The 115,343-nt window shown below is 68.8% G+C and carries 87 protein-coding genes and 1 riboswitch (1 of these 88 running past the window's edge); of the genes, 33 read left to right on the forward strand and 54 right to left on the reverse strand.

The genetic code is table 11. From position 1 onward, the window contains the following. The 4 genes from ACPEH8_RS14200 to hflK all read right to left on the reverse strand — a co-directional run. The coding region (locus ACPEH8_RS14200; protein ID WP_423667231.1) for an adenylosuccinate synthetase at positions 1–279 on the reverse strand (279 nt) is incomplete at its 3' end. A gap of 248 nt (positions 280–527) precedes the next feature. After that, on the reverse strand, positions 528–713 hold the full coding sequence (locus ACPEH8_RS14205) for a DUF2065 domain-containing protein (protein WP_026070572.1): 186 nt from the start codon (positions 711–713) through the stop codon (positions 528–530). 78 nt (positions 714–791) lie between these two features. Further along, positions 792–1,655, reverse strand: a complete 864-nt coding sequence (hflC, locus tag ACPEH8_RS14210) for a protease modulator HflC (protein ID WP_017354822.1) — start codon at positions 1,653–1,655, stop codon at positions 792–794. Continuing rightward, positions 1,652–2,788, reverse strand: a complete 1,137-nt coding sequence (hflK, locus tag ACPEH8_RS14215; RefSeq protein ID WP_136003098.1) for an FtsH protease activity modulator HflK — start codon at positions 2,786–2,788, stop codon at positions 1,652–1,654. The genes hflC and hflK overlap by 4 nt, the downstream gene beginning before the upstream one ends. 205 nt (positions 2,789–2,993) lie before the next feature. On the opposite strand from hflK, the gene ACPEH8_RS14220 reads away from it, so the two are divergent. Continuing rightward, positions 2,994–3,992, forward strand: a complete 999-nt coding sequence (locus tag ACPEH8_RS14220; RefSeq protein ID WP_136003097.1) for a YhdH/YhfP family quinone oxidoreductase — start codon at positions 2,994–2,996, stop codon at positions 3,990–3,992. Positions 3,993–4,081: 89 nt separating this feature from the next. Then, entirely contained in the window at positions 4,082–4,465 is a 384-nt protein-coding gene (pilH, locus tag ACPEH8_RS14225) for a twitching motility response regulator PilH (RefSeq protein ID WP_026070786.1), read from the forward strand. Positions 4,466–4,505: 40 nt separating this feature from the next. Here the strand turns inward: pilH and ACPEH8_RS14230 are convergent, their stop codons facing one another. After that, positions 4,506–5,405: a DnaJ C-terminal domain-containing protein gene (locus ACPEH8_RS14230; RefSeq protein WP_136003096.1), complete on the reverse strand. Its 900-nt coding sequence runs from the start codon at positions 5,403–5,405 to the stop codon at positions 4,506–4,508. Positions 5,406–5,629: 224 nt separating this feature from the next. Here ACPEH8_RS14230 and ACPEH8_RS14235 point away from each other — a divergent pair, with 224 nt between their 5' ends. Then, positions 5,630–6,112, forward strand: a complete 483-nt coding sequence (locus ACPEH8_RS14235) for a peroxiredoxin (RefSeq protein WP_017356157.1) — start codon at positions 5,630–5,632, stop codon at positions 6,110–6,112. A 29-nt stretch (positions 6,113–6,141) separates the two neighbouring features. Further along, positions 6,142–6,735: a ferritin-like domain-containing protein gene (locus ACPEH8_RS14240; RefSeq protein WP_153164641.1), complete on the forward strand. Its 594-nt coding sequence runs from the start codon at positions 6,142–6,144 to the stop codon at positions 6,733–6,735. 42 nt (positions 6,736–6,777) lie between these two features. On the opposite strand, the gene pbpC is transcribed toward ACPEH8_RS14240, so the two are convergent. From pbpC to prpB, 7 genes are all read right to left on the reverse strand, one after another. Further along, positions 6,778–9,150 (reverse strand): penicillin-binding protein 1C, encoded by a 2,373-nt coding sequence (gene pbpC, locus ACPEH8_RS14245; protein WP_166473331.1) that lies wholly within the window; start codon positions 9,148–9,150, stop codon positions 6,778–6,780. Positions 9,151–9,205: 55 nt separating this feature from the next. Then, positions 9,206–14,140: an alpha-2-macroglobulin family protein gene (locus tag ACPEH8_RS14250; protein ID WP_017355917.1), complete on the reverse strand. Its 4,935-nt coding sequence runs from the start codon at positions 14,138–14,140 to the stop codon at positions 9,206–9,208. A gap of 98 nt (positions 14,141–14,238) precedes the next feature. Further along, on the reverse strand, positions 14,239–15,693 hold the full coding sequence (locus ACPEH8_RS14255; protein ID WP_017355918.1) for a bifunctional 2-methylcitrate dehydratase/aconitate hydratase: 1,455 nt from the start codon (positions 15,691–15,693) through the stop codon (positions 14,239–14,241). 61 nt (positions 15,694–15,754) lie between these two features. Next, positions 15,755–16,936, reverse strand: coding sequence for a 2-methylaconitate cis-trans isomerase PrpF (prpF, locus tag ACPEH8_RS14260; RefSeq protein WP_312708232.1), 1,182 nt, complete (start codon positions 16,934–16,936; stop codon positions 15,755–15,757). Between the two features lie 54 nt (positions 16,937–16,990). Then, a complete protein-coding gene (acnD, locus tag ACPEH8_RS14265) occupies positions 16,991–19,606 on the reverse strand; it encodes a Fe/S-dependent 2-methylisocitrate dehydratase AcnD (RefSeq protein ID WP_017355920.1) in 2,616 nt (871 codons plus the stop codon). Positions 19,607–19,745: 139 nt separating this feature from the next. After that, the gene (prpC, locus tag ACPEH8_RS14270; protein ID WP_017355921.1) at positions 19,746–20,903 is read right to left on the reverse strand and encodes a bifunctional 2-methylcitrate synthase/citrate synthase; all 1,158 of its coding nucleotides are present in this window, start codon (positions 20,901–20,903) and stop codon (positions 19,746–19,748) included. 29 nt (positions 20,904–20,932) lie between these two features. Continuing rightward, positions 20,933–21,823, reverse strand: a complete 891-nt coding sequence (gene prpB, locus ACPEH8_RS14275) for a methylisocitrate lyase (protein WP_051008596.1) — start codon at positions 21,821–21,823, stop codon at positions 20,933–20,935. Between the two features lie 157 nt (positions 21,824–21,980). On the opposite strand from prpB, the gene prpR reads away from it, so the two are divergent. Then, positions 21,981–23,600 carry a propionate catabolism operon regulatory protein PrpR gene (prpR, locus tag ACPEH8_RS14280; RefSeq protein WP_136003092.1) on the forward strand — a complete coding sequence of 540 codons (1,620 nt, stop codon included), beginning with the start codon at positions 21,981–21,983 and terminating at the stop codon, positions 23,598–23,600. Between the two features lie 19 nt (positions 23,601–23,619). Here the strand turns inward: prpR and aac(6') are convergent, their stop codons facing one another. Together aac(6') and pdxH are read right to left on the reverse strand one after the other, a co-directional pair. Further along, positions 23,620–24,081, reverse strand: coding sequence for an aminoglycoside 6'-N-acetyltransferase (aac(6'), locus tag ACPEH8_RS14285; protein WP_262072006.1), 462 nt, complete (start codon positions 24,079–24,081; stop codon positions 23,620–23,622). After that, positions 24,078–24,677, reverse strand: coding sequence for a pyridoxamine 5'-phosphate oxidase (gene pdxH / locus ACPEH8_RS14290; RefSeq protein WP_136003090.1), 600 nt, complete (start codon positions 24,675–24,677; stop codon positions 24,078–24,080). Before pdxH ends, aac(6') begins: the two co-directional genes overlap by 4 nt. Positions 24,678–24,718: 41 nt before the next feature. Between pdxH and ACPEH8_RS14295 the strand changes: the two genes are divergently transcribed. Then, positions 24,719–25,579 carry a kinase gene (locus ACPEH8_RS14295; RefSeq protein WP_313217669.1) on the forward strand — a complete coding sequence of 287 codons (861 nt, stop codon included), beginning with the start codon at positions 24,719–24,721 and terminating at the stop codon, positions 25,577–25,579. Here ACPEH8_RS14295 and ACPEH8_RS14300 read toward each other — a convergent pair. Next, complete coding sequence (locus tag ACPEH8_RS14300; protein WP_262072004.1) at positions 25,548–25,751, reverse strand: dodecin family protein; 204 nt, start codon at positions 25,749–25,751, stop codon at positions 25,548–25,550. The two genes, ACPEH8_RS14295 and ACPEH8_RS14300, sit on opposite strands and share 32 nt — an antisense overlap. Positions 25,752–25,846: 95 nt before the next feature. Between ACPEH8_RS14300 and ACPEH8_RS14305 the strand changes: the two genes are divergently transcribed. The 5 genes from ACPEH8_RS14305 (at position 25,847) to mdtD (ending at position 30,512) form a co-directional block, all read left to right on the forward strand. Further along, entirely contained in the window at positions 25,847–26,389 is a 543-nt protein-coding gene (locus tag ACPEH8_RS14305) for a shikimate kinase (protein ID WP_136003087.1), read from the forward strand. Beyond that, a complete protein-coding gene (gene aroB, locus ACPEH8_RS14310) occupies positions 26,386–27,495 on the forward strand; it encodes a 3-dehydroquinate synthase (RefSeq protein WP_136003086.1) in 1,110 nt (369 codons plus the stop codon). Before ACPEH8_RS14305 ends, aroB begins: the two co-directional genes overlap by 4 nt. 71 nt (positions 27,496–27,566) lie before the next feature. Next, positions 27,567–27,818: a WGR domain-containing protein gene (locus tag ACPEH8_RS14315; RefSeq protein WP_136003085.1), complete on the forward strand. Its 252-nt coding sequence runs from the start codon at positions 27,567–27,569 to the stop codon at positions 27,816–27,818. Between the two features lie 66 nt (positions 27,819–27,884). Then, positions 27,885–28,958, forward strand: coding sequence for a uroporphyrinogen decarboxylase (gene hemE / locus ACPEH8_RS14320; protein ID WP_136003084.1), 1,074 nt, complete (start codon positions 27,885–27,887; stop codon positions 28,956–28,958). 150 nt (positions 28,959–29,108) lie between these two features. Beyond that, positions 29,109–30,512, forward strand: a complete 1,404-nt coding sequence (mdtD, locus tag ACPEH8_RS14325; RefSeq protein ID WP_017357382.1) for a multidrug transporter subunit MdtD — start codon at positions 29,109–29,111, stop codon at positions 30,510–30,512. A gap of 6 nt (positions 30,513–30,518) precedes the next feature. Here mdtD and ACPEH8_RS14330 read toward each other — a convergent pair whose 3' ends face one another. From ACPEH8_RS14330 to ACPEH8_RS14345, 4 genes are all read right to left on the reverse strand, one after another. Then, positions 30,519–34,058: a hybrid sensor histidine kinase/response regulator gene (locus ACPEH8_RS14330; protein WP_017357381.1), complete on the reverse strand. Its 3,540-nt coding sequence runs from the start codon at positions 34,056–34,058 to the stop codon at positions 30,519–30,521. A gap of 101 nt (positions 34,059–34,159) precedes the next feature. Next, entirely contained in the window at positions 34,160–37,582 is a 3,423-nt protein-coding gene (locus tag ACPEH8_RS14335) for a two-component regulator propeller domain-containing protein (RefSeq protein ID WP_423667234.1), read from the reverse strand. Then, positions 37,582–40,947 (reverse strand): ATP-binding protein, encoded by a 3,366-nt coding sequence (locus ACPEH8_RS14340; protein WP_423667237.1) that lies wholly within the window; start codon positions 40,945–40,947, stop codon positions 37,582–37,584. Before ACPEH8_RS14340 ends, ACPEH8_RS14335 begins: the two co-directional genes overlap by 1 nt. Before the next feature lie 266 nt (positions 40,948–41,213). Then, complete coding sequence (locus tag ACPEH8_RS14345; protein ID WP_423667296.1) at positions 41,214–44,759, reverse strand: ATP-binding protein; 3,546 nt, start codon at positions 44,757–44,759, stop codon at positions 41,214–41,216. Between the two features lie 185 nt (positions 44,760–44,944). Between ACPEH8_RS14345 and ACPEH8_RS14350 the strand changes: the two genes are divergently transcribed. From ACPEH8_RS14350 to ACPEH8_RS14360, 3 genes are read left to right on the forward strand one after another with little or no spacing between them, the layout of a single operon-like run. Further along, a complete protein-coding gene (locus ACPEH8_RS14350) occupies positions 44,945–45,628 on the forward strand; it encodes a YceI family protein (protein ID WP_166473337.1) in 684 nt (227 codons plus the stop codon). Further along, positions 45,625–46,197: a cytochrome b gene (locus tag ACPEH8_RS14355; RefSeq protein ID WP_136003081.1), complete on the forward strand. Its 573-nt coding sequence runs from the start codon at positions 45,625–45,627 to the stop codon at positions 46,195–46,197. The genes ACPEH8_RS14350 and ACPEH8_RS14355 overlap by 4 nt, the downstream gene beginning before the upstream one ends. Before the next feature lie 2 nt (positions 46,198–46,199). After that, positions 46,200–46,766, forward strand: coding sequence for a YceI family protein (locus tag ACPEH8_RS14360; protein ID WP_136003080.1), 567 nt, complete (start codon positions 46,200–46,202; stop codon positions 46,764–46,766). A gap of 85 nt (positions 46,767–46,851) precedes the next feature. On the opposite strand, the gene ACPEH8_RS14365 is transcribed toward ACPEH8_RS14360, so the two are convergent. After that, positions 46,852–47,070, reverse strand: coding sequence for a glutaredoxin family protein (locus tag ACPEH8_RS14365; protein WP_229296476.1), 219 nt, complete (start codon positions 47,068–47,070; stop codon positions 46,852–46,854). A gap of 97 nt (positions 47,071–47,167) precedes the next feature. Here ACPEH8_RS14365 and ACPEH8_RS14370 point away from each other — a divergent pair, with 97 nt between their 5' ends. Further along, the gene (locus ACPEH8_RS14370; protein ID WP_136003078.1) at positions 47,168–48,550 is read left to right on the forward strand and encodes an L-serine ammonia-lyase; all 1,383 of its coding nucleotides are present in this window, start codon (positions 47,168–47,170) and stop codon (positions 48,548–48,550) included. A 99-nt stretch (positions 48,551–48,649) separates the two neighbouring features. Beyond that, a complete protein-coding gene (locus tag ACPEH8_RS14375) occupies positions 48,650–49,654 on the forward strand; it encodes an alpha/beta fold hydrolase (protein ID WP_136003077.1) in 1,005 nt (334 codons plus the stop codon). Positions 49,655–49,697: 43 nt separating this feature from the next. Here ACPEH8_RS14375 and ACPEH8_RS14380 read toward each other — a convergent pair whose 3' ends face one another. From ACPEH8_RS14380 to metX, 3 genes are read right to left on the reverse strand one after another with little or no spacing between them, the layout of a single operon-like run. After that, positions 49,698–50,765, reverse strand: a complete 1,068-nt coding sequence (locus ACPEH8_RS14380) for a homoserine dehydrogenase (protein ID WP_153164650.1) — start codon at positions 50,763–50,765, stop codon at positions 49,698–49,700. After that, complete coding sequence (locus ACPEH8_RS14385) at positions 50,762–52,006, reverse strand: O-succinylhomoserine (thiol)-lyase (RefSeq protein ID WP_423667240.1); 1,245 nt, start codon at positions 52,004–52,006, stop codon at positions 50,762–50,764. Before ACPEH8_RS14385 ends, ACPEH8_RS14380 begins: the two co-directional genes overlap by 4 nt. After that, positions 52,003–53,034 (reverse strand): homoserine O-succinyltransferase MetX, encoded by a 1,032-nt coding sequence (gene metX / locus ACPEH8_RS14390; protein ID WP_423667243.1) that lies wholly within the window; start codon positions 53,032–53,034, stop codon positions 52,003–52,005. Before metX ends, ACPEH8_RS14385 begins: the two co-directional genes overlap by 4 nt. 78 nt (positions 53,035–53,112) lie before the next feature. Further along, positions 53,113–53,232, reverse strand: a riboswitch (SAM riboswitch). A 145-nt stretch (positions 53,233–53,377) separates the two neighbouring features. On the opposite strand from metX, the gene ACPEH8_RS14395 reads away from it, so the two are divergent. The 4 genes from ACPEH8_RS14395 (at position 53,378) to ACPEH8_RS14410 (ending at position 58,830) form a co-directional block, all read left to right on the forward strand. After that, on the forward strand, positions 53,378–54,253 hold the full coding sequence (locus ACPEH8_RS14395; RefSeq protein ID WP_153164651.1) for a M23 family metallopeptidase: 876 nt from the start codon (positions 53,378–53,380) through the stop codon (positions 54,251–54,253). A 75-nt stretch (positions 54,254–54,328) separates the two neighbouring features. Then, the gene (locus ACPEH8_RS14400) at positions 54,329–55,933 is read left to right on the forward strand and encodes a peptide chain release factor 3 (RefSeq protein WP_423667246.1); all 1,605 of its coding nucleotides are present in this window, start codon (positions 54,329–54,331) and stop codon (positions 55,931–55,933) included. 94 nt (positions 55,934–56,027) lie between these two features. Then, positions 56,028–56,660, forward strand: a complete 633-nt coding sequence (gene trhA, locus ACPEH8_RS14405; RefSeq protein ID WP_051008554.1) for a PAQR family membrane homeostasis protein TrhA — start codon at positions 56,028–56,030, stop codon at positions 56,658–56,660. A gap of 190 nt (positions 56,661–56,850) precedes the next feature. Continuing rightward, complete coding sequence (locus ACPEH8_RS14410) at positions 56,851–58,830, forward strand: AsmA family protein (protein WP_423667249.1); 1,980 nt, start codon at positions 56,851–56,853, stop codon at positions 58,828–58,830. A gap of 56 nt (positions 58,831–58,886) precedes the next feature. On the opposite strand, the gene ACPEH8_RS14415 is transcribed toward ACPEH8_RS14410, so the two are convergent. The 3 genes from ACPEH8_RS14415 to mtgA are packed head-to-tail and all read right to left on the reverse strand — an operon-like array spanning position 58,887 to position 61,088. Beyond that, the gene (locus ACPEH8_RS14415) at positions 58,887–59,318 is read right to left on the reverse strand and encodes a CBS domain-containing protein (protein WP_017354617.1); all 432 of its coding nucleotides are present in this window, start codon (positions 59,316–59,318) and stop codon (positions 58,887–58,889) included. Next, positions 59,278–60,297, reverse strand: coding sequence for a glycosyltransferase family 2 protein (locus tag ACPEH8_RS14420; RefSeq protein WP_017354616.1), 1,020 nt, complete (start codon positions 60,295–60,297; stop codon positions 59,278–59,280). The genes ACPEH8_RS14415 and ACPEH8_RS14420 overlap by 41 nt, the downstream gene beginning before the upstream one ends. 38 nt (positions 60,298–60,335) lie before the next feature. After that, positions 60,336–61,088: a monofunctional biosynthetic peptidoglycan transglycosylase gene (gene mtgA / locus ACPEH8_RS14425; RefSeq protein ID WP_136003071.1), complete on the reverse strand. Its 753-nt coding sequence runs from the start codon at positions 61,086–61,088 to the stop codon at positions 60,336–60,338. A 79-nt stretch (positions 61,089–61,167) separates the two neighbouring features. Between mtgA and ACPEH8_RS14430 the strand changes: the two genes are divergently transcribed. From ACPEH8_RS14430 to ACPEH8_RS14440, 3 genes are all read left to right on the forward strand, one after another. Further along, positions 61,168–62,064 (forward strand): Hsp33 family molecular chaperone HslO, encoded by an 897-nt coding sequence (locus ACPEH8_RS14430; protein ID WP_136003070.1) that lies wholly within the window; start codon positions 61,168–61,170, stop codon positions 62,062–62,064. A 152-nt stretch (positions 62,065–62,216) separates the two neighbouring features. Beyond that, entirely contained in the window at positions 62,217–63,041 is an 825-nt protein-coding gene (locus tag ACPEH8_RS14435) for a hypothetical protein (RefSeq protein ID WP_208020042.1), read from the forward strand. A 440-nt stretch (positions 63,042–63,481) separates the two neighbouring features. Beyond that, positions 63,482–66,241 (forward strand): TonB-dependent receptor, encoded by a 2,760-nt coding sequence (locus ACPEH8_RS14440; protein WP_017354612.1) that lies wholly within the window; start codon positions 63,482–63,484, stop codon positions 66,239–66,241. Between the two features lie 134 nt (positions 66,242–66,375). Here the strand turns inward: ACPEH8_RS14440 and ACPEH8_RS14445 are convergent, their stop codons facing one another. Then, positions 66,376–66,975 (reverse strand): TetR/AcrR family transcriptional regulator, encoded by a 600-nt coding sequence (locus ACPEH8_RS14445; protein ID WP_017354611.1) that lies wholly within the window; start codon positions 66,973–66,975, stop codon positions 66,376–66,378. A 139-nt stretch (positions 66,976–67,114) separates the two neighbouring features. On the opposite strand from ACPEH8_RS14445, the gene ACPEH8_RS14450 reads away from it, so the two are divergent. From ACPEH8_RS14450 to ACPEH8_RS14460, 3 genes are all read left to right on the forward strand, one after another. Further along, the gene (locus tag ACPEH8_RS14450) at positions 67,115–68,035 is read left to right on the forward strand and encodes an alpha/beta fold hydrolase (RefSeq protein WP_262071810.1); all 921 of its coding nucleotides are present in this window, start codon (positions 67,115–67,117) and stop codon (positions 68,033–68,035) included. Continuing rightward, positions 68,032–70,509 carry an acyl-CoA dehydrogenase gene (locus tag ACPEH8_RS14455; protein ID WP_423667252.1) on the forward strand — a complete coding sequence of 826 codons (2,478 nt, stop codon included), beginning with the start codon at positions 68,032–68,034 and terminating at the stop codon, positions 70,507–70,509. The genes ACPEH8_RS14450 and ACPEH8_RS14455 overlap by 4 nt, the downstream gene beginning before the upstream one ends. Before the next feature lie 87 nt (positions 70,510–70,596). Further along, a complete protein-coding gene (locus tag ACPEH8_RS14460; protein ID WP_136003068.1) occupies positions 70,597–71,106 on the forward strand; it encodes a hotdog fold domain-containing protein in 510 nt (169 codons plus the stop codon). A 215-nt stretch (positions 71,107–71,321) separates the two neighbouring features. On the opposite strand, the gene ACPEH8_RS14465 is transcribed toward ACPEH8_RS14460, so the two are convergent. Both ACPEH8_RS14465 and ACPEH8_RS14470 read right to left on the reverse strand, forming a co-directional pair. Then, on the reverse strand, positions 71,322–71,678 hold the full coding sequence (locus ACPEH8_RS14465; RefSeq protein ID WP_136003067.1) for a DUF1304 domain-containing protein: 357 nt from the start codon (positions 71,676–71,678) through the stop codon (positions 71,322–71,324). Between the two features lie 28 nt (positions 71,679–71,706). Beyond that, complete coding sequence (locus ACPEH8_RS14470) at positions 71,707–73,041, reverse strand: NTP/NDP exchange transporter (RefSeq protein WP_136003066.1); 1,335 nt, start codon at positions 73,039–73,041, stop codon at positions 71,707–71,709. A gap of 79 nt (positions 73,042–73,120) precedes the next feature. On the opposite strand from ACPEH8_RS14470, the gene ACPEH8_RS14475 reads away from it, so the two are divergent. After that, positions 73,121–74,851, forward strand: coding sequence for a GMC family oxidoreductase (locus ACPEH8_RS14475; RefSeq protein WP_423667255.1), 1,731 nt, complete (start codon positions 73,121–73,123; stop codon positions 74,849–74,851). Positions 74,852–75,004: 153 nt separating this feature from the next. Further along, on the forward strand, positions 75,005–76,399 hold the full coding sequence (locus tag ACPEH8_RS14480) for a serine hydrolase domain-containing protein (protein WP_017354604.1): 1,395 nt from the start codon (positions 75,005–75,007) through the stop codon (positions 76,397–76,399). A gap of 143 nt (positions 76,400–76,542) precedes the next feature. On the opposite strand, the gene ACPEH8_RS14485 is transcribed toward ACPEH8_RS14480, so the two are convergent. From ACPEH8_RS14485 to nudE, 9 genes are all read right to left on the reverse strand, one after another. Further along, positions 76,543–77,067, reverse strand: a complete 525-nt coding sequence (locus ACPEH8_RS14485) for a hypothetical protein (protein WP_423667258.1) — start codon at positions 77,065–77,067, stop codon at positions 76,543–76,545. A gap of 926 nt (positions 77,068–77,993) precedes the next feature. Further along, entirely contained in the window at positions 77,994–78,389 is a 396-nt protein-coding gene (gene gcvH, locus ACPEH8_RS14490) for a glycine cleavage system protein GcvH (protein WP_017354602.1), read from the reverse strand. Positions 78,390–78,485: 96 nt separating this feature from the next. Beyond that, positions 78,486–79,598: a glycine cleavage system aminomethyltransferase GcvT gene (gene gcvT / locus ACPEH8_RS14495; RefSeq protein ID WP_166473345.1), complete on the reverse strand. Its 1,113-nt coding sequence runs from the start codon at positions 79,596–79,598 to the stop codon at positions 78,486–78,488. Positions 79,599–79,692: 94 nt separating this feature from the next. Beyond that, positions 79,693–80,124, reverse strand: coding sequence for an NfeD family protein (locus ACPEH8_RS14500; protein ID WP_017354600.1), 432 nt, complete (start codon positions 80,122–80,124; stop codon positions 79,693–79,695). Between the two features lies 1 nt (position 80,125). After that, positions 80,126–81,088 (reverse strand): SPFH domain-containing protein, encoded by a 963-nt coding sequence (locus tag ACPEH8_RS14505; RefSeq protein ID WP_017354599.1) that lies wholly within the window; start codon positions 81,086–81,088, stop codon positions 80,126–80,128. Between the two features lie 60 nt (positions 81,089–81,148). Next, a complete protein-coding gene (locus ACPEH8_RS14510) occupies positions 81,149–81,472 on the reverse strand; it encodes a YnfA family protein (protein WP_017354598.1) in 324 nt (107 codons plus the stop codon). Further along, positions 81,469–82,281 (reverse strand): nucleoside triphosphate pyrophosphohydrolase, encoded by an 813-nt coding sequence (gene mazG, locus ACPEH8_RS14515; protein WP_017354597.1) that lies wholly within the window; start codon positions 82,279–82,281, stop codon positions 81,469–81,471. The genes ACPEH8_RS14510 and mazG overlap by 4 nt, the downstream gene beginning before the upstream one ends. A 19-nt stretch (positions 82,282–82,300) precedes the next feature. Then, the gene (gene cysQ, locus ACPEH8_RS14520; protein WP_423667261.1) at positions 82,301–83,104 is read right to left on the reverse strand and encodes a 3'(2'),5'-bisphosphate nucleotidase CysQ; all 804 of its coding nucleotides are present in this window, start codon (positions 83,102–83,104) and stop codon (positions 82,301–82,303) included. Then, on the reverse strand, positions 83,101–83,649 hold the full coding sequence (gene nudE, locus ACPEH8_RS14525; RefSeq protein ID WP_017354595.1) for an ADP compounds hydrolase NudE: 549 nt from the start codon (positions 83,647–83,649) through the stop codon (positions 83,101–83,103). Before nudE ends, cysQ begins: the two co-directional genes overlap by 4 nt. Positions 83,650–83,705: 56 nt before the next feature. Between nudE and bioA the strand changes: the two genes are divergently transcribed. Then, positions 83,706–85,097, forward strand: a complete 1,392-nt coding sequence (bioA, locus tag ACPEH8_RS14530; protein ID WP_423667264.1) for an adenosylmethionine--8-amino-7-oxononanoate transaminase — start codon at positions 83,706–83,708, stop codon at positions 85,095–85,097. Further along, a complete protein-coding gene (locus ACPEH8_RS14535; RefSeq protein ID WP_017354593.1) occupies positions 85,088–85,822 on the forward strand; it encodes a 16S rRNA (uracil(1498)-N(3))-methyltransferase in 735 nt (244 codons plus the stop codon). Before bioA ends, ACPEH8_RS14535 begins: the two co-directional genes overlap by 10 nt. 33 nt (positions 85,823–85,855) lie before the next feature. Here ACPEH8_RS14535 and ACPEH8_RS14540 read toward each other — a convergent pair whose 3' ends face one another. The 7 genes from ACPEH8_RS14540 to pilG form a co-directional block, all read right to left on the reverse strand. Further along, complete coding sequence (locus ACPEH8_RS14540; RefSeq protein WP_017354592.1) at positions 85,856–86,326, reverse strand: chemotaxis protein CheW; 471 nt, start codon at positions 86,324–86,326, stop codon at positions 85,856–85,858. A 34-nt stretch (positions 86,327–86,360) separates the two neighbouring features. Continuing rightward, positions 86,361–87,671, reverse strand: a complete 1,311-nt coding sequence (locus ACPEH8_RS14545) for a chemotaxis protein CheB (RefSeq protein WP_136003062.1) — start codon at positions 87,669–87,671, stop codon at positions 86,361–86,363. Then, positions 87,658–94,395, reverse strand: coding sequence for an Hpt domain-containing protein (locus tag ACPEH8_RS14550; RefSeq protein ID WP_423667266.1), 6,738 nt, complete (start codon positions 94,393–94,395; stop codon positions 87,658–87,660). Before ACPEH8_RS14550 ends, ACPEH8_RS14545 begins: the two co-directional genes overlap by 14 nt. A 94-nt stretch (positions 94,396–94,489) precedes the next feature. Then, on the reverse strand, positions 94,490–96,526 hold the full coding sequence (locus ACPEH8_RS14555) for a methyl-accepting chemotaxis protein (RefSeq protein ID WP_017356961.1): 2,037 nt from the start codon (positions 96,524–96,526) through the stop codon (positions 94,490–94,492). A gap of 43 nt (positions 96,527–96,569) precedes the next feature. Continuing rightward, positions 96,570–97,100 (reverse strand): chemotaxis protein CheW, encoded by a 531-nt coding sequence (locus ACPEH8_RS14560; protein WP_017356960.1) that lies wholly within the window; start codon positions 97,098–97,100, stop codon positions 96,570–96,572. Beyond that, positions 97,100–97,462 carry a response regulator gene (locus ACPEH8_RS14565; protein WP_017356959.1) on the reverse strand — a complete coding sequence of 121 codons (363 nt, stop codon included), beginning with the start codon at positions 97,460–97,462 and terminating at the stop codon, positions 97,100–97,102. The genes ACPEH8_RS14560 and ACPEH8_RS14565 overlap by 1 nt, the downstream gene beginning before the upstream one ends. Positions 97,463–97,480: 18 nt before the next feature. Beyond that, positions 97,481–97,882, reverse strand: coding sequence for a twitching motility response regulator PilG (gene pilG / locus ACPEH8_RS14570; RefSeq protein ID WP_017356958.1), 402 nt, complete (start codon positions 97,880–97,882; stop codon positions 97,481–97,483). 258 nt (positions 97,883–98,140) lie between these two features. On the opposite strand from pilG, the gene gshB reads away from it, so the two are divergent. Further along, positions 98,141–99,091, forward strand: coding sequence for a glutathione synthase (gene gshB / locus ACPEH8_RS14575; RefSeq protein WP_017356957.1), 951 nt, complete (start codon positions 98,141–98,143; stop codon positions 99,089–99,091). Then, complete coding sequence (locus ACPEH8_RS14580) at positions 99,088–99,975, forward strand: TonB family protein (protein ID WP_423667269.1); 888 nt, start codon at positions 99,088–99,090, stop codon at positions 99,973–99,975. Before gshB ends, ACPEH8_RS14580 begins: the two co-directional genes overlap by 4 nt. A 35-nt stretch (positions 99,976–100,010) precedes the next feature. Here ACPEH8_RS14580 and tsaB read toward each other — a convergent pair whose 3' ends face one another. From tsaB to ACPEH8_RS14620, 8 genes are all read right to left on the reverse strand, one after another. Beyond that, the gene (gene tsaB / locus ACPEH8_RS14585) at positions 100,011–100,715 is read right to left on the reverse strand and encodes a tRNA (adenosine(37)-N6)-threonylcarbamoyltransferase complex dimerization subunit type 1 TsaB (protein ID WP_262071817.1); all 705 of its coding nucleotides are present in this window, start codon (positions 100,713–100,715) and stop codon (positions 100,011–100,013) included. Positions 100,716–100,720: 5 nt separating this feature from the next. Next, positions 100,721–102,778: an ATP-dependent DNA helicase gene (locus tag ACPEH8_RS14590; protein ID WP_136003057.1), complete on the reverse strand. Its 2,058-nt coding sequence runs from the start codon at positions 102,776–102,778 to the stop codon at positions 100,721–100,723. A 147-nt stretch (positions 102,779–102,925) separates the two neighbouring features. After that, positions 102,926–103,447, reverse strand: a complete 522-nt coding sequence (locus ACPEH8_RS14595) for a hypothetical protein (protein ID WP_017356294.1) — start codon at positions 103,445–103,447, stop codon at positions 102,926–102,928. Positions 103,448–103,464: 17 nt separating this feature from the next. Beyond that, a complete protein-coding gene (mrcB, locus tag ACPEH8_RS14600; RefSeq protein WP_136003055.1) occupies positions 103,465–105,915 on the reverse strand; it encodes a penicillin-binding protein 1B in 2,451 nt (816 codons plus the stop codon). 84 nt (positions 105,916–105,999) lie between these two features. Then, a complete protein-coding gene (locus tag ACPEH8_RS14605) occupies positions 106,000–106,947 on the reverse strand; it encodes a glycosyltransferase family 2 protein (RefSeq protein WP_166473349.1) in 948 nt (315 codons plus the stop codon). Between the two features lie 5 nt (positions 106,948–106,952). Beyond that, entirely contained in the window at positions 106,953–107,942 is a 990-nt protein-coding gene (locus ACPEH8_RS14610; RefSeq protein WP_313217398.1) for a glycosyltransferase family 2 protein, read from the reverse strand. Positions 107,943–108,103: 161 nt separating this feature from the next. After that, a complete protein-coding gene (locus ACPEH8_RS14615; RefSeq protein ID WP_423667272.1) occupies positions 108,104–109,657 on the reverse strand; it encodes a hypothetical protein in 1,554 nt (517 codons plus the stop codon). Positions 109,658–109,686: 29 nt separating this feature from the next. Then, on the reverse strand, positions 109,687–111,840 hold the full coding sequence (locus ACPEH8_RS14620; RefSeq protein ID WP_423667275.1) for a RelA/SpoT family protein: 2,154 nt from the start codon (positions 111,838–111,840) through the stop codon (positions 109,687–109,689). 117 nt (positions 111,841–111,957) lie between these two features. Here ACPEH8_RS14620 and ACPEH8_RS14625 point away from each other — a divergent pair, with 117 nt between their 5' ends. After that, a complete protein-coding gene (locus ACPEH8_RS14625; RefSeq protein ID WP_017357210.1) occupies positions 111,958–112,494 on the forward strand; it encodes a hypothetical protein in 537 nt (178 codons plus the stop codon). Between the two features lie 39 nt (positions 112,495–112,533). Here the strand turns inward: ACPEH8_RS14625 and hrpA are convergent, their stop codons facing one another. Continuing rightward, positions 112,534–115,343 carry the 3' portion of an ATP-dependent RNA helicase HrpA gene (hrpA, locus tag ACPEH8_RS14630; protein ID WP_313160028.1) on the reverse strand. The gene runs 1,297 nt beyond the window's last position, so 2,810 of the gene's 4,107 nt are visible here — the last part of the coding sequence; the start codon falls outside the window, past its right edge; the stop codon is at positions 112,534–112,536.

Genomic DNA, 115,343 nt, shown 5'->3' on the forward strand with positions numbered 1-115,343 from the left:
GGCCACGCCGGAGGGTTCCAGCTCGGCGATTTCCGTCTGCAGCGCGGCCGGCGAGATCACCACGCCGTTGCCGATCAGGCACAGTGCATCGGCACGCAGGATGCCCGACGGGATCAGGTGCAGGACGGTCTTCTTGCCGTTGATGACCAGGGTGTGGCCGGCATTGTGACCGCCCTGGAAGCGCACGACGGCGCCGATTTCCTCGGTGAGCAGATCGACGATCTTGCCTTTGCCTTCATCGCCCCACTGGGCACCAAGCACTACGACAGACTGACCCATGACGGGCTCCTCAATGTGTTGCGGCCATCGGGGCCGCGGACGGGTAGACCGTGGCGGGGCTGGCCAGCGCGGTGATGGCGGCTCCAAACGGGGAGCGGCCGGCGATGGAAGGCCCAGACACAGAAAAAGCCGAACGGGGAGGCCCGTCCGGCTTTTGTGCATTATCCGGGTTTCCGGGGTCCGGTGCCACCCCGGCGGCACGCGGCTTCACCGTCCGGTCAGGCCCGCCATCCGGGGGCCGGGCCGTCTCAATGCTTCAGCCACCACAGCGTGGTGAGGCCGGCCAGCAGGATCACCCCGCCCCAGGTCCGCAGGGCGCTGCTGCGCAGCATCAGCAGCTGCTCGGCCATGCGCTTCCAGGCACGGGGCGCGACGAACAGGAACAGGCCTTCGAACACGGCCACCAGGCACAGCGCCGAGAACAGGTCTTTCATGAAGAACTCCACACCATCACAAATGAAACGGGGACCCGGTCTGCACCGGGTCCCCGTGGGCTACTGCCGTCTGCGGCCTCAGCGATCGCTCTTGAGGTACTGCAGGAACGGATCGTTCTTGTCGAGCACGATCACGCCATTGCCGTCGGTCATGGAGCCGCGGTAGGCCTCCAGGCTGCGGTAGAAGGCGTAGAACGACGGGTCGGCCGAACCGGCCTTGCCGTAGATGCGGGCGGCTTCGGCGTCACCGGCACCGCGCAGCTGCTGGGCATCGCGCTCGGCTTCGGCCACCAGCACGGTGCTGTCGCGGTCGGCCTGGGCACGGATGGTCAGCGACTGCTCCTCACCCTCGGCGCGCAGCTTGGCCGCTTCCTGCTTGCGCTGGGCGCGCATGCGCTCGTACACATCGTTGATCACCTGGCTGTCGGTGGGCAGGTCGATCTGCTTGATGCGCAGGTCGATGATTTCCATGCCCAGTTCCTTGACCGCCTTGTTGATGCCGGTCAACTGGTTGGCGATCAGTTCGCTGCGATCACCCGACACCAGCTGCTGCAGGGTGCGCGAGTTGATCTGGTTGCGCAGCGAGTCGGTGATGATCGGTGCCAGGCGCGCATTGGCCAGGGCGGCATCGCCACCGGTGGCGCGGTAGTAGTTGCGCACGTCGGAAATGCGGCCGATGGCGAAGAAGTCGACGCTGACGTCCTTCTGCTCGGCGGTGAAGTAACGCGCCGGCGCCGTGTCCAGCACCTGGAAGCGGCGGTCGAACACGCGTACCGATTCCACCAGCGGCACCTTGAAGTGCAGGCCCGGCTTGATGTCCGCACGGACCACCTTGCCCAGGTTCAACACCATCGCGGTCTGGTCCTCACGGACCACATACACCGACCCCAACAGGCCCAGCAGGGCGGCCACGGCCAACCCGATCCACAGTGAACTCTTCATCGGCTGGCTCCTTCACGACCGGTCGGTCGTCCGGTGGGTCGGGTGGTCGGGCGCTCGGCATCGCGCGCCCCATCCACCGGCGTGCTGGCCGGCAACGACGGCAGCATCACTTCCGGGGTCACCGCCGGGGCGGCGCCGGCGGCACCGGCGCGGGCATCACCCGGCATCGGCACGTAGATCAGCTGGCGGCCATCGCCACCGATGATCTTGCGGTTCTGCGAGAGCACCTGCTCCACCGTTTCCAGCCACAGCCGCTTGCGGGTGACTTCCGGGGCGTCCTTGTACTGCACCTGCAGCAGGCTGAAGCGGTCGGCATCACCCTGCGCCTTGGACACCACCGCCTGCTTGTAGCCTTCGGCGGTGGTGCGGGCACGCGAGGCCTGGCCGCGCGCTTCGGGCACGACCTTGGCCGCATAGGCCTGGGCTTCGTTGATCAGGCGTTCCTTGACCTGCTGCGCGCCGTTGACCTCGTCGAACGCCGGCTTCACTTCTTCCGGCGGGCGCGCGTCGGGCAGGGTCAGCCCGGTCACGACCAGGCCGGTCTGGTAGGCCTTCAGCGCCGACTGCAGACGCTCTTCGGCGACCACGGCCAGCGGACCGCGGTTGTTCAGCACGGTATTGAGGTCGGCACGGCCCACCTGCTCGCGCACCGCGCTCTGCGCCGACTGCTCCAGCACCTGGTCGGCCGAGACCGAACCGAACAGGTACTTCTGCGGATCGGCGATGCGGTACTGCACGTTGACCGAGACGTTGACGATGTTCTCGTCACGGGTCAGCACCGGCACCTGGCTGCTGAAGGTCTTGATCTGGGTGGCATTGACCTTGGTCACCGATTCGATCGGCCACGGCAGCTTGAAGTTCGGGCCAGGCCCCAGGATCCGCGAGAACTGGCCGAAACGCAGCACCACGCCACGTTGCTGTTCGCCGATCAGCTGGAAACTGGAGAACAGCAGCAGCAGCACCACCGCCACCGCGACCCAGCGCAGGATGTTCCCATCGAACATCTCCTTCAGCGGTCCGGGCAATCCGCCCCAACCACCGCCATTGCCGCCGCCGCGCGGCTTGAACGGCCCGCGTCGATTATCGTCGGGGCCTTGTCCGCCCTTGTTGCCGCCGGGTGTATTCCAGGCCATGCACGCTCCATCAAGGTAAGGCTGCCTGCGGGCCACTCCCGCAACGTCAACCGGTGTATCTCATCCGATTCTACTAGATGGGGCTGACCGGCAGGATTGGAAGGGGGAAGGTGGCGCGGGATGCGATTCATGCAGCCTTGCACCGGCCCCGCCCCCGCTGCCAGCGGGTAAGGTGTGTGCCTCCCTTCCCCGCCAGGTCCCGGCCATGCTCCCTTCCGCCCCCTTCGACGCATTCCGCATCCATCAGGCCGCCGACGGCGGCCATCGGGCCGGGATGGAGCAGATCGGACTGGACGACCTGGCGCCCGGCGAGGTGGTGATCCGGGCCGGCTGGTCCTCGGTCAACTACAAGGACGCCCTGGCCGGCACCGGCACGGGGCGGATCCTGCGACGCTTTCCGCTGGTGGGCGGGATCGATGTGGCCGGCACGGTGGTCGCCTCCACCGACCCGGCCTGGCGCGAAGGCGATGCGGTGCTGGCCACCGGCTGCGGGCTGAGCGAGACCCGCGATGGCGGCTACAGCCAGTATGTCCGGCTGGCCTCCAGCGCGGTGATCGCCCAGCCGGCCGGGCTGACCCCGCGCGAGGCGATGATCCTCGGCACGGCCGGTTTCACTGCCGCGCTGGCGCTGCTGCGCATGCTCGACAACCGGCTGACGCCCGAACTGGGGCCGCTGGCGGTCACCGGCGCCACCGGCGGCGTGGGCTCGCTGGCGGTGGACATCTTCAGCCAGGCCGGATTCGAGGTGCATGCCATCAGCGGCAAGGCCGGGCAGGCCGACTACCTGCGCGGCCTGGGGGCGCGTGAGGTGCTGCCGCGCGAGGCGCTGGCCACCACCCGGCCGATGGAATCGGCGCGCTTCGGTGGCGGCCTGGACAACGCCGGCGGGCCGATGCTGGCCAGCCTGCTGGCGCAGACCGCGCCGTACGGCAGCGTGGTCAGTGCCGGACTCGCCGCCAGCCCTGCGCTGGACATGACGGTGATGCCCTTCATCATCCGCGGCGTGTCGCTGCTGGGCGTGTCCTCCTCCAGCGCGCCGCGGGTGCTGCGCGAGAAGGTGTGGGACAAGCTCGGCAGCGAGTGGCGGCCGCGCCACCTGGAGCGCATCTGCACCGGCGAAGTGGGCCTGGACGGCCTGCCTGGGGTGTTCGAACGGCTCCTGGCCGGCGGAGGGCACGGGCGTACGGTGGTACGAATCGACTGAGCGCGCCAGCCGGGCGACGGACGGTGCGCCGGATGCTTCACGCCGATGCGAGGCGCGCACTACACTGCGCGCATCACATGGGGAACAACATGGCACGCATTCTGATCGTCGACGATTCACCGTCGCAGCTGTTGGGGATACAGCGCATCGTCGAGAAGCTCGGTCACGAGATCCTGACCGCCACCGATGGTGCGGCCGGTGTGGAAGCGGCCAAGGCCGAACTGCCCGACCTGGTCCTGATGGACGTGGTGATGCCCAACCTCAACGGCTTCCAGGCGACCCGCACGCTGTCGCGCGATGCGGCGACCAAGCATATCCCGGTGATCCTGGTGACCACCAAGGACCAGGACACCGACCGCATGTGGGGCATGCGGCAGGGCGCCAAGGCCTACATCACCAAGCCGTTCTCCGAGGACGAGCTGTCCGAGGTGCTGGAGCGGGTGTTCAGCAGCCAGGAACCGCCGGCCCTTTGACCCGCGTGCCGACCTGCGGTCGGCACCCACCGGGCGTCGTTCAGATCTTCTCGCCGAAGGCCTTGGCCAGCGCCTTGTAGGCCTTTTTCTGCGCTTCTTCGGTCGGGGCCGGCGCGACGATCTCCAGTTCCACGATCTGGTCCCCGTCCGGCGTGCCGGGCAGGCCGCGGCCACGCAGGCGCAGCTTGCGCCCCGCATCCGAATCGGCCGGCACCTTCAGTTCCACCGCACCGCCCAGGGTCGGGACGCTGATGCTGGTGCCCAGCGCCGCCTGCCACGGCGTCACCTGCAGGGTGTAGAGCACGTTGCGTCCGTCCACCTCGAACTGCGGGTGTTCGGCGTACTCCACTTCCAGCAGCAGATTGCCACCGCCGTTGCCCTGCCCGGTCAGACGGATCACCTGGCCGGGACGGATGCCCTTGGGGACGCGCACGTCCAGCTGGCGGCCGTTGACGTTGATGCGCAGCGAGTCGCCGGCATAAGCCGCTTCCAGCGGCACGGAGAGTTTGGCGCGGGTGTCGCGCAGCGGCTGCGGGCCAGCGCCGGCGCCGGCGAAACCGCTGGAGCGCCCGCCACCGCCACCGCCGCGCTGGCGCGCGAACAGGCTTTCGAAGAAGTCGCTGAAGCCGCCACCGCCGGCGCCACCGCCGAACACCTCCTCGAAATCAAAGCCCTGGCCACCGCCATAGTTCGGCGGTGCGTGGAACTCCTCGCCCGGGCGATAGCCCTGCGCCTTGAGCTGGTCGTAGGCGGCGCGCTTCTGCGGGTCGCGCAGGGCCTCATAGGCCTCGTTGACGGCCTTGAACTTCTCTTCCGCGCCGGCCTCCTTGCTGACGTCGGGGTGGTACTTGCGCGCCAGCCGCCGGTAGGCGGTCTTGATCTCCGCGTCGCCCGCGGTCGGTTCCACACCGAGCGTGGCGTAATAATCCTTGAATTCCATCCAGACACCTCGAATAAGTTCGGTCGCCCACGCAGGCGGGCACCGTCCGGCCAATTCTAGCGGTTGGCGACGCTTCCGCCCGTCACCCCCGGGCCCGCGGCTTGATCCTGCGCAATGCCAGCGCCATCGGCGAGGGCCAGAATGGGGCTGGGCGGCGCGTTTTCAACGTTTTGACGCCGCCCTCCCATCGCCCGCCCTACCCTGCCGATGTACAAGGAGCCCGCATGACCATCCACGTAGGCGATCGCATCCCCGAAGTGACCCTCAAGCGCATCCGCGAGGGCATGGAGACCATCGACACCCACGCCCTGTTCGACGGGCGCAAGGCGGTGCTGTTTGCCGTGCCGGGGGCCTTCACGCCCACCTGCTCGGCCCGCCACCTGCCCGGCTACATCGAGCACTTCGCCGATTTCCGCCACCTCGGCATCGATGTGTTCTGCATGGCCGTCAACGACCCGTTCGTGATGAAGGCCTGGGGCGAAAGCCAACAGGTCCCCGATGGCCTGCAGATGCTGTCGGACGGCAACGGCGAATTCACCCGCGCCCTGGGTCTGGAGATGGACGCCAGCAGTTCCTGCATGGGCCTGCGCTCGCGCCGCTTCGCGCTGTACGTCGAAGACGGCGTCGTGCGCCAGACCTTCATCGAAGAACCCGGCACATTCGAGGTGTCCTCCGCGCAGTACGTGCTGGAGCACCTTTCCCGCTGAACCCACGCAACAGAGGAACCCGGCCAGCCATGTCAAAGCCAGCCAAGAATGCCCGCCCCGCCCCTTCTTCCGCCGCCGGCACCCGACGTCCGGCAGGCATCAGCGACACCGCCACCCTGCGTGCGCGTGCCCGCAAGGACATCGAAGACGGCGCCATCACCGACACCTACAGCGCCGACCGCAAGGCGGTGATCAAGCTGCTCAACGACGCCCTGGCCACCGAATATGTGTGCGTGCTGCGCTACTACCGCCACTACTTCATGGCCAAGGGCATGCTCGCCGATGCGGTGAAGGCCGAGTTCCTTGAACATGCCCAGCAGGAGCAGGCGCATGCCGGCAAGCTGGCCGAGCGCATCGTGCAGCTGGGCGGGGAACCGGACCTCAATCCGGACACGCTGACCGCGCGCTCGCACGCCGAGTACAAGGAAGGCACCGATCTGCGCGACATGGTCCGTGAGAACCTGATCGCCGAGCGCATCGCGATCGACAGCTATCGCGAGATGATCAACTTCGTCGGCGACAAGGACACCACGACCAAGCGCATCCTGGAAGAGATCCTGGCGCAGGAAGAGGAGCACGCTGACGAGTTCGCCGACCTGCTGGAAGGCTGGATCGGCGAGTAGCACTGGCGGCCGGCCGGCGGCCGACACCCACCTGCGCTGCGCTCAGCGCAGGATGCGGAAGCGCACCTGGGTCCAGGCGCCATCCGTGGCGAGTGCGGTCAGGGTGTGGTCGCCGACGTCGTCGAAATCCCGCTGGAACAGGCGCGCGCCTTCGGTGCGCGCGATCCAGCGGTCATCCAGCAGCCAGTCGATGCTGCCATCTGTCCCGAGCGCACGCAGCTGCAGGCGCACACCGTGCTCGGCGTTGGGTGCCCGTGCCAGCGTCGCACGGTCGTTGAGCCCTTCGATGTGCAGGCTGCCGCCGCTCTGCCGGCCGTCGTCGCGGCAGTCCGGGGACAGCGCGGGCAACTGCGCGGCGCGGCGCTGCGCCAACGGCAGCCACGGCGATACCAGCGCCGGCCAGCGGGCGATCTCGCGCGCTTCGGCCACATGCGGTGCGCTGCAGTCAGGCGACAGCCGCAGGCCGGTGCGCGCGTCCACCTCGAAGCGCTGCCGCCCGGGTTGCCAGAGCCGCGCATCACGCTCGGCAAACGTCGGCGGCACCACCCCGTCCAGCACGAACGCCTGCAGACGACGCTGGCACAGGTCAGGCGGCGTACCGTCCGCCAGCTCACCGGTCGGCCAGCAGATGTCGGTGCGGGTCACGCTGGCCGGCATCGGCGCCGCGCTGGCATCGCCGCTCTGGCGCGGCAGGCTGTCGATCACTTCGAACATAAGCGGCAACGCGGTGACCGCGCCGTACTGGCCGGGCAGCGGGGTACCGTCAGGCCGCCCGACCCACACGCCCACCGTGTAGTGCCGCGTGCTGCCAATCGCCCACGCGTCGCGGTAGCCATAGCTGGTGCCGGTCTTCCAGGCCACGCGCGGCCGGCCGGTGACATCGAAGGTGCCGGTGCCGTAGCCAGGGCGCGGATTGGATTCAAGCACCTCGCGGGTGATCCACGCCGCGCCCGGCGACATCAGCCGCCGCTCGATCACCGCATCGTCGGCGGTGTAGCGCACCCGCCCGGCGATGCCATTGCGGTTGAAAGCGGCGAACGCGCCCACCAGGTCTTCCAGCCGTGCGCCGGTGCCGCCCAGGATCAGCGACAGGTTCGGGCTGCTGCCGCGCGGAAAGCGCAGGGTGATGCCGGCATGCGACAGCCGCGCGGCAAAGCGTGCCGGCCCCACCCGGTCCAGCAGGTCCACGGCGGGCACGTTCAGTGACAGCCGCAGTGCGGTAGCCGAACTGACCGGGCCGTTGAAGGCGGCATCGAAGTTGCCCGGACGGTAGCCGCCGAAGCCCTGCGGCGCATCGACCATCAGGCTTTCGGAGTGGATCAGCCCATCGTCCAGCGCCATCCCGTACAGGAACGGTTTGAGCGTGGAGCCGGGCGAACGCCAGGCCGCCACCATGTCCACGTGGCCGAGCCGTTGTTTGTCGCCGAATGCCACCGAACCGACGTAGGCGCGCGCTTCGAGGGTGCGGTTGTCGACCACCAGCAATGCCGCCGAGGTGCGCTCGGGCAGCTGCGAGAAATAGGAGGACACGCGTTCTTCGAGCGTGCGCTGCAGGCCGATGTCCAGCGTGCTCTGGATCCGCGCCGCGCGCGGCTGCGCCGACCGCAGCCGCTGCGCGAGCAAGGCGGCGTGCAGCGGCGGCTGCAGCGCGCGGGTCACCACCGGCTCGATCCGCGCATCGTCCACCTCCTCACGCGACCACACGCCGAGGTCGGCCATGCGCGTGAGGACCTTGTCGCGTGCAGCCTGCGCCGCCTCGGGATGGCGGTCCGGCCGCAGCCGGCTGGGCGACTGCGGCAGCACCGCGAGCAGCGCCGCCTCGGCATGCGACAGCGCCGAGGCCGGCTTGCCCAGGTAGGCCCAGCTCGCCGCTTCGACGCCTTCGATGGTGCCGCCGTAAGGTGCGCGCTCCAGGTACAGCGCCAGGATCTGCGCCTTGCTCAGGTGCACCTCCAGCTGCACCGCGCGCAGCAGCTGCTTGGCCTTGCCCCACGGGGTACGGGTATGCGGGTCGAGGATGCGCGCCACCTGCATGGTGAGAGTGGAACCGCCGGAGACGATCCGGCGCTCGACCACCCATTGCCTGCCGGCGCGCAGCATCGCCCACGGGTTGACGCCGGGATGGCGCCAGAACCAGCGGTCCTCGTAACCGAGCAGCGCCTGCAGGTACAGCGGCGACACACTGTCGGCGGAGGCCGGATAGCGCCACACGCCTTCGGCGTCGGCGAAGGCACGCAGCGGCGTCCCGTCACGCGCGACCACCAGTGTGCTGGTATCGCGCTGGCGTGGCAGCGGCGGCGGGAACGCCAGGTCCAGCGCCAGCAGCAGTGCCAGCGCGCCCGCCGTGCCCCAGCGCAGCCACGGCCACAGCGGCCGCAACTGGCGGCGCAGACGGGAAAGGAAGGAAAAGGTCATGGCATCAACGACACGGACCGCCGGGCCGCCGCGCGGGCGGCGACCCGGCCAGTGGCTATGGCTGCACCACGGTCAGCGTGGTCGGGTTGCTGCGGCCCACGCCGCGCAGGTCGGGACGGTACATGTCCTCCACCAGCGGCGGCGGCACGCGGTAGGTGCCCGGGGTGACCGCACGCACCAGGTAGAACACCTTGGCCGTGCTGCCGCGCGAGAGTTTGAGCGCGGCCACATAGCGGTCATCGCGGAACTCCTCATGCTTGACGTTGGCCGCATCGCCGCGGTCGTTCACGCTCAGCCCGTCGACCACCACGTCGGCCCACTGCTTGGCATCGCCCAGGTTGAAGTTCTCGATCTCCAGGCCGGCCGGCAGCAGGTCGGTGAGCAGCGCGTCGGGCATGTCCACGTTCGGGGTCACGCTGACCCGCACGATCAGCGCCTCGCCCTCCTTCAGCGCACGCGGCGTCCACGGCTTGCCGTCGGTGGTGTACCAGCTGCGCTCCACGCCAAGCGTACGGCTGTCCGGCTCGGGCGGGTTGCGCGGGATGCCGGCCACTTCCAGGCTGGCGAACATCGGCGGCTCGCCCTGCGGGGTGAAGCGCACGCCCTTGGCTAGTGCGGCGTAGTCGACGCTGCGGCCGAACATGCGGCGCGCGGAGATGGCCTCGCTCTCACCGCCGATCGCCAGCTCACCGGACACCAGCTTCTTCTGGTTGGCCGCCAGCGCCTTGCCCATGCGCGCCAGCGCCACCTGTTCCTGCGTGCTCAGCCACATATAGCCGCTGTTGCGGCGTGCATCGAGCGCGCGGCCCAGGTCGATGGCCCGCGCGTCGTACGCCGGCTTGGACAGCTTGCGCTCGTGCAGCAGCGCGATCATCAGGGCGTCGTCGCGGACGGCGCTGCCGTAGTCGCCGAAGTAGGCCGGACGGTCACCCGCGCTCTTGGCGAAGCCGGCCGCGATCGCGGCATCGCCGCGCTTGTGGTCGCCCTGCAGCGACAGCGCGATGCCGAGGTGAACCAGCGACAGCCCGGTCAGCGACTTGCTGCGCTCGTTGTCATACAGCGCGCGCAGCGTGCCCAGCGGAGCGCGGTTGACGCGGGCCAGCACATAGCCCGAGTACGCCTGGTTGGCAAACTTCAGGTTCTCGCGGCGGTCCTCGCCGTAGAACTGGTTGCCGCCGGACAGCAGGTCCTCGCTGAGGCGGTTGAGCGCCTTCTGCAGCACCGTGTCCGGTACCGCAAAGCCCGCGTCTTTGGCATCGAGCAGGAACTCGGCGATGTACGGAGTGAGCCACGGATTGACGTACCCGTCGTCGCCCCACATCGAGAAGTTGCCGTTGGCCACCTGCATCGAGGCCAGCCGGCCGAACGCCCCTTCCATGCGCTCGCGGCGGGTCTTGGCATCCAGGCCATCGGCGCCGAGCATGGCCGAGGTGGCCTCATCCAGCATCAGTGCCGCATAGCCCTTGCTGGTGGTCTGCTCGGCACAGCCGTAGGGGTAGTTGAGTGCGCCGTTGAGCGCACTGGCGAACGGAATCGGCGGCAAGGCGCTGACCAGCATGCGCGCGGTCACCGAGTCGTTCATCAGGCCATCGGCCAGGCTGGCGTCCATGCTCACCGCCGCCAGCGGATCGAGCGTGCGGGTCTGCGCGCGCAGTACCTGCGGCCATGCGGCACGCACCGGCAGGTCGTAGCGACGGTCCACCTTGAAACCGTTGCCGTCCACGCGCACCCGCACCTTGGCCACCGTATAGCCCTCGCGCGCGGTGAGCGGGAAGCTCAAGGTGCGCTTGGCATCGACGGCCAGGGTCAGCGCGCGGGTCGGCTCGCCCAGCGTCAGCGGCCCGATTCCATCGACCTGCACCTTGAACTCGCCCGGCTTGCCGGTGAAGTTCTGCACATCCAGGGTCACCGTACTGGTATCGCCGGGTGCGAGCACGCGCGGCATGCTGGCCTCGGCCAGGATCGGCGCGCGCACCACCGTTTCCATGTCGCGCTTGCCGTACTGGTCGTCCGAATACACCAGCGCGGAGATGCGCAGGGTGCCGTTGAAGTCCGGCACCTTCAGCGCAACCCGGGCAATACCCTTGGCATCGAGCTTCACCGGGCCGGAGAACAGGTCCACGGTCTGCACGCGCGCGGTGGGCCGCTTGGCCTGTGGCATCGCCGCCAGCGCCATGTCGCCGCCGAATTTCAGCTTGCCGCTGGCGCCGTCGAAGCTTTCGATCACACGGCTGTAGATGTCGTAAGCATCCACGCCCAGGCGGCGCTGCGCGAAGAAGTGCGCGGCAGCGTCGGGTACCGGGAAGCGGGTGATGTTGAGGATGCCCACATCCACCGCCGAAACGGTGACATGCGCGACCTTGCCGGCCAGCTGCGGAGCGCTCACGGTCACCGGCAGGGTCTGCTCGGGACGCATCTGCTTGGGCGCGGACAGGCCCACGGCGATCTGTCGGGCCTTGCGGTCCATCGGCACATGCACCACCCCCACCGCGCGGGCCGGGGTGATCTTGCTCGGCGCACTGCCGCCGCGGAACACCAGGGCGGTGATGTAGATGTCGTGGCGTTCCCATTCCGCCGTCACCGGGATGTCGAAGGTGCTGCCCGGCTTGGCATCGATGTCCTGCACGTAGAGCATCTTGTCGCTTTCCACCATCAGCACACCCTTGCCGGCGTGCGGCGGGGTGACGGTGACGCGCACGGTGTCACCGGCCTTGTAGGCGGTCTTGTCCAGGGCCAGTTTGACTTTGTCGGGACGTGCATCCAGACCACGGTTGTCGTCATTCCAGCTCCAGCCGGCACGGAACGGGTAGCGGCTGGTCAGGCCGGTGGCCGGATCGAACACGTCCAGCCGGTACTCGCCCCACTCCACCGGGAAATCGACCGTGGTGGCGGCCGTGCCGGCATCGAGGGTGCGGGTTTCCTTGTTCTCGAAGCGGCGGGTGAAGTCGTAGTCCCAGCGGTTGTCGTTGAAGCTCCAGTGGTAGTCGCGCAGCTCGCGCACCAGCGTGGCTTTCAGGCCCTTGGCCGGCTGTGCCTTGCCGGCCGCATCCACGCGCATCAGTTCGAAGCGCGCGTTGCTGTTGGCGTCGGCGCCGTCCTCGGGCTTGAACAACGGGCGCACGCCGACCAGTACCGGGGCCGGCCACATCACCCGCTTGAGGGTGCGGGTGACGGTGCGGCCACCGGTCTCGTACACGCTGCCGGACACCACCACGGCCACCGGGGCGGTCGCCTTGACCTCGGCCGGCAGCACCACGTCCTGGCGCAGTTTGCCGTCGGCCGGGAACTCGGTGTCGATCACATCGCGCGCTTCGCGCGGCAGTTCCATCGTCGGGTCGCCGAAGAAGTAGCCGGGCAGCGATTCCACCGGCGACTGTTCGGCGGCCACCGCCAGCCGCGCGGTGAAGCGGTTGCCGTCGGCCGGCGCGCCATACAGGTAGGCGGCGTCGGCCATCAGCTTGAGCGGTTCGCCCGGCTTGAGGGTCTTCTGCGCGCTGTCCAGGTCCAGCTTCATGCGCTCGGGCAGGAACTCCTCGATGCGCAGCGTCATGCCCTGGATGGCTTCCTTGCTGGCGGGGTTGGTGCGGAACTCCACCTGCCAGCGCCCGGTCGGCGCTTCGGCCGGAATGGTCTGTTCAAAGCTGATGTAGCCCTGCTCGCCCGGCTGCAGCCGGGTTTCGCGGAAGGTCTTGCCGTCCGGCTGCTTCAGCCGCAGGAACACCGGCTGGGCGGCCTTGCCCGGGCCGCCGACGGGCTTGCCGTCGTTGTCGCGCAGCAGCGCGGAAATGCGCACCGTCTCGCCGGGGCGGTAGAGGTCGCGGCCGGACCAGGCGAACACGTCGAACCAGGCGTTGTCGCGCCCGGCGACGGCGAACTCGCTCAGGTCCAGCGCCGGCTGGTTGAACGGCAGCATGGTGGTGTCGCCGCCGCTGCTGGCAATCAGCACGTGGCTGGCATCCAGCGTGTACTTCAGCAGCGCGTTGCCATTGCCGTCGGTCGCGCCCTTGAGCACCACCTCACCCTTGCCATCGAGCACGCGCAGTTCGATCTTCTTGAGCGACGCGCCGCTCTGCAGGGAGGCGGTATGGACGAACAGCGTGTCCTTGTAGGCACGCGTGTGCAGGCCGATGTCACTGACCGTGAAGAACGCGGTATCGAACTCGCTGTCGAACGAGCCGCTGCGCTTCATCACCGCAAAGTACAGACCCGGGGCCTGCAGTTCCTTGATGTCCTGGGTGGGCAGGTAGGTGAGCACCCGCTCGTTCTGCTTGCCGCCCAGCACGAAACGGTTCACGTACACCGGCTCGGCCAGCTTGGACATCGGGGTCTTGTCGCCGTATTCGCTGTCCAGTTCCCAGCTGCCTCGGCGGCCGCCGCGCTGGTACTGGCTGAAGAAGTTCGGCAGCTCTTTCTCGCGCACGCGCAGGAACTCGACGTCCACTTCCGGCACGTTCACCGACACCACCGGCAGGCCACGGCTGTCGCGCGCGGGCAGCACGCTGCCCTGCGAGGCGAAGCCGGCAGCCGGCGACAGTTCGCCGCTGAACACCTTCTGTCGCAGCTCCTTGCCGATCCGGCTGCCGTCGGCGGCGAGCAGGTCCGGCGAGACGATCACGGTGTACTCCTTGGCCGCCTCCACGAAGGGGTAGCGCAGGGTCTTGCCGTCATCGGACAGGGTCCAGCTGCTCTCGTCGGTGCCGACTTTCTCGGCAAAGCGGACCAGCGTGTCGAAGTCCTGGGTGCCGACCAGCGGGCGCGAGAACTCCAGCGCCAGCGACAGGCCGTCGCTCTTCTGGTCCGGGAAGGCGCGCACCAGGGTAAACCCGGCAACGGTCTCGGCCTTGGCCGCGATCGGCGCCCCGGAAGGGGCCGGCAGCTGGCCGCTGTCGTTGCGCTTGCAGCCCCCGACGCCCAGTACCAGGCCGGCGGCAAGCGCCAGACCCGCGATTCCCTTCCAGCCCCATTGCCCGACCCGACTGCGGCTAGCCATGACGTCACTCCTTGATCAAGGAGGCCATTATAGGCACCGAGCCTTGCGGTCAGGTTGCCGGCGCCGCGGTCCGCCCCCCTGCCGGGCAGCGCCGGGCACTACGCCACGTAAAGGTCCACGTACTCGTGGACGGGCATCGCCTCCAGCACCACCGGGTCGAGCGAGGCGTCCAGGATGCGGCGCTGCTGCACCGTCGGGAAGAGGCCGGCCAGGTGCCGGCGGAATTTGTCCTCCAGCAGCGGAATGCCTTCGGCGCGGCGGCGGGCGTGGCCAAGCGGATACTCGACCGTCTCCTCCAGCGTGGTGCCGTCCTTGAAGGTCACGTGCAGCGCGTTGGCGATACTGCGCTTGTCCGGGTCCAGGTAGTCGGCGGTGAAGCGCGGCTCCTCCACGCAGGCGATGCGCGCGCGCAGCGGGTCGATGCGTGGATCGGCGGCGACGTCGTCCTCGTAGTCCTCGGCAACCAGCCGGCCGAAGATCAGCGCGATGGCGACCATGTACTGCACGCAGTGGTCGCGGTCGGCCGGATTGTGCAGCGGCCCGGGCTTGTCGATGATCCGCAGGCAGGCCTGCTGGGTGCGCAGGGTGATCCGCTCAATGTCCTCACTGCGCCTGCCGGCCGCCCGCATCCGGGCGTGCACCTGCATGGCCGCTTCCACCGCGGTCTGGCCGTGGAACTCGGCCGGGTAGCTGATTTTGAACAGCACGTTCTCCATCACATAGCTGCCGTAGGGACGCTGGAAGCGGAACGGCTGCCCGCCGAAAGACACGTCGTAGAACCCCCACGTCGGCGCGGTCAGGGCACTGGGATAACCCATCTCGCCCGTGGCCGCCATCAGCGCCAGGCGCACCGCGCGGCTGGTTGCGTCGCCGGCCGCCCAGCTTTTGCGTGAACCGGTGTTCGGCGCATGCCGGTACGTGCGCAGGGCCTGTCCGTCCACCCAGGCCAGCGACACCGCGTTGAGCATGCGTTCGCGGTCCAGCCCGAGCAGGTGCGCGACCACGGCAGTGGAGGCGACCTTGACCAGCACCACGTGGTCCAGTCCGACCCGGTTGAAGGCATTTTCCAGTGCGAGGCAGCCCTGGATTTCATGCGCCTTGATCATCGACACGAGCACGTCGCGCATGGTCAACGGGGGGCGACGCAGTGCCTCGGCATTGCGGCTGAGCCAGTCGGCAGTGGCCAGGATGCCGCCGAGATTGTCCGAGGGATGGCCCCACTCGGCGGCCAGCCAGGTGTCGTTGAAATCCAGCCAGCGCACCATCGCCCCGATGTTGAAGGCGGCCTGCACCGGGTCCAGCTCGAACCGGGTACCCGGCACCCTGGCCCCGTGGACCACCCGGGTTCCCGGCGCCAGCGGCCCGAGCAGTCTGCTGCAGGCCGGAAACGACAGCGCCGCCAGCCCGCAGCCCAGGGTATCGATCAGGCAGTGCCGCGCGGTCGTGTACGCAAGGGGCGATTCCACCGGGTACTCGCGCACGTAGTCGACGATGTCGGTCATCACCGCGTCCCAGGCGACGCGCTCGTTGGACGGGGGGCTGCCGCTGGACATGGTGTCGCTCCTGCTGTGGCAGCGGGGCGGAGCCCCGCTCGACGTGGGTAGGCGATGCGGTTTACACGGGGACGCGCACCGCACCTTCCATCAGCACGCGCGCACTGCGGCTCATGATGGCCTTGGTGACTGTCCACTGGCCGTCAACGCAGGCCGCCTGGGCGCCCACGCGCAGCGTGCCGGACGGATGGCCGAAGGTGACCGCCTCGCGCGTGCCGCCGCCGGCGGCGCGGTTGACCAGTGTGCCGGGAATCGCCGCGGCAGTGCCGATGGCGACCGCGGCCGTGCCCATCATCGCGTGGTGCAGCTTGCCCATCGACAGCGCGCGCGCGTGCAGATCGATGTCGCCGGCCGCGATCCGCCTGCCGCTGGAGGACACGTAGTCCTGCGCGGGTGCGACGAAGGCGACCTTGGGCGTGTGCTGGCGCGTGGCCGCCTGCTCGACGCTGTCGATCAGGCCCATGCGTACCGCACCGTGCGCGCGGATCGCTTCGAACCGTGCCAGCGCGGCCTTGTCCTCATTGATCGCCGGCTGCAGCTCGGTGCCGGTGTAGCCCAGGTCGGCCGCGTTGAGGAAGAGGGTGGGAATGCCGGCGGTGATCATGGTCACCTCGAAGCGGCCCACGCCGGGCACATCGAGGGTATCGACCAGGTTGCCGGTCGGGAACATCGATCCGCCATCGCCTTCGCCATCGTCGGACGGATCAAGAAACTCGAGCTGGATCTCGGCCGCCGGGAACGTCACCCCGTCCAGCTCGAAATCGCCAGTCTCCTGCACTTCCCCCCCTGCCATCGGTACGTGCGCCAGGATGGTCTTGCCGATGTTGGCCTGCCAGATGCGGACCGTGCAGATGCCGTCGCGCGGCACACGCGCCGGATCGATGAAGCCGTTGCTGATCGCAAACGGGCCGACTGCGGTGCTGAGGTTGCCGCAGTTGCCGCTCCAGTCAACGAACGCGGCATCGATCGAGACCTGGCCATACAGATAGTCGACGTCGTGGTCAGGCACCGACGGCGCGGCAATGATCACGCACTTGCTGGTGCTGGAGGTGGCGCCGCCCATGCCGTCGGTGTGCTTGCCATAGGGGTCGGGCGAACCGATCACGCGCATCAGCAGCGCATCGCGGGCCGCCCCCGGCGTCTGTGCGGCGACGGGCAGATCCTGCAGGCGGAAGAACACGCCCTTGCTGGTGCCACCGCGCATGTAGGTGGCGGGAATACGGAGCTGGGGAAGAAACGCCATGAGAAGTCCTGGTAGGAAGACGGCCCGTCGCCGGGCCGTCGTGAGGCGGGTGGATCAGGCGACCTGCGAGGATTCCAGGAAGTCCTGGGCGAAGCGCTGCAGCACGCCGCCCGCTTCGTAGATGGACACTTCCTCGGCCGTGTCCAGGCGGCAGGTGACCGGCACATTGAGCTGCTCACCGCTGCGGCGGTGGATGACAAGCGTCAGCTCGGCACGCGGCACGCGTTCGCCGATCACATCGAAGGTTTCAGTGCCGTCGATGCCCAGCGTTCTGCGGTTGACGCCTTCCTTGAACTCCAACGGCAACACGCCCATCCCGATCAGGTTGGTGCGATGGATGCGCTCGAAACCCTCGGCGACGATGGCCTCCACACCGGCCAGGCGCACGCCCTTGGCGGCCCAGTCGCGCGAGCTGCCCTGGCCGTAGTCGGCACCGGCGATGATGATCAGCGGCTGCTTGCGCGCCATGTAGGTTTCGATCGCTTCCCACATGCGGGTCACCTCGCCCTCCGGCTCCACGCGCGCCAGCGAGCCCTGTTTCACCTGCCCATCGACCACAACCATCTCGTTGATCAGCTTGGGGTTGGCGAAGGTGGCGCGCTGCGCGGTGAGGTGATCGCCACGGTGGGTGGCGTAGGAGTTGAAGTCCTCTTCCGGCAGGCCCATCTTCGCCAGGTACTCGCCGGCCGCACTGCTGGCCAGGATCGCATTGGACGGGGACAGATGGTCGGTGGTGATGTTGTCGCCCAGCACCGCCAGCGGACGCATGCCACGCAGCGGACGCTCGCCGGCCAGCGCGCCTTCCCAGTACGGCGGACGGCGGATGTAGGTGCTCTGCGGACGCCAGTCATACAGCGGGCTGATCGGCGCGCCGTGCTCCACCTTGAAGGTGAACATCGGGTCGTAGACCTGGCGGAACTGTTCCGGCTTGACGCTGGCGGCCACCACCGCGTCGATCTCGGCATCGCTGGGCCACAGGTCCTTCAGCGTGATCGGGTTGCCATCGGCGTCATGGCCGAGCGCATCCTTTTCAATGTCGAAGCGCACAGTGCCGGCAATGGCGTAGGCCACCACCAGCGGCGGCGAGGCCAGGAACGCCTGCTTGGCGTACGGATGGATGCGGCCGTCGAAGTTGCGGTTGCCCGACAGCACCGCCGTGGCATACAGGTCGCGGTCGATCACTTCCTGCTGGATCTTCGGATCAAGCGCACCGCTCATGCCGTTGCAGGTGGTGCAGGCGAAGGCGACGATTCCAAAGCCCATCTGCTCCAGGTCGCCAAGCAGGCCGGCCTCCTCCAGGTACAGCTGCACGGCTTTGGAACCGGGCGCCAGCGAGCTTTTGACCCACGGTTTGCGGGCCAGACCGGCACGGTTTGCATTGCGCGCCAGCAGCGCAGCAGCAATCACGTTGCGCGGGTTGCTGGTGTTGGTGCAGCTGGTGATGGCCGCGATGATGACCGCGCCGTCGGGCATCAGGCCCTGTTCCTGCTCGACCTTGCCCGAGGCCAGCTTGGCTTCATCGGCGATGCCGCGCGCGGCCAGATCGGTGGTCGCCACGCGCTTGTGCGGATTGGACGGGCCCGCCATGTTGCGAACCACGCTGGACAGATCGAACTGCAGCACGCGCGGATACTCGACCTGGGCCAGATCGTCCGACCACAGGCCGGTGGCCTTGGCATAGGTTTCCACCAGCTGCACCTGGGCTTCTTCGCGGCCGGTCAGGCGCAGGTAGTCCAGGGTCTGCTGGTCGATGGAGAACATCGCCGCGGTGGCGCCGAACTCCGGGGTCATGTTGGAGATGGTGGCGCGGTCGCCAATGGTCAGTGCCGTTGCACCCTCGCCGTAGAACTCGATCCAGGCGCCGACCACGCGCTCCCTGCGCAGGAACTCGGTCAACGCCAGCACGATGTCGGTGCAGGTGATGCCGGGCTGCGGGCGGCCAGTCAGTTCCACGCCGATGATGTCGGGCAGGCGCATCCACGAGGCGCGGCCGAGCATCACGTTCTCCGCTTCCAGGCCGCCCACGCCGATCGCGATCACGCCCAGCGCATCGACATGCGGGGTATGGCTGTCGGTGCCGACGCAGGTATCCGGGAAGGCCACGCCCTCGCGCACCTGGATCACCGGCGACATCTTCTCCAGATTGATCTGGTGCATGATGCCGTTGCCCGGCGGAATCACGTCGACGTTCTTGAACGCCTTTTTGGTCCAGTTGATGAAGTGGAACCGGTCCTCATTGCGACGGTCTTCGACGGCGCGGTTCTTTGCGAAGGCAGCCTTGTCGAAGCCCGGGTACTCCACCGCCAGCGAATGATCGACGATCAGCTGGGTCGGTACCACCGGGTTGATCTGGGCCGGGTCACCCCCGGCATCGGCGATGGCATCGCGCAGGCCGGCCAGATCGACCAGCGCGGTCTGGCCGAGAATGTCATGGCAGACCACGCGCGCCGGATACCACGGGAAATCCAGGTCCTGGCGGCGCTCGATCAGCTGGCGCAGCGAGGCGTCCAGCGTGGCCGGGTCGCAGCGGCGCACCAGGTTCTCGGCCAGCACGCGCGAGGTGTACGGCAGCGTGGCGTAGGCGCCGGGCTGCAGCGCGTCGATGGCGGCACGGGTATCGAAATAATCCAGCGAGGTGCCGGGAAGGGTCTTGCGGTAGTTGCTGTTCATGGCTGGCGATAGCTGCTTGTTGGCGGGCCGGGGCGTCGTGACACCGGCAAAAAAGGAGGTGCGACGCCGCAACGGAGCAGACCGGCATCGCGCCGGCCTGCTCCGCAAGGCACCCGCGAACGGGTGCGGTACGTCGGTCTTACCTGCGCTGGTCGATCGGCACGAAGGCCTGGTCTTCCGGCCCGGTGTAGTTGGCGCTCGGCCGGATGATCTTGCCGTCGACGCGCTGCTCGATGATGTGCGCGCTCCAGCCGGAGGTGCGTGCGATGACGAACAGCGGGGTGAACATCGCCGTCGGCACGCCCATCATGTGGTAGCTCACCGCGCTGAACCAGTCCAGATTCGGGAACATCTTCTTGATGTCCCACATCACCGTTTCCAGCCGCTCGGCGATGTCGAACATCTTCAGGTTCTGCTGCTCGGTCGACAGCTCACGCGCCACGTCCTTGATCACATTGTTGCGCGGATCGCTGACGGTGTAGACCGGGTGGCCGAAGCCGATGACCACTTCCTTGCGCTCGACGCGCGCCTTGATGTCGGCTTCTGCATCGTCGGGCGAGTCATAGCGCTTCTGCACTTCGAAGGCGACTTCGTTGGCACCGCCATGCTTGGGGCCGCGCAGCGCGCCGATGCCGCCGGTGATGCAGCTGTACATGTCGCTGCCGGTGCCGGCGATGACGCGGCAGGCGAACGTGGACGCGTTGAACTCGTGCTCCGCGTACAGGATCAGCGAGGTGTGCATCGCCTTGACCCACGAATCCTGCGGCTTCTCGCCGTGCAGCAGGTGCAGGAAGTGGCCACCGATGGAGTCATCGTCGGTTTCCACGTCGATGGCGCGGCCGTTGTGGCTCCAGTGGTACCAGTACAGCAGCATCGAGCCCAGGCAGGCCATCAGCTTGTCGGCGATGTCGCGCGCGCCCGGGTGGTTGTGGTCGTCCTTCTCCGGCGACACGCAGCCGAGCACCGACACGCCGGTGCGCATCACGTCCATCGGGTGCGCCGACGGCGGCAGCTCTTCCAGCGCAGCCTTGACCGCGGCCGGGATGCCGCGCAGCGACTTCAGCTTGGCCTTGTAGGCGACCAGTTCGGCGCGCGTAGGCAGCTTGCCGTGCACCAGCAGGTGGGCGATCTCCTCGAACTCACTGGTGTTGGCCAGGTCCAGGATGTCGTAGCCGCGGTAGTGCAGGTCATTGCCACTGCGGCCAACGGTGCACAGTGCGGTGTTGCCGGCGGCGGTGCCCGACAGGGCGACGGACTTTTTCGGCTTGAAGCCGGGGGCGGTGGTTGCTTCGCTCATGATCCCTCCAGGAAAACAGTGCTTCGGTCTTACTTCTTGGCGGCGAACAGCGCATCGAGCTGCTGCTCGAAGGCGTGGTAGCCGATACGGTCGTACAGTTCCTCGCGCGTCTGCATCGCGTCGACCACGTTGCGCTGGTGGCCTTCCCGACGGATGGTCTCATACACGTTCTCGGCGGCCTTGTTGGCGGCGCGGAACGCGGACAGCGGGAACAGCTGGATTGCCACGCCGGCCGAGGCCAGTTCATCGCGGCTGAACAGCGGGGTCTTGCCGAACTCGGTGATGTTGGCCAGCACCGGCACCTTCACCGCATCGACGAAGCGGCGGTAGGTGTCCAGGTCATAGGCGGCCTCGGCGAAGATGCCATCGGCACCGGCCTCCACGCAGGCGATGGCGCGCTCGATCGCCGCGTCCACGCCGTCCACCTGGATGGCGTCGGTACGCGCGATCAGGAAGAAATCCGGATCGGTCTTGGCATCGGCGGCGGCCTTCACGCGGTCAACCATCTCGCCCTGCGTGACGATTTCCTTGCCGGGACGGTGACCACAGCGCTTGGCGCCGACCTGGTCTTCAATATGGCAGGCGGCCGCACCTGCCTTGATCAGCGACTTTACGGTGCGCGCGATGTTGAACGCGCTGGGGCCGAAGCCGGTGTCGATGTCCACCATCAGCGGCAGGTCGCAGACGTCGGTGATGCGGCGCACGTCGATCAGCACGTCTTCCAGGGTGTTGATGCCCAGGTCCGGCAGGCCCAGCGAGCCTGCGGCAACGCCGCCGCCGGACAGATAGATGGCCCGGTAGCCGGCACGCTGGGCCAGCAGGGCGTGGTTGGCGTTGATCGCGCCGATCACCTGCAGGGGCGATTCGGCGGCCAGCGCAGCGCGGAAGCGGCTGCCCGCGGAGGAAACAGAGGAGCTCATGTGGCATTCCATCGTGAGTGACGGGAGGACAGGCGCAAGGGCCGTGCCAAGTCGCAACCCCATGAATTCATTGAGACTGGACCACGGCAGCGACGTTTCATGTCGGTCCAATGAAACACATGTAACATGGATGGAACCGAAACATTGAAACAACGCCATGTCCGTCATCCTGCCGCGCCCTCGCCTGCCCGACCCGGACCCCGGCCACCTGCCGGTGATCTGGACGGTGAGCGTCTCCCGCCTGACCGGCCTGCTCGGCGATGTGATTCCCGAATTCGACCGCCGCGCACGGATCGTGCCGATCAACCTCGGCTTCGAGGAAGCGGTGGACGTGATCGGCCAGCGGCTGCGTCGCGAGCACTGCGATGTCGTGATCGCCGGCGGCTCCAACGCGGCCTACCTGCGCAGCCGGCTGGAGGTGCCGCTGGTGCCGATCCAGGCCAACGGCTTCGACCTGATGGAAGCGCTGGCGCGCGCGCGGCGCATCGCACCGCGCATCGGCCTGGTCACCCATGCCACCGACGTGCCCACCTTCGGCAGCTTCCAGCACAGCTTCGGGCTGGACATCGAACACCGCCGCTTTGTCACCCGTGAAGACGCCCGCGACTGCATCGCCGACATGCGCGCCAACGGCATCGAGGTGATCGTCGGCACCGGCATGGCCATCGATCATGCCGAGCAGGTGGGCCTGCCGGGCGTGCTGCTGTACTCGGCCGATTCGGTGCGGCAGGCATTCGAGCATGCGCTGGAACTGACCCAGACCCTGGCCCGGTCCGGTGCCCCGTCGCCGCGGCGCCGGCCGCCGGCCCGGCACCGCGATGCCGACCACGCCCTGCTCGGCGACAGTCCGCCGATGCAGCAGGTACGCGATCGCATCGCGCTGTACGCCCCGCACGACAGCACCGTGCTGGTCACTGGCGCCACTGGCACCGGCAAGGAACTGGTGGCGCGCCAGCTGCACGCCGCCAGTGGCCGGCGCGGCCGCTTCGTGGCGCTCAACTGCGGGGCGATCAGTGAATCGCTGCTGGAGGCCGAGCTGTTCGGCTATACCGAAGGCGCCTTCACCGGCGCGCGCCGGGGTGGGCGCGTGGGCCTGGTCGAAGCGGCCGAGGGCGGCACGCTGTTCCTGGACGAGATCGGCGAGCTGCCACTGCCGCTGCAGACCCGCCTGCTGCGGGTGCTGGAAGAGCGCGAAGTGCTGCGCGTCGGTGCGACCGAACCTACGCCGGTGGATGTGCGTGTGGTCGCCGCCACGCTGCAGAGCCTGGAATCGCTGGTGGAGGCGCAGCGCTTCCGCCGCGATCTGTACTTCCGGCTGGCGGCGCTGCGGATCGCCCTGCCCACCCTGCGCGAACGCAGCGAGGACATTCCGCTGCTGGTGGCCCACTTCTTCCGGCAGCTCGGCCAGACCGCCTCGCCCCTTTCTGTGGCAGCGCTGCAGCGGCTGGGCGAGGCGCCGTGGCCGGGCAACGTGCGGGAACTGCGCAACGTGGTCGACCGGCTGCGCATCCACTGGCAGCACCGGCCAGGCGACCTGTCGTTGGCGCAGATGCTGCAGTGGGTGCCGGAACTGGACGGATTGCCCCGCGCGCCCGCGCCTGCCCGGGTCGATACGCCGCCGTCGGGGGTGGGGGCGGCCGCCGCCGCCCGGCCGGACGCCGTCACGCTGCAGCAGGTCCTCGCCGCGTGCGGGGGCAACCGCGAGCAGGCGTGCGCGCAGCTCGGCGTTTCGCGCACCACGCTGTGGCGATGGCTGCGCGCCGCCGCGATCGTCTAGCGGCCACGCGGTACGCGCGTCAGGGCAGCGGCTGCAGCGCCATGCGGAAGTACACCACGCGCTCGGTTTCCTCGAATCCGCACGCACGATGCGCCGCATGCGCGGCCACCGCGTCCAGCGCGCTGTCCGAGGCCAGTTCGCTGCAGCCGGCCGCGCGCGTCCAGGCCGCCGCCGCATCGAGCAGCGTGCGTCCCGTGCCCTGGCCCTGCCAGCCCGGCTGCACGTACCAGCCTTCGAGAAAGCCAACCGGCGAGCTGTCGGTGCCGTTGACGTAGTCGCGGCGCAGCCGCACCTCGGCAAAACCGATCGCCTCGCCGTCGGCCGTACACGCCAGCAGCACCGCCCCGTCGGTGTCGGCCAGCGACAGCGCCAACGCATCAACCGGGTCGTCGGCGTCGGGCCACAGCCCCAGCCTCAGCCGCGCCCATGCCGCCGCGTCGGCGGGCACCGCCTGCCGGATCACGGGCGCAGGCGCACTCACGGGAACAGCAGCCGCTTGCTCCACTGGCCGGATGCGTCGATCTCATAGCACCAGCGCTCATGCAGGCGGAACTGCGCGCCGTACCAGAACTCGATGCGCTGCGGCACTACGCGCAGACCGCTCCAACCCGCCGGACGCGGCACGTCCTGGCCGTCGAAGCGCGCTTCGATCTCCGCCACGCGCGCATCGAATGCCTCGCGCGACGCCAGGGTCTGCGACTGCAGCGAGGCCCATGCACCGATCTGGCTCATGCGCGGACGCGACGCGAAGTAGGCATCGGCCTCCGCGTCGGCCACCTGCTCCACCGCACCTTCGATGCGCACCTGGATGCCGGCCTCGCGCAGGCTGCGCCACAGGAACAGCAGGGCCGCATGCGGGTTCTCCTGCAGTTCCCGGCCCTTGTGGCTGGCCAGGTGGGTGTAGAACACGAAGCCACGCGCATCGAACGCCTTGAGCAGCACGGTACGCGCCGATGGCCGCCCGCCGGCGCCGGCGGTGGCCACCGTCATGGCATTGGGTTCGACTTCGCGGCTTGCCTTGGCTTCTTCGAACAGCCCGGCAAAGGTGGACAACGCTTCGGCATACAGATCGGTCATGGCGGTTTTCTTGTCGCGCGGTTTGGGTTTATTGTCGCTGCATGCCCGCACCTGCGTACATGCCCGCCACAAAAGGATTTCCAGATACGCTGGTCGCGCAGGCGCTGGACGATGCACTGGGGTGTGGTGCGGCCCGTCCAGTATTGGCGATCAGCGGGCTGCAGGGGAGCGGCAAATCGACGCTGGCCGCCCAGGTGGTGGCCCTGGCGGAGGCGCGTGGCCTGCGCGCGGCGATGCTCTCCATCGATGATGTCTACCTGACCCGGGCGCAGCGTCAGCGCCTGGCACGGCAGGTGCACCCGCTGCTGCTGACCCGTGGTCCGCCCGGCACCCACGATCTGCCTCTGGCCCACGCCACGCTCGATGCGGTCGCCACCGGCGGGCCGGTCACCCTGCCCCGCTTCGACAAGCTGGCCGACGAGCGCGAGCCGGCGTCGGCATGGCCACGTCTGGCAGGCCCACTGGACCTGCTGGTGTTCGAAGGCTGGTTTCTCGGCACGCCACCCGAGACCGGGGCCGCACTGGCGGCACCGCTCAACGCGCTCGAGCGCGAGGCCGACCCGGACGGGCGCTGGCGGCGCTGGTGCAACGAGGCGCTGGCCAAGGACTATCCGGCCCTGTGGCAGCGCTGCAACCGGCTGTGGTTCCTGCAGCCGCCGGATTTCTCGGTGGTCCCGCGCTGGCGCTGGCAGCAGGAACAGAACCTGCAGGCCGCCCAGCCCGGTCGCAGCAGCATGAGCCGCGCCCAGCTGGAGCGGTTCGTGCAGTACTACGAACGGGTCAGCCGGCAGGCGCTGCGCACGCTGCCGGCCCTGGCCGACCGGGTGATCACGCTGGACGAGCAGCGCCGCGTCGTGCCGGCAGCGCCTCTCAGCTCACCAGGAACGTCACCCGCAGGTTGACCCGCCATTCGGTGATGGTGCCGTCGCCGTCGGTGACCACCTTGGTCTCGTTGATCCAGGCGCCCTGGATGCCCTTCACCGTCTCGGATACCTTCTTCAGGCCGCTGCGGACGGCGTCCTCGACGCTGGTCTTGGAGGAGGCATTGATCTCGATGATTTTGGCCACTGACATGGACAGGCTCCGGCTGCGCGCGGGACATTCCGCGCAGCCCACCATGCGGGCCGGCGCGTAAAGGCCGTGGCACGGAGATGTTAGGATCGCGGGTAATGAATCCCGCTCCGAACCTGATCCTGATCGGCCCGATGGGTGCCGGCAAAACCTGCATCGGGCGCCGCCTGGCGGAGCGCTTCACGCTGGACTTCGTCGACGCCGACCAGGCCATTGTCGAGGCCACCGGCGCCAGCATTCCGGCCCTGTTCGAGCACGCCGGCGAAGCCGGCTTCCGCCAGCACGAACGCCAGGTGCTGCAGGCACTGCTGACCGGCCGCAACCAGCTGGTGTCCACCGGCGGCGGCGCCGTGCTGGACCCGGACAACCGCGCGGCCATCGCCCGGCGCGGCTTTGTGGTGTACCTGCGGGTCAGCGTGCCGGCCCAGCTTGAACGCCTGGCGCGTGACCGCGGCCGCCCGCTGCTGCAGCGCCCGGACCGCGAACAGGTGCTGCACGAGATGGCCGCCCTGCGCGACCCGCTGTACCGCGGGCTGGCCGACCTCACCCTGGATACCGATCTCTACACCCCCGCCGAGGCCACCGCGCAGCTGGTGCTGCGCCTGGCCGCGCAATGGCAGCGACAGGACACCCCCGCATGACCCCCGCTCCCCGCACCGTCGCCGTCGGCGGCGACTCGCCTTACACCATCCATATCGGCCCGGGCCTGCTCGGCCAGGGTGCCCTGCTGGCCCGCCACGTCCGTGGCCGCCATGTGCTGCTGCTCAGCGATTCGTCCGTGGCGCCGTTGTACCTTGACGGGGTAAAGACCGCCCTGCTCGACGCCCGCCCGGACCTGCTGATCGGCACGCTCGTGCTGCCGGCCGGCGAAGCCTCCAAGACCCTGGACAATTTCGGCGCGGCGCTCACCGCACTCGCCGCGCTCGGCGCCACCCGCGATGCCTGCGTGATGGCGCTCGGCGGCGGCGTCGCCGGCGACCTCGCCGGCTTCGCGGCGGCCTGCTGGATGCGGGGCGTGGACTGTGTGCAGTTGCCGACCTCGCTGCTGGCGATGGTCGATTCCTCGGTCGGCGGCAAGACCGCCGTGGACATTCCCGAAGGCAAGAACCTGGTGGGCGCCTTTCACCCGCCGCGCGCGGTGATCGCCGATACCGCCGCCCTGCGTACGCTGCCCCCGCGCGAGCTGCGTGCCGGCCTCGCCGAAGTGATCAAGTACGGCGCGATCGGCGACCCGCTGTTCTTCCAGTGGCTGCAGGCCGAGCACGCCGCGCTGCTGGCCGGTGATGACACCGCGCTGGCCCAGGCGATCGCACGCAGCTGCGAGCACAAGGCCGAGATCGTCGCCCGCGATCCGCTGGAAAAAGGCGAGCGCGCGCTGCTCAACCTCGGCCACACTTTCGGCCACGCCATCGAAACCGAACAGGGCTACGGCGCACCGGGCAATGACAACCTCAACCACGGCGAAGCAGTCGCGGTGGGCATGGTACTGGCCGCACGCCTGTCGGCCCAGCTGGGCATGAGTACCGAGGCCGACACCGTGCAGCTGCGCGATCTGCTGGCGCGCTACGAACTGCCGGTGACGATTCCGCCGGGACTGGCGCCCGACGCCCTGCTGGCGCGGATGCGGCTGGACAAGAAGAACATCGCCGGCCGCCTGCGTCTGGTGCTGTGGCGTGGCATCGGCCGCGCCGAGGTCGTGGCCGACGTCGACGAAGCCGACGTGCTGCGCGTGCTTGCCGCCGGCTGAGGCTGCGACCGTCTGCCGCACCCGGGGCGGCGTCCACGGCCGCCTCCGGCGTTCGCGGCTACAATCGGCACATGCGCGTTTTCCTGCACCAACTCGCCCGCGGTGCCGACCCGGCCCGCTACCTACAGCTCACCCTGCAGCCGGACCTGTTCGGCGGCTGGGAGCTGCTGCACGAGTCCGGCTCCATCGGCGGGCGCGGGCAACTGCGCCGCGAGCTGTTCCTGCAGGAAGACCTGGCGCAGGCCGCCTTCGAGAAGGCGCGCGATGCGCACCTGCACCGCGGCTACACCCTCACCCGCGGCCCCGGCGACCCGCCGCGCTAGGCGGCCACCGCGCCGCCAGCCCCCTTTCGTTCGGCCCTGCGCCACCAGATTCCAAGGAAGCGTTCCGTGACCAGCCCCTCCCGCCATGACCGACTGCTGCGTGCCCTGCGCCGCGAACCGGTGGACTGCACCCCCATCTGGTTGATGCGCCAGGCCGGCCGCTACCTGCCGGAGTACCGCGCCACCCGCGCCAAGGCCGGCAGCTTCCTGGCGATGGCCAAGACGCCCGACATCGCCTGCGAAGTCACCCTGCAGCCGCTGCGCCGTTTCGATCTGGACGCGGCGATCCTGTTCTCGGACATCCTCACCATTCCCGATGCGATGGGCCTGGAGCTGTACTTCGTCGATGGCGAAGGCCCCAGGTTCCGTCACCCCGTACGCGATGCCGCCGCCATCGCCCGGCTGGCGGTGCCGGACATGGAGACCGAACTGCGCTACGTGATGGACGCAGTGCGCGTGATCCGCCGCGAACTCGATGGCAAGGTCCCGCTGATCGGTTTCTCCGGCAGCCCGTGGACGCTGGCCTGCTACATGGTCGAGGGCGGTGGCAGCAAGGACTTCGCCCGGATCAAGGCGATGGCGTTGAACGAGCCGGCCGCTCTGCACCAGTTGCTGTCGGTGGTCACCGATGCGGTGATCGCCTACCTGGCGGCCCAGCGCGCCGCCGGCGCCCAGGTCCTGCAGGTCTTCGACACCTGGGGCGGCGTGCTCAGCCCCTCGATGTACCGCGAGTTCTCGCTGCGCTACCTGACCCGCATCGCGCAGGCGCTCGAGCGCGGCCAGGGCGACCAGCGCACCCCGTTGATCCTGTTCGGCAAGGGCACCGGCCTGCACCTGGGCGCACTGGCCGACACCGGCGCCGATGCACTCGGTGTGGACTGGACCCTGGACCTGTCCGACGCCGTGGCCCGCACCGGTGGTCGCGTCGCACTGCAGGGCAATCTCGACCCCGCCACCCTTTACGGCAACCCGGCGGCCATCGAGCGTGCCGCCGGCCGCGTGCTCGACAGCTATGCCGAGGGCAACGGCGGCTCGCGCGAGGGCCACGTGTTCAACCTGGGGCATGGCATGTCGCCGGACATGAACCCCGACCATGTCGGCGTGCTGGTGGACGCGGTGCATCGGTTGAGCCGGCGCTGAGGGGCAGATGCCGGGCAGCACCCGGCACTGCGCGCCACAGCTGGGTCCCCGCGGCGGGAGACCGGCGCCTCCCGGTCCGACGACGCGGCTCCACCGTTTCTTGATCCAGCATCGGCGATCATGTGTGCCTCGTTGAGGAAGGCACGCACGATGACGACCGGCAGCTACGCTTCGATACGGCCCCTGTTGTGGCTGGTATCGCTGGCGATCTTCATGCAGATGCTGGATTCGACCATCGTCAATACCGCCCTGCCGGCGATGGCGCGCAGCCTCGGCGAAAGCCCCCTGCAGATGCAGTCGGTGGTGTTCAGCTACGCGCTGGCGGTGGCCACCTTCATTCCCGCCTCCGGCTGGATCGCCGACCGCTTCGGCACGCGCCGCACGTTCCTCGTCGCCATCATCCTGTTCACCCTCGGCTCGCTGGCCTGCGCCCTCGCCCAGACGCTGCACCAACTGGTGGGCGCGCGTGTCCTGCAGGGCGTTGGTGGCGCGATGCTGCTGCCGGTCGGCCGCCTTGCCGTGATGCGTTCGGTTCCGCGCGACGACTTCCTGCGCGCCATGAGCTTCATCGCCATCCCCGCGCTGATCGGCCCGCTGATCGGGCCCACCCTCGGCGGGTGGCTGGTCGAAGTCGCCTCCTGGCACTGGGTGTTCCTGATCAATCTGCCGATCGGCGTGATCGGCTTCATCGCCGCCATGAAGATCATGCCCGACCATTACGCCGAGCACCGCACCCGCTTCGACCTGCCCGGCTACCTCATGCTTGCGTTCGGCATGGTGGTGCTGTCGCTCGCGCTGGACGGCATCTCCGGCATGGGCACGCCGCATGCGCTGGTCATGCTGATGACGGTGGCCGGCCTGGCCGCGCTGGTCGGTTACTGGCTGCACGCGGCCAACTCCACCGCGCCGCTGTTCTCGCTGGCCCTGTTCCATGTGCCCAGCTATCGCATCGGCATCCTCGGCAACCTGTTCTCGCGCATCGGCAGCAGCGCCATGCCGCTGCTGATACCCCTGCTCCTGCAGGTCGGCATGGGCATGAGCCCGATGAATGCCGGCCTGTTGATGATTCCGGTGGCCGCCGCCGGCATGGTCTCCAAGCGCTATGCCGTCAAACTGGTCGAACGGTTCGGCTACCGGCGTGTGCTGATGGTCAACACTGTGCTGGTCGGCCTGGCAATGGCCAGTTTCATTGTCATGACCCCCGGGCAGCCGACGTGGCTGCGCGTGGTGCAGCTGGCGGTATTCGGCGCGGTCAACTCGCTGCAGTTCACCGTCATGAACACCGTGACCCTGCGCGATCTCGACCGCGAATTCGCCAGCCCCGGCAACAGCCTGCTGTCGATGGTGATGATGCTCGCCACCGGCTTCGGCGCTGCGGCGGCCGGCAGCCTGCTGGCCGCGTTCGGCCACCTCGACGTCGCCCACGGCGCCACCGCCGCGCTGCATGCCACCTTCGTCTGCGTGGGTGCGATCACGCTGACCTCCACGCTGATCTTCTGGCAGCTTCCCGATACGCGCCCTTCACCGCGCGATGTTGAAGAAGTGGCCGAGTAGCGCCCCTCACACGGGCGGCGGCCAGGGCCCCAGCGCGCGGGCGATTGCGGCGACCAGCAGATCGCCGGTCACCGGCTTGCGCAGGAAGTCCTTGAACCCGGCCTGGCGTACCTGCGCCTCGATCGCCGGATCGGTGCGCGCGGTCACCGCGATGATCGGCATCTCGTAGCCCTGATTGCGGAACTGCTCGGCCAGTTCGATGCCGCTCAGCCCGGGCAGATCCAGATCCAGCAGCGCCACGTCGAAGGGGGTATCCATCACCTCGCGCAGGGCGGCCAGCGCGTGCGCGGCATGGATCACCTCGTGGCCGCGCGCACCGAGCAAGCCGGTCACCACGTCGGCCACGGTGGTGTCATCCTCCACCAGCAGGATGCGCAACGGCGGCAGCGTGGCCACCGCCGCCGCGCCCGGTGAAGCATCGACGGCGGCGCCGTGCTGCAACGGCAGCGGCAGGGTTACGCTGAAACGGGTACCACTGCCGAGCTGGCTCTCCACGTCCACCTGGCCCTGCATGGCCAGTGCGAGTTCCCGGCAGATCGCCAGCCCCAACCCGCTGCCGCCGTACTGTGCGGCCGTGCGCGCGCCATCGGCCTGCTCGAATCGTTTGAACAGACGCTGCTGCTGTTCGACACTGATGCCCGGCCCGGTGTCGGCCACTTCGATGTACACACCGCGGTCGGGCGCGATCGCGCGCAGATGCAGGCTGACATGGCCGTGGCTGGTGAACTTGACCGCGTTGCCGAGCAGGTTGAGCAGGATCTGGCGCACGCGCATTTCATCGCCCACCGCCCAGGTGCCCGGCGGCAACGCATTGTCCACCATGAAACGCAGTTGCTTCTGTTCGGCCAGTGCGCTCATCAGCGTGCAGACGTCGTGCACCAGCTGGTCCAGCGGGAACGGCTGCGTCTGCAGTTCCAGCCGGCCGGACTCGATCCGCGCCAGATCCAGCGCGTCGTTGACCAGGTGCAGCAGGTGCTCGCCGGCGTGGCGGATCGATTCGGTGTAGCTGCGCTGTTTCGGGTCCAGCGGCGAGGCAAGCAGCAGCTCGCTCATGCCCAGCACACCGGTCATCGGCGTGCGCACCTCGTGCCCGAGGTTGGCCAGGAAGCGGGTCTTGGCCATCGACGCCTGTTCGGCCAGTTCCTGCTTGTGCAGCGCCAGCTGATAGGCATGCCGACGTTGCAGCCGCCGCCGGTACAACCAGGCGAACAGGCTCAACGACAGCAGCACCAGCGAGGTCAACAGCAACAGGCCGGACAGGCTCCGCCACCACGGTGGCAGCACCCGGAACTCGAGCACCTGCACCCGCGACCAGATGTGGTCGGCCGACCGGGCCTGCACTTCCAGCCGGTAACGCCCCGGCGACAGCCGCGAGAACAGACGCTCGCCGGCCGGCCCCACTTCGACCCAGTCCGGGTCGTAGCCGGCCAGGCGGTAACGGTAGGTATTGGAGGACGAATCGGCGAAGGACAGCAGCCGCGCCACGATGCGCAGGTCACGGTCGCCATCGGCGATCTCCAGGGGGTTCAGATGGGTCAGGTCGATCACGCGTTCGCCGCGGCGTACCTCCACCCGTTCGATCACCAGCGGCGCGCGCCGGGTGGAGGGCTTCACCTGCGCCGGGTCGAACACCACCACACCGGCCGGGGTGCCGCCGGCAATCCGGCCGCTGGCCGTCATGGTCAGTGTGCGGCGACGGAATTCCTGGCTGGGCAGACCGTCATGCACGCCATACAGGCGCACGTTCTCGCTGTGCGGATCGGCGCGCACCAGGCCGCGCGCGCTGGCCGCCCACACCACACCCTGCGCATCCACCACCAGGCCCGAGGCGGACACTTCCGGATAGCCGCGCTCGGCGCCGATCTGCGCGACGGGCACCAGCCGTTCGTCCTGCCAGCGGTACTGGCTCAGGCGGCCCTCTTCGGACAGCCACACCGAGCCATCGGCGGCCCAGGCCATCGCGTATACACCGCCGGTGGGGCCGCCCGGTACCGGTTCGAAACGACGGCGCATCGGGACCCACCGCATCAGCCCCTGGTTGGTGGCCTGCCACAGGTGATCGCCGGGGCCGCAGCGGATGTCCTGGGTCATCTGCCCGGGCGCCATGCCCGCATGGCCCAGCGGGATCTGGTTGAGCACGTGGCCATCCAGATCACGCTGCTGCAGGCCGTTGGAGGCCATGACCCAGAGCCGGTTGCCATCGCACAGGATCAGCGCTTCGATCGCGCCCTCCATCGAGGCGTCAACGGCGGCATCGCGCCCCCAGCGGCGCATGCGTCCGTCCTTGGGGTCGTAGCGCGTCAACGCATCCCACGAACCGATCCAGACCTGCCCGCGCGGGTCCTCGACCACCGACTGCAGCCACTGGGTCCCATCCACCCAGGTTTTGTGCTGTTCGATCTGACCGCTCACCGGATCGAATTTATCCAGCGCCCCGTGCGTGCCCACCGTCCACACCCCGCCATCGGCGGCAGCGGCCATGCCAAGCGCATAGGCATTGCGCAACGATGCCGGATCATCCTCCAGGCGCGACAACACCGAGAACTGCCACCAGCGCGGCAACAGATGCCACAAGCCGCCATTGGTGCTGGCCATCCAGATGCCGCCTTCGCGGTCTTCATAGGCGCCCGTCCAGTTCGGCCGCACCTGCCCGCGCGCCACCGCGCTGTACAGCGGCACCTGCTGGAACTGATTGTCAAAGGCGCGACCAAGGCCCGAGCGGGTGTCCAGCCAATACCCGCCCTGTTCGTCGCGCAGCATCATGCCCAGGATCTGGTCACCCGCGGAGACCTTCCAGGGCGCCGGTTCGAACCGGCCGTCCGGACGTCGCACCACGACCCCGGCGTTGGTATTGATCCACAGGCTGCCGTCGGACTCGGGGGTGAGCCCATTGATCATCGCCAGCGGCAACAGAGCGTCGGGCACGCGCTCGAAATCGTGGCCGGTCCAGCGCGCCAGCCCCGCCTTGGTGCCGACCCACAGGGTGCCGTCCGGCGTGGTGGCCAGGTTGCCCACCGACGCGGAGGGCAGGCTGCGCGGATTGTGCCGCTCGGGCATGTAGCGGGTGATCGTGCCATCGCGGTCCATGCGATGCAGGCCGCCTTCGAACGTCCCGAACCAGATCGCGCCATCCGGCGTGGACGCCACGCTCCAGATCGTGTTGCTGCCGATCTCGGGATGGTTCTGGCGGTCGTGGAAACGCAGCTCGCGGCGATCGGCCGACATCATCACCAGGCCGGCGTGCTCGGTACCGATCCAGAGCCGGTTGCGCGGATCCACATGCACCGTCCAGATATGGTTGTCGCGCAGCCCATCCTCGGCACGCCAGATGCGGTAGTTGCGCCCGTCGAAGCGGGCCAGGCCGTCGTTGGTGGCGATCCACAGGTAGCCGTAGCGATCCTCGGCCATGCGGTTGACGGTGTTCGACGGCAGGCCGTCGAACACGGTCACCTGGCGGGGCGTCGGCGGTACCGGTTGCGCGGCGGCCACGCCGGCGCAGCCCAGGCCCACGGTGATGAGGAGCAACCACAACAGACGCAACACCAATGGATCTCCCGAGTCTGTCCGTCGATTCGCAGCGCCCGCCACGGGTGGGCATGCATCCGTCCCGGTCCCCGGGCAGCGGCCCACATACTAAACCGCCCGGCTCATGGCGTCGCCTCCGGCCCGGCCTGCAGCACCGTCTCGATCGCCGCAGCGCCGAGTGGCAGCGGTACCACGCCGGCGGCACCGGCCTGCCGCGCCTGCCACGACAGCGCCGCAGTCGGCGCCGGGTCCAGCAGCCAGGCCGGCCCGTCGCCGGGTCGCTCGCGCACCAGACCGAGCAGCGCCAGGCCGTCGACCCCCGGCAGTGTGCGCTCCACCAGCAGTGCCTCCACCGGCCCCCGCGACAGTACCGGCAGGGCGGCCAGCGCGTGCGCCGCATGCAGCACGTGCCGGCCGTGCGCGCGCAGACCGGCCATCAACCTGCGGGCAGCGGCGGTGTCCTGCATCACCAGCAGCACCGGCCACCGCCCACCACCATCATCGGCGATGTCCAGGTTCCGGTGCCGCAGGCCACCGGCCATCGGCAGATGCACCAGCACCCGCCAACCATCGACGGCAGGAGCCACGGTGATATGCCCGCCCATCGCCTCCACCCGCAGGCGTGCCGGCGACAGGGCAGTCTGCAGCGCCTCACACGTGGGCGACGGCAGGGGCAACGTCGCCGTTGTCGTCCTGCGCCCACCGCGCAGATGCGCGGCCAGTTCCACGCGGACGCCGGCGTGCCCGGGCAACGGGTCGGCGTGCAGCAGCAGTTGCCGCGCATCGGTACCGCTGGACAAGGCCTGCAGGGCCAGCACGACGGCCTCGGCCATGCGCTCCGGATCACCGCACCCGACCTGGGTGGGCCCCACCCGCAGGCATGCCGCCAATGCCTGCCCACGCTGGCACAGCGGGAGCACCTGGGTAGTGACCACCCGCTGCAACACCGCCAGCGGCGCAAACACGCGGGGATGCAGGTTCGGCCTTCCCGCCTCCAGCCGGGCGGTATCCAGCGTGCGGTTCACGATTTCCAGCAGTTGCCGCCCTGCCCGGTGGATGCGCCGCACCCGGTCCTGCTCGGCAGGGCCAAGCCGGCCATCGAGCAGCAGCTCGCTCATGCCCAGCACGCCGGTCAACGGGGTCCGCAGTTCGTGGCCCAGCGTTGCCAGATAGTCTGCCTTGGCCCGCCCCGCCCGTTCGTCGGCCGCCTGGCGACGCGTCGCAGCCGCCTCGCGGCGCCGCTGCCGACACCGGCGCACGCCGCCGCCGGCCAGTGCCACAACCAGCACGGTGCCGCCGGCAGCCAGGCCGGCGCGGACGTCGGTGCGTTCCAGCGTGGAGGGAGCCATGTCCACCTCCAGTACCTGCACGGCCGACCACGGCCCGCTGTCGCTGCGCGCCTGGTAGAACACACGATGACGTCCCGATGCCAACGTCGGAAACTCGCGGATGCCGGGCCGTCCGACGCTGATCCACCCGGCGCGCTGCCCTGCCATGCGGATGCGGTACTCGCGGCGGCGCCCGTCGCTGGCCAGCACGCGCACCTGCACCCGCAGATCGCGGTCGCCCGGCTGCAGCCGCACGGGCGAGACCGCCGGCAGCTCTGCCAGCACGCCGTGTCGACGCACCTGTACACGATCCAGCACCGGTATCGGATCGGCGCGGGGTGCCTGCAGCGCCGCCACCTCCACCAGCACTGCCCCGCCGGCCGTGTCCAGCGGCAGCAGCAGATGGTGGCCGGCACGCAGTATCCGGCCGCTGCGCATTGCCGCAGCTGGCAGGCCATCGGCCGGCGTGAGCACGCGCGGCGCCGCCCCGTCGTGGCCCAGCCGCAGCAGTCCGCGTGCCGTGGTTGCCCACAGTCCGCCACCGGCATCACCGGCCAATCCACGCACGGGACCTGCATCGGGGTCGAGCGGCCGTCGTGTCTCGGCGATGAGACGGCCGCCCTGCCAGCGGTAGCCGGTCACGGCCGAGCGCCCGGCCACCCACACCCGGCCCTGCGCATCCACATGCAAGGCCGTCACCGCCTCTCCGCCCACGCCCGGCACCGGCTCCAACCGCTGGCGTTCCGCCGCCCAGCGGTACACCCGCGTCGCCGACGCCACCCAGAGTGCGCCGTCGGCCCCGCATTGCATCGCTGCCGCATCCACTGCTGCCGGCAAGCCTGCCGCGCTGCGCGTCCAGCGACCGCGCAGGCGTCCCCGTCGATCGCGCTGCTGCAGCCAATCGCCGTCCAGGTGCCAGAGCTCTCCGGCTCCGCAACTGCGAAGCACCCGCTCGGCGCCCTGCGGCTGGACCGGCACCGTCCAGTGACGCACTGCGCGGCTGCGCGGGTCCCAGCGGGTCAACCGGCCCGGCCCCGCCATCCACACCTGGCCGTGGCTGTCTTCAACAACGGCACGCCGGCCTGACCCGCGTGGAGTCGCATCACGCACCACCCGGCGGGAGCGCGGCGCGGCCGTCGCGTCGATCCAGTGCAGCCCACCGTCGGTGCCTGCCCACCATGCGCCGCCGTCCCGTCCACTGGTCCATGCCGCCGGCAGTGCCGCGTCCTGGCCCGGCGCACCCGCGATGGTGCGGAACGCACGCCAGTCCGGCCGCAGCCGCCAGACCCCCAACTGGGCGGCAAGCAGCCACACGCCGCCATCGCGATCCTCGTGCATGCCCACGATACGGGGGCGTGTCCGTCCGTCCGACGCCGTCAGCGCCACCTCGCGCCGCACGCCGGTCTGCGGGTCTTCGCGCCACACGTGCGGGCCCTGCGCAAGCCAGCGCGCGCCATCGCGCGTGACACCGAGCAGGCGCAGGCCCGGCACGGACGCAGACGCGGCGACTGCCTCCGTCGCGGTGCGTCGCTGCACACCGCCGGCGTCGCCGACCCACATGTGCGCACCCGCCGGGGCCAACGCATGGACTGCCCGGTCCGCTGCGCGGGTGGGCAGAAAGGCCTCCCCGCGCCAGCGTGCCAGGCCCCCTGCAGTGCCGATCCACACGGTGCCATCCGCACCGCGCGCAAGGGCACGCACGCGGGGAGACGGCAATCCTGCCCCTGCCGGACCCGGCAGGAAGCGCTGCAGCCGCCCGTCGGCAGTGCGTCGATACAGACCGGCATCGCGCGTGCCGAACCAGAGCGAACCGTCTGGCAGGGGCAGCAGCGTGGTGATCGCACTGGCGGCCAGCGCGCGCGCGCCCTCCACGCGACGCAGGTGGCGGCCGTCGGCGGAAAGATGCAGCAGATGGCCGCTGGCCGTGCCGGCCCACAGCTGGTCCTGCGCATCCAGCGCCACGCTGGTGATGTCGTTGTCGGGCAGCCCCTGTTCAATGCGCCACAGCCGGAAGCGCCGTCCATCGTGGCGCGCCAGTCCATCGGAGGTTGCAAACCAGCGGTAGCCCTGCCGATCCTCCACGATCTGGTAGACACGGTCCGATGGCAGTCCCTGACGCATGGAAACCTGTACCGCATCGGGCGTGTGAGCCCACGCGCCCGGCACGACCAGGTGCCCCCAGAGCAGGACAAGGCACAGCCGCACCAGGCCCTTCATCACCGGTCCACGCACTGCTGCAACGCCGTGGCCAGATGCCTTGCGGTCACAGGCAGCCGCAGGAAGGCGGCGTAGCCACCCGCCTCCGCCAGGCGCGCCGCCTGCGGGGCGCTGCAGGCGCTCAATGCCAGGCGGGGGACGCCAGGCCATTGCGTGGCCAGCCGCAGGCCGACGCTGCCGGCGGCGTCGCCGAGCGCCGGGTCGACCACGATGACGTCCCATGCCGGCGCGGCCCTCGGCCGCTCCGGCGCCCGGCCGTCGACGACCTGCACGTGATGGCCAAGGTGCCGCAGCAAGGCGGCAATCACGTCGGCGACGGCTGGCGCCACCACCAGCAGCCGCAGCGCGCGTGCGTGCCGCTGCGCGGGCTGCCCGACATCGCCGGCGTCGGCAGGCATGCGAACCGGCGGCATGGGCAGTTGCAGGGTGAAGCAGCTCCCCTCCCCGACCACGCTCGCCAGCGTGATGTCGCCCCCCATCGCCTGGGCCAGCTGCCGCGAGATCGCCAGACCCAGGCCGGTCCCCCCGTGGCGCGCCGCCGTGCGCTCCCCGTCGGCCTGCTCGAAGCGCTGGAAGATGCGTCGCTGCTGCACCGGGTCCAGACCCGGACCCGTATCGATCACGCGCAGGCACACACCGTCCGCAGTGCCGGTGTACGCCGCCTCCAGCACCACCTGCCCACGCGCCGTGAACTTCAACGCGTTGCCAAGCAGATTGAGCAGGATCTGACGCAGGCGTGCGGGATCGCCGAGGAAAGCGCGGCGGGCTGCCGGGTCCACCTGCCAGCGCAGCGACACGCCGCGCGCCTGCGCCACCGGTTGCAGCAGGGCCTGCAGATCGTCCAGCAGCGCGGGCAGATCGAACGCCACGCACTGCAGGTGCGGGGTTCCGGCCTCCACCTGCGCGACATCCAGCGCGTCGTCCATCAGCTGCATCAGGTGTTCACCGGCGCGATGCAGGCTGCGCACCTGGTCGCGCTGCGCATCGGTCAGCGGCGCGTGCTGCAGCGCGTCGCTCCAGCCGAGCACCGCACTCATCGGCACCCGCACGTCCCGGCCCAACCGCAGCAGCATGTCGGTGCGCGCCCGCGATGCCTGCGCCGCCCGTTGCCGCTGTTCCTCGCCATGCCGCGCGCGCAGCCGCCGCCGAGCATGGCGGCGGTACGCACGTATGCCGAGCACGGTGGCCGCGCCAAGCACCGCGGCGATGGCCAGCCGCCCGCGCATTGCCTGCCCGGCGCCGGGGGCGACGTCCAGCACAAGGGAGGTGTGCGACGCGGCACGCCCGTCATCTGGCAGCGCCTGCACGTCGAGGACATGCCGGCCCGGCGGAAGCCGCGCGAACATGCGCTGGCCGAGGTGACCGGTATCCACGCTGTCGTTGCCCGCGCCACGCAGTGCGAAACGGTAGCGCACGCGCATGGGATCGGCATTGCCGGCCAGGCGCACGGCAACCCGTACGTTGCGGTCACTTGCGCGCAACCGCACGGTGCCGGCCACCGGCAACGGGACCATTGCGTGCCCCCGGTGCACGCTGACCGCGTCGATGTGCAGCCCGCGCCGTCGTGACGGATCGCGCAGACGGGCCGGATCGAACAGCAGCACGCCGCCTTCGCGCACGGCCGCCACCAGCGTGCCATCGGACAGCGTGCGCAGGCGCTGGGGCATGACCTGCTGCACCGGCACGCCGTCGCCCGTGTCGAACAGGCGGATCCGCCCGGTATCCGGATCGGCACGCACCAGGCCCCGCGCGCTGCCGCTCCACGCCCTTCCTGCCCCGTCCACGGCCAGCGCCTGCGCGTCCAGCTGCGGATACCCCTGAGCCGCATCGAAGCGCTGCGTCGGGTGCAGCCGCTGGCCATCCCAGCGGTAGCGCTGCAACGCGCCGGGACCGCTGGTCCACAGATGCCCGTGCGCATCCTCGGCCAACGCCGAGACACGGCCTGATAGACCGCCGGACACACGTGTGAAGCGCTCCTGCGCCGGCAGCCAGCGACGCAGCCCGCCGCGGTCGCCCGCCCACAGGGTGCCATCGCGCGCGCACAGCAGCGGGACCGCCGACGCCGGCGGCATCCAACCCAGCGCCGCCGGCGTGCCTCGCAGCCGCACCACACCGTCCGCATCGCGGCGCTGCACGTGGTCGTTGGCGACGATCCACACCGCGCCATCGCGGCACACCGTTACCGCCAGCGGCCCCGTCCCGGCGTCGACCGGCAATGACCAGCGCCGCCAGTGCCGGTGTGAAGGGGTGTAGCGCAACAGCCGCGAGCCTGTCGCGATCCAGACCCTGCCCTGCGCATCCTCGGCCATGCCCAGCGTGCGTGCCTCGTCCAGCTCACCGGTGAACGGCACCGGGCGCCCCGCCACACCGGTACGCGGGTCGAGGAGCTGCAGGTTGCCGTGGCTGCCGGCCACCCAGATCCGGCCATCCTTCGACGCCGCCAGCGCGCCCGCGTACGGGTCGCGCAGGCCCGCGCCCGACGCCAGCGCGGTGAACTGCTGCCAGCGCGGCGGCAGGCGCCACAGCCGATGGTCGTCGCTGCGCAGCCACACGCCGCCGTTGCGGTCTTCCTGCATCTGCCGAATCACTGGCGCAGGCAGCCCTGGAGGGGATGGCAATGCAACCTGTCGCACCTCGGCGGCCTGCGTCAGCACCAGCCCATCAGCCTGCTGCCACCAGGTCTCGCCGGCGTCCCCCCGCAGCAGCGCACGGGCGGCGGTCGCGTGGGTGCGCGTGGGCACGGCATCGGGATGGGCAAGATGGAAGGCGGCCCGTGCGGTGGTCACCCAGACTCCGCCGCGCGGATCGGCGGTCAGACCCACCACCGGCGTGGACGGCCATGCCGCGACCGGTGTCAGCTGCGCCGAACGACCATAGGCCAACCCCTTCGCGGTCCCGACCCACATGCCCCCATCCCGATCACGCGCCAGTGCGGTGATCTGCGGCGACGGCAGGCCGCGCGCGCGTACCCAGCCGGCGGCATCGCGCCACACGTAGGCCCCGTCGGAGGCACTGCCCACCCACAGGCCGAGTACGTCACTGGACAGATGATCGATCCGCAGCGGGCGCGCGGCGCCCGGCGCGCGCGGCGCGGGATGGCGGTCAACCCGTTCACGGTCGTCCGACCAGGCCATCAGCTGTCGCGAAGCGGTCAGGCCCCACAGTCGGCCGCGCGGATCGACATGCAACCGTACCCACGCCGTCTCCGACATCCCGCGCGCTGTCGGCTGCAGCCGATAGCGGCGCCCGTCGAAGCGCAGTACTCCCAGCTCGGTGGCCAGCCACACGTCGCCGAGCGCGTCCTCCACCACGTCGCGCACCTCGCGGGCAGGCAAGCCGGTGGTCGCATCCTGCAGTTGCGGCACCGGGCGCATCCCCCCTTGTGCATCTCCCCGCAGGGGCCAGGCCAGCCAGGCCAGCATCAGCAGCAGGCGACATCCGTGGAGGAACGCGGTGGCCTCCGCAGCGCGGGCCGCCACGGCCTAACGGGGAAGAAGGAGTGTCATCGCGTGCACGCTACGGGACCGGGAGCATCGCTACGCGCCTGCAGCCGACGTCAGTTCACGTTCCGAGCAATCAAGGTTCAGATCACTTCCGCCGAATAGGCGCGCGCCATCAATCGATGCAGGACTCAGTGCACAGGTTGCCGCGCCATCCGCGCCTGCGCGATGGCCTCCACCAGCATGTCGCCCGTCACCGGCTTGCGCAGGAAGCCGTCGAATCCCGAGGCCAGTACCTGCTGCTCGGCGTAGGCATCCGATCGGGCGGTCACCGCGATCAGCGGCAGCTCGTAGCCCATCGCGCGCAGCTGCGAAGCGATCGCGATGCCGTCCAGCGCCGGCAGGTCCAGATCCAGCAGCCCGATGTCGAAACGGCCCGAGGCCACTTCCGACAGCGCCGCCAGCCCATGCAGCACATGCACCACCTCATGCCCGCGCGTGCGCAGCAGGCCGGTGATGACATCGGCGACGGTCGCATCGTCTTCCACCAGCAGGATGCGCAGCGGCGGCAGCGCCGCGCGCGTGTCGTCCGTCGCGTCCCCCACATGGCGGCTGCGCTGCAGTGTCCACGGCAGCGGCAGGTGCACACTGAAACGCGCGCCCTGGCCCGGGCGGCTGTCGATGCCGATCCGCCCGCCCATCGCCACCGCCAGTTCCTGGCAGATCGCCAGCCCCAGCCCGCTGCCGCCGTAGCGCGATGCGGTGCGCGGCCCGTCGGCCTGTTCGAAACGGTGGAACAGGCGCTGCTGCTGTTCCTTGCTGATGCCTGGTCCGGTATCGGAGACCTCGAAGACCACGCCGTGGCCGTCGTCGACCAACTCGATGCCCAGCCCGACGTGGCCCTGCTCGGTGAACTTGATGGCGTTGCCGAGCAGGTTCATCAGGATCTGGCGGATCCGCATTTCATCGCCGCTGACCTGGACGGGCCCGGGCAGATTGAAACTGCGCTCGAAGGCCAGGCCACGGTGGTGGGCCATCGGCTCCATCAAGGCCTCCACCTGCTCAAGCAGCGTCATCAGATCGAACGGGCGGATGTCCAGCTCCAGCCGGCCTGCTTCGATGCGGGCCAGGTCAAGCGCATCATTGACCAGCCGCAGCAGGTGCGTGCCGGCATGCTGGATGGAGGCGGCGTAGCCGCGCTGGATCTCGTCCAGCGGCGTGGAGAGCAGCAGTTCGCTCATGCCCAGCACGCCGGTCATCGGCGTGCGCACTTCGTGCCCGAGCGTGGCCAGGAAGCGGCTCTTGGCCTGCGAGGCCTGTTCGGCCAGCTGCTGCTTGTGCAGGGTCAACTGCCATTGCTGGCGCCGGCGCAGGCGAACCCGGGCCACGTGGGCGATGGCGGCGATGGACAGCACCGTGCCAAGCACGTAACAGACGATGGCCCAGTTGCTGCGCCACCACGGCGGGTTGACCTGCACGGTGAGCGTGCGCGTGGGGGTCCAGTCGCCGTGCGGCGTCGCCGCCTGCACATCGATGGCGTACTGTCCGGCAGGCAGACGCGACAACAGGCGCTCGCCATCGGCGGCCTGCATCACCCAGTTCTGGTCATAACCCGCGACCCGGAAGCGATACCGGTTGCCCTGGGGATTGGCGAAGGACAACAACCGCGCGGAAATGATCAGGTCGCGATCCAGCGGGCCCAGCGTGATCGGCGCATTGATCGGCAGGGTCTGCTGGCCTTCGGCATCGTCGCGACGCACCTGCACGTTGTCGATCACCAGCTGCGACGGCGGCAGCACGATGTCCGGCGCATCCGGATCGAACCCCACCAGACCGGTGGCGGTCACCGCCAGCACCTGGCCCTTGCTGTTGCGCACCGGCGGCCGGCCGCTGAACTCCGCATCGGGCAGACCATCACGCTCGCCGTACAGGCGCGCACGCCGCAGGCGCGGATGCCAGGACACCAGGCCGCGCGGGGTGGTCGCCCAGACCTGGCCATCGCGCCCCACCACCACGCCGCCCATCGATACCGGCGGCAGGCCCTGGGCCGCGCCGACCCGTTCACGCAGGGTCATGCTCAAGCCATCCCACGCATAGCGCTCCAGCGCGCCCTTGCGGGCCAGCCACAGGTGGTCCGGGCCGTCCCAGGCAATGTCGTAGATGCTGCCGCGGGAAATGCCCGGCACCTGCTCGAACCGATCATTGCGCCAGCGCAGCAGCCCCATGTCGCCCACCACCCACAGCTGCCCGCGCGGGTCGAACACCATCTGCTCGACCGGGTTCTCGGTGAGCCCGCGGCCCTGGTCGATGCGGATGGTATCGAGCACGCGGCCGTCGGCGGCGCGGCGCTGGATTCCGTAGTTCATGATCGACAGCCACAGCTCCCCATCGGGCGCCTGGCGGATCAGGTCGATACGCTGGCGGACATCCGATCCTCCGCCGATCTTCCACTCGCGCAACGCACCGGTGCGTGGCTGGTACAGGCTCAGGCGCCCGGCCCGGCCGATCCACAGCGCGCCATCGGCGCGCGGCAATACCGACCATGCCGCGCCTACCCCGATCCGGGCGTCGTCGGCGATCTGGCTCAACCGCCCCACCTCGTCCAACCGGTACAGGCCATGCGCGCCGGCGATGTAGAACGCTTCGCCGGCGGCGGCCACGCCGAGCAGGTAGGCGCTGTCCAGCGGCTTGCCGTCCAGCTGGTACCAGCTGGAAAAGCGCTTCCAGTCCGGCGGCAGGTACGCCAGGCCCTGGGTCAGCATGGCCACCCACAGCCCGCCCTCGTGATCCTGCAGCAGGTCCAGCACCCCACTGCGGGCCGTCAGGAAGCCGCTGCCCGCATCACCGGCCAGCAGGCGCAGGGCGCGGTCGTTGCCCCGGTACAGGCCATCGGCCGTGCCCAGCCAGTAGCCACCGTTGCGGTCGTGGATCACGCTGGCCGCGCGCACGTCGGCGCTCAACGTCCACGGCGCGGGGGTGACCACGTCATCGGCGCCGATCCGGAACAGCCCGCCCTCGGTGCCGGCCCAGACCGTGCCATCCGGTTCGCGGGTGAGGCGGAACACGCTCTTGCCGCCCAGCAGCGCCGGCGCGATGCGGGTGAAATGATCGCCTTCCCAGCGCGCCACGCCACTGCCGGTGCCCACCCATACCCGTCCCTGCGGGTCGGTCAGCAGCGTATAGATGGTGTTGTCCGGCAGCGTGCGTGGGTCGCCCGGATCGGCCTGGTAGCGGATCAGCCGGCCATCTTCGCCGCGCCGGCAGATGCCGTGCTGGTTGGTGCCGATCCACAACGACCGCGCCGCATAGGCCAGCGACCAGAACTGTCCCTCGCAGCGTGCGTTCACATCGGCGAAGCGTTCGAAGCGGCGGCGCTCCGGCCCCAGCATGCTCAGGCCCACCCCGTTGGTCCCTACCCACACGCGGTCCAGCGGGTCGACCAGCAGGGTCTCCACTTCGTTGCCCGGAATCGAATCGGGATCGGCCGGATCGTGGCGCCAGACACGTAGCCCCACACCGTCCAGGCGTGCAAGTCCGTCATCGGTGGCCGCCCATACGTATCCCTGGCGGTCCTGGGCCAGCGCCAGCACCATGCGCGAGGGCATGCCTTCGGCGGCACCGAAGCGGCGCATGCGCGGTGTTTCTGCCGATGTCCCTGTGGCCCACGACGCGGCCGGCACTGCACACAGCCACAGCACCAACACCACGATGCCAGCCCGCCAGACGCGCGCGCTCATCGCCATTCCGATCTCCGTGTAGGCGCGGATTGTCGCATGGAACACGCTTTCTCCTGCGCCCGGCCCCCGCACGGAACCGGCGCCGGGCGCGTTCACACCGGCACCACGAACTGTTGCAGCCATGAGCCTGCATGGCTGCGCAGACCTGTGCGTATGATCGGCACAGATTCCGATGGAGCCCGGCCATGTCCCTGCGCCTGACCCTTGCCCTGCTGCTGTTCTCCGCCCCCGGCCTGGCGCTTGCCGCCGACAGCTACCGCCTGGACCCGGTCCACACACGGGTGCTGTTTGCGATCGAACACGCCGGCTTCTCGCATGCGCTGGGCACCATCTCCGGCAGCGAGGGCGTACTCGTGTTCGATCCGCAGGACTGGGCCGGGGCAACGCTCAACGTCAGCGTGCCGCTGCAGCGCCTGGACCTGGGCGACGACAAATGGAACAAGGCCACGCTGGCGCGCAGCCTGCTCGATGCCGAGCGCTTTCCCGAGGCCCGCTTCGTGTCCACGCGGGTCGAGCCGATCGACGCCACTCACGCCAACGTCATCGGCCAGCTGACCCTGCACGGGGTCAGCCGCGAAGTCACGCTGGCGGTCACGCTCAACGCACTCAAGCGCCACCCGCTGCCGCCGTTCCGGCGCACCGCCGGTTTCTCGGCCACCGCCACGCTCAGCCGCAGCGCATTCGGCGTGGATGGCTGGCCGTCGATGATCGGCGATGAGGTGCAGCTGCGCATCGAGGCCGAGGCGGTGCGCGACCGCACTGCCGCCGATCCGCAGGACACACCGTCCGTCGAGGATGCGGGAACTCCGCCGACCACACCGCACTCCGATTCCCCATCCCCTCAGCCGGTCCAGGAGACCACGCCATGACCGCCAAGAACACCGCTGCCCGCTGGGGCGGCGTCAGCATGACCCTGCACTGGTTGATCGCCGTGCTGATCCTCGCCCTGGGCATCGTCGGCCTGACGATGGGCGAGTTCCCGAAGACGCCGAAGTACTTCTGGATCTACACGATGCACAAGTCGATCGGCATTACCGTGCTGGCACTGGTGGTGGTCCGCCTGGGCTGGCGACTGTATGCCGGCGCGCCGGGGCCGGTGCCCGGCACACCGACCTGGCAGGAGCGCATCGCCTCGACCACCCATTGGCTGCTGTATGTGCTGATGTTCGCCATCCCGCTGTCGGGCTGGCTGTACGACTCGGCCAGTGGACTGCGCCCGTTCCGCTGGTTCGGCCTGGTCAACGTGCCCAAGCTCAGCGCGCCGGACGCGCAGGTCACCCAGATCTCCCATGCCATCCACGAGTGGGGCTTCTGGCTGCTGATCGCCGTGGTGTTGGCCCATGCCGGCGCCGCGCTTTACCACCATCTTTACCAACGCGATGCCACCCTTGCGCGCATGATGCCGCAGCGGTGGCTCGCCTCCCCCCAGAAGGATTGAGAATGAACATCAAGCTCACCACCCCCGCAGCGGTCGCCGCCGCCCTGGCCGGCCTGATGGCCGCCGCCCCGGCCCTTGCCGCCGAGTACGTGCAGGCGCCTGGTTCGGTCCTGGTGTTTGCCACCAAATACGACGGCGAAGTCTTCACCGGCAGCTTCCCGGGCTTCGACACCAGGCTCAGCTTCGATCCGGCCAAGCTGGACGGCTCGCACCTGGAAGTGACCATTCCGCTGGCCGGCGCCAAGAGCGGCAACAGCGACCGCGACTCCACGCTGCAGGGCGCCGACTTCTTCAACGTCGGCAAGTTCGCCCAGGCCAAGTACAGCGCCAGCAGGTTCCGCGCACTGGGCAACAACCAGTTCGCCGCCGACGGCACGCTGGAACTGCGCGGCGTCAGCAAGCCGGTCACGCTGACCTTCACCTGGACCCCGGGCGCCCAGCCGGTACTCACCGGCAAGGCCACGGTCAAGCGCCTGGACTTCGGCGTGGGCGGCGGCGACTGGGCCGACACCAAGACCATCCCCAACGAAACCGCGATCAGCACCAAGGTCGTCCTGAAAGCAAAGTAACGCGGGCGACCGCGCCGGCCGGTGCCGGCCCCCGCCCCAGCGATCGCCTGCAGGGCGCCGGCCACCGGCCGGCGCCCTGCAGGCGTCAGCCCATCCAGGCCCGCAGCGCCGCCACATCGAACGGCCAGTCCAGCTCGCGGCCCTGCGCATCGCGCAGCACCGGCACGCGCAGCCCGTAACGGGCCTCCAGCGCCGCATCGTCGTCGATGAACACACTGTCCAGATCGCCCACCCGGGCCTGCGCCAGCACCGCCAGGGCCTGGTCGCACAAGTGGCAGTCATCACGCTGGTACAAGGTAAACACCGGCCCACCCGCCTTGGCAAATGTTGCGCCGCAATCATGGCTGGCGCCCGCGACAGCATAGAATGGCGCTCCATCCGATACCCGCAGTTTGGCAATCATGGCAGTCAGCACGTTCGATGTGTTCAAGATCGGCATTGGCCCGAGTTCCTCGCATACCGTAGGACCGATGAAGGCTGCCGAGCGTTTCGTGCACCGTTGGCTGCTCGACCCGGGGCATCTGCAGGACGTGGTGCGCATCCGGGCCGACGTCTACGGCTCGCTGGCCCTCACCGGTCGCGGCCACGGCACCGACAAAGCGGTGCTGCTCGGGCTGGAAGGCCAGCGCCCGAACCTGATCGATCCGGACATCATTCCGGAAACGCTGGAGCGCATCCGCACCACCAAGCGCCTGAAGCTGATGGGCCAGCATGAGATCGTGTTCGACGAAAAGCGCGACCTCGGCCTGAACAAGCGCCAGAAGCTGCCCTATCACACCAACGGCATGCGCTTCACCGCGTACGACGCCCAGGAACAGGTCATCGCCACCCGCGACTACTACTCGGTGGGCGGCGGCTTCGTGGTCAACCAGGACGACGCCGCCGACGATCGCATCGTGCCCGATGAAACGCCGCTGCCGTATCCGTTCAAGAGCGGCGACGAGCTGCTGGCGCAGACCGCGCGCAGCGGCCTGAGCATCGCCCAGATGATGTTCGAGAACGAGAAGTGCTGGCGTACCGAGGACGAGATCCGCGATCAGCTGCGCGAAATCTGGAATGCCATGCAGAGCTGCGTGGCACGCGGCATCCGCCAGGAAGGCACCCTGCCCGGTGGCCTGCATGTCTCACGCCGTGCTCCGGCGCTGTATCGCGAACTGTCGTCCAAGCCTGAAGCGGCCATGCGCGATCCGCTGACCACGCTGGACTGGGTGAACCTGTACGCGCTGGCGGTCAACGAGGAAAACGCAGCCGGCGGCCGTGTGGTCACCGCCCCGACCAACGGCGCTGCCGGCGTGCTCCCGGCCGTGCTGCACTACTTTGATCGCTTCTGCCCCGGCGCCAATGAACAGCGCGTGTTCGACTTCCTGCTGACCTCCGCCGCGATCGGCATCCTGTACAAGGAAAACGCCTCGATCTCCGGCGCCGAAGTCGGTTGCCAGGGCGAGGTGGGCGTGGCCTGCTCGATGGCCGCCGGCGGCCTGGTTGCCGCACTCGGCGGCAACCCCAGCCAGATCGAGAATGCCGCCGAGATCGGCATGGAGCACAACCTCGGCCTGACTTGCGACCCGATCGGTGGCCTGGTGCAGATCCCCTGCATCGAGCGCAACGCGATGGGCGCGGTCAAGGCGATCAACGCCAGCCGCATGGCCATGCGTGGCGACGGCAAGCACAAGGTATCGCTGGACAAGGTCATCAAGACCATGCGCGACACCGGCCGCGACATGCAGGACAAGTACAAGGAAACCAGCCGCGGCGGCCTGGCGGTCAACGTCATCGAGTGCTGATCCGCGGCCGCCGACCCACGGTCGGCTGCACCGGTCATGGTGTCGCGGCACGTGCGCGGCACCTCCGGTAAAGTCCGGGTTCCCCTTCCGGAGACCGCCATGCGCATCCTGGCCGCCGCCCTGCTCGCCTGCCTCCCGCTGACCACCTTCGCCGCCGAGACCTATGGCCCGCGACTGGAAGGCTTCGACTACCCGTATCCGGTGAAGATCTTCCCGCTCGGATCGCAACGGCAGCCGCTGGAGATGGCGTATCTGGATGTTCCGCCGGCAGGAACCGCGTTCGCCGGTACGGTGGTGCTGCTGCACGGCAAGAACTTCTGCGCGGCAACCTGGAAAGACAGCATCGCCGCGCTCACCGCCGCCGGCTACCGGGTGATCGCACCGGACCAGATCGGCTTCTGCAAATCCAGCAAGCCCGAGCGCTACCAGTATTCGTTCGGACAGCTCGCCGCCAACACCCACGCGCTGCTGGCCCACCTCGGCCTCGACGCGGCCAAGGTGGACCTGGTGGGCCATTCGATGGGCGGCATGCTCGCCGCGCGCTATGCCCTGATGTATCCGCAGCAGTTGCGCCACCTCGCGCTGGTCAATCCAATCGGGTTGGAAGACTGGAAGGCCAAAGGCGTGCCGTGGCGCAGTGTGGATGCGTGGTATGCCAACGAACTCAAGACCAGCGCCGACAGCATCAGGGCGTACCAGCGGGAGGTGTACTACAACGGCCAGTGGAAACCGCAGTACGAACAGTGGGTGCGCATGCAATCGCGCATGTATGACGGTGCGGGGAAGGAAGCGGTGGCCTGGAGCCAGGCACTCACCTCGGACATGGTGTTCAATCAGCCGGTGGTATACGAGCTGCCGCGCATCGCCGTGCCCACCACGCTGTTCATCGGCCAGACCGACCGCACCGCCATCGGCCGGGACCTCGCACCGCCGGCGTTGAAGGCCACGCTGGGCGACTACCCGACGCTGGGCAGGGCCGCCGCCGCTGCGATCCCCGGCGCGACGCTGGTGACGTTCGACGACCTCGGCCATTCGCCACAGGTGCAGGACCCGGAACGGTTCAACGCCGCCCTGTTGAACGCCCTGCAACACCCAGGCAGGTAGGGGCCGGCCGTTGGTCGGCTGGCCACGCCTGGGGTGGCAATGATCAGCGCCGTACGATCGCCAGCACGTCGTCGAGCAGCGCCGCCGCGGTGACGCCGGCGCCCGCACCCGGACCCTGGATCAGCAGCGGCTGCTGCTGATAACGGTCGCTGTGGATCGCCACCCGGTTGTCGGTCTGCGCCCCGCCCGCCAACGGGTGGTCGAGCGGCAGGATGCGCAGCCCCACCGACGCGCCGTCGTGGTCGAAGCCGCCGACGAAGCGCAGGCAGCCACCCTGTGTCTGTGCCTGGTGCCAGTACTGCAGCAGCGGCGCATCAAGCTGCGACAACGCGCCCAGCGCCGCGTCGGCCGGCAACGCGGCCAGCGCGTCCGGCACCAGCGAGGCCACCCGCACCTGCCCGGCGCACAGCGCGATGCCACTGGCCCGGGCCAGGATCAGCAGCTTGCGGCGTACGTCCTCACCGGACAGGTCCACGCGCGGGTCCGGCTCGGTGTACCCGGCGCGGGCGGCCTCGCGCACCCAATCGGAGAACGCGCGTTGGCCATCGTAGTGATGGAACAGCCAGGCCAGCGATCCGGACAGCACGCCTTCCACGCGGTGGATGCGGTCCCCCCCGGCCACCAGCGCGCGCAGGCTGCTCAGCAGCGGCAGGCCCGCGCCTACCGTGGCGCTGTCGCCGTACTGCGCGTCGCTGCCCTGGCGGCTGTCGGCGATGGCCTGCGCCCGCGCGAGCTGCGCGCCCTGGCCGAGCTTGTTGGCGGTTACCACATGCACGCCGCGAGCCAGCCATTGCTCATGCCGGTTGGCCACCTCGTCGCTGGCGGTGGCATCCACCACCACATCGCCGCGCTGCAGGCCGTCGGTGTCCGCCCAGGGCTGCAACGCCGGCGCGGTACGGGCAGCCAGGTTGGCCAGCTGCAGCTCCTGCTCCGGCGCGTGCCCACAGGCGCGCGCCGTCCGCGAATTGGCCAGCCAGGAGAACTGCGGCAGTGCCACGCCGCGTGCCAGCAACGACTGGTAGCGCTGCACGAACGCAGTGCCGACGGTGCCGGTGCCGAGCAGCGCCAGACGTCGCGCCGTGGCCGGGGCCAACGTCAGGACCGCGCTCATGCATCCACCTGTTTGCGGTGTGCCGTCCGGGCCTGCAGGTTGATCACCGCCTGCGCGCGTTCCAGCCCGGCCTGCAGGTCGGCCACGAGGTCCTCGGGCGATTCGATGCCCACCGACAGGCGCAGCAGCCCTTCACTGATCCCTGCATGCGCACGCGCCTCCGGCGTCATCGCGGCGTGGGTCATGGTGGCCGGATGCGCGACCAGGCTCTCGACCCCGCCCAGCGATTCGGCCAGGGTGAAAAAGCGCAGGCCGTCGACGAAGGCGCGCACGGCCGCGTGTGGATCATCGCCGGCGCAGGACGCCAGCTCGAAGGACAGCATCGCGCCGAAACCGCTCTGCTGGCGCGCGGCGATCGCGTGCCCCGGATGGTCCGCCAGCCCGGGGTAGTACACCTGGGCAACCGCATCGCTGGCGGCCAGCAGATCGACCACTGCGGCGGTGTTCTCCTGGTGCGCGCGCAGGCGCGCGCCGAGCGTACGCAGCCCGCGAAGGGTCAGGAAGGCATCGAACGGCGAGCCGGTCAGCCCGAGCGCATTGGCCCACCACACCAGTTGCTCATGCACCGCCGGATCGCGCGCAATCACCGCCCCCCCCACCACGTCGCTGTGCCCATTGATGTACTTGGTGGTCGAGTGCAGCACCAGATCGGCGCCGAATGCGATCGGCTGCTGCAGCGCCGGCGACAGAAAGGTGTTGTCCACCACCACCTTGGCGCCGGCCCTGTGCGCGGCGTCGATGACGAAGCGCAGGTCGGTGATGCGCAGCAGCGGGTTGGACGGGGTTTCGATCAGCACCAGCGTCGGCGACTGCGCCAGCGCATCGGCCAGCGAGCGCGGATCCGTGAGGTCGGCGGTGATCAGCCCGAAATGGCCCTTCTTCGCCAGGGCGTTGAACAGCCGCCAGCTGCCGCCGTACGCATCATGCGGCACCACCAGCGTATCGCCCGGCTGCAGCAGCGCGTTGAGCACCAGGTTGATCGCTCCCATGCCGGTGGAGGTGATCACGCCCCCTGCGCCGCCTTCGAGTTCGGCCAGTGCCTCACCCAGCAGGTCGCGGGTCGGATTGCCGCTGCGCGTGTAATCGTACTGACGCTTGTTGCCGAAACCGTCGAAGCTGAAATTGGAGGACAACACGATCGGCGGGGTCACCGCGCCGTGGGCGGTATCACGGTCAATGCCGGCGCGTACCGCAGCGGTGACGCGGCTACAGGACGGTTCGGTACCAGCGGACAGACTCATGCGGTTTCTCCCGGGGAACGGATGGCGTTGGTGAGGATCGCGTCGATGCGATCGGTTTCTTTGAGGAAGGCGTCGTGGCCGTAGGGCGAGCGCAGCACGCGCAGGCTGCCGCGCGGGCCCAGCCCTTCGACCAGGCCGACGCAGTCGGCCAGTGGCACCAGCCGGTCCCCTTCGACGGCGACGACCACGGTCGGTACCTGGAGGGCGGTGGGGTCGACGCGGTGCAGGTCGATCGATTCGGACAGGCGCAGGTAGGCGTTTACCGGCGTGCGCGCCACGTACTGTGCGCCGGCCGCATCCAGGTAGTCCTCGGCGGCCACGCGCACGCGGCCATTGACCACCTCCGGTGCGGCATCGAAGCGCTCGCCGAATTCTTCCGGCGTGCGGTAGCTGAGCATGGCGAACTGCCGGGCCAGCGACAGACCGTGGCTTTCAGCGCACTGCAGCTGCCCCAGGGCGACCGCACGGCGCTGCAGCGCGCGCCACGCCGCGGCGTACGGGTGCGGGCGATGCGCGCCGCTCACCGCGACCAGCCGCTGCAGTCGCTGCCGGTGCCGCACCGCGAACTGCTGTCCGACCAGGGCGCCGTAGGAATAGCCGACGAAACACTGCAGCTGCGCGATGCCGAGCTGGTCGAGCAGCAGCGCCAGCGCATCGGCCTGGTCGGCGGTGTCGATCGGCAGGTCCAGCGCGCCGTCGGCACCGATGAAGTCGAACGCCAGGATGCGCAGCGTGGCCGGGTCCAGGGTGCGGCCCGCCGCCACCAGGCCGTCGGCCCAGCCCTTCTCGGGGAACTCGGCATTGGCAGCCACGTGGCGATGGGCCGAGATGCCACCGGCCAGCACCACCACCGGCGCATCCTCGCGTCCGACCAGTTCGTAGCGCAGACGCACCGGGCGCACGCCCCCGTGGCGCATCGACAGCACCGCGGCGATATCGCCGCGCACGGCGTTGCGGCCGTCGATGACGGGCACGCTGACAGGGGCGAAGGTGTCGGTGGCGAGCGCTGAAGCGGTGGCGAAACGCATGGCGGTATCCCAGGAAGGAAATCGGCCATCGAGCTTTCGCGGAGCTCGCGTTCGAGATGCACGCACAGTGCATGGGTCGAACCATCTTTCGGTGGACGCCACGGTCCCCGCAGGATTTGGCACCTACGCAGGTCGCTTGCGCGCCTGCGGGCTGCCCCGGCTTCAAAGGGCCTGTCCCTCTGCCGGTCTCGATGGTGGAGCCACGATGCCAGCCCCCACAGCGCATGTCAATCCCTTCATCGGGATGAAGCGATATAGTTTTTTCTCATCAGGGCATTGGGCCCCGTCTTTCCTGAACGGACCACATTGCGTAGAGTCCGCGCACCTCAATAGGATCGACACCATGCGACGGATCGTGCTGCTGCTGTTGCTGCCATGCCCCCTGCTGGCCGGGGCCGCGCCGCCGGACTGGCGCTCGGGCTGGGGCATGGTCCAGCCCACCGGGGTGCCGCAGGGCGCAAGCGCCGGCGCGCTGGCCTCGGTGAAGCTGGAAGGCGGCGCCAGCCGCTGGCAGGCCCGGGTCGACAACCACCTCGCCGGCCCGGTGCAGGTGGCGCTGCGCCAGGATGCGGGCGCCGTGGCGCTGCCCGGGCTGCCGATGCAGACCGTCCTGCCCGGCTCGGCCAGCGTGGTGGTGACGCGTCTGCAGTTGCCGCCGGACACCCAGCGGCTGAACCTGCTGCTGGATGCGGTACCGGGCGATCCGGCGGCCCGGCCGATGGACGTGGCCTACCAGCTGCCGTTCGATGCCAAGCGCTTCCAGGTGACCCAGGCGCCCCAGGGGCGTTTCAGCCACACCGACGCGGAGAACCGCGATGCGGTCGATTTCGCCCTTCCCGAGGGCACGCCGGTGCTGGCCGCACGTGCCGGCAAGGTGATGCAGGTGCAGGGCAATTTCCACGACAACGGCCAGGACCCGGCGCGCGACCGGGACCGCGCCAACTTCATCCGGGTGCTGCATGAAGACGGCAGCATGGCGGTCTATGCCCACCTGCAGGCCAATGGGGTGCTGGTCCGAAGCGGCCAGCGGGTGGAGGCCGGCCAGCGCATCGGCGTATCGGGCAACACCGGCTACAGCACGGCCCCGCACCTGCACTTCGTGGTCCAGGCCAATACCGGCATGCAGCTGCGTTCGATTCCGGTGCGCATCGTGGCGCCCCAGGGCGAGCTGCAGTTCGCCCGTGAGGTGGCCCCGGGCGGCGACGGGGCCGCGCCCTGACCCGCCAACCCCGGCGGCCCGGTATAATCGGCGGCTTATCTCTTTGAAAAGCGCCCCGGGCGGGCGCGTCACGCCATGTCCGAAGTCGCTACCGAAGCTGCGCGCCGCCGCACCTTCGCCATCATTTCCCATCCTGACGCCGGCAAGACCACGCTGACCGAAAAGCTCCTGCTGTTCGGCGGTGCGATCCAGATGGCCGGCTCGGTCAAGGGGCGCAAGGCCGCGCGCCATGCCACGTCGGACTGGATGGCGCTGGAAAAGGAGCGCGGCATCTCGGTCACCTCGTCGGTGATGCAGTTCCCCTACGAAGGCAAGATCGTCAACCTGCTCGACACCCCCGGCCACGCCGACTTCGGCGAGGACACCTACCGCGTGCTGACCGCGGTGGACTCGGCGTTGATGGTCATCGACGTGGCCAAGGGCGTGGAAGAGCGCACCATCAAGTTGATGGAAGTGTGCCGCCTGCGCGACACGCCGATCATGACCTTCATCAACAAGCTCGACCGCGAAGGCAAGGAGCCGATCGACCTGCTGGATGAAGTGGAAAGCGTGCTGGGCATCCAGTGCGCGCCGGTCACCTGGCCGATCGGCATGGGCCAGCGCCTCAAGGGCGTGGTCCACCTGATCAGCGGCGAAGTGCACCTCTACGAGCAGGGCCGCAACTTCACCCGCCAGGATTCGACCATCTTCCCGTCGATCGACTCGCCGGACCTGGCCGAGAAGATCGGCGAACGCATGCTGGCCGACCTGCGCGACGAACTGGAGCTGGTGCAGGGCGCCAGCCATCCGTTCGACGTGGAGGCCTACCTGGCCGGCAAGCAGACTCCGGTGTTCTTCGGCTCGGGCGTGAACAATTTCGGCGTGCAGCCACTGCTGGACTTCTTTGTCGAGCACGCCCCGTCGCCGCAGCCGCGCGCGACCACCGGCCGGGTGATCGCACCGCAGGAAAACAAGCTGACCGGGTTCGTGTTCAAGATCCAGGCCAACATGGACCCGCAGCACCGCGACCGCGTGGCCTTCATGCGGGTGTGTTCGGGCCGATTCGTGGCCGGCATGAAGACCTTCCACGTGCGCAGCGGCAAGGAAATGAAGCTGGCCAATGCGCTGACCTTCATGGCCAGCGATCGCGAGATCGCCGCCGAGGCCTGGCCTGGCGATGTGATCGGCATCCACAACCACGGCACCATTTCGATCGGCGATACGTTCACCGAAGGCGAAGCGGTGAGCTTCACCGGCATTCCGAACTTCGCGCCGGAGCTGTTCCGCCGCGCGCGCCTGCGCGACCCGCTGAAGCTCAAGCAGTTGCAGAAGGGTCTGGCGCAGTTGTCCGAAGAAGGCGCAACCCAGTTCTTCCGTCCGCTGATGAGCAACGACCTGATCCTGGGGGCGGTCGGCGTGCTGCAGTTCGATGTGGCGGCCTATCGTCTCAAGGACGAGTACGGTGTGGAGGCCACGTTCGAGCCGGTCAGCGTGACCACCGCGCGGTGGGTCACCTGCAGCGACGAAAAGAAGCTGGAAGAATTCCGCGAGAAGAACGCCAGCAACCTGGGCATCGATGCCGCCGGCCAGCTGGTATACCTGGCCCCGACCCGGGTCAATCTGCAGCTGGCGCAGGAGCGCGCGCCGGACGTTCGCTTCGCCGCCACGCGCGAAGCGGCGCACAGCGTCTCGGTCGCCTGATCGAACGGCTGAACAGGCGTGCGTGCAAGCGCGCGCCATCGCGGCGATGATAGGGGGGAGCGGGCTCCCCCTCCCCGCGCACCCGATCATCGCCATGACCTCAGTCGTTTCCGTACGTGAAGAAATCGCCAGCGCCCTGACCCACGGGCTCGGCGCGGTCGCCGCACTCGCCGCCAGCGCGGTGCTGATCACGCTGGCCGCCATCTATGGTGACGGCTGGCAACTGGCCAGCGCGATCGTGTTCGGCGTGGCCCTGCTGCTGCTGTACACCGCCTCCACGCTCTACCACGCCATTCAGCACCCGATCGCCAAGGGCCGGCTGAAAGTGTTCGACCACTGCGCGATCTACCTGCTGATCGCCGGCACCTACACCCCGTTCACCCTCATCGGCCTGCGCGGCCCGTGGGGCTGGGGCATGTTCACCGCGATCTGGGCGCTGGCGCTGTTCGGCGTGGTGTTCAAACTGTTCTACACCGGTCGCTTCAAGCTGCTGTCCACGCTGATCTACATCGCGATGGGCTGGATGGTGCTGGTGGCGATCAAGCCGATGTGGGCGTCGCTGGACGCCTGGACACTGGGCTGGCTGCTCGCTGGCGGCCTGTCCTACACGCTGGGCACCTACTTCTACCACCGCGAGTCGATCCCCTATTCGCACGCGATCTGGCACCTGTTCGTCATCGGCGGCAGCGTCTGCCACTTTGTGGCCGTGACTGCGCAGATTCTCTGATCCACGTCGACGGCACCGTCAAGATCAACGTCGGCGGGGCGGGTGGGTTTACGGGACACGCCGTGAATCCGTAAGCCCACTCGCACCACGCCGCTCATCCACACATCAGGTGAGCGCCGTTGCCGTTGCACGACGCCCTGACACCATCCTTACCAATGCTTCGCGTTGCCTGCACGATGAACAGGCAAGGATGGAACGCGTGGATACTGTCGACTCCCCTGCTCCGTCTCCTGCAGCGCGCCGCTGGCACCGTCCCGGCAAACGCGGGCAGCGCTGGTTGGCGATCCTGCTGTTTCTGTTCGCCGCGCTGCTGATCCTCATCGCGCTGTGGGACTGGAACTGGTTCAAGGGACCGGTCGAGCGGGCGGTGCAGGCCAGGACCGGCCGTGCATTCCACATCAACGGCGACCTCGACGTCGACCTCGGCCGCACTACCGTCATCCGCGGCGACCGCCTCACTTTCGCCAATGCAGCGTGGGCGAAGACCCCTCGGATGGCCACCGCCGATCGTGCCGAGATCGCCATCCGCGTCTGGCCACTTCTGCGCGGCGAGGTGCGCATTCCCGAAGTGCGCCTCACCCGGCCCGACCTGCTGCTGGAAACCGGCCCCGGCAAGGACACGCCCGGCAACTGGGATTTTCTCGGCCCGTCCACCGGCAACCCGCCGCAACTTCAGCGCCTGCTGGTTGACGACGGGCGTCTGCAGTTCATTGATGCGGCCGGCAAAACCGATGTCCTGGTCGCGCTCAACAGCGGCAAACCCCGTCGCCAGGACAGCGCACCGCCCCTGCTGGTCAAGGGCAAGGGGCGCTGGAAGGGCAATCCCTTCTCCCTGGACGGCAACACCGAATCGCCGCTGGAACTGACCCACAGTGACCACCCGTTCCGCATCCACCTGGATGGCCGCGCCGGCGCCACCCATGCCATCGCCAGCGGCACGCTGACCAACCCGTTCGCGCTGCGCACCTTCGATCTGGAGTTGATGCTCAGCGGACAGGACATGGAAGACCTGTATCCGCTGATCGGCCTGGCCATTCCCTCCACACCGCCGTATCGGCTCAAGGGGCGGCTCAAGCGCAACAACGATACCTGGCGCTACGAGAACTTCACCGGCACCGCCGGCGACAGCGACCTCGGCGGTACCGCGCAGATCGATGTCGGCGGCGAGCGGCCGTTCCTGAAAGCCGATCTGGTGTCCAGACGACTGGACTTCGACGATCTGGCCGGCTTCATCGGCGCGCCGCCGAAGACCGGCGCAGGGGAGTCGGCCAACGCCGAACAGAAAGCCGAAGCCGCCGCGCTGGCAGCGCGCGCCAAGGTGCTGCCCGACACGCCGTACAACCTGACCAAGCTGCGCGCGATGGACGCCGACGTGCGGTGGAAGGCACAGCGCATCAACTCCCCGGTGCTGCCCCTGGATGACATGGATGCGCATCTCAAACTGGATGCGGGCCTGCTCCGCCTGGAGCCGCTGAATTTCGGCGTCGCCGGCGGCGACATCCGCAGCACCATCCGCCTGGATGCGCGGAGGGACACCATCGCCACCCGCCTGCAGGCCACCATCCGCAAGGTCCAGCTCGGCCGCCTGTTCCCCGATGCCAAGCTGGCCGAACAGGCCTCCGGCGGCATCAGCGGCAACGTCGACCTGGCCGGCACCGGCAATTCGGTGGCCGCAATGCTTGGCAGTTCGGATGGCAACGTCGGCGTGGCCATCGGGCGGGGCCATGTCGGCAACCTGATCATGGAGCTGGCCGGGCTGGACGTGGCCGAGTCCTTGAAATTCCTGTTCACCGGAGACAAACAGATCCCCCTGCGCTGCGGGTTCGGCGACTTCAGCGTGGGCAATGGCGTGATGCGCTCGCGTGCGCTGGCGCTGGATACCACCGACACCCTGATCGTCGGCGAAGGCACGGTCGACCTGAAACAGGAGCAGCTGGACCTGCTGCTGCGCCCGCGTCCGAAGGACATCAGCATCCTGGCGCTGCGCTCGCCGCTGCGTATCGGCGGTACCTTCAAGGACCCGTCGTTCCGTCCCGATTTCAAGGCGCTGGGCCTGCGGGGCGCGATCGCCCTGACCCTGGGCAGCATTACCCCGCCCGCCGCCCTGCTGGCGACGATCGAAACCGGCCCGGGCAAGGACAGCGACTGCGGCGGGCACTACGCGAAGTGAGGCCTGCGGGGAGTACCGACCGGCGGTCGGCACCCTCCCTTCCCTACCGGGGGCGCTCAGCCGGCGACGATGTACTGCTGCAGCTGATCCAGCTTCTGCGCCTGCTCGTCGATCACCGACTTGACCAGGTCGCCGATCGAGATCACGCCGAGAACGCCGCTCCCGTCCACCACCGGCAGGTGCCGGATGCGGTAATCGGTGACCAGTTGCAGACAGTGTTCGACCTGCTCGGACGGCGCCACAGTGACCACCTTGGCGGTCATGATCTCGCTGACCGGGGTGGTGTGGGACGAGCGCTCGTGGAGTACGATCTTGCGCGCGTAATCGCGCTCGGACAGGATGCCGACCAGCCGCCGGCCCTCCATCACCAATACCGCACCGATGCCCTTCTCGGCCATCAGCCGGATCGCTTCGATCACCGCCGTGTCCGGGGCAACCGCGAAAACCTCAGGGGACTTGCCTTCCAACAGCTGTCGAACCGTGGTCATGGCCTTGCTCTCCACCGACGGGATGCGCTGCCGAGTCTGCCACGATCGGCGCCTGCCAGGTGTCAACCAGATACAGCGGCCGCTGTTTGGACTCCTCGTACAGCCGCCCCAGGTACTCGCCGATCAGCCCCAGCGCGATCAGCTGCACGCCGCCCAGGAACAGGATCACCGCCATCATCGTCGGCCAGCCGGCCACCCGGTCGCCGTACAGCGCCGCCTTGGTCACCACCACCAGCGCGAACAGGAAGGCGAAGCTCGCCGCCGCCAGCCCCAGGTAAGTGGTCACCCGCAGCGGCGCGGTGGAGAAGCCGGTAATCCCTTCCAGCGCGAAGTTCCACAACCGCCACAGGCCGAACTTGCTGTCGCCCACCAGCCGGGCATGGCGGTGGTAGGGCACCGCCTTGCGACGGAAACCGACCCAGCCGAACAGCCCCTTCATGAACCGGTGGCGCTCGCGCAACTGGCGCAGGGCCTGCAGCGCCCGCGGCGACAGCAGCCGGAAGTCACCGGTGTCGGCCGGTATCGGCGTCTTCGACAACCGTCCGATCACCCGGTAGAACGCCGCGGCGGTGGCGCGCTTGATCCAGCCTTCGCCATCACGTGCCAGCCGGGTGCCATAGATGTTGTCGTACCCCTCCCGCCACAGCGCCACGAACGCGGGGATCAACTCCGGCGGGTCCTGGCCATCGGCGTCGAGGATCATCACCGCGCCGCTGTCGACAAAGTCCAGTCCCGCGGTCAGCGCCGCCTCCTTGCCGAAGTTGCGCGACAGCCGCAGCACGCCGACCCGGGGGTCCTGCGCGGCCAGCGCTTCCATCACCGCCCAGGTCGCGTCGTGGCTGCCGTCGTCCACATACAGGATGCGCCCATCGATGCCGTCCAGGGTGTCGAGCACGGCGCACAGGCGCGGGTGCAGCAACGGCAGCGCCTGCGCCTCGTCGTGCGCGGCAATGACAACGGTGAGGCGATCGGCAGGCATGGTGACGATTGTACGGGGCCGCCCGTCGGCACGGACCGTCACGGTTCCTCGGCCAGATAGCCCTGCCCGCCCAACTGGCGCGCCTGGCGCTGGATCCAGGCCGCGCGTCGCTGCACATAGGGGCCGGGGCGGGCCGCGTTGTAGCGCCGGGGGGCGGGCAGAACCGCCGCCAGCCGCGCGCTCTCCGCCGGGCTCAACCGGGCGGCGTCCTTGTTCCAGAACTGCCGCGACGCCGCCTGCGCACCGTAGATGCCGTCGCCGAACTCGGCGATGTTGGCGTACATCTCCAGGATCCGCGATTTCGGCCAGAGCGCTTCGATCAGCAGCGTGTACCAGACCTCCAGGCCCTTGCGCACCCAGCTGCGGCCCTGCCACAGGAACAGGTTCTTGGCGACCTGCTGGCTGATCGTGCTTGCCCCCCGCAGCCGCCCGCCGCGGGCGTTGTGATCGCGCGCCTTCTCGATCGCCTGCAGGTCGAAGCCGTTGTGAACGGGGAAGCGCTGGTCTTCGGCGGCCACCAGGGAAATCGGCAGGCTCGGCGCCATCTGGTCCAGGTCGCGCCACTGGTAGTGCAGGCGGTAGTCCCAGTCACGCTGGCTCAACGCCTCGCCATAGCGCCACATCATCACCGTGGACACCGGCGGGTCCAGGAAGCGCAGCAGCACCACCTGCAGGACCGTGATGGCCACGAACAGGACCGGCAGCCAGAGCAGGCGTTTCCAGCGCCAACGCCGCGCGCGCGGTGGATCCAGGCCCGGGTCGGCCTTGTGGTTGCTGCGCTCTGCCCCCATTAGTGGTGCATCCTCTGCTTGCACGGTTGTCGGCGCATTATCCGGCAACTGCCCCTCCTTTCGCGCAGCCTTCGAACCGATGACCCACACCACCGACACCCTGACCCGTTTCCTGCTTCCCGATGCCGGCGTGCGTGGCGTCCACGTCAAGCTCCAGGCGTCCTGGCGGGACATCCTCGCCCCGGCCAGCTATCCGGCCAACGCCACCGAACTGCTCGGCCAGGCCAGCGTCGCCTCGGCCCTGTTCACCGGCCACACCAAGGTCGACGGGCGCCTGTCGATCCAGCTGCGCAGCAGTACCGCAATGCGCACTCTGTTCGCCGAATGCACTGCGGCGGGCACCCTGCGCGGCATCGTGCAGCTGGCCGACGGCGGTGACGACGCCCCGCGCGACCTGACCGCCCTGGGCGATGACGCCCTGCTGGCCATCACCATCGAGAACCCGGGCCTGGACCCGCGCGAACCGCAGCGCTACCAGAGCCTGGTCGGTCTGACCGCGCCCAGCCTGGACGAAGCCTTCGAGGACTATTTCCGCCAGTCCGAACAGCTGCCCACGCGCCTGCTGCTGGCCGCCGATGGCGACCGCGCCGCCGGCCTGCTGCTGCAGAAGCTGCCCGGCGACCAGGGCGACGACGACGGCTGGTCGCGGGCCAGCGCGCTGTTCGAGACCCTGGGCAGACAGGAGCTGCTGGAGGTGGGCCCGGAAGACCTGGTGCATCGCCTGTTCCACGAAGAGGCACCGGAACTGCTGGCGCAGCGCCCCCTGCGCTTTGACTGTTCGTGCTCGCGCGAGCGGGTGCAGGGGATGCTGATCTCGCTGGGCGAGACCGAAGCCCGGGCGGCGGCCGAACCCACGGGCGCGGTGGAGATCCGATGCGAATTCTGTGGACGGGAATATCACTTTCCGTTGACGGAATTGGACATACTGTTCAGCGAGCCGACGGCGACGTCGCCGGCACCTGAACGTCTTCAGTAATCGACGCACGAGTTTTGTTCTGGGGAGAACCAAGACTTGTTAAGAAATCATAAACACCCTAGGATCGGTGTCCCGCCTCGGCGGGAACTTGTGCTCATTGCCGCTGTCTGAGAGTTCCCATGCGTGCCCTTCTGCGTCTACCGCTTGCCCTGATGATCGCCCTGACCGCGATCCCGGGCGCGTATGCGCAGTCCAAGGGCAAGCAGGACAGCACGGTGCTGCCGATCTGGAACAAGGGCAGTGGCAAGGTCGAGGCGCTGCTGTACCTGGAGCCCACCGGTGAGCAAAGTGCCGGCGCCCGCTGGCACTTCGGCCGCAGCTCGCTCGACGCCGCCTTCGGGTTGTCCTCGGGCGATTCGCTGGGCCTGCTGTGCAACAGCAGCCGCGGCACCAGCATCAGCGGCCTGGCCAGCCACTGCATGCTTGCCAGCCTCGGTGACGATGACGACACCTCCCTGTCGCGCCGGGTCACTGGCACGGCAGCCTTCAACCGTCCCGGTGGCCGCCTCGGCATCACCGCCGGCAGCGGCCGCGACACCTTGCCGGCATGGTTGGCAGGGCCGAACAAATCCCCGGCGATGCGCGCCGAACAGAACGACCTGACCGTGTTCGGCCAGAAGAACATCGGCCGCGAGGGGTTTGTGTCCATTGGCGGCACCTATGCCAAAGCGCGCCTCGTGCCGTTGTCCGACATGTCTCCGGCCCTGGTGGACCGCTGGGACAGCAAGAGCCTGACCATCGGTGCAGGCTATGGCAATTTCAGCGGGAACATCATCGGCCGGGTGGTCGATGTCCCCGGCCAGCCCGGCAAATGGGAAGGGCTGGGCGTCGGCCTGACCTGGCGCACGCCGTGGAGCGGTCAACTGACCGTCGGCGCCGAAAACGTCATCACCCGGGGCAAGAACCCCTTCGCGCCGCGCAACGAGAGCACCGAAGAGGGCACCGTCCCGTACGTACGCTACGAGCAGGATCTCTGATCCCCCCGACAGCGGGCATCGCCCAACAAAAAACGCGCCCACCGGCGCGTTTTTTTGTGCCTGCGCGTCCCGAGGGGGGCTGGGCTGCCTCCCTTGCCGACCGGCGATAGCGGCTCGATGGGAGACGTTCGCATTCATGCCATAGCGCGTCTGAACTGAATAGGAACCTTGATACATTCGGTGACAAATTTGTCGTCGAATTTTCATCACACAGCCTTAATGATTGAGGCCGGAATCGCGATCTGTCTCACCAAGCCATTGTTTTACATGTAACTTTTCAAACTTCACGCCGTCCACATCGTTTGTTAACGATGCTTTAATTCTTTGGAATCCGCAGTTACTATCGAGTCAGCCTCGTGGTCTTTGAAGCGCCCTTTCGCTTCGCCACAGGCAGACACCCCAGTGAAGTACCCAAGATTCCCCTTGGAGAGAGAGAGCAAATGAACGTTAAGTCCAACCCGCTGCGTGATGCAGTGGTGGTCGCGCTGATCGCGTCCGCCGCTGTTTCCACCGCGCAGGCGCAGGAAGCCGCCAACCCGACCAACCTGGACCGCATCTCGGTTACCGGTTCGCGCATCAAGAGCACCGACGTCGAGACCTCGCAGCCGGTCCTGAGCCTGAGCCGTGCCGACATCGAAAAGCAGGGCGTCACCTCCGTGGCCGACATCCTGCAGCGCATCTCCGCCAGCGGCGCTGCCCTGAACCGTACGTACAACAACGGCGGCGACGGCAGCTCGGGCATCAGCCTGCGCAACCTCGGCAGCGAGCGCACCCTGGTGCTGGTCAACGGCCGTCGCTGGACCACCGGCATCACCGGCAGCGTCGACCTGAACACCATCCCGACCGCGATGGTCGAGCGTATCGACATCCTGAAGGATGGCGCCTCGACGATCTACGGCTCGGACGCCATCGCCGGCGTGGTCAACATCATCCTGAAGAACAACTTCGATGGTGCCGAAGCCAACGTCTACAAGGGCCAGTACAGCCAGGGCGACGGCGAGCGCGACGCCTATGACTTCACCCTGGGCACCACCACCGACCGCGCATCGCTGATGCTGGGCGCTTCCTACGTCAAGGAAGGCAAGGTCATGGCCGGTGACCGTGCGATCTCCGCCGGTGGCCCGCCGTTCTTCAGCGGCCAGAGCACCACCGGCGTGCCGGGCTCGTACATCCGCAACGGCGACCGCTACGTGATCCTCAACGGCGTGGAAACCCTGTTCGATTCGGACATCCACGGCTACAACACCTCGCCGGACAACTACCTGCTGACCCCGCAGGAACGCACCTCGCTGTTCGCGACCGGCTCGTACAACCTCACCGACAACATCACCTTCAAGACCGAAGCGCTGTACAACGAGCGCAAGTCCGAGCAGCTGCTCGCGGCGATGCCGGTGACCGGCCAGCGCCTCAGCGCCAACAGCATGTACAACCCGTACGGCGTTGACCTGACCAGCGTTGCCCGCCGCTTCAACGAAACCGGCGGCCGTTCGTTCAACCAGAACGTCAAGAACTGGCACTTCTACGGTGGCTTCGAAGGCTTCTTCGAATTCGCCGGCCGCACCTTCGACTGGGATGCCGGTTACCGCTACGACAAGACCGACGAGAACGTGCTGACCTACGGCCTGTTCAACCGTGCCAATCTGGCGAACGCCTACGGCCCGTCGGAAATGCGCGACGGCAAGCCGGTCTGCGTCACCGCACCGGGCGGCGCCGTGATCGCCGACTGCGTGCCGGTCAACCCGCTGGGTCCGGAAGGCTCGATCTCGCAGGACGCGATCAACTACACCGCCTTCACTGCGCACGACTCGTCGGCCCTGGTCTCGAAGGGTTACTACGCCAACATCTCCGGCACCATCGTGCCGCTGCCGGCCGGTGACCTGGCCTTCGCTGCCGGTTACGAATACCGCAAGGAAAGCGGCCAGTTCGATCCGGATGCGTTCATCGCTTCGGGCCTCAGCACCGGCAACGGCGCCAAGCCGACCAAGGGTGGCTACGACCTGGACGAGGTCTACCTGGAACTGTCGATCCCGGTGCTGGCTGACCTGCCGGGCGCCAAGCTGCTCGACTTCAGCGCCGCAACGCGCTACTCGAAGTTCAGCAACTTCGGCAACACCACCAACAACAAGTTTGGCTTCCGCTGGAAGCCGATCGACGACCTGATGCTGCGCGGCAACTACTCCGAAGGCTTCCGCGCACCGAGCATCAACGACCTGTACGCAGGCGATGCCGATTCGTTCGAAACCTTCGTTGATCCCTGCTCCCTGCACAGCGGCCGCCGTTCCGGCGCGATCGCCCAGCGTTGCGCCGACGAAGGCGTGCCGGGCAACTTCGTGCAGCCGGGTGGCGGCAGCGGTGGTCGTCAGGGTCCGGAAGCCTTCACCTGGACCTCCAACGACAACCTGCAGCCGGAAACCTCGACCAGCAAGACGCTGGGCCTGGTGTGGAGCCCGAGCTTCGTGTCCGGCCTGAACGTGACGCTGGACTGGTGGCAGATCGAAGTTGAGAACGCGATCACCCGTCCGGACATCCAGGACATCGTGAACTACTGCTACACCGGTTCGGCACAGCAGCAGGCCGTTTACTGCCCGCTGATCACCCGCGATCCGACCTACGGCACCGCCGTGCAGAACTACGCCATCACCAACGTGCGCATGCCGCTGCTGAACCTGGCCTCGTACAACGTGGAAGGCTGGGACCTGGGCATCGCCTACCGTCTGCCGGAAACCAGCTTCGGCCAGTTCAGCATCAACCTGGATGCGACCTACCTGAGCAAGTGGGAGACCAAGGCGACCGCCGATGCAGTGGCTGATGGCCGTCAGGGCAACTACCTGAACCAGGATCCGTACTGGCGCATCCGTGGCAACCTGTACGTCGACTGGAGCTTCAAGGACTTCGGCGTCAACTACGGCCTGCGTTACAAGTCGGGCATGAAGGAAGAATGCCCCTTCGATCCGGATGAAGATCCCGTTGCGTTCGCCTACTGCTCCGACGGAGCGGCTGGCAACTACATCGGCGCCACCACGTACCACGACATCCAGTTCCGCTACAACACCCCGTGGAACGGCACCATCAACGTGGGCGTGAACAACCTGTGGGACAAGCAGCCGCCGACCTCGTACGTCGTGGCCTACAACATGTTCGACCCGCAGTACGACCTGCCGGGCCGCTACATGTACATGCAGTACAAGCAGAAGTTCTGATCGATCCACTGATCGGTACCTGATGCAGCAACGGCCCCGAAAGGGGCCGTTGTCGTTTGCGCTGCCGGAGACCGTGCGTGCATGAAAAAGGCCGCGTTTCCGCGGCCTTCTGGTGTTCTCGCCCGCAGCGCCGATCAGCCCGGAATCAGCGTCTCGATCACGTGCTCGACGTAGGCCTCGAAATCCTCGCGGGCCTGCTTGGGCTGCTGCAGCTGCAGCGACAGCTGCAGGAAGCCGACGTACGCGGCATAGGCCAGCCGTGCGCGGTGCTGTGCATCGGTGCGGCTGAGGCCGGCCTGCCGGAACGACGCGACCAGGTACTCCAGGCGCCGATGCGACACGCGATCGATCACCGGGCGCACCATCGGGTGATCCAGCGCCTTGAGCAGCTCGCTGTAGATGATGTGCGGCTGCACTTCATGGGCCACCACCTGGAACAGCTGGCGCAGGCGCACACGCGGGTCGGTCACGTCGGCCAGGCTGCCGAACACCTGCTCCTGCTCGAACAGCTCCCAGCGCTCCAGCGCGGCCTGCAGCAGGGCATCGCGCGACGGGAAGTGCCAGTAGAAACTGCCCTTGGTCACCCCCAGCCGACGGGCCAGTGGTTCGACTGCAACGGCGCCGACGCCCTGCTCGGCAATCAGATCCAGTGCGGCCTGGGCCCAGTCTTCGGCACTCAGGCGGCTGTTGCGGCCGGCACGTGGCTCGCCGGCGGAAGCTTCGGGTTCATTCATGAGGTAATTTAACCATACGCTGGGGTTGGTTGCAGTACGTGGTTGCATCGGCAACCGCCCTATCCCAGTCAGGGCAAGGGATCCGCTCACCATACCCCCAAGTATTGACATCGACCAGCACCGGTCCATACTAGCGAGTATGGTCACTCCTTCTTCTACCCTGCCCCGTTTTGACGATGAGCGACTGACCGGCGCGCACGATGCCGTGCTGGCTGCCACCCGCTCATCCCCCGGGCGTCGTGGCACGGTGCTGTTCGCACACGGCTTCGGCCAGACCCGGCATGCCTGGACCGCCGCCGCGCAGACCCTCGCCGGCGCCGGCTACCAGACCCTGGCCTACGATGCCCGCGGCCACGGCGACTCCGACTGGAACCCCGCCGCCCTGGCCTATCACGGCGAACAGTTCGCCGACGACCTGATCGTGCTCGCCGGTGAACAGCCGCAGCCGCCGATCCTCGTCGCCGCGTCGATGGGCGGGCTGTTCGGCCTGCTCGCCGAGTCGCGCTGGCCCGGCTTGTTCTCGGCGATGGTGCTGGTGGACATCACCCCGCGCTGGGATACCGCCGGAGTCGAACGCATCCTGATGTTCATGACCGCGCATCCGGACGGCTTCGCCTCGCTGTCGCAGGCGGCGGACGTGATCTCGGCGTACATGCCGCACCGCCCGCGCAAGTCCGAGGAGGCGCTGCGCGCCCTGCTGCGCGAGGATGGCCACGGCCGCTGGCGCTGGCATTGGGATCCGCGCCTGGTCGCCGAACTGGCGCGCGACAGCGAACAGCACCAGGACGCGCTCGCCGAGGCGGCGCGCCAGGTGAAATGCCCGTTGCTGCTGGTCAGCGGCGGGCGCAGCACCCTGGTCACCCCGCAGACGGTGGCCGAATTCCTCGCGCTGGTGCCGCACGCTCGCCACGTGCAGTTGCCGGAGGCCACCCATATGGTCGCCGGCGATGACAACAGCGCCTTTACCGCTACTGTGTTGGACTATCTGGACGTGTTGCCCTCGGCCTCCGCCGTGGCACAGTCCGCCACTACCGAGCACGTCACCGGAGCACGCTCATGAGCATTGTCGTTCCCTTCCTGGCCCTCCTGCTGGCGGGGGCCATCGTCGCCTACCACCGCATGCGGCTGATCACCTGGACGCTCGTCAGCGTCGCGCTTCTGGTCGCCTGCTGGTTCATTCCCTACGTCAACCAGACCGCCACGATCGTGGCTGCCGCCATCGTCGCGGTGATCGCCGTGCCGTTGCTGCTGCCGTTCATCCGCAAGCCGCTGCTGACCGCGCCGATGATGAAGGTGTTCCGCAAGGTGCTGCCGCCGCTGTCGCAGACCGAGCGCATCGCCCTGGAAACCGGCTCGGTCGGTTTTGAAGGCCAGCTGTTCACCGGCGACCCGGACTGGAACATCCTGCTGAACTACCCCAAGCCGCAGCTTACCGCCGAAGAACAGGCCTTCCTGGATGGCCCGGTCGAAGAGCTGTGCAGGATGGTCAACGACTGGGAAATCACCCACGTCTACGCCGACCTGCCGCCGGAACTGTGGAGCTTCATCAAGAAGAACAAGTTCTTCGGCATGATCATTCCAAAGGAATACGGCGGTCTGGGCTTCAGCGCGCTGGCGCACCACAAGGTGATCCAGAAGCTGGCATCGGTGTCGAGCGTGGTGAGTTCCACCGTCGGCGTGCCCAACTCGCTGGGCCCGGGCGAACTGCTCAACCATTACGGCACCCAGGCGCAGAAGGACCAGTACCTGCCGCGCCTGGCCGACGGCCGTGAAGTGCCCTGCTTCGGCCTGACCGGCCCGTTCGCCGGCTCGGACGCCACCTCCATTCCCGATTACGGCATCGTCTGCAAGGGCGAGTGGAACGGCGAGCAGGTGCTCGGCGTCAAGCTCACCTTCGACAAGCGCTACATCACCCTGGCCCCGGTGGCCACGCTGATCGGCCTGGCCTTCCGCATGTACGATCCGGATGGGCTGATCGGCACCACCCGCGACATCGGCATCACGCTGGCACTGCTGCCGCGCGACACCGCCGGTGTCGAAATCGGCCGCCGTCACTTCCCGCTCAACTCGACCTTCCAGAACGGCCCGATCCGCGGCAAGGGCGTGTTCATCCCGCTGACCCAGCTGATCGGCGGTGCCGAGATGGCCGGCAAGGGCTGGAACATGCTCAATGAGTGCCTGGCCGTGGGCCGCTCGATCACCCTGCCGTCCACCGCCAGTGGCGGTGCCAAGGCCGGCGCGGTCGTGACCGGCGCATATGCACGCATCCGCAAGCAGTTCGGCCTGTCGGTCGGCCGCTTCGAAGGCGTGGAAGAAGCCCTGGCACGCATCGGCGGCAAGGCCTACGCGATCAGCGCGCTGTGCCAGGCCACCGCCGCCGCCGTGGACCGCGGCGACGTGCCGTCGGTACCGTCGGCGATCGCCAAGTACCACTGCACCACCATGAGCCGTGAAGTGATCTCGGACATGATGGATGTGATCGGCGGCAAGGGCATCATCCTGGGGCCGCGCAACTTCGCCGGCCGCAGCTGGCAGGCCGCACCGATCGAGATCACGGTCGAAGGCGCCAACAGCATGACCCGCAGCCTGCGGAGCTTCGGCCAGGGTGCGATCCGCTGCCACCCGTGGGTGCTGAAGGAAATGAAGGCCGCGCAGGATCCGGACACCCGTGCCGGCCTGCAGGAATTCGACCGCAGCCTGTTCGGCCATATCCGCTTCGGCATCTCCAACGCCGTCCGCTCGTTCTGGTTCGGCCTGACCGGCGCCCGGTTCGGTGCCGCCCCGGGCGATGCCTATACCCGTCGCTACTTCCGCAAGCTGGACCGTTACTCGGCCAACCTGGCGCTGATGGCCGACATCTCGATGATGACCCTCGGCGGCAAGCTGAAGTTCAAGGAGTCGTTGTCCGGTCGCCTGGGCGATGTGCTGAGCCACATCTACATGACCAGCGCCATGCTCAAGCGTTACCACGACGAAGGTGCGCCGGCCACCGACCAGCCGCTGCTGGCCTGGGCCTTCCATGACAGCGTGCACAAGATCGAGGAGTCGCTGTCGGCCGCGCTGCGCAACTTCCCGATCCGTCCGATCGGCTGGCTGATGTGGGCGCTGATCTTCCCGTTCGGCCGCCGCGCCGAGGCTCCGGGCGACCGCCTGGGTCACCGCGTCGCCGCGCTGCTCATGGCGCCCAACGAAGCCCGCGACCGCCTGGCCAACGGCGTGTTCCTGACGCCGTGCGACAACAACCCGGGTGGCCGCATCAACAGCTACCTGTCCAAGGCGATCATGGCCGAGCCGGTCGAGCGCAAGTTCATCAAGGCGGTCAAGACCAAGGGCATCGAAGCCCTGGACTTCACCACCCAGCTGGACGAAGCCGTGGCCGAGGGCGTCATCACCCAGGACGAGCGCACCCTGCTGGAAGAACTCCGCGCGCTGACGCTGGAAACCATCACCGTGGACGACTTCGATCCGCACGAGCTGCGCGCGGCCAGCTACTACGACCGCGAGCGCAAGGACGCACGCTCGGAAGCGGCGTGATGCCTGCATCGACGTGAACGGAAACGGCGGACTTCGGTCCGCCGTTTTTCATTGCAGCGGCGCCCGGCCGCTTTCCAGGAGACCCCGATGTCCGCTCCACTGCTCACCCTGTACCGTCGCATGCAGCGCTGGCCCGCAGGCCAATGGCTGTTCGCGCGCGCGGTATGTTTCAAGGCGCCCTACTTCGCCAGCATCGCCCCGCGCATCACCGTGCTCGAACCCGGTCGCTGCGAGGGCCACATCGCGCACCGGCGCAGGGTCACCAACCACATCGGCACGGTCCACGCCATCGCACTGTGCAACCTGGCCGAACTCACCGCCGGGCTGATGGTCGACGCCTCGCTGCCACGCGGCATGCGCTGGATTCCGAAGGGCATGGAGGTGCAGTACCTCGCCAAGGCCACGGGCACCCAGCACGCCGTCGCCACACCCGCCCAGCCGATCATCGCGGCCGACAGCGGCTACACCCTGCCCGTCGACGTCCATATCCGCGACACCGCCGGCACACCGGTCTTCAGCGCCCGCATCCAGATGTGGCTCTCACCGCAGGACCGTTCGCGGAACGCTCCAACCACCGGTCACCTCACCGATCGGTAGGTGCCGACCGCTGGTCGGCACGCTCTGTGCCTTTCAACGCCAGAGCCAGAGCCAGAGCCAGAGCTACAGCCACAGCCCTCATCCGCATTCTCCCGGGCGTGGCCGGCGGGAATGGGGGTACGGGACACACCCGCCAGCCAAGCCGGGGAGAATCCAGATGCGGGCTTTGGCTCTGGCTGTGCCGACCAACGGTCGGCACCTACCGGCGACCTCGCTTACGCCGGCACGAAATGCCAGGCGATCGCGGCCAGGATCGCCGGGACGGCCTGGATGAAGAAGATCCGCTTGTTGACGCTGTAGGCGCCGTAGCAGCCGGCCACGATCACGCAGCCCAGCATGAAGTTGACCAGCATCGGCAGGTGATCGAACAGGCCCCAGAACAGGCCGGCGGCCAGGAAGCCGTTGTACAGCCCCTGGTTGGCCGCCAGCACGCGCGTGGCCTGGGCCTTCTCCGGCGTGTTGCGGAACGTCTTCAAGCCCAGTGGGCGCGTCCACAGGAACATTTCCAGCACGAGGAAGTACACGTGCAGCAGGGCGACCACCAGGGTCAGTATCAGTGCGGTCCAGTACATGGGCAGGCCTCGGAAGGATGGGGAGAGCTTACTCCGGGCGCTCGGCCGGCAGCTTCTTTTCTTCGCGCAGCAGGCCGAACGCGGCAAAAGTCATCAGCCCGGCCACCACCAGCCCCCCCGCAAACAGCACGTGCGAGCCGAACAGCGACAGCCCCTTGTGCACCCACGCAAAGCCCAGGTCCGCGCCGCGGTACACCACCGTATCGATCGCCGCACCGGCCTTGTAGCGCCACTGGCGGTCCACCCGCGTGTACAGCGTCTCGCGTGCCGGCTTGGCCAGCGAAAACTCGCTCGCCCGCGTCATCACCTGCACCATCGCCACCAGCAGCGGCAGCGGCGAAGCCGCCAGCACCGAGAAGCCCACGATGATCGCAAAGCCCGGGATCAACAATGCCGGCGCGATCCCGTAACGCGACAACAGCCACCGGGTCAGCCCCAACTGCATCAGCAGCGTCAGCGCATTCACCGCCAGGTCCACCCGCGAGAAGAATGCCGTACTGGCTGCGGGGTCGGTGTACAGCCGGCGCACGATCGCGGCCTGCTCGTTGTACAACAGCGTCCCGATGCCCACGCCGAACAGCACCATCAGCGCCAGCCAGCGCAGCAGCGGCTCGCGCGCGATCAGCTTCAGGCCGTCCAGCACGCTTCCGCCCATCGGCGTCTCGCCCGACACCAGCTGCTGATCCCGCTCACGCGCCACCGCCCACAGGCGCAGCCGCCAGATGCAGAACAGACATACACCGAGGAAGCCGGCCGAGACCAGCATCAGGTTGGCGATGCCCACCCGCTGCACCAGCGCCGACGTGATGATCGGGCCAAGAAAGGCCCCGATGGTGCCGGCCGCGCCGATGTAGCCGTAGAACGCACGTGCCTGCGTGTTGGAGAACACATCGGCCATGAAGCTCCAGAACACCGCCACCGCGAACAGGTTGAACACCGTGATCCAGAAGAAGAACGCCATCCCGCGACCGGGCACCCCGCTGTCGAACAGCACATAGAAGCCCAGCAGCGTGGCAATGAAGAACCCGTACACCACCGGCAGGAACACCCGCCGCGGATAGCGGCTCACCAGCGCACCGTACAGCGGCTGCATCACCAGCATGATCAGGAACACGCAGGTGAACAGAAACTGCAGCACGAAGTCCTGCAGCGCAATCCCGTGGCCGGCGAACCATGCGATCAGCCCGGACGGGAACAATGTCTGCAGGTCCGCCGAGGCCGCCATCGCCTCGCGTACCGGGCGCAGCACGTAATAGCCGCTCAGCAGGCAGAAGAAGTACACCGATGCCCAGATCAGCGGCGGCGACTGGCGCAGCGCATCGCGCAGCCCCGATCCCCGCACCGGCGTGGCCACGGCGGTCATCGCACCCGCTCCGCGCTCAGGCGACGTCGAAACGGCAGCATCGTGGGAACTCCGGGCGGCAAAGCGCGCAAGGTAAACGATGCACCGCAACATCGCCAGTAGCCGACCGCCGCACCCGCGCAGCGCTGCCCGGCCCACACCGCCCGACCCGTTCACCGTCCGTCTGCCCTATGCTCCGGGGTACACCATCGGGGAGCTGCTGGCATTGGCACGGGACAGGTACGACTACATCATCGTCGGCGCCGGCTCGGCCGGCTGTGTACTGGCCAACCGGCTCAGTGCCGACCCGCAGTGCCAGGTGCTGCTGCTCGAAGCCGGCCCGGCCGACCGCAACCCCTTCATCCACATGCCGGCCGGCCTGGCGCGGCTGGTCAACAACCGGCGCATCAACTGGAACCTGGACACCGAGCCGGAGCCCGCCCTGGACGGCAGGCGCCTGTGGTGGCCGCGTGGCAAGGTGCTGGGCGGATCCAGCGCGATCAATGCGATGTGCTACATCCGCGGCGTGCCGGCCGACTACGACGGCTGGGCGGCTGCCGGCGCCACCGGCTGGGAATGGGCGCAGGTGCTGCCGTGGTTCCTGCATGGCGAGGCCAACAGCCGCGGCGCCAGCGCACTGCACGGCGATGCCGGACCGCTGTCGGTGTCCGACCTGCGCCACCACAACCCGCTCTCGGCCGTGTTCCTGGCTGCCGCCGTGCAGGCGGGCCATGCGCCCAACGATGACTTCAATGGCGTCCACCAGCTCGGCGTCGGCCTGTATCAGGTCACGCAGCGCGATGGCGCCCGCTGCTCCAGTGCCACCGCCTACCTGCGCCCGGCGCGTGCACGGCGCAACCTCACCGTGCTCACCGGCGCCCAGGCGGTGGCGCTGAGCTTCGCCGGCACCACCGCGACCGGCGTGCACTACCGGCGTGGCCGGGAGCATCGACATGCCACCGCATCGGCCGAAGTGATCCTCAGCGCCGGCGCCATCCATTCGCCCCAACTGCTGATGCTCTCCGGGATCGGTCCCGCCCACGCACTGCGCGGCCACGGCATCAGCCCGCGCGTGGACCTGCCCGGGGTGGGTGGCAATCTGCAGGACCACCTGGATATCTGCACGGTCGTGCACACCCATCCCGGGGTGAGTTACGACCGCAGCAACGAGCTGCGCATCGCCATCGACTACTTCCTGCGCGGCCATCGCGGTGCCGGCACCAGCAACCTGGCCGAGGCCGGCGGCTTCGCCCGCTCGGCACTGGCGCCGGACGCACGCGCCGACGTGCAGTTCCATTTCGTGCCGGCCATGCTCGACAACCACGGCCGCCATCGCCTGCCCGGTGATGGCTACACGCTGCATGCGTGCCCGCTGCATCCGCGCAGCCGCGGCAGGCTGTACCTGCGCGATGCCGACGCGCGGTCGCCGCCACGACTGCAGCCCAACTACCTTGGCGATGCGGACGGCCACGACCTGCGGATGATGATCGAGTGCGCCCGGCTGTCCCGGCAGATCCTGGCCCAGCCCGCGTTCGATCCGTGGCGCGGCGCCCCGGTCTTTCCTGCCCGCGACGATCTGGATGATGCGGCCCTGGCCGCGTTCATCCGTGCCAAGGCCGAGACCATCTACCACCCGGTCGGCACCTGTGCGATGGGCCAGCATGCCGATGCCGTGGTCGACCCGATGCTGCGGGTGTACGGCACCCAGCGGCTGCGGGTGGTCGATGCTGCGGTGATGCCCAGCCTGATCAGCGGCAACACCAACGCCCCCACCCTGATGATCGCCGAACGGGCCGCGCAGTGGCTGCGCCAGGACGCGGGATCACGCTGAACAGGGCCCCGCCGCGTCGGCGGCACGGACCGTCGGAGCAGCGCAAAAACCCACGCATTTTCAATGTGATACGTATTCATCTTCGCTTCGTTTGTGCAATGAGGAAAAGCGGCGCTAGAATCCCTTACAGCAGTCGCGCACGGGCCCTACACGATGAATCAGAACAGCAGGCGCCGACCGATCCGTTCGGCGGCAACCGGGTTGCTGGGCATGTTGATGCCCATCGCAATGTCTTCCACTGCACAGACCCCCAGTGCCTCGCCGTCCGCGTTCCCCGTCAACATCGAGAACAGCGTCCCGGCCAACGTGCCGCACACCCAGCCGGCCGCGTATCGCGCCGCGCCGGCCGCGCGGCAGGTACTGCCGCCCGCACCGGGCTTCAATGTCGCGGCAATCGAATCGATGGCCCAGCAGCTCACCTATGGCGAGCGCGTCCCCGGCATGGCCGTGGCGATCGTCCAGGGCGGCCGCGTGCTCAGCGCGCGGGGCTACGGCGTTACCGACGTCAACAATCCGCAGCAGGTCGACGCGCATACCGTGTTCCGCCTCGCGTCGCTGTCCAAGGCCTTCGCCGGTACGATGGCCGGCCTGCTGGTCAACGACGGCACCCTGCGCTGGGACAGCAAGGTCACCGACTACGTCCCCGGTTTCCGGCTGAACTCGCCGGAAGCAACCGAGCGGCTGACCGTGGCCGACCTGCTCAGCCATCGGGTCGGCCTGCCCTACAACGCATACGACCGCGACGTGGAAGCCAACGCGGAGTACTACACGCTGACCCACAAGTTGGCCTCGACCTCGCTCAAGTGCCAGCCGGGCGAGTGCTACGCCTATCAGAACGTTGCCTTCAGTCTGATCGGCGACGTGGTCTACGCCGCCTCCGGCAGTTTCTACGAACAGTCGGTCGAGCGTCGGTTGTTCAAGCCGCTGGGCATGGATGACGCCAGCCTCGGCCTGGCCGGCATCCAGGCCAGCTCGCGCTGGGCGCGTCCGCATGTGCGCAGCCGCAACGGCTGGGTTGCCCTGACCCCCAAGCCCACCTATTACCGGTTGGCACCGGCGGCCGGCGTCAATGCCAGCGCCAGCGACATGGCGCAGTGGCTGCTGGCCCACACCGGACACCGGCCCGACGTGCTGCCTGCGCCGCTGCTGGCCACCCTGCACTCCACCCTGATCAGCACCCCGGGCGAAATGCGCTCCGGCTGGCGCCGCGAACGCCTGCATTCGGCCGGCTACGCACTGGGCTGGCGCAACTTCGATTACGCCGGCCATGAAGTGGTGTTCCACGCCGGCGCGGTGCAGGGCTACCGTGGGCTGGTTGCGCTGGTGCCGGAACGCGACCTCGGCATTGCCATCATGTGGAACGGTGAAAGCAGCCTGCCCAGCGGCCTGCTGCCGACCGTGCTTGACGCAGCGATGGGCCTGCCCAGCCAGCGTTGGCTGGACGTGGATACCGACTTCGGCAGCGACAACCTGATGGCCGAAGATGCCGCCCCGCAGAACAAGCGCAAGGGCGTTTCGTCCAACCGTGCGGTGGCCTCGCCGCACTGATCGCAGCGACCTCTCATTGGAAAAAGGCGGCCACTTGGCCGCCTTTTTTTCTGTGGGCACCGGCCGGAAACGCACCCATAAAAAAACTCCCTCCCCGCTGGGCTGCCGGGGAAGGAGTTTCAGGTGCGGCTATCGGGAAACGCTTAGATCAGCGGTGCCGGGGTTGCCGGCAGGGCGACCGGGGCAGCCTTCTTCTTGCGGGCTGCCGGCTTGCGCTTTGCAACCTTCTTGACCGCCTTCTTGGCGGTGGCCTTCTTCGCCGTCGCCTTCTTGGCTACCTTCTTGACGGCCTTCTTCGCCGTCTTGCGGGTGGCCTTCTTGGCCGCCGCCTTCTTGGCTACCTTGCGGACAGCCTTCTTCGCGGACTTCTTGGCAGCCGCCTTCTTGGCGACCTTCCGGACGGCCTTCTTCGCCGTCTTCTTCACTGCCTTCTTCGCGGTCTTCTTGGCAGCCGCCTTCTTCGCTACCTTCTTGACCGCCTTCTTGGCGGCTGTCTTCTTCACTGCCTTGCGGGCGGTCGCCTTCTTGGCGGCCTTCTTCACCGTCTTCTTGGCCGCCGCCTTCTTGGCGACCTTCTTCACGGCTTTACGGGCAGTCGCCTTCTTAGCGACCTTCTTGGCTGCCTTTTTGGCGGCCGGCTTTTTCTTCGCAGCTTTCTTGGTTGCCATGGGATGGCTCCTCGTCAGTGATCTATGGAGTTGAAACGCCCAGGTAAAGCAAACCCGCCGTTGCTGCGTTGCGGGGACCGCCGTCGCGTCATGCGCGTCGTGACGGATACGGGGACACCTACCGGGATCGGCCAGGCAGGTGTCGGATCAGGGGTGCCCTTGCATTTCACCGAAGGAAGCGAAGCCGACTCCACCGTCATCGGATGCAAGGTGGATGTCCTGGTTGTGCTTCGCGACTGGATGTCGATTCTGCTCACTCTCTTGGCAGGCAAGGTCTGCTTGGCGAAACCTAATCACGCTTTTTTTCACTGTCAACAACCCCGGCGAAAAATTTTCACACCGGACACGTCCGACGCGCTGCGCCGAGCACCCGTTGGACACCCCGTACCGACACGTCATGCCCACACCAACGGACACGCCGATGCCCTGTCGGCGGCAAGCCCTGAAACAAAAACAACTTAAAAGAAGCACTTTCGCGAAACACACCCCGGGTGGCGGCATGCGCACAGGCAGGTGTGCGAGCAGCGGCGCGCCTGTCTGACCGGCTGCCAACAAAGGGGCAAAATCCGTCGGAAAAGTTTTCACATCCGGCTGCGCTTTTTACTACCCGATTGACGCAAATGCGCAAACTTTCTGCCGCGCAGTGTCGGCGCGATCGCACCTTCGGCAGGTCGCCAGCGGTCGTCCTGCGACCGCATGTCGATGTGCGGCGACGCGCATCGGCATGCTCATGACCCGTCGCGATGGGTTCCCAACCCGACGGCATGAGCCGACGCGGAACGCGCCGGCAGCGCGCGCACACCGCAACATCATCACGCCTCGCTAACGCCGCCGCGCCGGTGCATGCCGTTCGTTTTCCCGTCCGCGGGAGAACAGCCAAAAAAAAACGGCCGCACAAGGCGGCCGTTCCTGGGAGCGACGCAGGATCAGTGATCCTCGTTCTCCAGCAGCTCGGCGTAGTCGTCCGGCGCCAGCAGCTCGTTCAACTCGTCGGTGCCGGTCACTTCCACCACGAAGATCCAGCCTTCGCCGTACGCATCTTCGTTGATGGTTTCCGGCTTGTCCGACAGCGCGCTGTTGACCTCGACCACGGTACCGGTGATCGGGCTGTACACGTCCGAGGCGGCCTTCACCGACTCGACGACGGCGGCCTGCTCGCCCGCCTTGACCGTGTCGCCGACGTTGGGCAGCTCGACGTAGACCAGGTCGCCCAGCAGGCCCTGGGCATGGTCGGAAATACCGACGGTGACGCGGCCATTGCCTTCGACGCGCGCCCACTCGTGGGACTTGAGGAATTTGAGGTCGCCGGGGATCTCGCTCATGGAACTGCTCCGAGAAAATTCAGGGGTTCGGGAAACGGGGGTAGTGTAACCAACCGGCGCGGGCCGCTGGGCAACCGCGCGCCGGAAACTGCTGGATCAGGCCTCGACCAGCACGCCGGGCTGGGCCTGACCTTCGCGCACGAACGGGAACTTCACCACGCGCACCGGGACGTGCTTGCCGCGGATGTCCACGTGCACCTGGCCCAGCTCACCGGCCGGCACGCGGGCGAACGCGATGCCCTTGCCCAGCGTCGGGGAGAAGGTGCCGGACAGGATCTCGCCCTGGCCGCTGGCGGTGAGTACCGCCTGGCCGTGGCGCAGCACGCCCTTCTCGTCCATCACCAGGCCGATCAGCTGGCGTGCGTCGCCCGCCGCCTTCTGCGCTTCCAGCACCTCGCGGCCGATGAAGTCGCGGCCTTCGTCCAGCGCCACGGTCCAGGCCAGGGCGGCTTCGTACGGGGTGATCTGCTCGTCCATGTCCTGGCCATACAGGTTCATGCCGGCTTCCAGGCGCAGCGTGTCGCGCGCGCCCAACCCGGCCGGACGTACGCCGGCCTGCGCCAGGGCGTTCCAGAAGGCGACCACGTCGCTCTGCGGAATCAGGATTTCAAACCCGTCCTCACCGGTGTAGCCGGTGCGCGCCACGAACAGCGGCGCACCGCTGGCGGCGGTCGCCTCGATCGCGGCGAAACGGCCGAGCGTGTTCAATGCGGCGCGGTCGCCCTCCGCGGCCAGGCCGATCACGCGCGCGCGTGCGGTGGGGCCCTGCACGGCGATGATCGCCAGGTCGTCGCGCTCGGTGACCTGCACGTCGAAGGCGGCCGCCTGTTCACGGATCCAGGCCAGGTCCTTCTCGCGGGTGGAGGCGTTCACCACCATGCGGAAGAAGTCGTCGGCCAGGTAGTAGACGATCAGGTCGTCGATCACCCCGCCCTGCGGGTTGAGCATGCACGAGTACAGCGCCTTGCCGGTGGCCTTGAGCTTGTCCACCGAGTTGGCCAGCAGGCGGCGCAGGAACGGCTTGACCTGCGCGCCACGCAGATCGACCACGGTCATGTGGCTGACGTCGAACATGCCCGCGTCGGCACGCACCAGGTGGTGTTCGTCCAGCTGCGAGCCATAGTGGATGGGCATGTCCCAGCCACCGAAATCGACCATCTTGGCGCCGAGTGCGCGGTGGGTGTCGTTGAGAAGCGTCTTCTGGGTCATGACCGGTTCCGGGGGAATGAAGGCAAGAGCGCCATTATCCCAGAACCGTCTTCACAACGCCTGCGGCGGTGCGGAATGCGCCGCCGCAGCCTGCTCAGACCGGTTGCACTTTCAGCGTCATGCCCGCCACCGCCACCACCCGTACCGCGCTCCCGGCCGGCAGGTCCGGGCCATCCACCACCCAGAACGCGTCGTCGACCTTGGCGCGGCCCTTGCCTGCGACGATCGGCTGGTCCAGCAGCACCACCCGCCCCACCAGCTGCTCGGCACGCCGGTTCAACAACGGCGCGTCGCTCTGCCGATCGTGGGAGCGCCCCCAGCGCCGGTAGCACTGGATCGACACCACGCTGAGCAGCACGAACGCGACCACCTGCCACAGCAGCGGAATGTCGGCGAACACGGCCACCAGCACGAACACCGCCGCCGCCCCGATGCCGATCCACAACATGAACGCCCCCGGGGCCAGCGCTTCGGCCGCAAACAGCACCAGTGCCAGCGCGCCCCAGCCTACGACCTCCCAGCGCATGTCAGCCTCCGATCCGCGGCGGCACCGCGCGCGCGGCCTTCTTCTCTTCCTGCTTGGCGAACGCTTCCTTGGCCAGTTCGGCCACACCGGCGATCGATCCGATCACGCCACTGGCCTCCATCGGCATCAGCACCAGCTTCTGGTTCGGCGAGGTCGCCAGTTCCTTGAACGCCTCCACATACTTCTGCGCGATGAAGTAATTGATCGCCTGCACGTCGCCCTTGGCGATCGCGTCGGACACCATTTCGGTCGCCTTGGCTTCGGCCTCGGCCAGGCGCTCACGCGCCTCCGCATCGCGGAACGCGGCTTCCTTGCGGCCTTCGGCTTCGAGCACGGCCGCCTGCTTCTCGCCTTCGGCACGCAGGATCTCGGACTGGCGCGAGCCTTCGGCTTCCAGAATCTGCGCGCGCTTTTCGCGCTCGGCCTTCATCTGCCGAGCCATCGCGTCGAGCAGGTCGCGCGGGGGCTGGATGTCGCGGATTTCGATGCGGTTGACCTTCACGCCCCACGGGTTGGTGGCATGATCGACCACGCTCAGCAGCTGGGCATTGATCACCTCGCGCTGGCTGAGCGATTCGTCCAGGTCCATCGACCCGATCACGGTGCGGATGTTGGTCTGCACCAGCGCGATCATCGCCACTTCCAGGTTGGCCACTTCATAGGCCGCCTTGGACGCGTCGAGCACCTGGAAGAACACCACGCCGTCCACGCGCACCGCGGCGTTGTCCTTGGTGATCACTTCCTGGCTGGGCACGTCCAGCACCTGCTCCATCATGTTCACCTTGCGACCGACGCCGTAGACGATCGGAATCAGGAAATGCAGACCGGGGGACATGGTGTGGGTGTAGCGGCCGAAGCGCTCGACCGTCCACTCGTAGCCCTGCGGCACCATGCGCACGGCCTTGAACAGGATGACGACGGCCACGAAGGCAAGCACCAGCGAGAACAGCATGGTCGGAAACATCGGAAACTCCTTTCCCTGTGATGTTCCGATTGTACGGTCAGTTGCGCTGCGACACCCGGTTCAGCTGCCGCGGGGGGCAAACATGATCACCGTCATCCCGGCCAGGCACAGGGCGACGCCAAGCAGATCCCAGCGGCTGGGACGAATGCCGTCCACCAGCCACAGCCACATCAGCGCAGTGCCGATGTAGACGCCTCCGTAGGCGGCGTAGACGCGGCCGCTGGCGACCGGATGCAGGGTCAGCAGCCAGGCGAACAGGGCCAGGCTGGCCGCTGCCGGCAGCAGCAGCCACGCACTGCCGTCCTTGCGCAGCCACAGCCACGGCAGGTAGCAGCCGACGATTTCGGCCACGGCGGTCAGTACGAACAGCAGCAGCGTGTTCACGATGTCGCTTCGTCGCGCTTGGCCTGCTGCCAGAGGCGCTCCTGCGCCTCCAGGTCCAGCGCGTCCATGCGCTGCCCGGCGGCGGCGGCCTGCGCCTCCATCGCGCGGAAGCGGCGCTCGAACTTGTGGTTGGCCTGGCGCAGCGCCGCGCCGACATCGACCTTGGCGTGCCGGGCCAGGTTGGCACAGACGAACAGGAGGTCCCCGAGTTCTTCCTGCAGGCGCGCGTGGTTGGCCTGGACATCACCGCGGGCGAATTCCGCCGCCACCTCGTCCAGTTCCTCGCGCACCTTGTCCAGCACCGGCTGCGGGTCGGGCCAGTCGAAGCCGACCCGGGCCGCGCGGGCCTGCAGCTTCACCGCCCGCTGCCACTCGGGCAGGCCACGCGAAATGCCGGCCAGCGCGGAGGTATCGGTGTGGCCCTTGGCCGCGCGTTCGGCACGCTTGATCGCCTCCCAGTTCAGGTTGACCTGGTCGGCGTCGTCGACCTCCACGTCGGCGAAGATGTGCGGATGACGCCGCTGCATCTTGTCACTGATCGCACGGGCGACGTCGGCGAAGGCGAACGCACCCTGCTCGCTGGCCATCTGTGCGTGGAAGACCACCTGCAGCAGCAGATCGCCCAGTTCGTCCTTGAGGTCGTCCAGGTCACCGCGGTCGATCGCGTCGGCCACTTCGTAGGCCTCCTCGACGGTATACGGGGCAATGCTGGCGAAGTCCTGCTGCAGGTCCCACGGGCACCCCTGCGTGGGATCGCGCAGGCGCGCCATGATCTGCAGCAGGCGGTCCAGTTCGGCACTGGGGGTCATGCGGGGTTCTCCGATGGGGTCAGGCAGGCAACCAGTCGCGCCACGGCAGGCGGGTATCGCCCAGCGCGATGAAGTCGCCGTTCAACAGGGTGTCGCGGCGGTTGTAGCGGAACGGCTTGCCGGTGGCCGCCGACAGCACCGCACCACCGGCGGCGTGCAGCACGCACTGACCTGCGGCGGTGTCCCATTCGGCGGTCGGTCCCAACCGGGGGTAGACGTCGAGCGTGCCCTCGGCGAGCCGGCAGAATTTCAGCGACGAGCCCTGTGCGACCAGCTCGATCCCGCCCATCCGGTCCAGCAGCGCCTGCGTCTGCGGGCTGGGGTGCGAACGGCTGGCGGCGACCTTCAGCGGGGGCACGGCCGGCGTGCGGGTGCGCAGCACCGAGTCGCGCATGCCGTCGCGGCGATACGCCAGCTCACCACGCATCGCATGCCAGACCGTGCCACTGACCGGCGCCAGCACCACGCCGAAGGCCGGCGCCCCCTGGTAGATCAGCGCGATGTTGACGCTGAACTCGTCGTTGCGCTTGACGAACTCGCGGGTGCCGTCGAGCGGATCGACCAGCCAATAGGCACCCCAGTGCTGGCGCACCTCCCACGGCACCTGCGCCGATTCCTCGGACAGGATCGGCAGGTCCGGAGTGAGCTGGCCAAGGCCGCGCTCGATCACCTGGTTGGCGGCCAGGTCGGCCGCGGTGAGCGGGCTGCGATCGGATTTGATCTCCACATCGAACGCAGTGGCATACACCCCCATGATGGCGGCGGCGGCGTCCTGGGCGATGGCGATGACGGTTTCGCGCAGATCCGTCGTGAGTTTGATCATTCCCGACGTCCCAGCCACTCGCGGGCGATGAACAACGCCGCCAGCGAACGGCCTTCGGAGACGTCCTCGCGCAGCATCAGCTGGTCCAGATCGGCCAGCTTCCAGGGCACCACTTCCAGCTCCTCGGGTTCGTCGCCGACCAGGCGTTCGGGATAGAGGTCGCGGGCCACCACCAGCCAGGACTGGTGGCTCATGTAGGTCGGCGCCAGCGTCATCGCGCGCAGCACATCAATGCGGCGGGCACCGTACCCCGCCTCTTCCTTCAGTTCGCGGTCGGCGGCCTGCTCGGGGCTTTCCCCGGCATCGATGCGCCCTTTGACCAGGCCGAGCTCGTAACGGTGCACGCCGGCCGCGTATTCACGCACCAGCAGCACGGTCTCCTCGTCGAGCATCGGCACCACGACCACCGCGCCGTGGCCCCGGCTGACCAGACGCTCGAAACGGCGGCGTTCGCCGTTGGAGAATTCCAGGTCCAGGTGCTGGCGCTGGAAGGGCCCGCTTTCCTCGTCCGTGATCTGGTGGATGATGGGCAGGCGACGGCTCATGCGAACAGGCTCTTGGATAGAATGTGTGCAGGTGAAAACGTGTTCATGAGCCCGAAATGCTAGCAGACCCAGCCCCCCTCACGCTGGCCGACCGGTGGCGGCAACGCGACCTGGCTGTGCTGTGGCACCCGTGCACCCAGATGCGCGAGCACCCCGACACCCTGCCCCTGGTACCGATCGCGCGTGGCGAAGGCCCGTGGCTGATCGACCATGATGGCCGCCGCTACCTGGATGCGGTGAGCAGCTGGTGGACCAATCTGTTCGGTCACGCCGAGCACCGCATCGGCGCGGCCATCGCGCACCAGGCCACCCAGCTGGAGCAGGTGATGCTGGCCGGCTTCAGCCACGAACCGGCGGTGGCCCTGGCCGAGCGCCTGCTGGCGATCGCACCGCGTCAGCCCGGGCGCGACCCGCTGGCCAAGGTGTTCTACGCCGACAACGGGTCGGCCGGCGTGGAGGTGGCGCTGAAGATGGCGTTCCATTACTTCCGCAACCGCGGCGAGATGCACCGGACCCGCTTCGTGGCGCTGGAGAACGGCTACCACGGCGAGACGCTGGGCGCCCTGTCGGTCGGGGACATTCCGCTGTACCGCCGGGTGTACGCGCCCCTCCTCACCGAAGCACTGTTCGCACCGTCCCCCGACGCCTATCTGGCCGAGCCCGGTCAAAGTGCCGCCCAGCGCGCCCATGAGGCCGCCGACCGCCTGGCCGACCTGTTCGACCGGCATCCCGGCGAGATCTGCGCGGTGATTCTGGAGCCACGGCTGCAGTGCGCCGGCGGCATGCGCATGCACGACCCGGTGTATCTGCAGCGGGCGCGGGCGCTGTGCGATGCCAACGGCGCATTCCTGATCGCCGATGAAATCGCTACCGGCTTCGGCCGCACCGGCACGCTGTTCGCCTGCGAACAGGCCGGGGTGATGCCGGACCTGCTGTGCCTGTCCAAGGGCCTTACCGGTGGCTTCCTGCCGCTGGCCGCGGTATTGACCACCAAGGCACTGTACGACGCCTTCCTGGATGACTCGCGCGAGCGTGCCTTCCTGCATTCGCACAGCTATACGGGCAATCCGCTGGCCTGCGCGGCCGCGCTGGCCACGCTGGACATCTTCGCCACTGACGATGTGATCGCGCGCAACCGCAGCACCGCCGAGGTGATGCGGCGACTGGCCGCGCCGTTCGCCGACCATCCCCACATGGCCGACGTGCGCCAGGCCGGCATGGTGGTGGCCTTCGAGCTTGCCCGCAACGGCGACAGACACACCCCCTTCCCTGCCGAGGCGCGGATCGGGCTGCGCGCCTACACCGCCGCGCTGAAGCGCGGGGTGGTGCTGCGCCCGCTCGGCAACGTGCTGTATTGGATGCCTCCCTATTGCGTGGAGGACGAACACCTGGACCTGCTGGCCCAGACCACCCTGGCCGCCATCGAGGACGCCACCGCATGCGCGTGACCCGCAGCTTCATCCCGACCGCCCTCGCGATCGGCCAGACCGTGTCGCTGCCCGAGGACGCGGCCAACCACCTGGTGCGCGTGATGCGCCTGCGGGAGGGCGATACCTGCGTGCTGTTCAACGGCGATGGCCACGACTACACCGCACGCCTGGTCGAAGCAGGCAAGCGCGATGCGCAGGTGCGCATCGATGACGCCCACGAGGTGGCCAACGAGTCGCCGCTGCACATCACCCTGCTGCAGGGCATCGCGCGCGGAGAGAAAATGGACCTGATCCTGCAGAAGGCCACCGAGCTGGGCGTGAATGCCATCGTCCCGGTGAACGCCGAACGCACCGAAGTAAAGCTGGATGCGGCGCGTGCGGAAAAGCGCCTGGCCCACTGGGTCAGCGTGGTGGTCTCGGCCTGCGGCCAGTCTGGCCGGGCACGCGTGCCGTCCGTGGCCGCACCGCAATCGCTGCTCGATGCAGCACGCGGCCTGCCCGCCGGGGCGCTCAAGCTGACCCTGGATCCCCTCGGCGAGCATCGCCTGTCCACCCTGCAGGCGGCGGCCGGCGGTGTGGTGATCGCGATCGGGCCCGAGGGCGGCTGGTCGCCGCGCGACCGCCAGGCACTGCAGCAGGCCGGCTTCCAGGGCCTGCAGCTGGGTCCGCGCATCCTGCGCACCGAGACCGCCGGGCTGGCCGCGATTGCGGCCGTGCAGGCGCGTTTGGGCGATCTGGGGTAAGCAGTGCCACGACCCCCGGTCGTGGCCTGCCGGTCACGCCACCGGGTGGGCCTGGTCCAACGCCGCTTCCAGCGCGTCCAGGTCCGGCAGCAGTGCGCTCTGCTCGCCCAGCAGCACACGCATGTGCACGCCCTGCGGCAGGGTTTCCTCGGAGGCGTCGGCCAGCAGGCCGTCGCGCGGGACGGAGATCAACTGCGGGAAGCTCTGGGTCAGCAGGGCGAAATAGGGGCGTTGCGCATTGCCTCCCAAGGCCTTCAGCACCACCACCTTGTTGTTGCCATGTACCGGCTCGTCGCCGAGCCCGGACAGGCGCGCGAACGAAAGCAGCGGCACTTCCCAGCCATGCCACGCGATCTGCCCCACCAGCCAGGCGGGCGCATCGGCGATCGTCTCGACCGGCACTTTGGACATCATTTCGGCGACGGTGGCGTTGGGCAGCAGCACGCGCTCATGCCCGGCCTGGATCAGGACGCCGCGGATTTCGTCGTTGTTGGCGTAGCTCATGCGCTCTGGTTCCTGTAATGGGCGGCGGCGTGGTTCACGTGTCCCCGCCCCAACGATCGGCGATGACCTGGGCCAGCTGCTGCGGCTCACCGGCCTCCATGCCCGCAGCGACCACCGCATTGGCGGCGGTCGGGTCGTAGCAGCCCTCACCCACCTGGCCGGCCACCCAGGCACCGGCCACAGCCAGCGCGAGTACGTCATCGACCTGACTGGCATCGGCGCCACTGAGCAGCACCACCGCACTGTGCGCCGGCGGCAGCGCGCCGACCTGGACGCCGTGGGCATCGGCGACGAAGTGCAGGCCGCGGTTGTGGACGGTCACGCCGATGTCGTCGGACAGGATGTACACCTGCCCGGCTTCCACCGGCTGCGCGGCTTCGGCCAGCACCACCGGCAGCGCGGAGACGCGGGCCATCTGTTTGACCAGGTTGCCGTAGCGGCCGCCGTCCAGGCGCATGTGCACCAGTACCGGCGCAGCCAGCGTGGCCGGCAGGCCAGCCAGCAGCCGGCGCAGTGCGTCCGGACCGCCGATGCCTGCCAGCACGAGGACCGCGCCGGGGGCGGCACTGCCCGGGTCCACGTCGGCTTCCAGCGCCACCAGCGACAGGCGTTCGCTGTCGAACGCAGGCGGCGGCACAGCGGCGGCGACGGACGCTGCAGCAGGCGTGCCGTGGTCATCGACCAGCGACCAGCTGCTGTGATCGCCAAAGGAGGCCACCGGCAACGGGGGCGGCGCCACCGGCGGCGCCGCGTTGACGGGCGCCGGCACCGTTTCCGGCGGTGCCTGCAGCCCGGCCAGCGCTTCTTCCAGCGACATCGGCTCGCGGATGCCGGACGGCGCCTGGTAGAGACCGTCGGCCGGCACCTCGGTCGCCGCGTCGAACGCCTCGCGCACGTGGAACGACAGCGGCGCATCGGCATGCAGCTGCGCCGGGGTGGTCGGCAGGCCAGGTTCGGGCTGCAGCAGGTGGTCCTGCTCCGAGCCCGGCGGCAGCACGTCCTGGTGCCCATGCAGCTTGGCCGCCAGGTGACGCGCCCAGCGCTGGGCTTCCCAGCCGTCGCGACGGGCGGCCAGGTCGGCCTCGTCGAAGATCAGGGTCAGCGAGGGCGACGCCAGCACCGGGTCCAGGCGTTCCAGCGCATCCTCGATGGCCGGTTCCAGTGCGATCAGCACCGCGCCCGGATCGGCATCGCGCAGCGCCTGTGGCTCCAGGGTATTGGGATCGCCCTCGAACACCAGGCGCGCACCGGCGTGGCCGAGCGCATCGCGCAGGCGGTCGCGCGCCGCACCGTCACGGGCCAGCAGCGCCACCGACAACAGGGGATGGGAGTCACTCGCGGACACGGGCGATCCCCAGCAGGTCGTAAACGTTTCGCATCAGATCCAGTTCCTGGTACGGCTTGCCCAGGTAGCGCTGGACACCGATTTCGAACGCACGCTGGCGGTGCTTGTCGCCGCTGCGCGAGGTGATCATCACGATCGGCACCTGCTGGTAACGCGGATCGGCGCGCATCGCGGTGGCCAGTTCATAGCCATCCATGCGCGGCATCTCGATATCCAGCAGCATCAGATCGGGCACGCGCTCCTCCAGCCGCTCCAGTGCTTCGACACCGTCGCGGGCGACGGTCACTTCGAAGTTGTGGCGCTCCAGAATGCGGCCGGTGACCTTGCGCATCGTCAGCGAGTCGTCCACCACCATGACCAGCGGCACGTCGCGGTCGCTGACCTGGGTGGTCACCGCGATCGGCTTGTGCGGGTTGGCGAGGAAACGACGCACCAGCGGCGCGACGTCGAGGATGACCACGACGCGGCCATCGCCGGTGATCGTGGCGCCGTAGATACCCGGCACCGATGCGATCTGCAGACCCACCGGTTTGACCACGATTTCGCGGTTGCCGAGCACCTGGTCGATGGCCACGGCGGCCCGCAGGTCGCCGGCGCGCACCAGCAGCAGCGGCACCTGGGCCTGGCCTTCGGCGCGTGCCTGGGCCTGGCCGACCAGCGTGCCCAGGTCGTGCAGGGCGAACTCTTCGCCGCCGTAGTGGTACACACCGGCGCTGGTGGACTCGAAACGCTCGCGGGAGATGCGGCCGATGCCGCTGACCGACGCCACCGGTACCGCGTAGGTGGTGTCACCGATCTGCACGAACACGGCCTGGGTGACCGCCAGCGTCTGCGGCAGGCGCAGCGTGAAGGTGACGCCCTGCCCCCGCACGGAGTGGATGTCCACCGAGCCGCCGAGCTGGCGTACTTCGTTGTGCACCACATCCATGCCCACGCCACGGCCGGCCAGCTGGCTGACCTGGTCGGCGGTGCTGAAGCCGGAGGCGAAGATCATCGCGTCCAATTCGGTGTCGTTGAGGACCGCATCGGCCTCGATCAGGCCGCGCTGTTCGGCACGGCGACGGATCGCGTCACGGTCCAGGCCGGCGCCATCGTCGGCCACTTCCAGCACGATTTCCGAGCCCTCGCGACGCAGGCGGATGGCGATCTCGCCCTCTTCCGGCTTGCCGGCGGCACGGCGCTGCTCCGGCGTTTCAAGACCGTGGGCGACCGAGTTGCGCAGCATGTGTTCCAGCGGCGCGACCATGCGGTCCAGCACGTTGCGGTCCAGTTCGCCGTGGGTGCCTTCCAGCGTGACATGCACCTGCTTGCCGGTGTCCTGGCCGGCCTGGCGCACCACGCGGCGCAGGCGCGGCACCAGCCCGTCGAACGGCACCATGCGCGCGCGCATCAGGCCATCCTGCAGTTCCGAGCTGACGCGCGACTGCTGCTGCAGCAGGACGTCGTACTGGCGCGACAGATCATCCAGCACACCCTGCAGGCCTCCCAGGTCGGCCGCCGATTCGTTCAGCGCGCGGCTGAGCTGCTGCAGGGTGGAGAAGCGGTCCAGTTCCAGCGGATCGAACTTGTGGTCGGCCTGGTCCTGCTCGCGCTGGTAGCGCGCGACAATCTGCGCTTCGGTTTCCAGGTCGAGTCGGCGCAGCTGGTCGCGCAGACGGGCGTTGGTGCGGTCCAGTTCGGACATGGCCCCCCGGAACGCGCCCAGCTGCTGCTCAAGCCGCGAACGGTAGATCGCCACCTCACCGGCATGGTTGACCAGGCGGTCAAGCAGATCGGCGCGCACACGCACCTGTTCCTGCTGCGGACGTGCCAGCGCGTCGTCGTCGCCGACCACTTCCAGCGGCACCGGCGCGGACAGCGGTGCGGCCACCCGTGTGGCGATCGCATCGGCCACGGCCTGGTTGCGGTCCTCCACCACCGGCGCTTCGGCCGGCAGCGCGTCCTCGACCACGACCGCACGGCCCTGGGTCCGCTGCTCGAAGGCGGCGATCAGGTCGTCGGGCATCGCCACCGTGCGGTGGTCACCGGTGCGGGTGAGCATCTGGTGCAGGCGGTCGAAGCCACGCTCCAGCAGATGGACGTCGCTGCGGTCAATGTCGGTGCGGTTGGCCGCCACGGCTTCCAGCAACGATTCGATGCCGTGGCCAAGGTCACCGATCGGATTGATCCCGGCCATACGCGCGCCACCCTTGAGGGTGTGCAGATCGCGCTGCAGCCCGGCCAGCACGTCGCGGTCCTGCGGCGCGGCGCGCAGTTCGCTGATCAGGCCATCGCAGTGGTCGAGCAGATCCTTGCCCTCCTCCACGAAGATGTCGACCAGCTCCTGGTCGAGCACGCTGAAGTCCAGCGCGTCGGCGGCATCCTCGGCACCCTGCCCATCGACCCGCGTGGGCGCTTGCCCGGGGTCGGCGTCGGCGTCGGCGTCGGCGTCGGCGTCGGCGTCAAGGGTCGCGGAGGATGCCGGCGCATCGACCGATGCATCGATCGCGACGGTGGACTGTTCCAGTTCGAAGAACGGCGTGGGCGCGACGCGCGTTGCGGCGCTCTCCTGCGTTCCGGTGTCGTCCAGCGCATCGGCGAACGCATCCGCTTCGGCGCCGTCATCGTTGCTGGCGTCGAGTCCGATCACCCCCACCACGGGCGCCTCATTGCCCTCCGGCGCATCGACCACGGTCAGGCCGTCATCCAGCGCCTGTTGCGTATCCACCGGCTCGCCGAACGACGGCACCGGCGGCAACACGTCGTCCAGGGCATGGGCGTCGGCAATGAGGGCGTCCTCTTCCTCGTCGCTGAACGCCTCACCGTCGAACGCCGGCGGCGCGGCATCGGTGGCGTCGTGGTCTGCCGGCGCGGCGCCGGCGTTGTCGTGGACCACACCAAAGTAGCGCGACAGGTCATCGGCGGCGGTCAGCTCGACCGCGTCCAGACCGTCCGCTGCGGTGTCGTTCGCGGCGGTCTCCAGCACGGCATCCACCGCAACAACCACGTCGGCATCGGCGTCGTCGCCGCTGGCGGTCGCGACGCCGGCCGTACCGGTGGCAAGGGCCGCCGGGAGCGATGTTTCATCGAGGAAGCGGGACAGGTCGTCGCTGCCCGTCAGGTCGTCGCTGCCCGTCAGGTCGCCGATGGACAGCACCGACGCCTCGTCGGCGGCCAGGTCTGCCGCATCCAGGACCACCAGGCCGTCGGCCTCGAGCTCCGCGTCCTGCACATCCACGTCGTCGGACGCATCGGCACGGGCGAAGCCGGCCGCGTCGACGTCCTGTACGGATGCGTCGGCGTCGGGCAGTACGTCCGCGCCCAGTGGATCGGCGGCCGCCCTCTGTCCGGCGTCACTCACCGCGACAGCGTCGATGTCCTCGATGCGCTCGTCAGCATGGGCATCAGCCTCAGACGGTGCATCGATTGCTGTCGCATCGGCATCCGCGCTCTTCACTGCCTCGACCACCGGCTCGGCGTCGATGGCGTCGATGACGTCGGCGTCGGCGTCGAGCGCATCGAGCTCCGCCGTCTCCACGTCGATCGCGTCGTCGTCGACCAGCGCCGGCCAGCGCGCTTCGGGCAGCCGATCGGCCAGCGCCTGCAGGCGTGCGGCCAGGTCGTGCTGCACCGGAATGCGCGGGAACTCGGTCTGCAACGCGTTCATGGTCAGCGTGATCGCGGCGGCGGCATCGCGCAGCGCCGCCACACCGTCGGTCTCCGGCGTTTCACCGGCCGCCAGCGAGCGCTTGATGAACGATTCGGCAGCCCCGGTGACGGCCGTGATCTCCGGCACCTCGGTCATCGCGAACGCACCGTTCATGGTGTGCATGGCACGCAGCAGCAGATCGGTCACCGGCGCCGGGGTCACCGCTGCCGAATCCAGCCACGCGTGCAGCGTGGCCAGGTGGGTGTCGACCTCGGCCTCGAGGATTTCGCGCAGCACGCTGTCGATATTGGCCGGCGTACCGGCCTCGACCGGGGCGTCCGCCAGCACCTCGAGCGCGGGCTCGACAGGCGTCTCGGCGGTCGTGTTCTCCGCCACCGGCGCGGCAACGGGGGCCGGGCGCTGCAGCGGCACGTGGAAGGTCTCTTCACCGGCCGCCACGCGGTCGGCAATGGCCTGCATGGCCTGCAGGTCGGCGGTCACGCGGCTGTCGCCGCGCAGCGCGGCATTGAGCTGCGGCAGCACTTCATAGGCCTGTGTGACCATCGCGACGACCGCCGGGGTGGCCGCGCGGCTGCCGTCGAGCACGCGGTTGAGCATGCCTTCGACCTTCCAGCTGAACTCGCCCAGGGTGCGTGCGCCCACCAGACGGCCGCTGCCCTTGAGGGTATGGAAGACGCGACGGATCGGGCGCAGGCGGTCCAGATTGTCGGGCGCGGCACGCCATGCCGGCAGCAGGTTGCCCAGATTCTCCAGTTCCTCGTCGAATTCCTCGATGAAGACGTCGCGGATGTCCTGGTCGATGTTTTCGCCATCGTCCTCGAAACCGGCATCGATGCTGGTATCGAGGGTGTCCGGCGCCAGCGTGGCCGCGACCGGTGTCTCGACGGGCTGGGTGGTGAACTGGGCCGCCGCCGCGTCCAGCTCGGCCAGGAACCGCGCCGATTCGTCATCGAGGTCGATCTTGCCGATCACCGCTTCATGCACGCCGCCGCTGACCGGGGTCAGCGGCACATCGACCGCCAGGGTGTCGTCAGGCAGCGCATCGGCGGGGACAGCGTCCTCGACCGGCGCAGGTGCATCCGCGTCCATGTCGCCGGACGCGGTAACGCCATCGCTGGCGCCGCCGGCGGCGGTGTCCTGCAGGAAGGTCGGCAATGCGTCCACATCGAACGCGTCCGGTTCGGCCAGGTGCGCCGCCTCCTGGACACGCTGGGCATCCTGGACATCCAGCGACAGCACGTCGTCGGCGTTGCGCAGGTCGTCGTCGAAGGTGAACTCGATCGGCTCGTCGCTGATGTCCAGCACGTCATGCTCAGCGGCCACCGGGTCGAACCCGGCGGCGCTGTGGGCGATCACGATCTCGTCGGCCACGGCATCGACATCATCGGCCCCCGACAGCGCATCGGCGGTGTCGGTATCGGCGGCCTCGGCGGCAACGCTGTCCAGCGTCGGCACGAGGTTCCATGCGGTCGGCGCGGTCGGCGTTTCGGCCTGCACCGGATCGAACGCGGCAGATGCCGGTGAGACCTCATCATGCGGCCGCGCGGTGGACAGCTCCCACTGCGGCGCGTCCGGTGCCACCGGCGCGGTGGAGGCGTTGAACACCAGCGCGACCGGCGCGACCGGCGCGGGTTGCGCGGGTGCCGCGGGCAGCGGATCGAAGGTGAAGTCCGGCAACGGGGGCGGCACGCTGACCGGTTCCTGCGCAGCGAGCGGGGTCGGTTCGATCGCGATCGGCTCGATCGACGGCGCGTCCCACGCGGCCACATCGATGCGCTCGGCGGCGACCGGCAGCGCTTCGGCGCTGGTATCCGCCGGCGCGCTGCCGGCATCCGGCAACGGCCAGTAACGCAGGGTTTCCAGGCTGCTGCGGGTGATGTCCAGGATCTCGTCGCGACCGGGACGGCGTTCGCGCAGCGCTTCCAGGTAGTACTCCAGGCTGGCCATCGCATCGGCCAGCGTGTCGAGCTGGCGACCGCTGGGAACGCGCTGTTTGCCGATCAGCTCAACGGCAATGTACTGGCGCACGCCCTGCAGGTAGTCGGCCGGCACGGCCAGATCCAGCATGCGCAGCGCGCCGGACACCTCGCCCAGCAGGCGCGGCACTTCCTGCAGCTGCGCGTGGCTCCAGTTGGTTTCGATGAAGGCGACGAAGTGCTCGCGCGCCGCGGCGAAGTTGGCGATCGCCTCATGGGCCAGCACTTCCACCGTGCGGCGGTTTTCCACCGCGCTCGGGTCGTCCTCGCCACTGCCGCCGGCCCCGAGGTGGGCCACCTGGTCGTCCAGCGATGCATCCACGTACAGCAGCGCGCCGGCGATATCCAGCAGCAGCCCTTCGTCGATCTGCTGTTCGCCGTCGACCACGCTGCGCAGCGCATCGCGCTGCTGCACGACCACGCCGCGGGCAACGCCCAGGCCCATCATGCCGAGGGTATCGGCCACCGCACCCAGCTCGTTGACCTGGGTCTGCAGCTGCACCGGCTCGCCGTTGGTGCGCAGGTGCAGATCGAGCGCATCCTTGATGCGCAGCAGTTCTTCCTTGACCGCGTTGCCCACGGTATCGAGCAGCTCGCGGTTGCGGCCGCTCAGGCTGCCGCGCGCGTGGTCCAGTTCGGCTTCGGTGGCGCTGGCGCTGTCCGGCGCGAAGGCGAACAGCACGCTTTCGTTGATGCCCGGCGCAGCGCGCGCAGCCCGGATGTCATTGAGCAGCGGCAGCAGCACGATCGGGATATCCCGGTGGCCGTTCTGCAGGCGCTCCAGATAATCGGGCAGCAGCACGCTGCCGCGCATCAGCGTGGCACAGGCTTCATCGCGGTCGGGCACCTGTCCGGCACCGATGGCGTTGGCCAGCTGTTCCAGCTCCTCGGCCACCATCGCCGGAGCGTACAGCTCGACCATCCGCAGGGTGCCCTGCACCTGATGCAGGTAGCCGGCGCAGAAGCGCATGCGGCCGCCGTCAGCGGGGTCTTCCACGAAGTACTCGACCTCGTGCCGGACCTGGCGCAGGGTTTCGTCCAGCTCCGGCTTGACCCAGCCCAGGGCAGCGTGGCTCATCGCATCGCGCAGCGTGCTCATGCCAGGGCTCCGGGCAGGTTCGCGCACAGGATGTGCTGGTGATTGTGGCGATGCATCATCTGCTGATTCCTTCCCTCTCCGCCCTGCCGGTCGTTCACGCCGGCAGCTTGAAGTCGGCAACCGAGCGGCGCAGGTCGGCCGCCAGCTGTGCCAAATGACCGATCGACTCGGCGGTCTGTCCCGCACCCTGCGAGGTCTGGCCGGTAATCTGACGGATCACGCCCATCGTGCGGGTGATGTCCGATGCAGCGGCCGACTGCTGCTGGGCAGCGATCGAGATGTTCTTGATGAGGTTGTTGAGCGCGTTGGACACGCGTTCGATTTCGGTCAGGGCGGTACCGGCGTCTTCGGCCAGGCGCGCACCGGACACCACTTCGGCGGTGGTCTGCTCCATCGAGCTGACCGCTTCGTTGGTATCGGCCTGAATGGCCTGGACGAGGTTTTCGATGCGTCGCGTCGCGCCGGAGGTACGTTCTGCCAGGCGCTGCACTTCGTCGGCCACGACCGCGAAACCACGCCCGGCTTCACCGGCCGAGGCCGCCTGCACGGCCGCGTTCAAGGCCAGGATGTTGGTCTGCTCGGAAATGTCGTTGATCAGTTCCACGATCGAGCCGATTTCCTGCGAGGACTCACCCAGGCGCTTGATGCGCTTGGAGGTTTCCTGGATCTGGTCGCGGATCTGGTCCATGCCCTGGATCGTTTCGCGCACCACGCCGGCACCTTCGGCGGCGATGACCACCGAGCGCTGGGCCACGTCGGCCGATTCGGCCGAGTTGCGCGACACCTGCTCGATGCTCGACGCGATTTCGCCGATGCGGTCCGACGCCGAGGTGATCTGGTTGGCCTGGTGACCTGCCGCTTCGGCCAGCTGCATGGCCGTGGCCTGCGTCTCCTGGGTGGACACGGCGACCTTGGCCGAGGTGTCGTTGATGGTGGTCACCAGGTGGCGCAGTTCGTCCACGGCGTAGTTGATCGCGTCGGCGATCGCGCCGGTCATGTCCTCGGTCACCGAGGCCTTGACCGTCAGGTCGCCTTCACCCAGCGAGCTGATTTCGTCCAGCAGCCGCATGATCGCCTGCTGGTTGCGGCTGTTGAACTCCACCTGGGTCTGGTAGCGCAGTTCCTGTTCACGCGAGCGGCTGCGCACGGTGCTGCTGACGAAGCCGACGATGGCGATCAGCGACAGCGCGCCGGAAATGACGCCCAGCCAGAAGTTCGGGAACAACCGCGTATCGCGCACCGAACCGAACGAGGAGAAGGCTTCGAACAGCTTCTTGCTGTCGTCCAGCATCCTGCCGGCGCCGGCGGTCAGGGCGGCGGCCGACGACTGCGCGGCGAACAGCTGGCGCGAGCTGGCCAGGATCGCGTCGGCGTCCTGCTTCATCGTGTCCCACTGCTTCTGCGACTGCTCAAGCGCGGTCAGTGCGGCGGCGTTGCGGACCGGGGTAATGCCCAGTTCCTCGTTGCCGTTGCGCAGCGCGTCGAGCACCTGGGTGAACACCACCGAGTCGCGCGCCAGCGCATCGCCGGCGGCAGCGGCATTGGCGCCACCGGCGCGCATTTCGGTCACACGGCGGGCCATCGAGCCCACCACCACGACCTGCTGCAGGGCGTTGTAGACCTGCGAGGCGGGCGCGCCGCCGGCCGACATCGCGCGGACCACTTCGTTCAGCTGCGCCTGCAGGGCCGGCACGCCGTTGACGAAGTTGTTGGCATTGCCGGCCAGCGCCAGCACCGCCGGTTCACTGGCCACCAGCTGGCCGGCGCTCTTGCCGAGCGGCTCCCAGGTCTGGCTGAGCTGCTCCAGCGGGCCGGCCACGTTGGCCTCGTTGCCGTAGCGCCCCTTGAGGTTGCTCACCGTGCCTTCGATGCGGGTCTTGGTGTCCTTGAACGCAGTGAACGCCTGCGCGTTGCCCGACACCGCCTCACGGCCCTGGTTGGCCAGCTGCTGGGACAACACCTGCAGGTCGGCCGCGCCGGTGCTGGCGCCGGCCAGGCGGCTGCCCTGCCAGGTGGCTACGCCGGTGTTGACGCCGAACACGATCATCGACAGGGCCAGCAGGCCCAGCCAGAAATTGGTTCCCACCGAGCCCAGCTTGCCGGCCTTGGCGGATTCCGAAGCAGTACTCATGGTTCAACCTCGATCTTCAATGCGGTGAGACAGACGGCGACGGTCAGGCCGCGGCCTGCCTGAATTCGGGGGTGCGCGACAGCAGCGACAGCGAGAACACGCCCCAGTCATGACCGTCGCCGTGGAAGGCGCGGTCGACGAAGTGGCCATACCGGCCTTCGGCGAGATCGCCGGCCGCCACGTCCTGGTCCTGCTCGAAGCTGCGCTGGCCGAACAGCTCATCGATGGTCAGCGCGACGTCGCCACCGGCCTGGCGCATGATCAGCACGCGCTGGCCTTCCTGCTGCACGGTGCGCTCGCCTTCCAGGAAGTACTTCAGGTCGACCACCGGGAACAGATTGCCGCGCAGGTTGCCCACGCCCAGCAGCCACGGCTGCGCGCCGGGCACCGGGGTCACCGGCGGCATCGGCACGATTTCAACCACTTCGCGGAAGTCGGACACCAGCCGGCGCCTGCCGACCCGGTAGCCGACACCACGCCACAGATCCTGCGAAAACTGTCGTTCCGGCAGCTGCACGGCATGGGCCAGGCTGCGCCGTTCGTAGGCTTCCAGGATGTCGAAGGGAGAGCGCATCAGACCACCAGTTCGTTGATCCGCGCGATCAGTTCCTCCTCGCGCGGCGGCTTGACGATGTAATCGGCCGCCCCCTGTCGCAGCCCCCATGCCTTGTCGGTTTCCATCGCCTTGGTACTGACGATGACCACCGGGATGTGCCTGGTCGCTGCGTCCCGCGCCATCGCGCGGGTCGCCTGGAAACCACTCATGCCCGGCAGCACGACGTCCATCAGCACCAGCTGCGGCAACTGCTCGCGCACGAGCTGGAGCCCGTCCTCGGCGTTGTCCGCTTCCAGTACTTCATGGCCGGCCTTGCGCAACCACTGCGTGAACACCGCACGGTCGGTCGGTGAATCCTCGATCAGAACGATTCGAGCCATTGTGCCTTTCCCCCCTGGTCAGGCGTTTACGTATGTGCGGATGGCACCCAGCAGTTCTTCACGCGTGAATGGCTTGGTCAGGTACTGCTCCGAGCCGACGATGCGCCCGCGCGCCTTGTCGAACAGGCCGTCCTTGGAGGACAGCATGATCACCGGCGTGGACTTGAACAGCTGGTTGCCCTTGATCAACGCGCAGGTCTGATACCCGTCAAGACGCGGCATCATGATGTCCACGAAGATGATCTGCGGTTGCTGGTCGGCGATCTTGGCCAGCGCCTCGAAACCATCGGTCGCGGTCACCACCTCGCAGCCTTCGCGCTTGAGCAGTGTTTCCGCGGTCCTGCGAATGGTCTTCGAATCGTCGATGACCATGACCCTGAGCCCTGCGAGTTCCCCACCCGCAGCCATGTTTTCAGTCATTACCTTTCCCCGAGCGCGCGACGCTTCTGCTGGTCTGGCGCCGCTGCGAAAGCGTATCTATATCCCAATTCCGGCGCAGGCTTCAAGCACCGCGGCTGCCGCCAAGCAGGCCGCGGGTCTCCGCCCCCCGCCGGACCCGGAACTGCGCAAACCCGCGGCCGCCACCGGCGCCGGCGGACACTGCGTTGCAGCCGTACCGGGCAGGCAACCGGGGCCCATTGCCGCTACCATCATCGGCCTGCCCGCCAGGTTGCGACCATGCCGTTGAACGTCATCGTGGTGATGGACCCCATCGCCGACATCAAGATTGCCAAAGACACCACCTTCGCCATGCTGCTGGAAGCCCAGCGACGCGGCCATGCCCTGCACTACGTCGCCCCGGGCGGCCTGGCGCTGCGGGACGGCCAGGCGGTCGCCCGGACCGCACCGCTGCAGGTGCGCGACGACGCGCGGGACTGGTTCACCCTGGGCGAATTCAGCCAGACCCCGTTCGGCCCCGGCCAGGTCGTGCTGATGCGCAAGGACCCGCCGGTGGATGCCGAATTCATCTACGACACCCACGTGCTCAGCGTGGCCGGGCAGGCCGGCGCGATGGTCGTGAACGACCCGCAGGGCCTGCGCGACTTCAATGAGAAGCTGGCTGCGCTGCTGTTCCCGCAGTGCTGTCCGCCGACCCTGGTCAGCCGTCGCAGTGCCGACCTGAAAGCCTTCGTGCTCGAACACGGCCAGGCCGTGCTCAAGCCGCTGGATGGCATGGGCGGGCGCTCGATCTTCCGCAGCGGCACCGGCGACCCGAACCTGAACGTGATTCTGGAAACCCTGACCGACGGCGGGCGTACGCTGGCGCTGGCGCAGAAGTTCATCCCGGACATCACCGCCGGCGACAAGCGCATCCTGCTGGTGGACGGCGAACCGGTCGACTACTGCCTGGCGCGCATCCCGCAGGGCGACGAGTTCCGTGGCAATCTCGCCGCCGGCGGCCGCGGCGAAGGCCGCCCGCTGAGCGAGCGCGACCGCTGGATCGCCGCGCAGGTGGGCCCGGAAATGAAGCGCCGTGGCATGCGCTTCGTCGGCCTGGACGTGATCGGCGACTATCTCACCGAGGTCAACGTCACCAGCCCCACCTGCGTACGCGAACTGGATGCGCAGTTCGGCCTCAACATCGCCGGGCTGCTGTTCGATGCGATCGAGGCCGGTCTGCCGCAATGAGTGCCCGCGTCGCTCCGGCCCCCAGCCCGCAGGCGCGCGAGTCGCAGCGGCTGGGCGCGACCCTGACCCTGTCGGTGATCGTGCATGGGCTGCTCATCCTCGGCGTGGGCTTCGCGGTCAGCGACCAGGCCCCGTTGGTGCCGACCCTGGATGTGATCTTCAGCCAGACCCGGACCGCGCTGACGCCCAAACAGGCCGACTTCCTCGCCCAGGCCAGCCAGGTCGGCGGCGGCGACCACGACAAGGCCGAGCGCCCGCGCGACAACCAGGCCGGGATCGTGCCGCAGCCGCAGACCGGCCTGTCGCCGGTGCCGCAGCAGCGCCAGGATGCGGCCAGCCCGCCGCCCCCGCAGGCACGCGTGATCAGCAGCCGCAACAGCCCCGAGAGCGTCGCCGACGCGCAGCCGCAACCGCTGCCCGACCGCCCCACGCCGGACGCGCCGGTCACCGCACGCGAACAGCGCGACGCGGAGATGGCGCGGCTGGCCGCCGAAGTGCACCTGCGCTCGGCGCAGTACGCCAAGCGCCCCAACCGGAAGTTCGTGTCGGCGAGCACGCGCGAATACGCCTACGCCAACTACCTGCGGGCCTGGGTCGACCGTGCCGAGCGGGTGGGCAATCTGAACTACCCCGATGAGGCGCGCCAACGCCGGCTCGGCGGCCAGGTGGTGATCACCGTGGGCGTCCGCCGCGACGGCAGCGTGGAAAGCAGCCGCATCCTGCGCAGCAGCAACAGCCCCCTGCTGGATGCCACCGCGCTGCGCGTCATCGCCCTGGCCCAGCCGTTCCCGCCGCTGCCCAGAACCGACGATGGCGTGGACATCCTGCAGGTCACGCGCACCTGGGTGTTCCTGCCCGGCGGCGAGCTGCGCGACGACCGCTGACCCGGCCACTGACGAGGCCGGGCGCCGGTACGCCACTACCCCTGCTTTGCCGCCCGCGCGGCCTGCTGCTCGACCAGGGTCAACGCCACGTTGTCGCGCAGATAGGCCGGCTCCACCCGCTCCGGCGCCACGGCCTCACCGCGCTCGAACGCCGGCACTGCCAGCGCCAGCACGTCCGAGGCGCGCGGCAGGGCCAGCGGATCCACGCCCGCCAGCTGCGGCGCCAGGCGCGTGGCCAGCACGCCATCGGCAGCACCGAACCCGGTGCCCACGCCGAACCAGCGCGTGCCGTCGGGCAGGACCACCGCGTCGGGCGCGCACACCACTTCCTCGCCCTGCAGCCGCCATTGGCCGTCCATGCGCACCTGGCGGGCCACGTACACCTCGCCCATGCGCGCGTCGATGCTGGACAGCACCTGGTCGGCGTCGGCCGGCGCGCGCAGCGCCAGCGTCTGCAGCGTTGAAATCGGCACCAGCGGGCGGTCCAGCGCCAGGGCGATCCCCTGCGCGATCGCGATCGCCAGGCGTACGCCGGTGAAGGCGCCGGGGCCGCGGCTGAGCGCGATCGCATCCAGCTGCGACCGGGCCACGCCCGCCTCGGCCAGCAGCGCCTCGGCCCAGGGCAGGCTCAGCTCGGCATGGCGGCGCGGGGCGATCTCGAAGCGCTCCAGCACCTGCCCATCCACATGCAGGGCGACGGAGCAGGCTTCGGTGGCGGTTTCAAAGGCAAGCAGTTTCATGGCGGTCAGAACAGGGAAGTGGGGAAATCGTCGGCGGCCGGCGCCGCTGCAGCGGCGGGAACGGCAGCGGCAACGGCAGGCCCGCTGGCCGCGTCGGCGGGCCATTGTGGCGCAAAGAAGGCGCGGACATCGTCCAGCGCCCGGGTGCGGCGGAACGGCGGCAGCGAATCCAGGAATATCCGGCCGTAGCCGCGGCTGAGCAGGCGCGGATCGCACAGCACCAGCACGCCGCGGTCGGTCTCGCTGCGGATCAACCGGCCCACGCCCTGCTTGAGCGCGATCACCGCCTGGGGCAGCTGCTCGTCGCGGAACGGGTTGCCGCCGTCGCGGCGGATCGCGTCCAGGCGCGCTTCGAACACCGGATCGTCCGGGGCGGCAAAGGGCAGTTTGTCGATCACCACCACGCTCAGCGCATCGCCGACCACGTCCACGCCTTCGCGGAAACTGGCCGAGCCGAGCAGCACGCCATTGCCCGACTCGCGGAAGCGCTGCAGCAGCGTGGCACGCGGCGCCTCGCCCTGTACGAACAAGGGCCAGGGCGCATCGCGCAGCGCTTCGGCTGCTTCGCGCAGGGCGCGGTGCGAGGCGAACAGCAGGAAAGCACGTCCGTCGGACGCCGCCAGCACCGGGGTCAAGGCGCGGATCAGCGCGGTGCCGAAACCGCGCGCGCCCGGATCGGGCAGATCGGTGGGCAGGTAACACAGCGCCTGGCGCGCCCAGTCGAACGGGCTGGCCTGCAGCAGCGTCACCGGGTCGTCCAGGCCGAGCCGCTGCGCGATGTGATCGAAATGGCCGTCCACGGTCAGCGTGGCCGAGGTGAATACCCAGGCCGCCATCGAGCGCTGCCGATGCTCGCGCAGCGGTCCGGAGACATCCATCGGGGTGCGCTGGCAACGGAAGCCGCGTGGCGTCAGTTCGTACCAGAGCACCTCGGCCGGTGCCGGCACCTGCTCGGGGTCCACGTCGAAATCCGGCAGCGGCGCATCGTCGCCCAGCCACCGCGACAGCCGCGACACCGCCTCCTGCGCACGCGCATGGCAGGCATCCAGGCCGGGCGACGCCTCGCGCACGCCGGCCAGGCCATCGCGCAGCGTCACCAGCGCGGCCATCGCCGCGTCGAATCCGTCGCGCACCTGCGGCACCGCCAGCGCGCGCCATTGGGTGCCGCGCGGCGGCAGGCCATCCATCGCGATGCGCAGATCGCGCAGCCCCTGCTCCAGTGCGGCGGCAGGCGCCTGCAGCGCGGCCTGCGCGCCGGCCACGCTGCGGCTCTCTGCCAGACAGTCGCGCGCCAGCTCCTGCCAGGGGCGCATGCCGAAACCTTCGCCGAAGAAGTTGGCGGCCAGCTCCGGCAGCTGGTGCGCTTCGTCGATCACGAAGGCCTGCGCGCCCGGCAGAATTTCGCCGAAGCCCTCCTGCTTCAGCGCCAGGTCGGCCAACAGCAGATGGTGGTTGACCACCACCACGTCGGCCGCCTGGGCGCGCTGGCGGGCCTGCACCACGAAGCAGTCGTCCCAGAACGGGCACTCGGTACCGAGACAGTTGTCGACCGTGGAGGTCACCATCGGGTACAGCGGCGAATCTTCCGGCAGCGCGTCCAGTTCGGCCATATCGCCAAAGCGCGTACGCCCCGACCACGCCAGGATGCGCTGGAACTGGGCCACCTGTTCCGGCGAGGAGAAGCGCGGCTCGCCACGCGCCTGCTGCAGGCGGTAGCGGCACAGATAGTTGGCGCGGCCCTTGAGCAGCGCACTGCTGTGACCTACCCCCAGTGCGGCGCGCACGCGCGGCAGATCGCGGTGGTAAAGCTGGTCCTGCAGCGCGCGGGTACCGGTGGAGATGATGGTCTTCAGCCCGGACAGCAGGGCCGGCACCAGGTAGGCGTAGGTCTTGCCGGTGCCGGTACCGGCCTCGGCCAGCAGCACGTCGCGCTGGTCGAAGGCTTCGGCGATGGCCGCGGTCAGGCGCAGCTGCGCCGGGCGCGGCACGAAGGCATCAAGTTGGCTGGCAAGCGCACCGCCCTCGCTGAGGGCGTCGCCGCTGGCAGTGGCAAGGCGGGACATCGTCCCATGATAATCCCCGGCCGCCACCGCGCGCCGGATTGCCGTCGTGGAGCGGGGCTCTGCCCTGCTGTTCCCGGTCAGATGCTGCCGGGCAGAGCCCGGCACTACGTGACGTGGGCCGGCACTACGTCACGTGGCCGGCACCGCTCAATACCGTTTGATGCCCGGGACGGTGCAGCCGTCCAGCTGCGCGTGCGCCGACACCGCGTTTTCCTTTTCGCCGCGCGCCAGGCGGGCCTGTTCGATGGTGGCCCAGTGGCGACGGCACAGCGGCCCGGTCTTCGAGCCGAGGTCCACGGCTTTGCGCGACAGCGCTTCGGCGCGTGCCCAGTCGCCCTGCAGCAGAGCGATTTCGGCCCGCTCCTGCAGCACGGCCGGATCGCCCTCGACAATCAGCAGGGCCTGGTTGAGCGCCTCTGCCGCGCCAGCCAGATCGTTGGCCTGGCGGCGGGCCTGGGCATGCGCGCGCAGGTCGTCGACCTGGGCATCGCGCAGCGGCTGCACCGCCAGTTCAGTGTCGTCATTGCCGGCGGCAGCGTCGACGGCGGCCAGGCGCTGGGCCGGGCTGACCGTGGCAACCACCGGCGGTTTTACCGGCGGCGTGCTGCTGACGCACGCGGCAAGGGACAGGCTGACCGCGACCAGCGCGATCGGACGAAGCGGGAACATCGAAGACATGGCAGGACTCAACGCGCAGGAGGGGTGGCCGCCGGCGCGCTTTGCGCCGGTTCAGGGGCAGCATCCTGCTTGCGTTCCATTCCGAACCAGCTGCGCCAGCCGCCGCCCTGGGTTTCACCGTCCCCCTGCCCGTCACCCTCACCCTCCGGCAGCACGGCCGGGGGCGCACAGGGCGCATAGGCGGGGGCGTAGCCCACGACGAACGGGAAGCGACGGGCTCCCGGACAGGTTTCATCGGTACTGGCGGTGCCGCTGGCTTCCACGTACTGCCAATCCAGTCCCTTGTTGCTGACCCGCAACGGCGAACTCGGCAGGCGGGTGAAGATGCCCGACCAGACCCGCATGGCGCCGCTGGCACCAAACAGGCCGGTCTGCGCGTTCTGATCGTTGCCGATCCACACCACGGCCAGGTGGTCGCCGGTATAGCCGGCATACCAGCTGTCGCGGCCGTCGTTGGACGTGCCGGTCTTGCCGGCGGGCTGCAGGCGGGCCAGGCCGTCGGCGTTCAGGCGCTGGGCGGTGCCGCTGGACACCACCTGCTGCAGACCGATGCTGATCAGGTTGGCGGCAATCGAGTCGCCCTCCTGTGCCGGCGCGGGGGATTTGTCATAGCGTTTGAGCAGCTTGCCCTGCGGATCGAGCACGCCACGCACGGCGTGCAGCGGTTGGATCTCACCGCCGGAGGCCAGGAACTGGTACAGCTGCGCCATCGCATACGGGCTCTGGTCGGTCGCGCCCAGGATCACCGCCGGATTCGCTTCGGCCTTGATACCGGCCAGCACATGGATCAGCTGGGTGAGCCGCTGCGGCTCGACCGCCATGCCGATCCGCACCGTGGCCTGGTTGTAGGAGTGCGCCAGCGCATCGATCATCCGCACCGTGCCGTGGCTGCGGTTGTCGGCGTTGCCAGGCGTCCAGCGCTTGCCGCGGCTGAGCTGCACGGTCACCGGCGAATCATCGACCCAGCTGGCCAGCGAGTAGCGGTCCGGTTGCGCCAGCGCCAGCAGATACACGAACGGCTTGAGCAGCGAACCGACCTGGCGCTGCGCTTCGATCGCACGGTTGAAGCCGGGCTCGGACACGTCGCGGCTGCCGACCACGGCCAGCACGTCGCCGTTGTGCACGTCGGTCAGCACCAGCCCGGCCTGCAGCTCGGGGCGACGCTTGGTTTCCAGCGACTTCAGCGTGCGCGTCACCGCGCCTTCCGCGTACGCCTGCGCGGAGGGCGACATGCCGGTCATCACGCTCAGGCCTGCGCCCTGCAGCGCGGCCTCCGGGTAGTCGTGGCCCAGCTGGCGGCGCACCAGGTCCACGTAGGCCGGGAACCGGTTCGCCGCGATCAGGCCGGGATTCTTCGGCACGCCCAGCGGCGCCTTCAGCGCACGCTGGTACTCGGCATCGTCGATCAGCTGGCTCTCATGCAGCTTGCCCAGCACGAAGTTGCGCCGGTCCAGCGCGCGCTCCGGGTTGCGCCGGGGGTCGTAGTAGGACGGGCCCTTGACCAGACCGATCAGCAGCGCGACGTGCTCGGTGCCGAGCGAGGACAGATCGCGCCCGAACCAGAATTCCGCACCCGAGGACATGCCGTGGATGGCCTGGCTGCCGCGCTGCCCGAGGTACACCTGATTGAGGTACGCCTCCAGGATGGTGCGCTTGTCGTAGCGCGCCTCCATGATCAGCGCGTACAGCACTTCATTGAACTTGCGGGTGACGGTCTGTTCCTTGCCGATCCCGAGCAGACCGCTGCGGGCCAGCTGCTGGGTCAGCGTGGACGCGCCCTGGCGGCTCTGTCCGCCGGAGCGCACCGTCACCCAGATCGCCCGCGCGATGCCGCTCAGGTCGATGCCGTGATGGCGGTTGAAGTCCTTGTCTTCGACCGCCTGCAGGCCGGTCACCAGCAGTTCGGGGGTCTCTTCGATCCGGACCAGGCGCCGTTCTTCCTGCTTCTGCCCGTACAGCGTGGCAATCCGCGCCGGGTCCAGGCGCGCGGCCTTGAGCGCCTTGCGGCTGTCGGCATCGCGCAGCGAGGCAACCTGGCCGCCAGACAGGCTCAGTTCGACGCGGCGGGGCGCCACCGGGCCGTCCACATCGTTGTAGCCGCGGCTGGAAATGATGAAGCGGCCGCCCTCCTGGGCATAGGTGGCCACCGGTTTGCCGGTGCCGTCTTCCCGGTAGGCCGACGCCGCCAGTTCGGTCTTCAGTGTCTGCGCATCCATCGCCACGCCGGGGGCCAGCACCAGCGGGCGCGCGTAGACACGGGTCGGAATCTGCCAGCGCAGTTCACCGAAACGCTGGGTGACCTGTTGGTTCAGGTACACCGTATAGGGGATCAGGAATCCCAGCGCGAGCGCGAACGCGGCCATGCCCCAGGTGATCAGGCGGCGGCGCCACTGCGGCCAGCGGCTTTCGGTGTCGTCGTCGAACTCGTCGAACTCGTCGGAATCGTGGCGTCGGGGCACGGTACATTGCGCAACAGGAGGATCGCGGCAGTCTAACGCAGCGCAGCAGCCGTTGCGGCGCCTGCCTGTGCGGCGTTCAGGCGGCTACGCAGGCGGCATGGGACCGCTGCGCCCGCGCACGCCATCCCAGAGGCCGCGCAACATGAACCGCAGGCGAACCAGGCGGGGCGCGATGACCACCCCGTTGCTGATCAGCTTGAGGACAAGCCGCGGGAGATCCTGGCCCACCCAGACCCGGGAGGTGTGCGGACGCCGGTACAGCAATACCCGGTTGCGCATGATGTAGTACAGGCGGAACGGCTTGTGCACGATGACGCCATCGCGCTTGATCCGGGACGGTCTCAACTGCTCGCCGATGCTGTGCTGCATCTGCGCATCACAGACGCCATACAGCCCCAGGCCCGCCGCCGTCGCCCGGAAGCACCAGTCCATGTCGATGTTGTCGATGAACAGCGACTCGTCCATCGGGCCCACGCGATCCAGCGACGCCAGCGGAATCAGCGAACCGGAGGTGATCAGGAAATCGCAGGGCACGTACTGGCCCGGGCCGCCATACAGCTTGTGGTTGATCGGAAAACCAAGACGGATGAACGGCGCAAGATCGCCACTGCGCGAATCGCGGAACTGGGGGCCCACCGCCGCCACCGGTCCCTGCTGCTGCAGCGCCGCCAGCGCCGTGGCGAGGGTCTGGACCATGCCGGCTTCCAGCACGCTGTCCTGGTCCATCAGCATCACGTGCCCCACGCCGATCCGGCGCGCCTGCTCACACGCACGGTTGAGCGCTGCACCGAGACCGACATTGACCGGCGAGGCGATCACACTCACGCCCTCCCCGGCGAGTGTGTGCAGCCGGGCAGCCACATCCGCCGCCGGACTGCCGTTGTCGAACACCACCACGTGCCCGACCTGGTCACGCACGGCTGCGACCACGCGCGCCAGCAGATCCAGATCGGGCGCGTAGGTCACGATCACCGCGCAGATGTCGGCGGCAGCCACGGCCTGCCGGGGGGGCGTGGCCTGGGAAATCGTCATGTCGGTCACTTCACATCCAGAAGATCGATGGCCAGCGAACGCAGGCCATTGGAAAAGCGCGTGTAGCGCCCGCTACGGTACTCGCCCCATACCTGCCGCGCGCGCGCCCAGAACGACCCGGGCAGCGCGGCACGTGCGCGCGCATGCAGCAGCCGCTGCTGCACCATTGTCCGGCGTTCGGCCGACAGCACCAGGCCGTCGTCGATCCGCGCCGACAGGGCTTCCAGCTGTGCAACCCGCTTGGTCAGGTACGCCCGGCGCGCCGCGCCGTCATGCATCACGCGGTCGCGCACGCCACGCCGCCGTGCGCCGACCTGGTTGCCGCCGTGCTGGCGGTAATCGACCAGGGGCGGCTCCAGGCAGTCCAGGCCATCGCCGGCAGCCGCGACCAGCGCCAGCCACTCGTCATGGATCCAGCCCGGCGCGACCGGCAGGGCGACATCGACCAGGCCACGGCGCAGCGCGGCCGTGGCACCGGTCACCACGTTGCGCCCGAGCAGCACCTCGAATGCCTCGCCGCGGTGCTCGCGCGCGATGTCATCGGCACCCACCTCAAGCACCTCGAACAGACGCGCACCGAGCGGCTCGCCCTGCCCGTCGACGAGCCGGGCGTCGCCGTGCAGCATCGTCAGGGCCGGGCGGCGCTCGAACGCCGCCGCAAACTCGGCCACCTTGTCCGGATGCCACACATCGTCCTGATCGCACAGGAACACGATGTCGCCCCGGCAGTGGCGCAGGGCGTACTCGAAGTTGCGCACGTAGCCCTGGTTCGCCGCATGCCGATGCAGGTCGACCTGGATGCCGAGCCCGCGCAGCGTCTCCGCTTCCTGTTGCAGGCACGACCAGGTCGAATCGCTGGAACAGTCGTCGCAAATGACCACCTGGTCAGGACGCCGGCGCTGGGCAGCGATACTGCGCAGCTGCCCGGCCAGGAACGCTTCTCCATTCCAGGTGCAGAGTGCAACGGAGACCTGCAGGCCGCCGGCCGTGGTCACGCCACATCCCGGGCGGCAGTCGCGCAGCGCGCCGGCACGCTGCCGCGCGGAGCGCGGCAGGGAGAGCGGAAGAAGACACGGGCATGCGTGGGCATTGCGGGGCTGGGCGGAAATGACAACGGCGGCACTATAGCCGACCCGGGTCGGCGGTGCGCCGCGGCTCAGCCGCCCTGCGCGCTGCGCAGGCGCTCGGCGAAGGCCGGCAGCTCGGGCAGGTCCGGCTGCCAGTGGCGCGCCTGGTCCAGCGCCTGCGCGGCAAAGTCGATATCACCGGCGCCGAGCCGCTCGCTGCCGATCGCCAGCCAGCGCTGGGCGAGGCGTTGCCGGGCCTGCGACAGGCTCGCATCGCTGCGCGCCAGGGTCTGCCAGGCCTCCAGGCATGCGCCTGCGGCGACCACCCGGTTCTCACGCAGACGGTCTTCGAAGCAGGTGCGGCTGGCCGGCAGCAGCCGCCCGGCGGCGGCGCGCACGCGCACATCCTGCGGCGCCAGGGCCTGTGCTTCGCGCAGCGCGTCGTAGGCGCTGCGGCCCGGTGGCGCGAGAAAGTCGCCACGCGCTTCGGCCTCCTCGATGCGCCGCAGCAGCGCCATCAGGCTGCGCTCGCGCTGCGCCCGCGGCGCGGTCGGCGCCTGCAGCGCCCGTTGTGCCTGCCGGGCCTGCTCGATACCCCGGCGCGCGTCGGCCAGTGTGCGCGCCGACGCCCCCAGCGCCTGGGCCGAGGCGAGCGCCTGCCCGGCCGCCTCGAAGCGGAAGTCACCGGCCAGGCGCGCGGCGCGCTGCAGGTGGGCCTCGGCCACGTGCTGCAGTCCCTGGCGCGCGGCGGCGTCGTCCGGCGCCGCCGCCAGCACCGCCTGGAAAGCGGTAACCGCCGTCTCCAGGCGCTCCCGGCGCAGTGCCGCCTGGCCGTCGCGCAGGCGCCGCTCCAGCGCAATGTTCAGCGCTTCCTCGGTAGCGGGCAGGTCCACATGGCCGGCATCGAAGCCACGCGCACGGCGCACGGCCGCCGCCGCGGCAGCCACATCCCCCCGCACGGCGTTCGCCCGCGCCTGCTGCAGCAGATCTGACAGGGCATCTTCGCGTCCTTCCAGGGCCTGCACCTGGGTGGGGACCAGCACCAGCACCTGCTGGTAGAGCGGCAACGCGCTGTCCGGGCCGTCGTCCAGGCGCTGCGCCTGCAACGCGGCGGCCGCGCGCGCCAGCAGGTCCTCCACGCCGGCGCGCGCCACGCGCTGCTGGCGCAGCTGCTGGGCCACCCCATCGACATCGCGCCGCGGCACCTGCAGCGTGCGCGCCAGTGCCAGCGCCGTCTCGGCAGCCTCGATGTCGCCTTGCGCCAGCGCACCGCGGGCCTGCTGCACCGCCGCCTGACCGGTGCGCACCAGTCCGGCACGCGCCTCGGCGCGGTCGCTGTCCATTGCCTGCGCGGCCTCATACCACTCGCGTGCGCCGGTCCCATCGGTGGCGGTCAGCCGGCCGGCGGCCAGCGCGCGGTCGCCCTGCTGCAGGAGATGCTCGATCGGCGGTGCGTCCCAGAACCAGTTGGCCAACGGCCGGTGCAGCAGCACCAGGGCAATGAACAGGACCGCCGCTGCCAGCACCGCCCAGCGCCAGATGCGCCGCGCATGACGTGCCTGCAGCCACCACCAGCGCCCTTCGCGACGGACGCGGCTCAGCACCTCGTGCGCGCGGTTCTGCCTGTCAGCGTCACGGCTCATGCCGCGAGCCTAGCCGGCGTCACGTGAGGTCAGCCTAGACGCCGGGCTTCGCTGACACCCGGCAGGGCATCCAGCTTGCCCAGCAGCGTGGACAACTGACCGTAATCGCTGACCTTCAGCCGCAGCCGCAGGTGCGCACGACCACTGTTGCGCACGTTGTCGCTGTGGATGTCCAGCACATACGCGTCTTCCTGCGCGATCAGATTGGTGATGTCCTTGAGCAGCCAGCGCCGGTCTACGGCCTCGACCACCACGTCCACTTCGTAGCCACCGCCGGCCTGGCCCCACTCCACCGGCAGGATGCGCTGCGGGCTGGCCGCCGACAGGCGCGCCAGTGCGGCGCAGTCGGTGCGGTGGACAGTGACGCCACGGCTGCGGGTGAGGTAGCCGACGATCGGCTCGCCGGCCACCGGCTGGCAGCACCGCGCGAGCTGCACCAGCAGGTTGCCCACGCCCTGCACGGTGAATTTGGACTTGCCCAGGCTGTCGCGGCGCGCGGTCGGGCGCGGCAGTGCCGGTACCGTCGGCTGGCTGGCGGCACGTTCGGCCTCCAGCAGCGCACGGCTGACCTGGCTGGGGCCGGTATCGCCCAGTGCGACCTGGATATACAGATCGTCCACGCTGTCGACATGGAATTTTCTGGCCGCCACGCCGAGGTCGGCGTGCTGCAGACCGAGGCGCTTGAGTTCACGGTCGAGCAGATCGCGACCGGCCTGCACATTGCGCGCCCGGTCCAGTTTGTGGAACCAGCCACGGACCTTCTCCCGCGAGCGGTTGCTGGCCAGAAAGCCGTTGGAGGCCAGCAGCCAGTCGCGCCGCGGATCGGCCTCCTTGGAGGTGAGGATCTCGACCCGGTCGCCGCTGCGCAGGCGATAGGTCAGCGGCACGATGCGGCCGTTGACCTTGGCGCCCCGGCAGCGGTGCCCGACCATCGTGTGCACGTGGTAAGCGAAATCCAGCGGGGTGGCGCCCTGCGGCAGGTCCATCACCTCGCCTTTGGGGCTCAGCGCGTACACCCGGTCCTCGGTCAGCTCGGCATCCAGCGCGCCGGCCAGTTCGCCGGCCTGCCCGTCCTGGGAATGCTCCAGCAACTGCCGCATCCAGGTGATCTTGCGATCAAACGCCTTCTCCGCGCCCTTGCTGCCTTCCTTGTAACGCCAGTGCGCGGCCACGCCGAGTTCGGCCTGGGCGTGCATGTCATGGGTGCGGATCTGCACTTCGATGGTGCGCCCTTCCGGGCCGACCACCGCCGTATGCAGCGAGCGGTAATCGTTTGCCTTGGGCCGCGCGATGTAATCGTCGAATTCACTGGGTACCGGCGCCCACAGCGCATGCACCACGCCCAGCGCCGCGTAGCAGGCGGCCACGTCATCGACCATCAACCGCAGCGCACGGATGTCGTACAGCTGCTCGAAGGCCAGCCGCTTTTTCTGCATCTTCCGCCAGATGCTGTAGATGTGCTTCGGGCGGCCACTGACCTCGGCGTGGATGCCCTGAGCGGCCAGTTCGCGCGCGAGCGCCTTCTTGACACTTTCCACATAGCGCTCGCGCGCCACGCGGGTTTCATCCACCTCGCGGGCGATGCGGCGGTAGGTTTCCGGCTCCAGATGGCGGAACGCGAGGTCTTCCAGTTCCCACTTCAACTGCCAGATGCCCAGGCGGTTGGCCAGCGGCGCATGGATGTCGCGGGTGAGCTGGGCCAGCGCACGGCGCTGTTCGTCCGGCAGGCGGTCGGCCGCGCGCATGCGCGCCAGCTGCCGCGACAGCAGGATCGGCACCACGCGCAGGTCCTGGATGATCGACAGCAGCAGCCGGCGCAGGCCCTCGCTGTTGCGACCGGCCTCGCGGCCGGCGTGCAGCGCCCACACCTGGTCGGCCGCGTCCTGGCCCTCCAGCAGGCCCACCACCGCCGGCTTCAGCGTGCCCAAGGGCAGGCCGTCCAGTCCGGCGCGCAGTCCCGGCAGGTCGAACAGCAGCGCGGCCAGCAACGCGCTTTCATCGGCCGACAGCAGCGCCAGCGCGTCCAGCGTGTCAGCCAGCACCGTCCAGCTGCTGCGCATCTGCTGATCGGTATCGGGCGCCTGCCAGCGCGCGCGCAGCGCCTCGCACAGGGCAGGCGGCAGCGACGACGCCGAGGGTCGGTTCAACAAGGCATCCAGGCCGGGGACAGAAGCGCGGTTCACAGCATCGTGCAGACAAGACAGAGGTAGCTACACTAGCGCCGCCCGTGCGAGGGAACAATCAAAACCGCTGCACCGGCCCATTGGCCCTACACTGCGTTCATCCCAAGGAGACCTGCCATGCGCTTTTCCCGTCTGCGGTTGTTGGCCGCTGTAGCCGTCCTGCTCAGCCTGTCGGCACCTGCCTGGGCACAGCGCGTGGTCGAAGGCGACCTGCAGCAGCAGATGACGCCGGAGGAGTTCAAGGCGGCCGGCCTGGACAAGCTCAAACCCGCCGAACTGGCCGCACTCAACAACTGGCTGCAGGGCAAGGTCGCCGCCGTTGCCGCCGATGTGCGCGAGCAGGTCCGCGAGCAGGTCAAGGAGCAGGCGCGCGAGGAAGGCCGCCAGGAAGTGATCGTCAAGAACCGCGGCTTCTTCGACTTCGGCAGCAGCGAGCCGATCATCAGCACGCTGGAAGGCGAGTTCCGCGGTTTCGGCAAGGGCCGCCGCTATGTGCTGGCCAATGCGCAGGAGTGGGAGCAGACCGACAGTGCCAGCCTGTCCGGCATCCGCGCGCAGTCGCCGCAGGTCACCATCACCCCCGGCGTGATGGGCGCCTGGTACCTGCAGGTGAAGGGCGCCAACACCCGCGCCAAGGTCCGTCGCGTCAAGTAACCGCGACCGCCCCGCGCAACCCGCGGGGCGGCCATTGGCTCAAGGCCTGCGCAGCGCCGCCACGCGCTGGGCCAGCTTCTTGGCTGAAATCCCGCTTTTTGCCCCAAGCTCCTGCGCGAACAGCGACACCCGCAGCTCTTCCAGATCCCAGCGCAGTTCCTGCCACTGCGGACGGTCGCGTTGGCCACGCTGTTCGGCCTCGTGCAGCGCGTCCAGGAACGGGCGCAGTTCCAGCATCCGCGCCTGGTCGCGTGGCGGATCGCGCTTGGCACGTTCGGCACGCAGGATCATCGCGCGCAGGTAGCGCGGCAGCTGTGCGAGCGCATCGGCCGGCGTATCGCGCAGGAAGCCGGGATGGATCAGCGCGGCCAGCTGCTGCTCCATGTCGTCCAGATTGCCGCGTGCCCAGCCCATCAACGGTGCTTCCAGCTGCGGCTTGAGCTCGGCGACGTGGGCCAGGATGTTTTCGGCCAGTTTCAGCCGCGCCATCGCCTCGCCGAACAGGCCTTTGCCCGCCGCATCGCGCCGCTGCGCGAACGCGGCCGGGTCGCGGATGTCACCCAGGCCATCGGCCAGCACCGCGTTCATCGCCGCCTCGACCAGATCCCCGCGCAACCGCTCCTGCGATTCGATCGCGGCATACAACAACCCGGTCTTGGGCGGAACGGGCAACTGCTTGCGCGCCTGCTTGGCCTTGTCGGCCAGCGCGATCTCCAGCAGGCGGCGCACCCCGCGCGGATGCTGCTCCAGTGCTTCGTTGCGATCGGCGAAGATGCGCAGCGCGGCGCTCTCGCCGTCATCCACCAACGCCGGATAGGCCGGCACTCCGGCTTCGCCGGGCACCTGCAGCGGAATCGGCGTGGCCGGGAAATCACGCAGCCCGTCGGCCGCCAGCGCCCGCCCGGCCCGCGCGGCGAAGGCCGCCCCGGCCTTCTCGCCGAAGCGTGCCCGCAGCGCATCCAGATCACGGGAGGTGGCCAGCAGCGTGCCATTGGCGTCGTGCAGGCGCAGGTTCATGCGCAGATGCGATTCCAGCGCGGCATCATCGAAGTCGGTGGCCGCCACCTGCGCCCCGGTGGCCCGCGACAGGAACCGCGCCAGTTCGCCGCGGATATCGTCAGCGGTGGGGTCCGGGTACGCCTCGGCGAACGCACGGCCGAAATCCGGCGCCGGAACGTAGTTGCGACGCATCGCCTTGGGCAGGCTGCGGATCAGCGCCGAGGCCTTGTCGGCGACGAAGCCCGGCGCAAGCCACGACAGCCGCGCCGGATCCAGCGCATTGAGCAGGTGCAGCGGAACATCCAGGCTGACCCCATCGTCCTCGCTGCCGGGTTCGAAGCGGTAATGCAGCGCCAGCCGCGCGTCGCCCAGCGGCAGGTACGCCGGATAGCGGTCGGCATCGCTGCCCTCGCCGGGCAACAGATCGGCCAGCGTCCACGCCAGCGCGCGCCGCTTGTCCGGCGCCAGTCCCTTCCACCACGTATCCAGGCCGGTAGCCGAATGGATCTCGGCCGGGATCCGGTCCAGGTACCAGCGGGCCTGCCAGCCTTCGTCGGCGACGATGCCGGCACGACGCAGCTTGGCCTCTTCCTCGCGCGCCTGCTCCAGCACCTTGAGGTTGTCGGCGATGACGCTGGCGCGCGTGTTGATCTCGCCGGTCACCAGTCCCTGGCGCACGAAAATGTCGTGCGCCTCGCCCGGCGCGATGCGGCCGTAGTGCACCGGCTTCTTCGGTGCCAGCACCAGCCCGAACAGACTGATCTGCTCGGAGGCCAGCACCTGGCCCTGCGCGCGCGACCAGTGCGGGTCGAAGTGCTTGCGCAGCAGCAGGTGCGGCAGCTCGGCGATCACCCAGTCCGGTTCGATCGCCGCGTTGGTCAGGCCCCAGATTTTCTGGGTATCCAGCAGCGTCGCGGTGAGCAGCCACGGCGGCGGCCGCTTGGCCAGCACCGAGCCGGGGAACGGCAGGAACCGGCGCTGACGCGGGGCAAGGAAGTCGCCCTTGTCGCTGCGGTGGCCGATCTGCGTGGGCAGGCCGGCGATCAGCGCGCGGTGCAGCGTCTGGTAGGCCGCAGCGCGCACCTTCTCACTGAAGCCACCGCGCGCCTCGCGGGCGTCGGCAGGCGCGGCCGATGCCGGTGCCGCCGTGGCTGGGAGCGGCTCGGCCTTGCCCTCGCGGGCCAGGCGTGCGGCACGGTGCTGCTGGCCACGGGTGGCTTTGATCCTGGCATCATCGTCGCGCGTCGGCGCCGGCGCGGACGATCCGGCCAGCAAAGGTTCCAGCGCCGTTGCGGCCGGCTCTTCGGTCCAGCCAAGTTCTTCGCACAGGACGCGCAGCTGGCGATGCAGCTCGCGCCACTCGCGCATGCGCAGGAAGCCAAGGAAATGGCGTTCGCACCAGCCCCGCAGCTTGGATTGGGTCAGGTCCTCATGGGCCTGGCGGTAGCCGTCCCACAGGCGCAGCACGCCGACGAACTCGGAGCGGCCGTCGGCAAACAGCGCGTGCGCGTTGTCGGCGGCGGCGCGCGCTTCGGGCGGGCGCTCGCGCGGGTCCTGGATACCCAGGAACGCGGCGATCACCAGCATCGGCCGCAGGCATCCCTGCGCCTGCGCCGCCACCAGCATGCGCGCCAGCTTGACGTCCACCGGCAGGCGCGCCATCTGTCGCCCGACCGGAGTCAGCCGACGCTCGGCGTCCACCGCGCCCAGTTCACCCAGCTGCTGCCAGCCATCGGCGATCGCGCGCTCGTCCGGCGCTTCGAGGAACGGGAAGTCCTCGATCCGTCCCAGGCCGAGCTGCAGCATCCGCAGGATCACGCCGGCCAGGCTGGAGCGGCGGATTTCAGGGT

It is taken from the genome of Stenotrophomonas sp. NPDC077461, from assembly GCF_049545475.1.
Lineage (GTDB): Bacteria > Pseudomonadota > Gammaproteobacteria > Xanthomonadales > Xanthomonadaceae > Stenotrophomonas > Stenotrophomonas nematodicola.

Excerpts from the sequence above, each read along its gene's own strand:
- ACPEH8_RS14205 (WP_026070572.1), bottom strand. The coding sequence starts at position 713 with ATGAAAGACCTGTTCTCGGCGCTGTGCCTGGTGGCCGTGTTCGAAGGC.
- hflC (WP_017354822.1), bottom strand. The coding sequence starts at position 1,655 with ATGAAGAGTTCACTGTGGATCGGGTTGGCCGTGGCCGCCCTGCTGGGC.
- hflK (WP_136003098.1), bottom strand. The coding sequence starts at position 2,788 with ATGGCCTGGAATACACCCGGCGGCAACAAGGGCGGACAAGGCCCCGAC.
- ACPEH8_RS14220 (WP_136003097.1), top strand. The coding sequence starts at position 2,994 with ATGCTCCCTTCCGCCCCCTTCGACGCATTCCGCATCCATCAGGCCGCC.
- pilH (WP_026070786.1), top strand. The coding sequence starts at position 4,082 with ATGGCACGCATTCTGATCGTCGACGATTCACCGTCGCAGCTGTTGGGG.
- ACPEH8_RS14230 (WP_136003096.1), bottom strand. The coding sequence starts at position 5,405 with ATGGAATTCAAGGATTATTACGCCACGCTCGGTGTGGAACCGACCGCG.
- ACPEH8_RS14235 (WP_017356157.1), top strand. The coding sequence starts at position 5,630 with ATGACCATCCACGTAGGCGATCGCATCCCCGAAGTGACCCTCAAGCGC.
- ACPEH8_RS14240 (WP_153164641.1), top strand. The coding sequence starts at position 6,142 with ATGTCAAAGCCAGCCAAGAATGCCCGCCCCGCCCCTTCTTCCGCCGCC.
- pbpC (WP_166473331.1), bottom strand. The coding sequence starts at position 9,150 with ATGACCTTTTCCTTCCTTTCCCGTCTGCGCCGCCAGTTGCGGCCGCTG.
- ACPEH8_RS14250 (WP_017355917.1), bottom strand. The coding sequence starts at position 14,140 with ATGGCTAGCCGCAGTCGGGTCGGGCAATGGGGCTGGAAGGGAATCGCG.
- ACPEH8_RS14255 (WP_017355918.1), bottom strand. The coding sequence starts at position 15,693 with ATGTCCAGCGGCAGCCCCCCGTCCAACGAGCGCGTCGCCTGGGACGCG.
- prpF (WP_312708232.1), bottom strand. The coding sequence starts at position 16,936 with ATGGCGTTTCTTCCCCAGCTCCGTATTCCCGCCACCTACATGCGCGGT.
- acnD (WP_017355920.1), bottom strand. The coding sequence starts at position 19,606 with ATGAACAGCAACTACCGCAAGACCCTTCCCGGCACCTCGCTGGATTAT.
- prpC (WP_017355921.1), bottom strand. The coding sequence starts at position 20,903 with ATGAGCGAAGCAACCACCGCCCCCGGCTTCAAGCCGAAAAAGTCCGTC.
- prpB (WP_051008596.1), bottom strand. The coding sequence starts at position 21,823 with ATGAGCTCCTCTGTTTCCTCCGCGGGCAGCCGCTTCCGCGCTGCGCTG.
- prpR (WP_136003092.1), top strand. The coding sequence starts at position 21,981 with ATGTCCGTCATCCTGCCGCGCCCTCGCCTGCCCGACCCGGACCCCGGC.
- pdxH (WP_136003090.1), bottom strand. The coding sequence starts at position 24,677 with ATGACCGATCTGTATGCCGAAGCGTTGTCCACCTTTGCCGGGCTGTTC.
- ACPEH8_RS14295 (WP_313217669.1), top strand. The coding sequence starts at position 24,719 with ATGCCCGCACCTGCGTACATGCCCGCCACAAAAGGATTTCCAGATACG.
- ACPEH8_RS14300 (WP_262072004.1), bottom strand. The coding sequence starts at position 25,751 with ATGTCAGTGGCCAAAATCATCGAGATCAATGCCTCCTCCAAGACCAGC.
- ACPEH8_RS14305 (WP_136003087.1), top strand. The coding sequence starts at position 25,847 with ATGAATCCCGCTCCGAACCTGATCCTGATCGGCCCGATGGGTGCCGGC.
- aroB (WP_136003086.1), top strand. The coding sequence starts at position 26,386 with ATGACCCCCGCTCCCCGCACCGTCGCCGTCGGCGGCGACTCGCCTTAC.
- ACPEH8_RS14315 (WP_136003085.1), top strand. The coding sequence starts at position 27,567 with ATGCGCGTTTTCCTGCACCAACTCGCCCGCGGTGCCGACCCGGCCCGC.
- mdtD (WP_017357382.1), top strand. The coding sequence starts at position 29,109 with ATGACGACCGGCAGCTACGCTTCGATACGGCCCCTGTTGTGGCTGGTA.
- ACPEH8_RS14335 (WP_423667234.1), bottom strand. The coding sequence starts at position 37,582 with ATGAAGGGCCTGGTGCGGCTGTGCCTTGTCCTGCTCTGGGGGCACCTG.
- ACPEH8_RS14345 (WP_423667296.1), bottom strand. The coding sequence starts at position 44,759 with ATGAGCGCGCGCGTCTGGCGGGCTGGCATCGTGGTGTTGGTGCTGTGG.
- ACPEH8_RS14350 (WP_166473337.1), top strand. The coding sequence starts at position 44,945 with ATGTCCCTGCGCCTGACCCTTGCCCTGCTGCTGTTCTCCGCCCCCGGC.
- ACPEH8_RS14355 (WP_136003081.1), top strand. The coding sequence starts at position 45,625 with ATGACCGCCAAGAACACCGCTGCCCGCTGGGGCGGCGTCAGCATGACC.
- ACPEH8_RS14360 (WP_136003080.1), top strand. The coding sequence starts at position 46,200 with ATGAACATCAAGCTCACCACCCCCGCAGCGGTCGCCGCCGCCCTGGCC.
- ACPEH8_RS14370 (WP_136003078.1), top strand. The coding sequence starts at position 47,168 with ATGGCAGTCAGCACGTTCGATGTGTTCAAGATCGGCATTGGCCCGAGT.
- ACPEH8_RS14375 (WP_136003077.1), top strand. The coding sequence starts at position 48,650 with ATGCGCATCCTGGCCGCCGCCCTGCTCGCCTGCCTCCCGCTGACCACC.
- ACPEH8_RS14380 (WP_153164650.1), bottom strand. The coding sequence starts at position 50,765 with ATGAGCGCGGTCCTGACGTTGGCCCCGGCCACGGCGCGACGTCTGGCG.
- ACPEH8_RS14385 (WP_423667240.1), bottom strand. The coding sequence starts at position 52,006 with ATGAGTCTGTCCGCTGGTACCGAACCGTCCTGTAGCCGCGTCACCGCT.
- metX (WP_423667243.1), bottom strand. The coding sequence starts at position 53,034 with ATGCGTTTCGCCACCGCTTCAGCGCTCGCCACCGACACCTTCGCCCCT.
- ACPEH8_RS14395 (WP_153164651.1), top strand. The coding sequence starts at position 53,378 with ATGCGACGGATCGTGCTGCTGCTGTTGCTGCCATGCCCCCTGCTGGCC.
- ACPEH8_RS14400 (WP_423667246.1), top strand. The coding sequence starts at position 54,329 with ATGTCCGAAGTCGCTACCGAAGCTGCGCGCCGCCGCACCTTCGCCATC.
- trhA (WP_051008554.1), top strand. The coding sequence starts at position 56,028 with ATGACCTCAGTCGTTTCCGTACGTGAAGAAATCGCCAGCGCCCTGACC.
- ACPEH8_RS14410 (WP_423667249.1), top strand. The coding sequence starts at position 56,851 with ATGGAACGCGTGGATACTGTCGACTCCCCTGCTCCGTCTCCTGCAGCG.
- ACPEH8_RS14415 (WP_017354617.1), bottom strand. The coding sequence starts at position 59,318 with ATGACCACGGTTCGACAGCTGTTGGAAGGCAAGTCCCCTGAGGTTTTC.
- ACPEH8_RS14420 (WP_017354616.1), bottom strand. The coding sequence starts at position 60,297 with ATGCCTGCCGATCGCCTCACCGTTGTCATTGCCGCGCACGACGAGGCG.
- mtgA (WP_136003071.1), bottom strand. The coding sequence starts at position 61,088 with ATGGGGGCAGAGCGCAGCAACCACAAGGCCGACCCGGGCCTGGATCCA.
- ACPEH8_RS14430 (WP_136003070.1), top strand. The coding sequence starts at position 61,168 with ATGACCCACACCACCGACACCCTGACCCGTTTCCTGCTTCCCGATGCC.
- ACPEH8_RS14435 (WP_208020042.1), top strand. The coding sequence starts at position 62,217 with ATGATCGCCCTGACCGCGATCCCGGGCGCGTATGCGCAGTCCAAGGGC.
- ACPEH8_RS14440 (WP_017354612.1), top strand. The coding sequence starts at position 63,482 with ATGAACGTTAAGTCCAACCCGCTGCGTGATGCAGTGGTGGTCGCGCTG.
- ACPEH8_RS14445 (WP_017354611.1), bottom strand. The coding sequence starts at position 66,975 with ATGAATGAACCCGAAGCTTCCGCCGGCGAGCCACGTGCCGGCCGCAAC.
- ACPEH8_RS14450 (WP_262071810.1), top strand. The coding sequence starts at position 67,115 with ATGGTCACTCCTTCTTCTACCCTGCCCCGTTTTGACGATGAGCGACTG.
- ACPEH8_RS14455 (WP_423667252.1), top strand. The coding sequence starts at position 68,032 with ATGAGCATTGTCGTTCCCTTCCTGGCCCTCCTGCTGGCGGGGGCCATC.
- ACPEH8_RS14460 (WP_136003068.1), top strand. The coding sequence starts at position 70,597 with ATGTCCGCTCCACTGCTCACCCTGTACCGTCGCATGCAGCGCTGGCCC.
- ACPEH8_RS14465 (WP_136003067.1), bottom strand. The coding sequence starts at position 71,678 with ATGTACTGGACCGCACTGATACTGACCCTGGTGGTCGCCCTGCTGCAC.
- ACPEH8_RS14470 (WP_136003066.1), bottom strand. The coding sequence starts at position 73,041 with ATGACCGCCGTGGCCACGCCGGTGCGGGGATCGGGGCTGCGCGATGCG.
- ACPEH8_RS14475 (WP_423667255.1), top strand. The coding sequence starts at position 73,121 with ATGCACCGCAACATCGCCAGTAGCCGACCGCCGCACCCGCGCAGCGCT.
- ACPEH8_RS14480 (WP_017354604.1), top strand. The coding sequence starts at position 75,005 with ATGAATCAGAACAGCAGGCGCCGACCGATCCGTTCGGCGGCAACCGGG.
- ACPEH8_RS14485 (WP_423667258.1), bottom strand. The coding sequence starts at position 77,067 with ATGGCAACCAAGAAAGCTGCGAAGAAAAAGCCGGCCGCCAAAAAGGCA.
- gcvH (WP_017354602.1), bottom strand. The coding sequence starts at position 78,389 with ATGAGCGAGATCCCCGGCGACCTCAAATTCCTCAAGTCCCACGAGTGG.
- gcvT (WP_166473345.1), bottom strand. The coding sequence starts at position 79,598 with ATGACCCAGAAGACGCTTCTCAACGACACCCACCGCGCACTCGGCGCC.
- ACPEH8_RS14500 (WP_017354600.1), bottom strand. The coding sequence starts at position 80,124 with ATGCGCTGGGAGGTCGTAGGCTGGGGCGCGCTGGCACTGGTGCTGTTT.
- ACPEH8_RS14505 (WP_017354599.1), bottom strand. The coding sequence starts at position 81,088 with ATGTTTCCGACCATGCTGTTCTCGCTGGTGCTTGCCTTCGTGGCCGTC.
- mazG (WP_017354597.1), bottom strand. The coding sequence starts at position 82,281 with ATGACCCCCAGTGCCGAACTGGACCGCCTGCTGCAGATCATGGCGCGC.
- cysQ (WP_423667261.1), bottom strand. The coding sequence starts at position 83,104 with ATGATCAAACTCACGACGGATCTGCGCGAAACCGTCATCGCCATCGCC.
- nudE (WP_017354595.1), bottom strand. The coding sequence starts at position 83,649 with ATGAGCCGTCGCCTGCCCATCATCCACCAGATCACGGACGAGGAAAGC.
- bioA (WP_423667264.1), top strand. The coding sequence starts at position 83,706 with ATGCTAGCAGACCCAGCCCCCCTCACGCTGGCCGACCGGTGGCGGCAA.
- ACPEH8_RS14535 (WP_017354593.1), top strand. The coding sequence starts at position 85,088 with ATGCGCGTGACCCGCAGCTTCATCCCGACCGCCCTCGCGATCGGCCAG.
- ACPEH8_RS14540 (WP_017354592.1), bottom strand. The coding sequence starts at position 86,326 with ATGAGCTACGCCAACAACGACGAAATCCGCGGCGTCCTGATCCAGGCC.
- ACPEH8_RS14550 (WP_423667266.1), bottom strand. The coding sequence starts at position 94,395 with ATGAGCACGCTGCGCGATGCGATGAGCCACGCTGCCCTGGGCTGGGTC.
- ACPEH8_RS14555 (WP_017356961.1), bottom strand. The coding sequence starts at position 96,526 with ATGAGTACTGCTTCGGAATCCGCCAAGGCCGGCAAGCTGGGCTCGGTG.
- ACPEH8_RS14560 (WP_017356960.1), bottom strand. The coding sequence starts at position 97,100 with ATGCGCTCTCCCTTCGACATCCTGGAAGCCTACGAACGGCGCAGCCTG.
- ACPEH8_RS14565 (WP_017356959.1), bottom strand. The coding sequence starts at position 97,462 with ATGGCTCGAATCGTTCTGATCGAGGATTCACCGACCGACCGTGCGGTG.
- pilG (WP_017356958.1), bottom strand. The coding sequence starts at position 97,882 with ATGACTGAAAACATGGCTGCGGGTGGGGAACTCGCAGGGCTCAGGGTC.
- gshB (WP_017356957.1), top strand. The coding sequence starts at position 98,141 with ATGCCGTTGAACGTCATCGTGGTGATGGACCCCATCGCCGACATCAAG.
- ACPEH8_RS14580 (WP_423667269.1), top strand. The coding sequence starts at position 99,088 with ATGAGTGCCCGCGTCGCTCCGGCCCCCAGCCCGCAGGCGCGCGAGTCG.
- tsaB (WP_262071817.1), bottom strand. The coding sequence starts at position 100,715 with ATGAAACTGCTTGCCTTTGAAACCGCCACCGAAGCCTGCTCCGTCGCC.
- ACPEH8_RS14590 (WP_136003057.1), bottom strand. The coding sequence starts at position 102,778 with ATGTCCCGCCTTGCCACTGCCAGCGGCGACGCCCTCAGCGAGGGCGGT.
- ACPEH8_RS14595 (WP_017356294.1), bottom strand. The coding sequence starts at position 103,447 with ATGTTCCCGCTTCGTCCGATCGCGCTGGTCGCGGTCAGCCTGTCCCTT.
- ACPEH8_RS14605 (WP_166473349.1), bottom strand. The coding sequence starts at position 106,947 with ATGACGATTTCCCAGGCCACGCCCCCCCGGCAGGCCGTGGCTGCCGCC.
- ACPEH8_RS14615 (WP_423667272.1), bottom strand. The coding sequence starts at position 109,657 with ATGAGCCGTGACGCTGACAGGCAGAACCGCGCGCACGAGGTGCTGAGC.
- ACPEH8_RS14625 (WP_017357210.1), top strand. The coding sequence starts at position 111,958 with ATGCGCTTTTCCCGTCTGCGGTTGTTGGCCGCTGTAGCCGTCCTGCTC.